Below are 114,175 nucleotides of genomic sequence, written 5' to 3'. Positions count from 1 at the left end.
GGGAGAAGCGGCCCTACGACTTTATCGAATGCTCGCGCTATTACGTTGAGCTGGGAACTGAGGAGCAGGTTGCCGATCAACTCTCCGGCTTCCAGTCTGGGGTCGCGGCGCTGATCAAGCGCCTCCGAGAGGAGGGGCGTTTTGTTACTGCATCGTGTGATTTTGAGGACGCTATCGCTGACGCCACTGGTTGGAACTGGACGGAAAGCAAGCCCGAACCGCCGGGGAGAGCTGTTGCGGCGTGAAAGCCAGATAAAGGCAGTGCCCCCCAGGCACTGCTAAGTTGCTGTCTGCGCATCGTCCTTCCCGCCAAGCGGCTCACATTGCCATGCCGACCGGTTGACCCTGATCAGCCTGCAGGCGCGACGCTCGCAGAAGCCGCGGTCGGCCATCAGCTTCTCCACCGCAGCGTAGCGATCCGCAGACCGGGTTAGTTTTTCCCCAGCAGATCCTTCAGCCGCCGGTTCTCGTCTTCCAACGTCCGCAACCGCGCCGCTTCTGAAACGGTCACGCCGCCGTACTTCGCCTTCCAGTTGTAGAACGTCGCATCGCTGATGCCGTGCTTTCGGCACAGCTCGGCGGTCTTCACCCCAGCCTCGTGCTCACGCAGCACGCTAGAGTCGGATGACATCAGCTTGATCCATAGCCGGCGTTGAGCAGGTAATTGCGGCATTCGGTGGGGCTGAAGGTATCGAGCAGGGAGCCGATGCGTCGCCATGTTGCGTCGTGGGTGCGCTCGGCGGCCTTGCGCATCAGATGCTTGAGTTTGGCGAAGACCTGCTCGATCGGATTGAGGTCGGGGCTGTATGGCGGCAGGAACAGGAGCTTGGCGCCAGCACCGCGGATCGCCCTGCGGATTGCGGGGCGTTTGTGGCTGCTCAGATTGTCCATGATGACGACGTCGCCAGGCGAGAGCGTCGGCACAAGGAACTGCTCGACATAGTCGGTGAAGCTCTGGCCGTTGACCGGCTGGTCGAGCACGCAAGGGGCATCGATGCGGTCGCAGCGGAGTGCCGCCAGGAAGGTCATCGTGCGCCAATGACCATAGGGCACCTTGGCATGGAGACGTTGCCCGACCGGCGCCCAGCCGCGCAACGGTGCCATGTTGGTCTTCGCCCACGTCTCGTCGATGAAGACGAGACGGGCCGGATCAAGCTGGCCTTGATACTTCTTCCACTGCTCACGTCGCCGGGCGATCACGGGGCGGAGCTGTTCGGCGGGCAGCACGCTTTTTTTTGAAGCTCAGCCCCTCGGCGTGAATGAAGCGCCAGACCTGAACATAATCAACCTTCACCCCGCGTTCCGCCAACTCGGCCACTAGGCCGCGTAACGTGAAGTCTGTGGCGGCACGTTCCAGCAGCCAGTCGCGATTGGGGCCGGACAGTATGTTGGGCTTGTGGCCGCCCATCTGGCCAGGGGATGCGCTGCCCGTCTCGCGAACGCGCTGTACCCATTTGATCGCCGAACTCGCCGCCACACCAAAGCGCGCCGCCGCCGCATGGCGGGACATCCCATCCTCAATCACCGCCGCCACAACCCGCTCGCGCAGGTCCATCGAATAGGGCTTCGCCATGCTCGCTGGCCTCCAATCCCCAGCCAGCATCTTGAATCAGAAAATCAACTCAAAGGGAATCCTCCTTGAATCAATCAAATGTCATCCCGCTCTAATGATCTGATCCTCGGTAAAACGGCCTCGCCGCATCGCTCGTCTCCATCTCACGAGCTAACTTACCAATGGCATGATTGCAGGGCAGCAGGTCAGTCTGAGCATTATGATCCTCGCTCCCGTGGCGGGCTCACAACCAAGACCACCTCGTAGTCGACGTGTCCGGCGGCGCGCCCGCATCGGCCGATCAAGAAAGCGACACCAGCATTCTCGTCATAACCCGCCAGAAATTTGCAATCCCAGTGGATAGCGAGGCGATGTCATGCGTTTCGCGTTCGCTTACCTGGCACCTGCTCAGGGTGCCGTCGTGCCAAGCCAAAGGGAGAAGGCCATGAAGAATCTGGTTATGTTGTTGCCCGCTATCGCTGTTCTGGGCGCCTGCCATTCCCAATCAAGCGTCAAGGCGGAGAATGCTTCGGTCGCCGAAGTCGCTGCGGTGACGAAGGATGCCGTGAAGCTCCAGCCAGGCAAATGGCAGACCACGATCAAGATCCTCTCGGTCGATGCGCCGGGCATGCCCGCACAAATGGGCGCGGCGATGAAACAGCAGATGAGCGCGGCAGGAAGCCAGACGGTGGAGAGTTGCCTCACGCCGGAAATGGTCGCCAAGCCGCCGGAGAACATGTTCGCTGGCGGCGCGCAGAACTGTACGTATGAGAAGTTCTCGATGTCCGATGGCAAGATGGACGCTACCCTGGTCTGCAAGGGCGGCGCCGCTGGGCCGGGCGAGATGCGCGCCACCATGTCGGGCAATTTTGCCAGCACCAGCTATGACGTGACGAGCGATGCCTCGATGAACATGCCCGCAATGCCCGGCGCGGCCGGTGGCGGCAAGGTCAATACCAAGACGCAGGTCATCGGCAAGCGCGTCGGCGAGTGCGACGCGAAGAAGACCAGCTAGACCGGCAAGAACCGCGTACGATCAGTTTCATTCCTCCGTCACCCGGACTTGTTCCGCGCGCGCTTGGCTTGCCTCTCGGCAAGCCAAGCCTGTGTCCGGGGAACACAAGCTCACTCGAACGCCGGGGTGGCGCAAGTGCAACAGCCTCATTTTGCTTTCGAGGTTGATTATGAGTAATTGTATCTAACTATATATTTGAAAATAAATGGTAAAATGCGAATTCCGCTTCCGCCCGGGCCCGAGAATGTCAGCAACCCTCATGGCATTCCCAACACGCGTTCGATTCAATCACTAAGCCGCATCGCGTAGAACGGCATCATGGTGGGCGTCAGCGCCTCGCTTCCTTCTCATCGTTCTTCTCATCGTTGCAACAAGGGAGGCAACCCTGCTGCCCTATCCCGCCGCCGCGATATAGATCGGGTTGCCGATCAGCAGCAGGCGCCCCCGGTCGTCGCGGACCTCCGCGCGGATCCAATGGGTGTGCCCGTCGCTGTGCCACGGTGCGATCGAGACGGGATGGTTCGCGTCGAACGCAGCGCGATAGGCGGGCTCCGCCTTGCCGTCGACGATCACCTGCACCGTTCCGCTCGGTACGCCCTTGAGGTCGACGGAGAGGCGAACGGCCTCGCCGGCGCGCAGGCGCAGCGTCTGGCCCATATCGGCATGCTGCGTGCCGCTGGAGGCCGACAGGTCGAGCAACCGGTCCTTCGTACCCTCGACGTCGATGAAGACCCGGCCCGAGCGGATGCCCGAGAGGAATCCGCGTACCGAGAGTTCAGACATATGGACGACGGTGGTCGGGCTGCCGATCGCGCCGGGTTCGTTCGCCGGGCGATCGGCCTCATGGCTGTCGCTGCCGCCGATGCCTGTCACGTGCCGGCCTGTATTCAGCAGTCCGGTCCAGTAAGCGAGCCCCTGGAACTGGCTGTCGGCCGATCGCGTCTCCCGCATGGTGCCGCCGTTCACGACCTCGACTGAATCCACCGCGCCGTCCGGCAGGCCATCGATGCGCCAGCCGCAGCCCATGCAGATCTCGCCGGATGGCGCGCCGGGATGGTTGATCGAGACGATTCCGCCTTCGCGATGAGCCGCGTCGATCCATTTGCGCGCCTGGTCCCAGGTCGGGCCGGCCATGCGGAAATCGAGGAAGCCGGTTGGGCCGAAGACGTTGCTATGGCCCCAGAAAGTGGTGATCTCGCGCCCCGGCACCAGCAGCAGCCGGTCGAACGCACCCTGCAATTCGCGCAGCGCATTATAGTGCGCGGTGGTGTTGTGATCGCTCAGCGCGATGAAATCGAGACCGCGCACTGCTGCTGCCTCGACGGTGCGATAGACGGGGCAGGGGATGCTCGTGCCCGACTGGGCCTTGCATCTGCCGTCGCTGTCGCCGCTGTGCATGTGAAGGTCGCCGCGATACCAGCCGGGCTTCGCAGCGATCGGGGCGTTGGCGAACTCGGTCACGGTCGGCGCGCGGTCGATGAAGATCCGCGCCTCGTACGGTGCCCGCGCGCCCACGCGGATGTTGGGCGCGCCGAGGATCAGGTTCCACCGTCCGGCGGGCAGCGGACCGGGGAGATAGCCCGGCGTCGCATCCTCGGTGCTGAGCGTCATATGGTCGCGCGTGCCGCCGCTCCAGCCGCGGAAGCGCAGCGGGTCGCGCAGCCCGAGGTCGATGACGGAACGCTGTTCCTTGCCGCCATAGGTGAAGCGGATGGTGATCCGCGACACCCCCGCGGGCAGGTCGAACGGGACATCGGTGTACCGCTCATAGTTGGCGCGCGTCAGCTCGCCCTTGAGCACGCGCCAGGGCGTGCCCGCGTCCGCCCTTTCCGATGGCCCCGCCCGGCCGTCCCGCGCGAAGGCAGGCGCGGCCAGGATGAGGGTTGCGAGAAGGGCGGACGCGAGACGCTTTTCCATGGTCAGAACCGATACATCACGGCCGCGCGGAAATTCCGCCCGATCAGCGGGCGCGCGATGAAGGTGTTGGCGCCCGCATCGGCGTTCTGCAGTTCGCCCGCGCGCGGATTGCCCTCGGTCAGGCCAAGCGAGTTGTTGAGGTTGTCGACATAGCCATAGAGCGACAGGCTGCGGGACACGTCGAACCGCGCGCTCAGGTTGATCGTGCCATAGGCCGGCAGCCGCACCGAATTGGCGGTGTCGACATAGCGCGCGCCTTCATATTCCCACGATCCCTGCAGGCGGATGCGCCCATCGAGCAGGTTGAGGCCCGGTACCAGGCGCAAGCTCACCGTCGGCACGCGGATCAGGCGGTTGCCATCGAAGTCGAAGGTCTTTTTCGAGGCGTCGACATAGGTCAGGCCCTTGTAGCGCGGGTCCTCGAGCGTCGCGGTGGCGGACAGGTCGAACCAGCGCACCGGACGCACCGTGCCCTCCAGTTCCAGGCCGAAGGTCTGGGTGTCGGCATAGCGCGTCTCGCTGATCGCCGGACCGTTCAGGTCGAAGCGATAGTTGGTGAAGGAGACGTTGTTGTACTTGGTCCAGAAGCCGGTTGCGTAGACGTCGATCAGCGGGCTTGAATATTTGAGGCCGATCTCGCCCAGGTCCATCGTCTGGATGACGGGAGTCGATGTCGGGCTGGTGACGAAATTGCCCAGGCTCGGCAGGCGATTGGCCGATGTGTAGCGGGCGAACAGCCCGGCATGCTTGCTGAACTGATAGTCGACGCCCAGCGTCCAGGTCGCATGGGCGTAGTTCTTGTCGTAATTGGCATAGACGCCGCTGCCGGTGAGGATCGACGACGTCGCCGGGGTGCCGAGATTGACCGTCTTCTTCAGTCCGACCGTGCCGCGGGTGCGCATCGTTTCCCAGCGCACGCCGCCATCGACGCGCAGATTCGGCGTGATCTGCCATTCGTCGGCCAGGTAGAGTGCGTGGCTGGTCTGCTCGCCATGCGCATTCTCCCATTCATAGCCGTATTTGTAGATGCCATGGTCGGTGAAGGTCTTGAGGACATTGCCCGCGCCATCGACCGCGACCAGGTCGAGCAGCCGGCTGTTGTTGCGCACGTCGAGCAGCGCGGTCGAGGAATAGCGGCTGAAATCCTCGTCGATATGCGCGAAATAATAGCCGAAGGTGATGTCGTGGGTGGTCGAGCCCATCTCGAAACGGTGCGAGATATGGGTGTCGCTCATGAACTCCTTCACCGGCAGTGTCAGGCCGCGCAGGCCGCCGACGATGACCAGCCCGTTGCCGTTCTGGTTGGCGGTGTCGAAGATCTGGCCGGGTGAGGTCGCATAGCGGAACTGGAGTGCGGTCGCACCCGGTGCCTGGCCCAGCAGGCCGACCTGCTGGGTCAGCAGGCTCGACGCGCTTTGCAGCGTGTTGGGGAACACGCCGTTCCGCTGGGTCCCGGTGTCGTTGTAGCGGGTGACGTTGGAGATCTTCCAGTCATCCCAGGGCTCAAACTCGAACTTGCCGGTGATCTGGGTGCGCTTCACCTGGGTGCCGACGCTGTTGTCGAAATCATAGGTGCCGCCGTCGCCCTGGATCATCCGGACGCGCTGTGTCTCCGGCCCCGCGACCGTGCCGTAATTGCCGCTGAAGCCGGGCACCGCGCGGATCTTGCCGTCCGCATAGGTGCGCATCGGGATGCCGGTGTAGAAGCCGACAATGTCGTCCACCCGCTTCACGTCGAGGCTGACCTTGGCGCGCTCCCATTCGCGCGACACGGTGGCGCGGATCTGGCCGCCGCGATTGGCGGTGAAGCCGGGGTCGCGGACGCCACCCTCGGAACGATAGAAGCCGCCCAGCGCGACCTTCCAGTCACCAATCGGCGCCCCGACCCAGAAATCCATGCGGTACATGCTGTCGGCGCCCAGCGAGGCCTTGACGAGGCCCTCCGCCTTGTCGCCCACCTTGCGCGGGATGAAGTTGACCGCGCCCGCCGGCGCATTCGAATAGAAAAGCGACGCGGGGCCGCCACGCACCACTTCGATCCGCTCGATCGTCTCGTCCAGGCGGAACACCTGGTCGCCGTTCAGATAGCCGAGCGCGGGATCATGCTGGACCGGGATGCCGTCCTCCAGCAACTGGATCGAGCCGAAGCCGTCAACCGGCACGCCGCGCGCACGGACGTTGCCGCTTGCCTCGCCGCCGGAGGATTCGACCCAGAATCCGGGGACCGACTTCAACGCCTCGGTGACGCTGGTCGGAGCCTGGAGGCGCAGCGCCTCCTCGTCGATTCGCGTGACCGAATAGCTCATCTCGGCCTTGGTCCGCTGGCCGGTGCCGGCGCGGCCGGTGACGATGATATCGCTGGCTTCGCCGCCTTGCGCGGGCTGCGCATCAGGCTGCTGGTCGTGCGCCTGGGATTGGCTGTCCTGCGCCCATGCGGGGGCCGTCCCGGCGTATAGCAGGGCGAGCAGCGACGATGTCATCAGGTACGGCTTCATGATTTTCCCCTTCGGTTGATGTCTCTGGCGGTTTTCCGGACCCGAGAGACGCGCGTCCGGTCGTTCCGGCGCGCGGCTGCGCGTCGGTGAAAGGCGTTCGTTTGTGCTTCGCCGCGCAGACGGGGCAGGGGGTGGTTTCCGCTATCGGTCGCGCAAATTTTTTCGGTGTGGCGATGTCAGGCGCCTGATGCGGCCCCGGCCGGCGAGGGACTGTCAATCGGCTGTCACAACCGGCCTTTAGGCGGAGTCTCGGTTCGGCATTTCGGATGGGGCGGCGACGACATGGCATGGCTGCGCGACATCGACATATGGTTTGCCGATCACGTCTTCGCCTATCACCAGCAGACGCGCCGCTACGCGATCAGCCTTGTCCGGCAGGCGGAGGAGGCGGAGGAACTGGTGCAGGAAGCCTATGCGCGGCTGTTCGCGCTCGAAGACTGGGCCTCGATCGCCAATCCCCACGCCTTCACCCTGCGGATCGTCCGCAACCTCGCGATCGAACGCTTTCGTCGCGCCGAGGTCGTCAGGCTCGACCGGAGCGCGATCCTGCACACGCTCGAAGTCGCCGATCAGGAGCCGACCCCCGACGTCGTGGCGATGGACCGGTCCGAACTGCGCCGGGTCGCCCAGATATTGCAGGAAATGCCGCCGCGCATGCGCGAGGCGATGGTTCTCCGGAGAATTGAGGGCTTGCCCCCGGCTCAAGTAGCGGAAAGAATGAAGATCTCCGTCTCCACGGTGGAGACACACTTGATCAAGGCCCTTCGCCTGTTGACGCAGAGGCTGAACCGGCAGGAAGCGCAGGCGAAGACGGAGCGAATACCCGCATGGGAGAGGAAGGAAAGGCTGGAGCAGGGCTGAGCGAGCAGGCGATCGACTGGCTGGTGGCGCTCGATTGCGGCACCGCCGACGAGCAGGCGTTCGATGCCTGGCGCACTGCTGATCCCCGGCATGCCGCTGCCTTTGCCCAGGTCGCCGCGACGTGGCGGCGAACCGCCGACCCGCGCCTCCCCGCGCTGCTCGACGAGCCCGCCGAAGCTGTCGCGTTGCCAGAGCCCGATCGGGCAGCGACGGGAAGCTGGTCGCGCCGTGCGGTTGCCGGGGGCGCGGTTGCTGCCATGCTCGGTCTCGGCGGCGCCGGCGCCATGCTGGTGTGGCCGCGCAGGGCATTCGCCTCGACCGCGGTCGGCGAGCGCCGGACCATCCGTTTGCCTGACGGCAACCATGCGATGCTCAATACCGATACGCGCGTCGCCTGGCGTTTCGAGAATGAGCCCGAATTCTGGATTGAGCGAGGTGAGGCGGCTCTGCTCGTTCGCGAGACAACCAGGCCGTTTCGCGTATACAGCGATCCGATCGATGCGCGCCTTGGCGGCGGGAAGTTCACGTTCCGGATCGAGCCCGGCGGCGGCGAGCTTCTGGTTGTCGCCGGGAGGGCCGAGGCTGCCTATGGCGGCACGCCCGCCGGAACGATCCATGCCGGCAGCGCGCTGACGGTCAGTGACGGTGCGGCGCGGATATCCGCCCGGTCACCGGACGCCATCGCGGCCGCCACTGCCTGGGAAGATGGCAAGATCGTCTTCAACGGCATGCCGCTCGATCGGGCGATCGTCGAGTTCAATCGCTATCTTCCCGACAAGATCGTGCTGCAGCAGGCGGACCTCGCCGGCACGCGGCTCGGCGGGGAATTCCAGATCGACAACCCCGATGGCTTCCTGCTCGCCCTTCGCGACGGATTCGACATCGACCATCGCCAGCAGGGTAATCAGATCCAGCTTTTCCGCCGCCACGACTGACGGCCGACCCGGACGATGCACGTGCAGGGCCGTCGTGACATGAAGCTGTCGCGCATGGGCGCCAGTGACGGATCATGTGTCTGACTCACGGCCTTCGTCGCTTCTTCGGGCCATCGAACCACCGTGCTTCCAAACCCGCCGCCCGGTTCGCGGCTGGCCTTCTGGGCGGCATGGCGATGATCGCCCCCGCGCCGGCCCAGGCGGGGCAGGGAGGACGGTCGGTCCTGTTCGACATCCCCGCGCAGGGACTTTCGGCAGCCCTGGACCAGTTCGCGCGTCAGGCCGGGGTTCAGATACTCTATCCCTACGGGGTCGCTACGGCGGGTCGCAACGTGGCGCTGCGCGGCCGGATGCCGGTTCGCGAGGCGCTCGACCGGTTGTTACGCGGGAGCGGGCTCGAGATTGCCCGCTTCACTGATCGGGTCGTCACCCTGCGCGCGGGTGTTCCCTCAGCATTCGCCCGGAGGGTCAAGCGGCTTGACGTCCCGCTGCCCGCGCCTTCGTCTGTTCCCGAGCGGCCTTCACCGCTTCCGCCGGAAATCGTGGTGACCGGGCGCGCCGTCGGCGCGCCGCTCGCGGAGGCCGAACTGAGCTACGCGGTCACGCATATCGATGCTGCCACGCTGGCACGCCAAGGCCCTCAGTCCATGGCTGAGCTGTTCACCCGGATTCCCGGCTTCTGGGTCGAATCGACCGGTGGGGAGGCAAGCAACAATGTCCGCTCCCGGGGGATCCCGACCGATGGTTATTCCTCGGTGGCGCTGCTCGAGGATGGGCTGCCGGTGCAATATGACGGCGGTCTCGGCTATCTGAATACCGACCAGATATATCGGGCCGATCCGACGGTCGAGCGGGTGGAAGCGGTGCGCGGCGGCCCCTCGGCGATCTTCATGCCCAACGCCCCGGGCGGCAGCGTCAACTTCCTCACCCGGAACGGATTGCGTGCTCCGGGATATCGCTTTTCAGCGACCGGCGGCAGCTTCGGCTATGGCCGGATCGACGGATTCGTCGGTGTGCGGATTGCACCCAACCTCGGGGTTTCGCTGGGGGGATTCTATCGGCGCGACGATGGCCTGCGCGATCCTGGCTATCTCGCCGACCAGGGTGGACAGCTCCGCGCCGTCATCGATTACGACAATGGCCGGGCTCGCCTGTCGTTCAACGTCAAGCGGCTGGACGACCGTGTCATTCTCTATCTGCCCGTTCCGCTCCAGTTCGATGCCCGGGGCGACGTCCACGGCATTCCCGGCTTCGATCCGCTGGTCGGCACGCTGGCCGGACCGGACAATCTCAATGTCCCGTTCAAGACCGCTACGGGCCTGCGCGATTTCGACCTGTCGCGGGGCACGCACAGCCGGGTCACCTTCTACACGATGACCGGACGGCTCCCGCTCGGCGGGTTGAGCGCGCTTGAGGTCAAGGCGCGGCTGCGGACCGGCAGCACGGTCAGGAACGGGTTGTTCCCGATCGGCCGGCCGATGTCCGGGAGCATCTATCTCGATAGCGTTCGACAGCAAGTGGCGGCGGCCTTTCCCGGCACGTCGGCGACGCAGATCCGCTACGCTGACACCGGTCAACCGTTTCTGCCCGACAGCAACGGCAACGGGCTGGTCGTCGGCGCCAACCTGCTGTCGGTACGGATGCCGATGCGCGAAGTCATCGGCGATGCGCGGCTGACGCGCAGTGTCGATCGATGGGGGCATCACGACCTGGCGCTTGGCTTGACCTATGATCATGCCAGCCTTGGCTTCGACCGGACGATGGGAACCGTGTTGCTCGATGTGCGCAGCCAGGCGCGGCGGCTCGACGTCGTCGCCCTTGATGCCGGTGGCCGGCAAGTCGGTGCGCTGACCGACAACGGTTTCATACGCTATGGCTCGCTGTTCGACCGGGTCGATCTGCGATCCTCGAACGTCGCTCTGTACTTGGCTGACGAATGGAAGCTGGCGCCCCATTGGCGCATCGACCTGGGCGGACGCTGGGAGCGGATTCGGATCGGCGGCGGTGTCGAAGGCAGTTCCCCTGTGAACCTGGGCGATCCGGCGATGCTGGCCGACGATGCTGTGCTGACCGGCAATGGCAAGATCACGCCGATCCGCCGCACTTTCTCCGGTCTCAGCTGGACCGCCGGCGTCAACTTCAATCCCGGCCCGGGCACCGGCCTGTTCCTGCGGTTCGCGCGCACCGCCAGGCTGCCGAGCGCGACCGAGTTCATCGGCTCGCCGAACCGAACCGACGAGGCGATCGTCCCGATCACGATGGCAGAGGCGGGCCTCATCGTGCGGCGCCGGCACTGGAATCTTTCAGCCGTCGCCTACAAGACTCATTTCGCGCGATTGCCGTTCACTGACTATCGCTTCGATCCGGTGTCCAATACCTATGTCGACCGGACCTCGATCGCCGATACATCCACTGTCGGGCTTGAGCTTGCCGGCCACGCGGACCTGCCGGGGCCACTGCAGCTTGACCTGCAGGCGACGCTTCAGGATCCGCGCTATCGCAATTTCAGCTATGTCGAACTGGCTGGCGGCTTGCCGGTCACGCGCAACGTCACTGGCAATCAGTTGATTCGCGTGCCGGAATTGTCCCTGCGCGCCACGCCAAGCCTCAACCTCTTCGCCGGCAGGCTGCGCATCGCGCCCGAATTCGTGCACTATTCCGATCGCTTCGCCGATATCGCGAACACGCAGCGGCTGCCGTCCTTCTCGCTCGTCAACATCGATATGAACGCCAGAATCAGTGATCGCCTGACGCTCGCGTTGCACGCGACCAATATCACTAACGCGCTCGGCCTGACCGAAGGCAATCCGAGAGCCGGATCGTTCGACGCCGGCGGCATGGGCAGCAGCTATTTTCTCGCCAGGCCTGAGTTCGGCCGTGCCCTGCGTGCGACGCTCAACTTTTCCTATTGATCTCCAGTTGCCTGCTCCTCTTCCCGGGCTGCCGGCGCGACAGGGGCATCTCAATTCCATGGCGCATGCTCGCAAAAGCTTTTAGCGAGCACCGCATTTGCTCCGCAGTCCCCTGTCGAGATGGTTTCGTAATTGCTGCTAAGGCGCGTGTGATGTTCAGGAAATCCCCCGGCAAAATCGTCATTCTGGCCGCCCTGCTCGTTCTGGCTGCGGTGGGGGGTGGTCTCTGGCTGTTGCAGACTCTGGGCTGGTTCGCGCCCGCTCCGACCAGATTCGGCTGGCAGGCGGATCTTGCGACCGTGGCTGGCGACGGCGTTCGCGGCCATGCCGATGGCGCACCGGCCGGCGCGCGCTTCAGCGATCCGTTCGCGGTCGCGATCGACGCGCGCGGCGCGCTCTATGTGGCGGATGCCGGCGACACCAAACGAGTCCGCAAGATCGACGCGGACGGCACCGTCACGACCCTGCCAGGATCGTTCGACACGCCGTCCGGCATCGCCCTCGACACCGCGGGCAATATCATCGTCGCGGATACGGGGGCCAACGCGATCCGCATGATCAGCCCCGCCGGGGCCGTCACCACCCTCGCGGGGGACGGGGTGGCTGGGCTCCGCGACGGTGTGGCGGCGCAAGCGCGCTTCAACGGGCCGATCGGGGTGGCGGCTGACGACAAGGGCAATGTCTATGTCGCTGACAGCTATAATGACCGGATTCGCCTCATCACGCCTGATGGCCAGGTGCGGACGCTCGCGGGTGGCGACGCGCCGGGTTTCGCTGACGGCCAGGGTGCCGCCGCCGCTTTCGATACACCCAGCGGCCTCGCGATCGACCGCCACGGCGCGCTGCTCGTCGCCGATACCGGCAACGATGCGATCCGCAAGGTCGACAAGGATGGTCTTGTCTCGACCGTCGCCAGAACCGATCCGGGCGACGGGGCAGGCCTGCTGAAGGCGCCGATCGCGCTGGCGCCGACCTGGGACGGGTTCCTGTACATCGCCTCCTTCCGCCGCGCGCGTATCGTGCAGATATCGCCCACGGGTGAGCTGCGCGTGCTGGCCGGGCCGGGGGCCGCGATCGATGGCAACGCCGCGCTGCCGCTGACCGGTCCTGCCGGCCTGGCGATCGATCGGGCGGGAGCGCTCTACGTCGCCGACGCCTCGGCCTATGCGATCCGCAAGCTCACCCCGCGCCGCGCCGGTGCCTCCGCCAAGGTGGCCGCGCTTGAACCCGCGCCGCCGGCCCTCGTCCGCGCGCCGGTGTTCCCGTGGCCGGTCGCGCCGCAATATGGCTGGCACGAAGTGGTCGGCGACATGGGCGAGGTGCGTGGCAATTATCAGGGCGAGAGCCGCGATCACCTTCATGCCGGTCTCGATATCAGCGCGCCGGTGGGAGAGCAGGTGCTCGCCTCAGCGAACGAGACGGTGCAGGATCCGCTGCCCAATTGGGACGTGGAAGGGCTGAGCGAAGGCCTGCGCATCGACCAACTCACCTATATCCATATGCGCGTTGGCCGCAGTCCGACGGGTGCGCCGCTCGATCCCGCGCGCTTCCAGGTGATCCGCGATGCCGGGGGCCATGTCACCCGCGTGCGGGTCAAGCGTGGCACCCGTTTCCGCGTCGGCGATCCGCTTGGCACGATCAACCGCATGGCGCACGTCCATCTCGAACTCGGACCGCCGCGCGCCAAGGTCAACGCGTTGCTGCTGCATTTCCCAGGTTTCGCTGATCATATCGCGCCGCATATCGATGACGTGCATATCCTCGATGGGGCAGGCCAGCGCCTGACAGAGATGCAAAATGGCCGCCTCATCGTTCTTGCCGCTGGCGGCACCGTCGCCATCGTCGCCGAAGCCTGGGATCAGGTCGATGGCAACGCCGCCCGACGTCGCCTCGGCCTGTACAGGGCGGGCTTCCAGATATTGAAGGCCGACGGCACGCCGGTGCGTGGGTACGAGCAGCCGCGCATCACGCTCGAATTCGATCGCATGCCGACAGCAGCCGATGCTGCAAAGATCGCCTATGCCCCCGCCAGCGGCGACACAGTCCATAGCGACCAGCGGACACGCTTTCTCTACGTCGTCACCAACATGGTGCGGCACGGTCACGCTGCGCAGGGTGGCTGGAACCCGGCGGATATCCCGCCCGGTAACTACACCATCCGCATCTACGCCGCCGACCGGGCCGGGAATGTCGCATCGACCGGACGTGATCTCCCGATCACCATCCGCTGAGCTATTTGTGGTGCGAGGAAGCCGCGCTGGCTCCGCGCGCGTAATACGCGGTGCCGGAAGGTGCTCAGCCGGGGCTGTTGCCCATCATCTCGCCGAGGCGCACTGGCCGTTTGGGCGCCCAGTCTTTGTTGAAGGCGACGGTGTCCTGCCTGAACAGCATCACGATCGTCGAGCCGAGAAGGAAGCGGCCCATTTCCTGGCCCTTTTTCAGCACGATGTCCTGATCGGCATAGGTCCATTCGGCAACCTTGCCGGTACGCTCCGGATTGACCACGCCGTGCCAGACGGTCGCCATGCTGCCGACGATGGTCGCGCCCACCAGCACCATCACAAACGGGCCACATTCCGGGGATTCGAACACGCACACCACGCGCTCGTTGCGCGCGAAAAGCTTCGGCACGCCGCGCGCCGTGGTCGGGTTCACGGAGAACAGCGCGCCCGGGACGTAGATCATCCGGCTAAGCTTGCCGTCACAGGGCATGTGCAGGCGGTGGTAATCCCTGGGCGACAGGTAAAGATTGGCAAAGCTGCCGTGGCGGAACAGGCTCGCCAGCGCAGTGTCGCCGCCGACCAGTTCGGTGGTGGTGAAGCGATGGCCCTTGGCCTGGAGTATCTGGTCGTCATCAATGGCGCCGAACTGGCTGATCGCACCGTCCACCGGGCAGATGAAGTCAGCCGTGGCGAGAGGCCGAGCGCCTATCTTGAGCGGGCGGGTGAAGAACTCATTGAAGCTGCCATAGCTGGCGATGTCTGGATTCTCGGCTTCGGTCATATCGACGCCGTACTTGCGAACGAACCAGCGGATCAGCGGGAGCGTCATCGCGCTGCCCTGCGCTCCGGCGATCTGGCCCGCGAAAATGGTCAGGCGCCGCTTGGGCAGCAGATATTGAAGCAGAATCTTCAGGTGATCGGACATGCTCGGACTCGAATGGTGGACACCGCCGCGCACCTGTGACGGGGCGGATCGTGCACCTTTTTGGGAAAGGTGCGCCCATCACTTAGACACGCTTGACGTGCATGGACAGTTTTTCTCCTGCCTACTCGTGTTCAGGCAATGATTTCAGGAAGCGTTCAAGCTGATCCAGCACACCATCCCAGTTCTGCTTCGACCTGTCGGCGAGTTCCTGGCTCGGATTGTTGCCCTGGCGAACGGCAACCCGGCATCCGCCTGGCTCGTGCCGAACCTCGAACATGAGCGTGTTGTAGCCGTCGGGCACAGCCTGCCCGGAATCGCTTTCGCGCGCCACGGTCATGGCGAGCATGCGGGGAGGTTCCAGCGCGGTAATCGTCCCACGATCGAAGAACACCTTGCCGTCCCATTCGTAGCGATAGGCAATGGGGCCACCGACCACGCCCGAGCTTTCGACCTGCGCTCCGAACATATACTGCCGGACCTGCTCCGGGTCGATGAGAGCCCTCCAGGCCGCTTCCTGCGGCACCGGCATGAACCGCGACGTCTCAATCTCGAAAACCGATTGCATCGGCTGCTCCTCTTAACTTAGCTGCCGGCTCACCGTTAAGCGGGACATCGGGGACCGTATTGAAGATTTCCGCAGGTCATGCCGAACCACTGTTCCCGACGGATGAAGGGATATTGCGACCCGACTCCCCGTCACCGTCGCTGCGCATGGAGCGTTTTTCACCGCCATCGTCGTTGCAGCCCTATCTGGATCATCTCTGGATCGCCGAATGGGACATCCCGGCGGAAACCTCTCTCCCGCTGGACATTGTCGCGATGCCCTGCGTCAACCTGGTGCTGGTGGGCGAAAACGCCTTTGTGGCAGGCGTCAAAACAGAGCGCCAACGCCATGTTCTCTCGGGCTCCGGCCGTATTGCGGGGCTCCGCTTCAAGCCTGGTGGATTTCGCCCTTTCTTCCTGCAGCCGGTCGCGAGGATACGGAATATGGAAATACCGGCTGCCTCCGTGCATCCGTCGCTCAGCCCGGCATGGGCGCGATCATGCCTGTCGAGGGACGATTTCGGTGTCACGGCAGGACAGGTGTTCGAAACGGTCGCCGCGCTGCCGGTTCATCGCGTGCCCAGGACCGAGGCCGTGGAGCGGATCCTCAAGATCTGCTGGAGCCAGCCGGAACTGCCGGTTCCGGCCATTGCCAGGTCAGGCGGGCTGAACATTCGCACCTTGGAAGCATTGTTCCATGATTCAGTGGGCGTGAGCCTGGTCTGGATCAGGCGGCAGATACGGGCCCTGTCCGCAATGCGCATGGGAGGGCATGAAGGCGGGTGGGCCGGGATCGCTCAGCAACTCGGCTACAGCGATCAGGCGCATATGACGAACCAGTTCAAGCAGGCCATTGGCGTTCCGCCCGGCATTTTCCTCAGAAAGACAGGACGCTGATCCTGTTCTCCATTCGCCGGCTGGTTTGACGTTCATGCCGATGGAGAACTGATCATGGACGCGCGGCCGCCGCCTTATGAGGACGGATGGTGCCGAAGGCAGCCTCTCTTTACGTGGGATTAGCTGTCCCGGGCCCCAATTGTGCCTGATTTACCGAGCTCGGCCGCTTGTCGTTGAATATTTCGTAGATGAGCGAGCGCAGCCATTGGTGCCCGTCGTCGCGATGGCATCGTTCATGCCAGAATTGCGAGATATCGACGGTTGGTATTTCAACCGGGAAGGCCACGGCGCGAACATCCTCCGAATTGGCAAGGGCGCTCGCGACACGGCTTGGGACACTGGCGATCAGATCGCTCGATGCCACGATGCGGCCGATGCCGAAGGAGTGTGCCAGCCGCAGCGCTACGTTACGGGTCTTTCCAGACTTGGTCGAAAGCGCTTCGAGTTCCGATTCGAAACGCGCGTGGCTGCCGACGGTGGGCGTATAGTCGATATGCTCCACGGCGAAGAATTGATCGATGGATAGCGTAGCGCCGATCTCCGGATGCTCTGCGCGAACGAGCACCGCATAGGTTTCATCGAACAGCTTTTGTTGAACGAAGTCCCCGTGGAGCCCGGTGAAGTTGCCGATGGCCAGGTCTATCTGGCCGAGTTTCATCATCTGCTGTGCCGTCTCGAGCGGCACGTAGTGCGTGGACAGATGGATGTGGGGGGCGACCGTCCTGAGCCTGGCGGCAAGCGGGGGTATGAAAACGGATTGCCCGATGTCGCTGACGTACAAGTGGAAGGTGCGCGTCGCGGTGGCGGGATCGAATGCCGCGCCAGCCTTCACCGCCAGGCGGATCGAGGCAAGGCCCTCGTCGAGAAATGCCGCAATGCTGTCCGCCCTCGGCGTCGGTTGCATACCGGTCGCGGTCTTTACGAACAGCACATCGTCAAACAGATCCCGCAGCCGTTTGAGCGCGTTGCTCACCGCGGGCTGGGTGAGATGCAATTGCTCGGCCGCTCGCGTCGTATTCCGGGTGCGATGAAGCACGTCGAAAACAAGCAGGAGGTTGAGGTCGATATTTCGCAGGTCGGCATTGGCCTTCATGGTCGTCATTCATACCGTGAATGAAGGTATGGGAAATCGAAATTTCCGCGAGCCGGTGCGCAGCCGTATCTCGGTGAGGCAGCAACACACTGGCGGTCAATCAGGGCGCTGGCGGGAGTTGAAAGAACGCTACCACGAAGGAGATTTCAGATGTCGAACAAAGCAATCAAGTCGGTCGTCCTGGTCCATGGCGGTTTCGTCGACGGCTCGGGCTGGGAAGGAACCTACCGCGCCCTGACCAGCAAGGGCTACAAGGTCAGCATCGTTCAGAACCCCACCATTTCCCTTGACGACGATGTCGCCGTGACGAAGCGGGTGATCGACGCTGCGGACGGCGATGTGATCCTGGTTGGTCATTCCTATGGCGGCGCGGTCATCACCGAGGCTGGCAATCATCCGAAGGTCGCCGGGCTGGTCTATGTCACCGCCTTTGCGCTCGACGCCGGCGAATCCGTCGGCAAGCTGATCGCCAACCCTGCGCCGGGCGCACCGGTGCCGCCGATCCTGCCGCCGGTCGATGGCTTCCTCATGCTCGACCAGGACAAGTTCGCGGCCTCGTTCGCCGCCGACGTGGAACCGGAACAAGCGGATTTCATGGCGAAGTCGCAAGTGCCATGGGGGCTTGATGCCCTGAACGGCGAGGTGACCACGGCCGCCTGGAAGAACAAGCCCTCCTGGTATCTGGTCGCGACCGACGATCACATGATCCCCGTTCCCGCCCAGCGCATGATGGCGAACCGCGCCGGCGCGAAGACGATCGATCAGGCCGGCAGCCATGCGGTCTATGTCTCGCAGCCTGATGTCGTCGCTGACTTCATCGACAGCGCGGCGCGCGGCGCGACCGATTAAGTCAGAAGATCCCGGCGAACCAGCCCTCCGGATGCGAAAGCGTCCGGAGGGTTACCGTTTCAATCCTCACGTCGCGTCGTGGAAGATGATCCCGACGGTGTGCCTGCTGCCAGACCGTACACGGCTCACGCCATGGCGCAGGTTGACACGATAGGTGCCCCTCGTGCCCTGCACGGGTCGGTTGTGAACGGCGAAGGCGACGGCATCACCTTGCCGAAGCGGCACGACCTCCGCCCGGCTCTGCATGCGGGGCCGCTGCTCGGTCAGCACGAACTCGCCACCGGTGAAATCCACCCCCGGCTCGGAAAGCAGGATCGCCACCTGGATCGGAAAGACATGCTCGCCGTAGAGATCCTGATGGAGGCAATTATAGTCGCCCGGCCCATATTGCAGGAGCAGCGGCGTCGGGCGGCGCTGGCCAGCCTCATGGCATCGTTCGAGGAAGGATGCGTGGTCGGCGGGATATCGCACGTCGATGCCCATGCGCTCGTTCCACGCATCCGCGAGGCTCGCCAGGCGCTGATAGAGCGTCGCACGTAACTCGCCGACGAGATCGGGCAGCGGATAGCGGAAGTAACGATACTCGCCCTTGCCGAACCCGTAGCGGGCCATGTGGACGTGGCTCCGAAAGCGGCTTTCGTCGGAATAGGACGCCGCGATCGCGCGGCTTTCCTCCGGCGTGAGTAGCCCGGGCAGTATCGTTGATCCCTGGCTGTCCAGTTCCTGGGTAGCCGATCGCCAGTCGCATGCGGCAACCCGTGTTGCCGGGGAGCTGGCCGCGGCCGAGGGCGCGATGAAATCGACGATCGATTGTTTCACGCCTGCGCCTCCCGGGCGAGAAGCGCCCGCTTGCGCTCGATGCCCCAGCGATAACCGGCGAGTCCGCCGCCGCTCCGCACGACACGGTGGCACGGGACCGCCAGCGCGAGCGGGTTCGCGGCGCAGGCACGCGCAACCGCTCGTACCGCTTTTGGAGCGCCGATCCGGGACGCGACGTCAGTATAGGTCATCGTCACCCCGGCGGGGATCGTACGCAGGGCGTCCCAGACGCGGCGCTGGAACGGCGTCCCGCCGATATCGAGCGGAAGATCGAGCCCCTCGGCGGGTTTCTCCACAAACCGGGAAAGTCTGGCGAGATCGCCCGCAAGGGCGCCCCGATCCTGCACCAGCTTCGCCTTCGGGAAACGCAGGGCGAGATCAGCTGCAAGCGCGTCGCGGTCGTCGCCGAACAGGATGGCGCAGATACCGGCCGAACGCCGCGCGATCAGCATGTTGCCCAGCGAGGTTTCACCGATCGCAAAGGTGATCGTGGCGGGGCGGGCATCCGTCGTCCCGGCGCGCAGGTTGGCGCGAGCGACGGTCTCGGAGATCGAGCGGGTCATGGCATGTGCTCCTTGCTGGTGCGTTGGGAGCGTCAATATCGGGCGCTGGGACAGACCGAACTCCGGTCCTTGCTTTCGAATCGATGATACTGGACCTTGATCGACAAGCTCACTCGGGAGCGGCTTTCCATCACGAGATTCTGACCACCTCCGTCTCCGCCAGCAGGAAGACTTCGCCGCTGATCATGCGAAGGTGGATATCACCATTGCCGGGAATGGCCCATTCTGCTCTGCCGTCGGCCACGAACCGTCCGAAACAAGCAATGGTCATCGCCCGAGCCGGGTCGGCGTCGAGCAGTCGAGCCATTGCCTCGGGAAGGACGACGGTCAGCACGCGCGACGGAAGGTCAGGTTGATGCGCTGCCTCCCCACCGCATCGTGGAAACCGTCCTTCAGTTCCACCACGCCGTGAAAGCGAAGGCGTGACGGACCGCCCCAGACGGCGACGTCACCATGACCCAGGGCGACCTTGCGCACCGGGTCGTTGCGCTTGATCCCGCCGAACTGGAAGACAGCTGGCAATCCGAGCGAGATCGAGACGATCGGTTGCGTGAAGTCCCGCTCGTTCCGATCCTGATGCAGCGATAGTCGCGCGCCGGGCGCATAGCGATTGACCAGGCAGGCATCCGGCCGGAACCCCGGATACCCGGCCTGCGCCGCCGCGCGTTCGGCCAGCGTCATGAAGCATGCGGGCATCTTCGGCCATGGTTTGCGGGTTTCCGGATCGATCGCGTCGTAGCGATAGCCGGTCCGGTCGGTAACCCAACCGGCCGCGCCGCAATTGGTCATGGCGACCGACATGCAATAACCGCCCGGCGTGACCATGTGCCGGAAAGGCGACGCGGCGGCGATGCCATCGATCGCCTCGATCAACGCCGGTGCGAACGGCAGGGCCAATCCCCGCAACAACACCGCGCCGTCGGCAATGGCTTCGCTTGACGGCTTCTCCCCGAGAAGGTGATCGAACAGATCAGCCATCCGCCGGTGTCCCGATCGAAGGATGCAGAACGGGCCGATAGCCCGCAGCGAACGCCCGGTATGTCGAGGGCGGCGTCAGCATCCCTGCGGCTTGGGCGATATCCTCCCGCGCGGCGTAGCCCTCACTTGTCCAGCGATATGCATTCCCCTTGTAGATCGCGAATGCTGCACTGTTTGCGGCGATCATCGTTCCGTCGGGAAGGTCGGACTGCGCCATCGGGATCGGGTGAAGGCGCTTTTGGCCGTGCTCGACCCGTTCGTGATGGAGTGTCGTATCGATATGGGGCGCCGAAGCATGCTCGCTACCGGCAGCCATCGACCACGCGTTGCGGAACCGTTCGGCATCCGCCCGCCGGCACAGGAAGCAAGGCCGATGGCCAGCGGCAAGCGCAACCGCCTCGTCGAGGAAGAAAAGTTCGGTCCAGCTCCTGGTCGCCATCACCTCTCGGCGGCGGCCCTGATAGTCGCAGGTGCAGATCAGCCAGGACCTGCTCGCCCAGCGACGGCGTAATAGTACCCTTGTCAGGGGATCGTGGATGATCCCGCGATTGCCGGTGAACAGGCCGCGCTGGGGGATCGCGACGATCTCGCCGAACGGGGTGACGCGGTTCTGGAGTGCCATGATGGCTATTCCAGCACATTCCCGCGCGCACGCGGAATGCGCCACAGATACCAGGCGGCAACCGTGCGATGCGGCGACCAGGCCTCGCCGATCTTGCGTAACTCGCGCGGTTTCAGTTGTGCATCGAGCGACTTGAGCACGCGATAGCCTTCGCGAATGCCGAAATCGTCGGCGGGCAGGATATCGCGGCGCTCGAGCGAGTACATCAGCAGCATCTCCACGGTCCAGCGTCCGATGCCCTTGATGGTGGTGAGCCGGGCGATGAGGGTCTCATCGTCCATGACCGCCGCCACCTCTCGTGCCGGGACCAGACCCGAAAGCGTGCCTTCGGCAATCGCCTTGATCGTCGCGATCTTCGCCGCCGAGAAACCGCAGGCGCGCATTGCCTCGAACTCGGCACCGACGAGATGCACGGGCGACGGAAAATCGCCATCCGCGACCACGGTCTTGAGCCGGTCGATCATCGCGTCGCCAGCCTTCGCGGTCAGTTGCTGATAGGCAATCGCGCGCACGAGCGCCTCATAGGGCTCACGTGCCGCCTTGGGATCGTGTCGGCACGGTCCGACCTGATCGATCAGCGCGGCCCAGTCGGAATCGAGATTGCCGAGAAAGGCGATCGAATCCACATAGCGTGTCGAGAGCGTCATTGCGGCCTGTCGCCCGACCCGACCGGGGACTGCAGTTGCACGACCGACGCCGGGACGGCCGTCAGCCGCATTGCTGTGCCTCCCGGTCGATGAGGAGGCGCTTACGCTCCACGCCCCAGGCATAGCCGGAAAGCGCACCGTCGTTGCGAACGACGCGGTGGCAAGGAATGGCGACCGCGAGGTTGTTCGCCGCACAGGCTCCGGCGACCGCGCGAACCGCTGTCGGCGATCCGATGCGGCGCGCGATCTCGGCGTAGGATATCGTGGTTCCGACCGGGACTTCCCGCAACGCCTGCCAGACGCGCTCCTGGAAGGCGGTGCCGCGCACGTCGAGCGGGAGGTCGATACCGATGCCGGGCGCCTCGATCATGCCGACCACCCGCGCGACCAGATCCTCATACCCCGCATCGGCGCCGATCAGCCCGGCGCGCGGGAAGCGATCCTGGAGGTCGCGCACGAGCGCATCCGGATCATCGCCCAGCAGGATTGCCACCACCCCCTTGGTGCTCGATGCGACCAGGATCGCGCCAAGAGATGTCTCGCCCACCGCAAACCTGATTTCCTCGCCAATCCCGCCGGCGCGATAGCGCGACGGTGTCATGCCCAGCAGATCGGTCGCCTTCTCATAGAAGCGGCTGCTCGAATTGAAGCCGGCGCCATAGATCGCTTCGGTGACGCCGGTGCCGGCGGACAATTCCTGACGGACCTTCCGCGCGCGGCGCGCGGCGGCATAGTCTTTCGGAGTGAGGCCGATGGACGCCTTGAACAGGCGGTGGAAATAACTGGGGCTTCGGCCGACCGCATCCGCCAGTTCCTCAAGCGAGGGTTCCTCCTCGCTCTCTTCGATGAGCCGGCATGCCTTTTCGACCAGCGCGGCATTGCCGGCTTCGACCGAGGGGCCTTCGGGATTGCAGCGCAGGCAGGGGCGGAAGCCGGTCGCCCGGGCATCGGCCAATGTGTCGTGGAGTTGGACATTTTTCGGGTTGGCGGCGCGCGACGGACAGGACGGCCGGCAATAGATGCCGGTGGTCGACACCGAATACCAAAGCTGGCCATCGGCGGACTTGTCGCGCGCGACGATACGGGTCCAACGGGGGTCTTCGAAGACCGGGCGTGGCTGGTTGAGGATCATCTCGGTCATCATGCGTCTCTTGCCGTGTAGCACTCCACCATGCCGCGCGTGTCGATCGGGCGCACTCCGATCCTTGTTTTCAAATCAAATGTGGTGAGAACCGGATGGGACCTACCTCTCGGCGGGCCCCATCCGGGAACGGAGACCAGGCTCCGCCAGGCGACTCAGGCGTCCGAGCCACCCGCGATGGCCTTGATCAGGCCGAGTTGGGTCAGCGCGGTCACGCCATCGTCGAGACCGATTTCCTCGACGATCTTGCCGTCGATCACCTTGAGCACCGTGGTGCCGGTGAAATGCATCGTGCGGCCGGTTGCAGCCGGGAGACCGCCGATCAGGAAATCGCTGAACGCCGGGCCGCTATGCGTGCCGCCGCCCCGCCACTGGCCGACGACATAGTCGCCTTCCGCGATCAGGTCGGCCGTGCCCCAGAAGTTGAGGTCGGGGAATGCCGCGCGGAAATCGGTCATGAACGCCTTGATATCGTCGCGGCCGCGCCGCGGCTCATGCAGCGAATAGTGGAGCAGCATGTCAGGTGCGGCGATCTCGTCGATGACCGCGAGATTGACATCCTTGCCCCAGAATTCGGTAAACCAGCGGCCGACGATGGCCTTGTTGTCTTCTTCCTTGCTCATTGGAACGGGTCCTTGTGGGATGTTGCACGAGGTGCATCGACGATGTTCGATGGCCTCGGCTCCCGGCTAGACCCGCGCCGACCGGGTCAAACTCCGGTTCTTACCCCGCAATCAAATGCCGATTGGACGGCATGAAGCGGAGTTCGGAAATCGCAGGGGCAGTTGGTGTGATCGATCTGACGATGTCTGGTTTATACCGGAGCCGCCGTTCGTCCTGATCGCCGGGAATGGTGGTTTTGTCCCAGCCCCGGCCGCACCCGTTCGTGCTCAGCCTAGGCCGTCGGCAGTCGGCCAAACCACATCGTTCGCCTCCACCGACGCGAAGGTCCGACTTCGCCAGGAACGGTCGTCAGTGGGGCACGAAGCCGTCGATCCGCAACCGCCCCATAGTCCGCCATTGGCCGCGCATGGCGCGCGACCAATGGCGGTCATTCTGATCAACTCTGCGGGACTATCCCGCCTCGTATCGGAAGACGATTAGCAGGCCGGCGACGACCAAGCCGAGCCCGCCTACCATCAGTGCCGAGATCGGATTGCCGAGGATCGCCCAATCCATTGCCGCTGTGACTCCCGGAACGAGATAGAAAAGGCTGGTCACGTTCACGAGATTGCCGCGCGCGATGAGGCGATAGAGCAGGAACGTGGTGCCGACCGAGATCACGAGGCCAAGCCAAAGGACCGGCAGCACAAAGCCCGCATCCCATGAGGCGCGGAAATCGCCAAGCGGCGAGACCGCTCCGGCGAAGGCGAGCCCGACCGCATATTGCATCGGCAACACCACCCACGGCGCCTGCTTCTCGCGCTTCTGAAGAATGGAGCCCGCTGTGATACCGAGCAGCGATAGGCTAGCGAATGCCAGCCCCAGCAGGTTGAATCGCATCGATGTCAGGCCATCCGAGACGACCAGCGCAAGCCCCGCCAAGGAGCAGGCCAGCCCAAGGAGGCGCGGCGCTGTCACACGTCGTTCGGTCAGGAAAATGGTGAGGATCGGTTGCACACCCAGCAAGGTCGCAAGCGCGCCGGGTGTGATGCCGTTGTCGAGGGCCAGCAGGTAAAAGACGGAGTAAAGCCCCGCGATCAGCAATCCGATCAGCGCATTGCGACGCCGCGTACCGCGCGCCGGTACGAGCGTTCCGTTCCAGGTCGCGAAGGCGGCCAGGACCGCCAAGGCAATGGCATAGCGAAGGATGAGAATCGCGAAGGGCGAGCCGTGCCGCAGCCCGACTTCCGATACAATGGCGCCGCTGCTCCACAGCAGAACGAACGCAGTCGTCGGCAGGAGCGCCGACGCATAACGAAGGAACATGATATTCACCTGAAAAGACGTTGTTACGCCCGCGCGTTGAGCGCGAGCAACGCGCCGGCGGTCAGCCGGCGTGGATCAGTGCGGGCGGGGATGGGGGCGGTGCCCCAGCGCGGCCGAACCGGTCAGTCGACTCAGGTGGTGGAGGTGCGGAGGGCGCACGCGCGAACGGGACAGCTACACCATGTCGGTCGAGGCGGACGTTCGCGAACACATGCGGCTGATAAGCACACCCTCACCGACGGGCAAGCCGGACGGCAGCTTGTCGTACGCTGGCGCCCAGAAGCTGCCAGACTGCCGACCACCCAGACTTGCACATAGGCGGAAGGACGCGAAGTTGGCTCCCGAACGACCGTGTGTGGACGCCCCTTCGGATACAAGGGGGTGTTCGAAAGTTTTGGTTGCGCAGGTTCAGGTGCTTCCGTGTGTCCGGCCTGTTGATGCAGCCATCATCACGGCTGCTGGCCTGTATGGAGATCGCGGGTCGGGTCCATCCCGAAATTGCGCGCTCGAGGCGCTTGGTCGTTTCCCTGGTTTTCCCGACCCCGTCTTCTGACCGTTGCGCCATACCTCTCTATTGACCTTCCTTGCGTCCCTGACGCCTCAGGCTCTGACGGTTACACCGCCGCAGCCGGAGCTCTGTAAGTCCCGCCGTGCGCCATCAGGGCCCAGACGGTTCTCGCCATCTTGTTCGCCATCGCGACCGTGACCAACATGCGGGGCTTACGCGCCAACATGCCGGCCAGCCAGGCGCCGACTTTATCGGGATCCCGTGCCGCAGCCTTCGTCACCGCGCTCGCGCCGATGATCAGGAGCCGGCGCAAGCTCCGCTCGCCCATCTTCGTTGTTCGCCCGAGCCGCTCCTTGCCACCGCTGGAGAGCTGCCGCGGAACGAGACCGAGCCAGGCGGCGAAGTCGCGACCACGGCGGAAGGTGCTGGCAGCAGGCGCGAGCGCCACGAGCGCAGTTGCTATCACCGGGCCGACACCCGGGATCGTCATCAGCCGCTTCGCCATAGGATCCGCCTTCGCCCGATGGGAAATCTCCCGGTCGAGCACTGCGATCTGCGCCTGTAGCGCCTCCAGTCCTTGCGCGATCACCATCAGGATAGGCCGCGCCTGGGTCGGAATATCCGATCCGGGATCGCGAACGATCTCGGCCAACTTGCCGACGTGGCCCACGCCCTGCCGAACAATGTACCCGAACTCGGTGAGATGCCCTCGCAGGGCGTTGATCAACTGAGTGCGCTGGCGGACGAGCAGGTCGCGCGTACGGAACACCACCGCTGAGGCCTGAGCCTCCGCGCTCTTGCCCTGGACGAACCGCATGGTCGGGCGCTGTGCTGCCTCGCAGATCGCCTCTGCGTCGGCCATGTCGTTCTTCTGGCGCTTCACAAACGGCTTCACGTAAGCCGGTGGAATGAGCCGCGTGTCATGGCCCAACGCCGCGATCTCGCGCGCCCAGTAATGCGCGCTTGCGCAGGCCTCCATCGCCACGACACACGGCGGCAACGTCGAGAAGAACGATAGAACCTGATCGCGCCGCAGCTTCTTGCGGATCACGACCGCACCGCTTCGATCGGCGCCGTGAACCTGGAAAACCGACTTGGCCAGATCGATGCCGACTGTGCTAACCTCATCCATGGACGCCTCCTGCAGTGGTGCTTCAACACCTCCACTCTGGCACATCGATGCCGTCAGGGGGCGTCCACTCCAACGGAGATGGCGATGGCCGTCGTTCAGCGGGGCGTGCCTGGATGAGGGTTTTGTCCCGAAGTCAGTCACTTCGGCGTTATCAGCGCTAGATTGAGTGTGGACAGTTTTTCGAAGCAGCGATCCGGCCGCTGAATAATAGGTAATGGGCGCCTCTCGCTATCGCGCCAACGGGAAACGAGCGATAGTTCAATGTCCAATACTAGCCTCGCCCCAAGCCTATTCGCCCAAATTCACGTTTCCGATCAATAAATTGATGCTTCAAGGCGCCGCAAACGTGCAGCACCAGCAGGGCGAGCAATATCCAAGACGCGCTCAGGTGAAAGGTTGTGATGCGATCGCGCAATGCGTGTTGCGCATCGACCTGGGAGGCCTCTCGGCCCAACTCGCTGATGGGCGCAATCAACGGCAATCGTATCACGCCCCAGATCATGGTCGGGCCGCGCGGACGTTGTCCCGACGTCGCGGCCTTTGCCGCAACCAGGTCGGCTCCGGGGGAGCCGGCAGGTGGTTTCGCCGAGACCATGGCCCAGCCCGACAGCGGCAGGATCAGGATAGCGGCGTAGAGCAGGAAATGGACCGCATGGGCCAAATGGCGCTCCCATGTCGCGATCGGCAGGAGCGGCGGTGGCCGATGCGTCAGGCGCCAACCGACCCGCGCGACGCTCAGCAACAGGATGGTGATGCCCGACGAGATGTGAAGAAAGAAAAATTCTCGCGGGACGAGAGGTCGCAACAAACCCGATGCCAGATTATAGAGAATAAGCCCAGCTATCGACCAATGAAGAATGATGGCCACACGGGTGTAACGGTGACGCTTTGCCTCCTGATTCTCGTTTTCTGTGCGCATCCCTGGTTCCTCCATGTCGGTTTCAGCACGCGATCATCAGACGCGGGGCCGGTCTGTTCGACCATTTTCCCGAGGGCGGTCGAAATTCTTGGGTCGAGTATCTGGTATCTTGAACCAGGCGCCGGAAACCACCTGGTCGAAACGGCCATTCCCAACCGTCCATTTCATTGGCTTGCGGCGTGAAGGAACTCGCCCGAGCCGTTGACCGGCAACCGCGCAGGACCGCCGGGAAGCCGCTCGAAAGCGCTGTTCCCGGCGGTTCCTCGTCGAGGCCCGTTGCGATCAATCCGGCGTGCGGAACAACATCACGTTCGGGGCAGCCAGCGAGGTCTTCTGGCCGGTTGCTTTCAGCGTGCCCGTTTGGGGATCGATGCTGAACTGCACGATGTTGTTTCCCCTGTTGCTGGGCACGTAGAGCCATTTGCCCGTCGGGTCGATCGTGAAGCTGGTCGGGATGTCGACGCCCTCCGTGGCATAGCCGATAGGCGAAAGTTTGCCGGTCGAGCCGTCGATCTGGAAGCCGGCGATCGTCTGCGAGGCACGGTTGGATCCGTAGAGGAACTTGCCCGACGGGTGCACCGCGATCTCCGCTCCGCTATGAGCCCCGGCATAGCCGGGAGGCTCGGTCGAAACCGTCTGAAAGGTGTCGCCGATCTTGCCGGTCACCGGGTCATAGGGAAAGGCAGTGATCTTTCCATCGAGTTCGCCGATTGCGTAGAGAGTCTTGCCGTCTCGAGAGAAGGCGAGGTGCCGCGGCCCCATGCCGGGCACGACGGACGCCTCGCCGACCAACTCCAGCCCATCGCCCACGAGACGGAGGGTCTGTACTTTGTCGATGCCGAGATCGGCCGCACCGATGAAGCGGCCATTTGGATGAAAGACCACGGCGTGGGGATGCGGGGCATCCTGGCGTTGCTGCGGGCCCTTGCCGGTATTCGTCAGCGTACCACTGATCGGGCTGAGCTGCCCATCCTTCCCAATCGGCAGCACGACATAATCGCCATAATAATAGTTCGCCACGACGAGATGGCGACTATCCGGGGAGACCGCCAACTGGGCGGGCCCGCTGTCGAGGGATATCCGGTTCAAAAGGGTCAGCATGCCGGTCCGGGGGTCGATCGCATAGGCTTCGACCAGCCCTTCCCTGAGCTTCACTTTGCCCCTCAGCGAATAGCAGACGTACAGGAATCGTCTCGATGGATCGAGTTCCATCCAGGATGGGCTTGGACCGCGCACCTGCTGCACCGGCGTCAGACCACCGGTCTTCGGATCGAACTGGTAGACATACAGCCCGATCGCGTCGGGATTGGGGGCCCCGCCGGAGAAGAAGCTCGCGTTGGAGCTTACATAAACATAGGTGGGCATGGCTGCTTTTGCGGCCATCGCTTTGGCGTCGGGCAACGCCAGCAATGCCGCGCCGACGATACCGGCCGCCAATACCGTGCGGCGCCCCACATCCCTTGTCGAAACTGCGTCTTTCCAGTCCATCGGTCTACTCCATTTGAACGTCAGGTTGAGGGTGGGTCTCGGGTTCAGAACTTGCGGCTCAGCTGCATGCCGAACATTCGCGGCGGCCCCGGGCGACACGAGTACACCCCGACCTGATCAGCGGGATTGCCGTCATAGGTGTTGCCGAATGTCAGTGTCCTGAGCCCGGCATTCTGAAATTGTGCGCCGAGATCGGTGGGCGAGCAGTATTTCTTATCGAATACGTTGCTCGCGTACAGCCCGACATCGATTCCGGTATTGCCGACGTCGCGGATATCGAGGCGCATGTTGAAGAGACTGTAGCCTCGATAGATCAGGTCGTGATTGTAAAAGGTCGAGTTTACATTCTGATCGGATCTCCAGCTCCACCCGATATTATAGGAAACCGATCCTAGCTTGAGATTGCCGATTGCGCGGATCGGCAGCTTGTATGTCGCGTTTGCCGAGACCTGCCATGGAGAGATGCCCCCGGTCGACGTGCCGCTGAGATCAATGCCGGCCGCGGGGCCGATTACCGTGACGCCGTTGATAACCTGCGCATATCCCGCCGGGATATCGAACTTGAAGTCCGTCAGGTCTGAATAGGTGTAGCTGCCCGAAGCGCTCAGAAGCAGCGAGGGGAACGGATTCAGGGTCCCTTCAAACTCCACGCCCATGATCTTGGCCTTCTTCGCGTTCACGAGAATGCCGGCATTGCCGATGGTCGTGCCCGCCGGGCACTGGGTTATGTCGCCATTCGGATTCGAAGGCGTGACGTTGGGGAATGGCGGCTGACACAGGCCGGGTGCTCCGTAGAAGGTGTATGCTTGGGAAACCTGCTTGTTTCGCAGATCGGTATAATAAGCGGACAGGTTCAACCTGCCTGGCGCACCGGCGATCTTGAAGGTCGATTTAACGCCGGCTTCGTAGTCGGTCACCGTTTCCGGCAGCGTCTGAAGAAGCTGCGGGATCAGCGCACGAAGGTTGATGACTCCGGAGCGATACCCCGAGCGCGTGGTAAGGTAGAGCATGGTCTGAGGCGTCAGATCGAAGTCGAGCGAGAAGGTGTATGTCGGCTTCTCGAATTTCTGATGGAGTTCCCTCGCGCAGGCGTCATTGGGCAGGCGGCCGAACAGCCCCGTGCTGGGAATGATGCCTTGCAGGTTGCAGACCCTCGAGATGACCGCCCCGTCAGTGAAGTTCGGAGAAAAGGCGCGGGTCGTGGTGAAGGCTTGCTGGTGGCCGTCGCGGACGTCGACACTGTAGCGCACGCCCGCGGTAAACCGGAGGCGATCGAAGATGCTGTACGTGGCTTGCCCATAAGCGGCGTAGCTGAGATTCTTGCCCGTCGTGCCGGTCAGGTCCGCGAGGATCACATTGATGGGCACGCCGGCTGCCGTATATCTGGTGGTAATGCCGCCGTTGCCGAGGCCGCCATCCGCTTCGTGGAAAAAGAACGCGCCGGTGGTCAACAACAGGCGGTCATCGAACCATTTGCTGTTGAGCGTCAGTTCGGCCTGATGCGCATCGTTGTTCACGGGGCCGATATTCTGATTGGGGTTGGCCAGGAATATCAGCCCGCCACCCGCGCCATTGGAGGTCGACGAGGAGGTCGTGCGCTTGAACGCGTAGAATAAATTTACGTCGAACTTGCCGAGCTTCTTCTGGATGTCGACCGACGCGACATAGGTTTTTACTTGGCCGTTGGCCGTTCCCTCGGACGCGGTCGACCACCAATCGGGGATCTGGGCATTGGTGAGGTTTGCCCAAGTGCCCACCGGCCACACGACATTCCCTTTGAAGGGATCCGTATAGGCACACGCCGTGGCGCAGGCGACCGGGCTTACCCCCTGGGGCAGGGGGGTTTGTGTAAAGACCTGCGCTGTCGAGACGAGCCCGTTATATTTGTAGACGTGGGGCTGGACCGCGTCGGAATTCTCATAGGAATACGACCCGCGGAGCAGGATTGAGGTGGTTGCGTCCGGCTGCCACTTTATCGACGCCAGAAGAGCATCCTGATGCTCGTTCCCGAACGAGATCCCGCCCGGGAAATAGTTCTTTTCCCAGCCGTCGCGCCGAGCCAGCGAGCCGCTCACGCGCATCGCCAGATCGTCGGTCAGGGGAACATTGATGGCGCCCTCGACATTGCGGCGATTATAGTTTCCGAGGTCCAGCCTGGCATAGCCGCCGAAGTCGGGCTGGGGTTGAACATGGGCGTACACGATGGCCCCGCCAGTCGTATTGCGGCCAAAAAGGGTGCCCTGCGGCCCGCGATAAATCTGCAGCGATTCGATGTCGAACAGGGTCCCGTTGAGGCCGTTGTTCCGGGCGTAGAGCGTGTTGTCGACATAGACGGATGTGGGCGAGTCATTCGCCACCGTGACGACGTCGCCGGCCGGGCGTTGTCCCCGCAAGGTGACGTTGAAATAATTGGGGTTGGCGCTATCGACGGAAACCTTCAGCGACGGGGTCTGCTCGTACAGACTCTGCAGGTTTCTGATGCCCATTTTATCGAGGTCGCCGCCGCTATAGGCCGAAATGGAGATGGGAACCTTCTGCAACGGCTCTTCGCGTTTGCGCGCGGTCACGATGATGTCCTCGATGGCTGAGGGCGAGAGTTGAGCAGTGGTCTGGGGCGCGCTGTCCACGGTCTGCGCCCCTGCCGTCATCGGCGCGAGAATTCCCACGGCGCCAGCAATGACTACTGGAGCAGTCTTTCTCGTCGATCCCAAGAATTTCATTTTATTTCCTCTCCCTTTTATTTTTATCGAAATATTTTTATTTTCGATATTCCGGGTACGCTTCACTATAGTTGAAATAGCTCCCGATATTTCTGTAGATGTAGTTGACTTGGTGGCCGCATTCTGTGTTGCGGCCATGTGATTCAATGGACTGTTGAGGGGCGGCCAGGTGTGATGCCATGGCGACGGCCCGTGCCGTTTTCTGGTTGATCGAGGCCGTGGGCGCATGGGTCAGGGTCGCTTCGAACGGTGCCGACACCGCGACGACGGGCACCTTCATCCCCGGCCTGCGCGGGCAAGCTCGAAATTGCTGTCATGGTCATCCTCCCCCTTCGGTAACGCCCCACGATCTGCTGCGTGGATGGCTGAAACCGTCGTCTGGATAGGGCGAGGCTAAGGCGCGCCCATCGGGGGGCAATGATCGCGATGCGCGCTTTATGGAGGTAATCACCGTTATGCCGCGACGTGTCTCGAACCGGCGTGTCGCGGTCGATCGCGACCGGGTATCGCTGTGGACCGGTCAGGCCGATCGTGTCGCTGGAGAGTGTTGGCGGGCCATGTCCAGATGGACAGGCCTCCATCTGGCCGAAGGGGGAGGCGGTCGAAATGTCCCCTTGTGTCGGCGATGTCGCGTGGTGCCTAAGGACGGTTGGGTGAAGACCTGTCCAACGTCGCCGGGAGCCAGGCAAACCCCGCCTTGGTCCGGCCGACCCGACCGACCCCGGGATAGGGAAAATGGGGCGAGAAGACCAGTTCATGGCTGGCCGCTAGTTGCGTAAACAAAGCTTGCCTGCTGCGACTCGCGGCCGGCGCATCCTCGTCATAAGCGAATGGCCAGTCGGTATGAGCCAGTTCGATGACCGCGTTGTGCGCGAGATCGCCGATGTCCAGCAGCCGGGCATCTCCCGAACGCAGTTCATAACCGACATGGCCGGTGGTGTGCCCGGGAAGAGAAACCGGTTGGATGCCCGGCGAGACTTCCTGTCCCGGAAGGAAGATATGCACCTGGCTGGCTATCGCCCGGACAAGCTCGACCCGATTGGGCTGGGTCTGCATCCAGCGCCATTCCGCCGATGCTATATGGATGGTTGCGTTCGGGTAGCTCGACCGGCCATCCTGGCCGAGCAGACCGCCGACATGATCGCCATGGCCATGCGTGACGAGCACATCGTCGATCTCGTCCGGGCGTACGCCGGCCTTGGCCAGGCTTTGCAGGATCACACCGCCAGAACGAGGGCCAAAGCCGCTATCGATCAGGATCTTGCGATGCCCGATCCGGACGAGCAGGGCATCTATGTCCAGGGGGATATCGTCCGCGGCCATCCCGGCCCGGCGCAGGACATCCGCGACGGTCGAGGGAGCGATGCCGACGGCAAAGGTCTTGCCGTCGTTTGCGATGATGCTCCTGGAATCGCTCAGCACGTCTATCCGGAAGCGCCCCAGCGAGAAGCTGGTCACTGCGGGCGGCACCGGATCGACCGCCGCTGGCAGTCCGGTCGGCCAGACGAGGCAGGACGCCATAGCAGCGATCAATGCGACGCGCCGGCGGCGCGAGACCGTTCCCCGGGGACCGAGCTGTTCGGTGGATTCGCTGCCCGTGCCGATGGACGGCGGTTGGTTGTCGCGTGATCGCGTACGACCACCGCGGCAGGGGGGGCTACCAGGCAACGGGCAGATTCCTGCGGCCCCAAAAGGCATAGTTGGCGACCCGCTCGACGGGGCCGTCGAGCCTCAGCGCGGGCAGCCGCTCGACGAACAGCCGAAGCGTCGTGCGAACCTCGAGGCGTGCGAGGTTTTGCCCGACACAGGTATGTGTCCCGACGCCGAAGCTCATATGGCGCCGCAGCTCTTCCTTGGGGCGCTCCATGTCGAACTCGGCGGGGTTGGTGAACATGCCGCCATCGCGATTGGCCGAGGCGTAGGACATTTGTACCTTGGTGTTTTCGGGTATGTCGACGCCGTGCATTTCGATGGGGCAGGCGGTGGTCCGCCACAGGCCGAGATTGGGAGGATCGTACCGAAGCGCTTCTTCGACCGTTGGATCGATCAGCCGTTCGGGCTCGGCCTTCAGCCTCTCCCAGCGGTCCGGCCGTTCCAGCAGGCGCCAGAGCGTGTTGGTGATGGCGAAGGTTGTGGTCTCGTTGCCGCCAAGCAGGAGTGCGATGAGCAGGGCATGCTGTTCCGGACGCTCGAGATAGCGGCCCTGGACTTGGCTGCACGTGACGTCGGCGATGAAATCGTCGGGGAGCACCGTCCCGACATGCTGCGCGCCCGGTTCGCTGATTCCCTCGGCGGCAAGGCGCGCCGCGTAGCGATCGAGATAGATGTCGAAGATCCGGCAGGCCTCAGCGAAATACTCGCTATAATCCGCCGCGCGGATTCCCCAACTGGCATCAATCAATCGGTCCGACAGGTCCTTCAGGGCTTCGTATCGCTCGTCGGTCAGCCCGAGGAACAAGGCGATCGAATTGACCGGTAGAGGAACGGCATAGGCGTCATGAAGTTCGGCGCGGTTGCCGTGCGCCATCATGTCGTCGATCAGGCGATTGCCGATTGCGGTGATCCTTTCGGCATACCGGGCGACCGCCGCCTCCGACAGGCGGTGAAGGATGACGTTGCGCATCGCCCGGTGGGTCGGCCCGTCATCGAACAGGACCCCGCGTTGCCGGAAGGAGGGGGAGGGGCCGGTGCCAGAGTGGAACCGGTTGACCTGGATCTGCGCGCGCCGGACGTCCTCATGTCGGAACAGGACGTAGAAGGGTTGGCCATTCACCGAAACGTGCTGGACCGGGCAGGTCTCCCTCATTGTCGCATAGGTCGGGAAGGGATCGTCCATGACGTCACGCGCTTGCGGGTCATATTGAATCCTGGTCATGGTCGTCCTCTCCCCGAGCCCAGGCAGAGCCCCACCGAAACCGAGTGCGTTGGAGCACCGTTTTCGAAGCGCGGATCATGCGGTTCTTGCTGGCACGCGGTCTGGTGAAGAATCCTATTTGAGCGTGAAGCCGCCATCGACCATCAGATCGGCGCCGATGACGAACGACGCCTCATCGGACAATGCAAAGCAGATCATGTTGGCGAGTTCCGATGCCTTGGCGACCCGCTTGAGGCAGTTGCCCTTGGCATATTCGGCGATCCGGTCAGCGGGCGCAGCTGCCGTCATACCAGTTTCGACCACGCCGGGCGATACGGCATTGATGCGGATATTCTTCTCCGCATATTCCTGTGCGGCGGATCGCGTCAGGCCGATCACCGCATGCTTGCCCGCGGTATAGGCATCGCGACGGAGCTGGCCGGTCGAGCCGTAGATCGAGCCGGTGTTGACGATCGCCCCGCCACCGGCCTCGAGCATCGCCGGGATCTGGTATTTCATGCCGTAGAACACCGCATTGATATTGATGTTCATGACCTGGAGCCATTCGTCGATGTCGAGTTCGTGCAGCGGCAGGAGCCGCCCCGAGACGCCGGCATTGTTGGCGGCGAGGTGAAGAGCGCCGAACGCTTTCTTGGTCTCGGCGACGATCCGCTCGTGTTCCGCCGGAATGCCGACATCGGCGACCAGCGCCTGTGCCACGCCGCCATCGGCCACGATCGATTCCGCCACGCCCGCCACACCAGGTGCGATGTCGACCAGCATGACCTTGGCGCCTTCCGACGCCAGCCGCCGGGCGGTCGCCTCGCCGATGCCGCTGGCCGACCCGGTGACGATCGCCACCTTTCCCTCAAAGCGTCCCTTCACGGTCGTTCCTTTCCTTCAGTTGTGGTTATTGCATGGTGTCGCTGTTCCATTCCCCGGGCGCGTTACGCGCCGAGGGAAGCCAGGACGTCGGCCGTTGACCGCACGCGTCCCATGCGCTGGAAGGTCGAGCCGAGCGCGGTGGCGTGCGCGTTCTCGCCCAGGCCCGACATCGCGTCCTCGACGAAGATCTGATCGTAGCCGCGTTCGAACGCGTCGCGCGCGGTCGATTCGACGCCCATGTTCGTGGCGATGCCCGTCAGGATGATTGTCCGGATGCCGCGCCGGCGCAGGTGGAGGTCAAGGTCGGTGCCATAGAAGGCCCCCCAGTTCCTCTTGAAGACGCGGACGTCCTCCGCCTGAACGCCGAGTTCGGGAACGAGTTCGCTCCACTGCGCCGGGAAGGCGGCCGGAAATTTCGGGGGATTGTCCAGTTCGGGCGTGAGCGCGAGCGGGCCCGCCGGCGCCATCACGTTCACCCAGACGATCGTACCCCCCTTGATACGCAGCGCGTCGGCAAGCTGGGCCGTGCGGGAAACGACGTCGGGGCCGCTGTGCGGCGTGGTCGGCAGGGTGGCCACGCCGTGCTGGAGATCGATCACGACCAACGCGGCCTGGGCGGGATCAAAGCTTAGATCGGCCATGCAATATGCTCCTTCGCGAATGGGTTTCAGAGAACGGAAAACGCATCTTCAGGCGGTATTCGCGCCAGAAAAAATAAAATGGTTGGTTTATTTTGTGAGGTGGAGTCCTTGCTGTCAATTGACCTGCTCCATAGGAATGAGGCGCGTTTAAGGGGGATCCGGACTGATATGGGCAAAGCGGACGAAACACGGCGCCGGCTGCTGGAGGCCGCAACGGCCGAGTTTGCCGATCACGGGATCGCCGGCGCCCGGGTCGAGCGCATCGCGGTGAATGCCGGATGCAACAAACAGGCGATCTACGCCTATTTCGAGAGCAAGGTGGGACTGTTCGATGCGGTCTATCATCGGATGGTCGTGGAAACGGTGGAGAGCGTGCCGATGGATGCACGCGACCTGCCCGGTTATGCGGGTTGCCTGTTCGACCGGTATCGCGTGCATCCCGAAGTCCAGCGCCTGACGGCCTGGTTCCAGTTCGAGCGCAATAGCGAGATCGATCCGCCGGCGATCGCGCGGGCCGCGCGTGACAAGGTCGCGAAGCTCAGGGCCGCGCAGGACGAGGGCGCGATAGCCGGCGCCATCGCGCCGGAGCATTTGCTCGCATTGATACAACGCATGGCGACCGTGGGCGTCTATAGTTCACCCGAAACCGGGCGTGCCGAAAAGCCGACGCGCGCCATGCGGGCCGCACTCGTCGACGGTGTCAGAAAGCTCGTCGAGCCCTAGCGTGTCGGTCGGGCCGGTCGCGACGGCGGCTGATCGCCGCCTGTGGCGGAGGTCGGGAAGGGCCGCATGCTACGGCGTGACCAGCCTGCGGACGCCGTCGATCAGCGCCTGCCGCATTTTCCGGCTGGTCGTGGACGAGGCCTTGCTCTCGAGCGAGCCGTAGACGCCGATTGTCGCCATCCGCAGGATCAGCCCGAGCAGATATTCCGCAGGCAGGAGGTCGGTGATGGCGCCGACGGATTGCGCCTCCTTAATCCTGTCGATTTTCTGCTTGGTAGCGGAGGCTGCGATCCTCGTATCCGGGCCAAACTGAAGTCGTTCGAACTGGTGCCATGCGCTTAGTTTCTGAACCTCGGGATGATCGCGATAATGATCGAACAGGCTCGCTGCGTATCCCGGAAGATCAAGCGGATCGATCGGCACGCTTTCGACCGTGTCGATCACCATTTGCTCATAGACGGCGTCGAACAGGCCGTCCTTGCTCCCGAAATAGGCATAGATCGCCTGCTTGTTGCATCCGGCCGTCGTGGCGATCCTGTCGACTCGCGCGCCGGCGATGCCGTGCGTCGCAAATTCGACTGTCGCCGCTTCCAGCAGGCGCTGCTTTGTAATGTCCGACTTACCCATCTGTTCTCACGAATGGCTGTGCACCCAATTCGCGTCCGCCGATACCGGAACGCGCCCGTTGACATCAAGGCGAATAGCCCATAGCTATAAAACCAACTAGTTGGTTTATTTTTGTATCAACGTGCCGCTGTCGGTCAAGGATGCGACGGAGGCCTGGGCAGAGAGGACGAGGCGATGATCACCTTCCAGTCAATATTCATCGGCGGAGAATGGCGGACTCCCTTGTCCAGCGGGCGCATCGATGTCCGGTCGCCCTATGATGGAGCATTTGCCGGCTCGACTCCGCTCGCGGGCGAAGCGGATATCGACGCCGCGGTTGCCGCGGCTCGTTCGGCCCTCGATCGCGGTGAATGGGCCGACTCCCCGCCGTCTGAGCGTATCGCCGTTCTGCGCAAGTTCGCGGAACTGCATGCGGCACGGGCCGAGGAGTTCGCCCAGTTGGTCACCGCCGAGAATGGCATTCCCATTTGGGCAACGCGCGCCGTCCAGGCCTATATCGTCCCCCAGAATCAGGCCTATCTGTCGGCGGCGGAGGAGTTTGGATGGGAAACGCGCGGCCCCGCGCGCTTCGGATCAGAGGGCGCCGATACGGTTTGGCGTCGTGAACCGGTCGGCGTCGTCGCTGCCATCATCCCGTGGAATGCCCCGCACCAGTCGGCGCTTACCAAGCTCTTCCCGGCGCTTCTTGCCGGCTGTTCCGTCATCCTCAAGCTGGCCCCGGAAACGGCGCTCGACGGCCAGTTGCTCGCCGACCTCTTCGTCGAGGCGGGACTGCCCACGGGGGTGCTCAGCATCATCGTCGCCGAGCGGGAGCAGAGTGAATATCTGGTCACGCATCCTGGCGTGGACAAGATCGCTTTCACTGGCTCGACCGCCGCGGGTCGCCGAATCGCGGCGCTGGCCGGCGAGCGCCTCAAGCGGTTCAGCCTCGAACTGGGTGGGAAATCGGCCGCCGTGGTGTTGGAGGGCGCCAATCTCGATGCCGTTATCGCCAATCTGAAATTCGGGTCCTTCTTCAACAACGGCCAGGCCTGTGTCGGCCTGACCAGGGTCGTTGTCCCGCGCGGCGTCCAAGACAGGGTCGCGGAAGGCCTGGCCGCGCTCGTCAGCGGGATGCCCATCGGCAACCCGGTCCTTCCGGACACGTTCATTGGCCCGCTCGTCGCCGAGCGCCAGCGGCAGCGGGTCGAGTCCTTCATCCAGGCGGGGATCGACGAGGGCGCCCGGCTGGTCATCGGCGGGACGGGCCGCCCGGATGGGATCGATTTCGGGGCCTTCGTCAAACCGACGGTGTTCGCGAATGTCGATCCGAAGGCCCGTATCGCCCAGGAGGAAATCTTCGGGCCGGTTGTCTCGATCATCCCTTATGACGGTCTCGAGGAAGCGATCCGGATCTCCAACGACAGTGACTATGGCCTCAACGGCGCGGTCTGGGCAGCCGACCGCGAGCAGGGACTGGAAGTCGCCCGCCGGCTCAAGACGGGTGGGGTGTCGGTCAATGGTCGCGGGCGCGATTTCAGCGCGCCGTTCGGCGGCTACAAGCAAAGCGGTATCGGACGCGAATATGGTTCGTCGGGCCTGAACTCCTATGTCGAACTCAAAGCCGTGATGCTTTGAAGCGTTCCGAAGGCGGCCGGCACGGCAGGGCGGAAAGATGAGCCCGCCGCCGGCGTTGTGGGATCTTCTTCCATGCAAGAGAGGAGAATGACATGACTGCTCCTGCCATCGTCATCACCGGTACCGCGAGCGGTTTCGGGCATCTCAGCGTCCAGCGCTTCGCCGCGGCTGGATGGAACGTCGTCGCCACCGTCCGCAAGGAACAGGATCTCGGCGTCCATCACGGGGCCGACAATATCCGGACGCTGCTATTGGATGTGAACGACGAGGAGGCTGATCTCGCCTTCGGGGATCTTGCGCTACGCCAGTTCGGCCGTGTTGACGCGCTGATCAACAATGCCGGCTACTTCCAGTCGGGCCCGCTCGAAGCGAGCACTATGGACCAGATACACCGTCAGTTTCAGACGAACCTGTTCGGGCTCATAGCGCTGAACAAGGCGTTCATTCCTATCTTTCGCAAGCAGCGCTCGGGCATCATCGTCAATGTCAGCTCGATCAGCGCGGATGGCGGATATCCCTATACCTCGGTGTACCAGGCTTCCAAGGCGGCCGTCGCCTCGCTTACCGAAGGCTTGCACGCAGAACTCCTTGAGTTCGGCGTGATCGTGAAGGCGTTGCACCCGGGAAGCATGCAGACTCAAATCTTCAGCAAGCTCGATCGCGCCGAGGATGTGCCGGACGACTACACTGCGTCGTGGGACAGGTTCAAGGCACTGAACCTGGTCCGTTCCGATCCCGCCATTACCGCTGACGTGATGTTCCGCATGGTGACCGACGGCGATACCCGGAAGGTCCATTATTATAGTGGTCCCGATGGCGAGGCGATCCCGCGCGTCAAGCAGCTGCTTGGGCAGGATTGGTATTTCGAGGAGCTCAGCGCGCGGAATCGAGCCGAGCCCACCGCTTTGTGGCAGGCGCTGATGCCGCAGGCGAGCGAGGCGGGAAAAGGCTGAGCAGCATTGTCTCCTGTCGGCTCAGGCCGGCAGCCGCCGATCGGTTTCCAGAACCGAAGCCTATTCCGTTATGGTGCTTCCGTGTCATATGCGGGAGGCGGCTGGCTCACATCGCTACGGCGTGTTGACAGCACGTTGAGAGAAACGAGGCGAAGGCAGTTGCCGGACGGCGACCGTCCGGCGCCAGGAGAGGACGGATGAGATGAATCTTCGCTGGGTGGTGCTGTTTGCTGCGGTGGGACGCGATCGCTCTTTCACGGCGGCGGCAGCGCGCCTTAACGTCGCGCAACCCTGGATTTCAGCACAAATCCGCAAGCTTGAATCCGAGATCGGCGTTCAGCTCTTTCACCGGATCAAGAATCGGATCGTCTTGACCCCGGAGGGCGAGCAACTCTTTCCGATCGCCTGTCAGGTCGCCGACTCCGCCGATCATTTTCGTAACGCTTCCCGGCAACTCGATGCGAGTTCAGGAACCGTGGTGCATCTGGGCGCCGATATGCCTGCCCTTGCGGTTCCGGCGTTCGCCGAGCTGAACGATGCGTTTGCCGCCAGCCATGCCCGTTTCTCGGTGGATGTCGAAAATGGTTCGACCGAATCGCTCGTTGAACGACTGCGAGGAGGGGTGTTCGACCTTGTCTGCGTCACGGGTGCCGTTGACGCGCCAGGGCTCGAGACGATCAGGATCCAGGCCTCGCAACCCTATCTGCTGGCGCCCCGTACAGGCCCTCTCGGTAAGAAAGACGGCCAGATCGCATCCGCGGAGCTTGGCGGTCAACGGATCGTGATCGCGCCGGCCCATGCGCTTCCCCAGGTCCACCCGCTCCTCAAGTCGGCGCTCGAGGGGAGCGGCGCCGAGGTTGTTGAGGCGCCCGAGACGGATGGCCGCGCCGTCGCGCATTTCGCCGCGACCCAGGGCATGGCTGCCGTCATGATCGAGGATGTCGTGCCGCCGGACGAGCTGCTCGCGCGACCGCTTGGCGACGCCTTCCCGGGCATCGAGCATTATCTGGTCCGGATTCGCTCGGCCGTCCCGCGTGGTGGTGTCGAACGCTATTGGGGGTTGGCGAAACGACTCCATGCCAGGCAAGGCGCCGCTCGCGAACCGCTCCTATAGAGAGCTCAGACAGGCGGCAGCAGCTTGTACCCCCCGGTTGCCTCGATGAACTGTCCGGTGACCCATTGAGCGTCCTCGGACGCCAGAAACGCGGTCGCCGCCGCGATATCGCCAGGCTGACCGATCCGGCCGAGCGCGGTGCTGGCAATGACACGATCCCTGGTCGCCGTATCGTGCAGCGCCGATGCGGTGATGTCAGTTGCGGTCCAACCCGGGATGATCGCATTGGCCGTGATCGAGCGAGGGCCGAGCTCGCAGGCGAGCGCCAGGGTCATGGCATGGAGCGCTGCCTTGCTCATGGCATAGAGACCGTTGCGCGGCGAAGGATGGGCGACAGCGCCTGAGGAAATGGTGATGATCCGACCGCCTTCGCGAAGGCGCTCCGTGGCCCGTTGGGTGACCTGCAGGGTGCCGTAGAGATTGACCTTCATGATCCGGTCGATCTCGTCCAGCTTGGCGCCGGTCAGCGGGATCGCGCCGGTGACACCGGCATTGTTGACGAGGATGTCGAGAGCAGGGGGCAATCCCAGACGCGCGAGTTCGCTGTCGATATGGACGAACATCGCCTCTACCTGATCGCGCTGCGCGATATCCGCCCCGGCGACGAAGGCGGTGCCTCTCTTGCGCTGGATCCCGTCAACGACCTCGGCCGCCTTTTCCGCATTTGTGGTGAAGTTCACGGCGACAATTGCGCCATCGGCGGCGAGGCGTTCGGCGATCGCACGACCTATTCCCCGTGACGCGCCGGTGACGAGCGCTACCTTGTTAGCAAGACGATTCATGATCGAGCCCCTTTCATCACCGCGTGGCTAGGCGGACGGCACGGGTCGTAGCTCATATGAAAGCCGCGATATTGCCCGGCGTGGCTCCTGACTTTGTCGACGCTATCATAAAAAATACCTTTAAAGCAATGTGTTGGTATATTTCTCCGGCCGAGCCGCCGGTTTGTCGAGGGGCAGTGGGCGCTTGCGTCATGGCGGTTTGCGTGAAATCGAGAGTCATTCAATTCCATGGGCTGGTGTCGGGCAAGCAATGAATTTCGACTATACCGCTGATCAGGTCTATCTGAAGGGCGAGGTGCGGCGTTTCCTCGAGGATCGCTGTTCCTTGCCGATCGTCCGGCAGACGCTCGATCCCGCGAACACGGCTTCCTTTTCCCTGTGGCAGGAGGTGGTCGCACAGGGCTGGCTTGGGGCAGCGATCCCCGAAGCGCATGGCGGGCTTGGCCTCGGGCATGTCGACCTCTGTGCGATATTCGAGGAACTGGGGCGCGCTTTGGCGCCGGTACCCTTTGCCTCGACCATCCTTTTCGCCGAGGCGCTGTTGCTGGCCGGCAGTGATGAACAGAAGGAGCGCTACCTGGCCAAGGTGGCTGCCGGCGGGATCGTCGCGACGGTCGCCATAGCGGAAGGTCCCGGACCTGCCGTGCCATCCAGGCTTTCTGCGGCTTTCATCGGCGGCCGCCTGTCGGGCACGAAGACGCCGGTGGCGGATGCCGTCGCGGCACAGGTGGCGATCGTTCTGGCGGACGGTGTCGACGGGCCTGTGCTGGTCTTGCTCGAGCTCGATGACGCCACCGTCGCGCGCGCGCCATTGACCGTCATCGATCCTACCCGGCCGGCGGCCGCGCTGACCTTCGATCAGGCGCCGGGTGAAATATTGGGCCTGCCCGGCACCGGGAACGAGCTTGCCCGGCAGGTCCTCGATCGTGCGGCTGCTTTCGCGGCGTTCGAACAGATTGGCGGGGCCGACCATGTGCTTGAGCGCACCTGCGCCTACGCCCTCGAACGTCGCGCCTTCGGTCGGCCGCTCGGTGCCAATCAGGCGATCAAGCACAAGCTTGCCGACATCTACATCAAGAACCAGGTTGCGCGGTCCAACGCTTATTATGCCGCCTGGGCGCTGGGCGACAGGTCCGGCGCGCTGGCTGGCGCTGCCGCGGCGGCGCGGATCGCCGGATGTGAGGCCTATTGGCAGGCCGCCAAGGAATCGATCCAGGTCTTTGGCGGGATCGGCGTTACCTGGGAAGAGGACGCCCATCTCTTTTACCGGCGCGCCGCGCATTTGAGCGTCGTGGCGGGAGCGCCGCGCTATTGGCGGGATCGCCTCGCGACCACGCTGATCGACCAGCATTGAGGTTTAGGATGGATTTCACCGACACGCCCGACGAAGCCCAATATCGCAGCCGCGCGCGCGCCTGGCTTGCAGCAAGCGCGCCGCGGTTCGAACTCGGCGGCTTTGGTCCCGACAGCGAAGAAGCGTTCGAGCGCGGAGCGGGCTGGCAAGCGCACAAGGCGGCTGCCGGCTATGCGTGCATCACCTGGAGCAAGGAATGGGGAGGGCCGGGCGGGACCCCGCTCGAGCATGTCATCTTCTCCCAGGAAGAGGCGGCCTATGATCTGCCGCGCAATCCGTTCATCGTCGGGCTCGGCATGTGTGTGCCGACGGTGATCGCTTATGGCGACCACGCGGCACGGCAGCGCTTTGTCGGCCCGGCTTTGCGGGGCGAGGAATTATGGTGCCAGCTCTTCTCCGAGCCCGCCGCCGGGTCTGATCTTGCCGGCGTTCGCACGCGCGCGGTCCGCGATGGTGACCAATGGGTGGTCAACGGCCAGAAAGTCTGGACCAGCATGGCGCATCGCGCCGATTTCGGTCTCCTGCTGACGCGGACCGATCCCGAAGTGCCCAAGCACAAGGGACTGACCATGTTCTGGATCGATATGCGCGCGGCCGGAGTCGAGGCACGGCCGATCGTCCAGCTGTCCGGTCGAACCGAGTTCAACGAGGTGTTCCTGACCGATGTCGTCGTGCCGGACAGCCAGCGCCTCGGGGACGTCGGTGGCGGTTGGAAAGTCGCGCTGACCACGCTCATGAACGAGCGGCTGGCGGTGGGCATGGTGCGCGGACCCGAGCTTGCCGAGCTGATCGCCTTCGCGCGGTCCATCCCGTCTGACTATGGAACGGTCGCCGACGACCCCGATTTCCGCCGACGGCTGGCGGATTGGCATGTCGAGGCCGAAGGGATCAAATTCACCCGCTTCAGGACCATGACCGCCCTGTCCCGTGGCCAGGCGCCCGGGCCGGAGGCTTCGATCGGCAAGATCGTGTCGACCAACCGGGTCCAGGACCTCGCTCGCTATATGCTCGAGATGCAGAACCAGTTCGGGATCGTCAGCGGGCAGGATGGTTGGAGTGACGGCATCGCCCAGCACGAACTGCTCTCGGCACCCGGCTCGCGCATCGCGGGCGGGCCGGACGAGATATTGAAGAATATCATCGCGGAGCGCGTGCTCGGCATGCCCGGCGATATTCGGGTCGACAAGGATGTGCCCTTCAGCGCGATCCCGACCGGCCGCTGAGAAACAGGGGAACGACAATGGGGACGACGTTACTCGTAACGGGCGCGGCAGGGGCGCTCGGGCGCGCGGTGGTGGCCCGGTTGGTACGCGATGGTCACGCCGTGACGGCGATCGATGTGGCCGAGGCGCCGCCGGAGAGCGGTGAGGAGCGCTATATCGGCGGTATCGACCTTACCGATGGCGACGCCGTCCAGCGCGCCTTGTCCGGTCTCGCCTTGCAGGGCCTGGTCAATATCGCCGGCGGATTCACCTGGGAGGCGCTCGGCGATGGTGACCCCCGAAACTGGGACCGCATGTTCCGGATAAACCTGCTGACGGCGGTCACCTGCTGTCATGCCGCCCTGCCGTCGCTGCGCGCCTGTCGCGGTGCGATCGTGAACGTCGGTGCTGCGGCCAGCTTAAGGGCTGGAGCGGGCATGGGGGCCTATGCGGCGAGCAAATCGGGCATTGCCCGACTCACCGAGAGCCTTGCCGAGGAGGAAAAGGACAGCGGCGTGCGCGTCAACGCTGTCCTTCCGTCGATCATCGACACCCCGGCCAACCGTACCGACATGCCCGACGCGGACCATGACCGCTGGGTTGCGCCCGACGCGCTGGCGGGCGTGATTGCCTTCCTGTTGTCGGCGGACGCGCGTGCCGTCACCGGCGCACTCCTTCCCGTCACGGGACGCGTATGACGATGCGGACCTGGCTGGTCACCGGCAGCTCGCGCGGGCTTGGCAGGGCGCTCTGTGAGGCGATCCTTGATGCAGGCGACCAGCTGGTCGCCACGGCACGCAGCGTTGCCCCCTTGCGCGATCTGCTCGAACGGGCACCCGATCGATGCGCGGTCTTCGCCCTCGACGTCAACAACATCGCCGCGGTGAGGGCCGCAATGACGTTCGCGACCGGTCGTTTCGGGCGGCTCGATGTCGTCGTGAACAATGCCGGCTATGGCAATATCGCACCGATCGAGGATCTGGCCGAGGACGATTTCCGCGCCCAGATCGAGACCAATTTCTTCGGAACCGTCAATGTTACGCGAGCGGCGGTGCCGCTGTTCCGCGCGCAGCGATCGGGGCATTTCGTGCAGATTTCGTCGATCGGCGGTCGCGCCGGCGCGCCGGGGCTGGGCGCCTATCAGGCCGCGAAATGGGCGGTCGAGGGTTTTTCCGAGGTACTCGCGGCCGAAGTGAAGCCGTTGGGGGTCAAGGTGACGATCGTCGAGCCCGGCGGCTTTCGGACCGATTGGGCCGGCGCGTCGATGACCGTTCCTGACATCCGCGCCGACTATGACGAAACGGTCGGAGGGCTTGCCCGCTATCTGCGCGCGACGACCGGCAAGGAGCAGGGCGATCCGGTCAAGGCCGCGGCGGCGATCCTGACGATCGTGGAGGCGGAAGACCCGCCGTTGCGCCTGCTCCTGGGCAGTAGCGCGGTCCAGATCGCCGAGCGCGTTGACCGGGAGCGGCGTGAGTGCGACCTCGCCTGGCGGGCGCTGAGCCGCAGCACTGACTTCGACGCCGAGATCGGGGCGCTTCGATCCGTCGAGGCGTAAAGCGCGACTATTGCCGCGTGAGAATCAGGCAGCCGGCGAGCGCGCCACCACCGGTGGCCGTGAGCCCGATTTCGGGGTTCCCGTCAACCTGACGACTGCCGCCTTCGCCCCAGAGCTGGATGCACGTTTCGTGGAGCAGGCCGAAGCCATGCAATCTGCCGCCCGAAAGCTGGCCACCGCCGGTGTTGACCGGCAATTCACCGTCACGTGCGATGCGCTCGCCTCCTTCGATGAAGGCCCCGCTCTCTCCCCAACCGCAAAAGCCGAGTGATTCCATCCAGATGAGCGGCTGAATGGAAAAACCATCATAAAGGTTGGCAAGCTGGATATCGGCAGGTTTGAGGTCGGTCCGGGTCCACAGATGCGCGCCGGCATCGCGCGCCGCCATTGATGTCAGATCCTCGACCTGGTCCCAGCTGTCCTTGCCGTAGAGCGCACCGCTGATCGCCTCGAAGCGAAGCGGCGGATGGCGCAGGTCGCGTGCCGCGTCGAACGACGAGACGATGATCGCAACCGAGGAATCGATCGGCGCGTCGCAATCATAGAGACACAGGGGGTCGGCGATCATCCGGGCGCTCAGATAGTCGTCGAGCGACATGGGATCGCGATAGACGGCATTGGGATTGTGCTGCGCGTTGCGGCGGCAATTGACCGCCCACCAGCCGAGCTGCTCGCGTGTCAGGCCATAGCGCTCCATCCGAAGCTTGGCGATCATCGCATGATTGTGGATGGGCGAGAGGGCATTGAAGGGATAGTGCCAGGACTGCCAGCCGTTCCAGCGCCGCGCTGCCGCGCTCTCGGGTGAGGCGACCGTCGATTGCTCGCGCGCCGAATATTGCGTTGCCGTACGAAAGCAGATGACATGCCGTACCTGGCCTGCGGCAACCCACATCACCGGGTTCATGATCGCCGACATCTGCCCAGGGCCTTCCTGGATCGAGCCGAACCAGTTGAGCCGAAGGCCGAGCGCGTTCTTGATCTCCCGCAGAGGTACCGGCGACATACCGGGGGTCTCGCTCATGCCCGGCATCGTGCACAGTCCGTCGATATCCTCGATCCGGAGGCCGGCATGCTCCAGGGCGCCGAGGATTGCGTCCAGCGTCAGATCGATCGCTGACTTGCCTAGGCGACGGCCGACCGCGGACATGCCGACACCCGTGATCGCGGCGCGACGCTCCAGAATCTCCATGTTGCTTCCTCTCAGATCGAATGCCGCAAAAGGCGATATGCCGGGATGACGCACACCGCCGACTCATTCGCTATGCGCTGGCCACGAACTCGTGGCGGGCGCCGAACATCTGCCCGGCGGGAATGGCGATGCCATGCTCCTCGAGCGTCGCCTTTTCCGGGGTGATGCCGATCTCGATCAGGTAGCGCTCGGCCACCTGCACATCGTCGACTTCCCAGACGAGCGTGTAGATTCCCGACACGGGCTTGCTGAAATAGTCGCCTGCCAGGCCGGTTGCGGGGTCGTCCGCCTGGAACAGCAATATGTTCGTGTCGCCCAGACAGAAGACAACGCGCCGGCCCTGCTGCGGGACAGCCACGCGCTCGTCGGAAAGTATCTTCCCGCCGATCACCTGTGTGAAGAAATAGAGCGAAAGATCGATGTCGCGGACAATGCAGCCGATATGCCGTAGCCGCCGCAACGTCGACGGGTGCCCTTCGATCCAGTCCGGATTCCAGTTCTTATAGTCTTGTGGGTCGTTAACGAGCGGCTTGCCGCAAATCTGGACGACGATACCCCCGGTTGATCTCGGCTTCACGAAGAAGAAGAGCGGGTAGACCGAGGAGAGTTCCATGCCGTGCGCCTCGCACGCGGCCGCGGTGACGGGTGCGCTTTCGACGCGCAGCTCGAACGAATGGTAACTCTCTCCGTACTTGGCGAGATACTTCGAAAAGGTCGTGTCGTGGACGTCGGGACGTGCCGGGGCCATTGGTTCCACCATGTGGTTCGCGACATAGAACAATGCCATGTCGCGATCCTCGCCGGCGTGGAAGCGCTCGGCGAAGACCCAGGCACCGAACACTTCCTCATATTTGCGGCGCACCGGATTACAGTCGCGCACTGCGTGGATCGTGTGCAGGATGCGCTGGATCGGCACCGCCGCCGGCTTGCCGGATTGCGTCGCCACTCGTTCAGCCGTCTCTTGCATGGTCTTGTTCTTTCTTCCGTGGCGCTCCGTCGTCGCGATGAAGTGCCGAATCTGATTGACGGGCTGCCCGCGGGGCAGCCGCGCCCGGTGGCCTTGATGTCGGCGAGCGGTTGCTGCCTTCGCCGAGTGCCCGTTCGCGCTCGATGCGCTTGGAAACGGGCCGCGACGCCTTGCCGAGATATTGGGCGACAGTCGGCCGGCGGCGCCCCGTCGGGGCTGTAGGGCCGATCACGTGGCCGGAGCCCATCTCGTTCAATATGAAGCGCCGTTCTGAAGGCCCGTCGGACAGACAGCCAAGCTCTTAAAAATACGGGCGGTGCGCTAGGAAGCAGCACGCACCGCCCTAGTTTGGCCTAGCTCGTCAGACGTGCGACAGGATGCGGATGATGTCGGCGGAGGTCACCGGGCTCTCGCCGTCTCCCAGCGCCTTGAGGCCCCCCTTCGAAATCGGCCGAGTGTCGACGTTGATCCCCGCCTGGCGCAACGCGCCAACAGTGCAGTTCTGCTTGCCGCCCATCGGCGTGAACGGATCCCAGCGGAATTCGCGCAGGACGTTCTCGTGCGTCATCTTGTTGATCTCATCCACCGGGAGATCCTGGATCTGGTCCCAGATGTTTTCGGCCGAATGCGGCCAGAGCGCATCGGAATGCGGATAATCGCACTCCCAGGCGATCATATCGACGCCGATCTCATGCCGGTTCTTGAGACCGAACTTGTCGTCGATGAAGCAGGTGATGATATGACGCTTGAACACGTCACTGGGTTTTTCATCCTTGACGTTCGAGCGGATCCAGGCGCCGTGCTGCTGCACCGTGAAGTCGGCGCGTTCGATCAGATAGGGTACCCAGCCGATGCCGCCTTCCGACAGGCACATGCGCAAATCCGGGAACTTCTTCCAGAACGCCGCGAACAGCCAGTCGGCCGCCGAGTTGGCGATAGAGATCGGCATCGAGGTGATCCAGGCATCGATCGGGCTGAGGTCGGACGCATAGGGTGCGTTGCCCGACGATCCGATATGGCAGCTGATGACGATGCGTTCGTCGTTGAAGATTTTCCACAGCTTGTTCCACTGATCGTGATGCAGGCTGGGCAGGCCGACCTTGGCGGGATTGTCGGGGAACGCAACGGTGCGGAAGCCGAGCTTGGCGATGCGCTTGAGCTCGTCCGCGGCGGCATCGACGTCCCATAGCGGCAGATAGCCACAGGGAATGAACCGGCCGGGATACTTCTGGCACCATTCATGGAAGTGCCAGTCATTATAGGCGCGCACCGTCGCCAGCGCGAGATCCTTGTCCTTCATCGTGAAGAAGCGGTAGCCGCCGAAGCCGGGGAAGGATCCGAAGTTGATCGAGGCGAGCACGCCATTGACGTTCATGTCGCCGATGCGCGCGTCGACATCATAGCAGCCCGGCCGGACCTGGTCGTACGCGACCGGCTCCATGCCATATTCTTCCTTGGGCCGCCCGATGACCGCATTGAGGCCGAGGCCCGGCGCACGCGCATCTTCGATTTGCCAGTGATGCGCCCCGTTGGTGCCCTTGCTGACGTGCGGCGCGCGATCACGATATTTGGCGGGCATGTGTTTGTCGAACATGTCCTCCGGTTCGACGATGTGGTCGTCCACGCTCACGAGGATCAGATCTTCCAGATTCATCTCACTCTCCAGATATTCGGTTCTGATAAAACAGATGGTTCGTCTGTTCTTACAGCGGTCGGGACGATGGAGCAAGGAGGCATGCGGCATCGGCCTGGTGGAGTCTGGGGCGCAATTAGGTGCAGGGGGCCTGAAAGGTCGCGAGTCGCTCATGGACGGGCATTTCAGGAGACCGCACAACGATTCCGGCGCGGCCGGTGTGGCTGCGCGGAAGCTTCGGAAATGGGGAGCAGGGAAGGCCGTGCGTGGGCATGCGAGAGGAGATGGCGAGTCGGTTTCTCCGGTGATCGACCCGGTCGAACCGGCAGATGAAGGCGTGCCGAGACTCGCGCGACGGATCATCCCCCTGGTGGTGGCGAGCAGCCTCTTCATGGACCTGATGGATACGAGCGCGCTCGCGACGGCCATGCCTGCGCTCGCGGTGGGGCTGCGGAGCGATCCGGTGCAGCTCAAGCTTGCGCTGACCGCCTATCTGGCCACCGTTGCCGTGCTCGTGCCGGCGAGCGGCTGGCTGTCCAATCGAATCGGCGCGAAGCGGTTGTTCCTTGTCGCGATGGCTGTCTTCATGCTCGGGTCGATAGCCTGCGGCATGGCGCAGTCGCTGACCGGGCTCGTGCTCGCGCGCGTGATGCAGGGCATCGGCGGGTCGATGATGACCCCGGTCGGCCGCTCGATCATTGTTGCGGCCCTCCCAAAGGGTGAATTGGTTCGCGCGATGAGCTGGTTCGCCATCCCGGCGATCCTGGCGCCGATGGTCGGGCCGCCGATCGCCGGCTTTCTCCTCGAGGCCAAGAGCTGGCGCTGGATCTTCTGGATCAACATTCCGGTCGGGATCATCGGCATGATCGCGATCGCGCTCCTGGTGCCCCGGATCGAGCGTCATGCCGCCCGGCCATTCGACTGGCCGGGGTTTGTCCTCGCCGGGCTCGCCATTCTGTCCGCGATGATCACCATCGAGACCGGGGCTCTGACGGGGCACCCGTGGCATCTGAGGCTGTTTGCATCGACGGCGCCACTGCTCCTTGCCACGCTCTATCTTATCCATGCCCGACGCGCGGCCCATCCGATCATCGATATCGCGCTGCTCAAGCTCGATACCTTGCGTGTGAGCCTCGCGGTTGGCTGGCTGCAGCGCATGGCAATGGGGGCAATGACGTTCATGCTGCCACTGCTCCTCCAGATCGGCCTTGGCTATTCGGCGTTCGCGTCGAGCCAGGTCCTGGTGGCGATGGCGTTCGGATCGCTGTTCGCGCGTTTTCTGGCCCCTGCGCTGCTCGACCGACTCGGCTTCCGGACGGTGATGATCGGTTTCGCTGCCCTGTCGACCTTGCTGACGGCCGTGCCGGCGCTGTTCGAGCCGGGCACGCCGATCTGGCTGATGTCGCTGGCGATGGCCTTGCTGGGTCTGTTCCGATCCAGCTTCTTCATCCCGGCCGGGATTCTGGCCTATGCCGACACACGCACCGAGGACGTTCCGAACACCACCGTCCTTTTCACCGTCGCGCAGCAGCTCAGCCTTGGCGCGGGCGTTACTCTTGCGGGCCTGCTGCTGGAAGCCGGGCCGGGGCAGGGGGTGGTCCTGAACGCAGCGTCGTTCGTCTTGCCGTTCGCGATATTGGCGGCATTGAGCGGTGCCACGCTGCTGGTGCTGCTGCCGATGCGACGCGACGCCGCCGAACAATTGCGGCGGCGGCGCTGAAGCGGAGGACGGGGCGAAAGGAGCGGCCGAAGCGCCAGCTAGCCGAGCGAGAGGGTCAGCATGCCATATTGCGGGACGCCGCGACGCTTCATGATGAACAAGGCGACGCGTTCCAGTGCATCCAGCATTTCCGGGGTCGCCCGTTCAGGTTCGCCATTCTTGCCGATGCCGAAATGACCGAGCGCGAGCGCCCAGACTTCGTTCGAAACTTCCACGCGCAGCGCTTCCGCGTCCAGAACGCCCGAAAGAATCACCGCGCCCTCGCCTTCATACGGTTCGACCGTGCGATCGATCTTGAATTGATAGTCTGCCATTCCCGCCTCGCGATAAGGACTGATCGGTCCAATCTACTGCGGGAAAAGCGGAACGGACGGACCGGTTCGGCGGGATTGAGCAGGATTTCCCCAGAGCCCGCCCCCCGGTCTTAAGCGAATACCTCCAGAAAGAACGGCGATGCCGATCGTGACATCATGGCAGGTCCGGGATTAGCCGGACGCCAGGCGTAAAACATGGAGTCGAGCATGGGTCTGCTGGAGGGAAAAGTAGCGATCGTCACCGGAGCGGGATCGGGGCTCGGGCGCTCCTATGCGCTCGCATTGGCGCGCGAAGGCGCCGCGGTGATCGTCAACGACCTGGCGCCTGCCGGGGAAGGCGGGGTGCGACCCGCAGAAGCGGTTGTCGCCGAGATCGCCGCCGCCGGCGGGCGTGCCGTCGCCAACCATGCCGATGTCGGCGATATCGCCGGCGGCCAGTCGCTGCTCGCGGACGCGCTGCGCAACTTCGCACGCATCGATATCCTGGTGAACAACGCAGGCGTGCTGCGCGATGCCTCGTTGATCAAGATGGACGAGGGGCAATGGGACCTCGTGATGAAGGTTCATCTCAAGGCGCTCTTCTGCGTGACGCAGCCGGTTTTCGCCTGGATGAAGGAGAATGGTCAGGGCGGCGTGATCGTCAACACCACGTCTACGGCGGGTATCCGCGGCAATTTCGGCCAGACCAATTATGGCGCCGCCAAATGCGGGGTGATCGGATTCAGCACGTCGCTGGCGCTCGAGGGCAAGAAATACGGGATTCGCGTGTGGAATATCGGGCCGGCGGCGGCGACGGCGCTGACCGCGCATATGGGCGACGACTACAAGCGCGTCTTCCACATCGATCGCGTGGCGCCGACATTGCTCTACATGGTGAGCGACCTGTCCGGGGATCAGACCGGCAAGACCTTGCTGGCCGGCGGGGGGTGGGTCGGTGAGGTCCGGTTCGAGGTGCATCCGGGCTATGTCCCGAGCGACGACTTCGACGCGCATGAGCTGGCGCGCGCGGTGGCCGATGGCCGGGTGACTTTTCCCGAGCGTGATCCGAAGTTCGTGACCGCCTACGGGCCGGCCGCCGCGGCGGAAAACCTCTGATCCGGCGGTCGGCGTGCCTGTGGCCGCTGGCGCCACACCCGCGCAGATTTCTGGATTGTTGCCGCTTAGGGGGAAGTCGCCTGAAGCGCTGGCAACCCGTCTCTCGCCTTGGTTGACGGGCGGCCGGGCACGAGCCGAGTATCAATTTTCGGGCCGAGACAATGGCCGCGTCATGGAGAGAAGAGTTTGAGCAGCGACCTGCCCCTGGCTGCGGATAACCAGCCCGCCTCGCATTCCACCGCCAAGGGCACACCGGTCGTGGCGCTGCCGCCGGGCTATCGCTGGCGGCTTCTGGCGTTGCTGACCCTGGTCTATGCATCGCACTCGATGGACCGGTCGGTCACGTCGATCGTCCTCGAGTTGATCAAACGCGAATTCCATCTCTCCGATGGCCAGGCCGGTATCCTCGGCGGGCTGGCGCACGGCGTCGCCTTTTGTCTCTTCGTGATTCCGGTCGGTTGGATCGCCGACCGCGGCAACCGCCGCAATCTCCTGGCCTGCCTGCTGGCGTTGTGGAGCGGGATCACCCTGCTTGGTGCGTTCGCCCGGTCCTATGCCGCGCTGGTACTGGTGCGCTTCGGCGTGGGCGCCGCCGAATCTGGCGGCGCACCCGTTGCGATGTCCATGCTCGGTGACGTGTTCACCCCGCGCGAACGACCGATGGCCGTCGGGTTCCTCTATGTGGGACTGGCCATTGGGCAAGGCTTCATCTTCTTCGTCGGCGGATATATCGCGCAATGGGCGGGATGGCGTTGGGTCTATGCGATCGCCGGCATTCCCGGGATCATCATCGCGATCGCCCTGTTCGCCTTTGCCCGCGAAACCGTCCGCGGGGGGAGCGACCAGGCGCCGCAGACCAGCGCACCGTCGCCCGCGCCCACGACCGTCTTTGCCTATATGGTCCGGCATCCCGCGCTGATGCTGATCGCGTTCGGCGCGAGCTGTTGCTCGATGGCCAGCAACATCACCTGGGTGTGGATGGCCTCGTTGATGATCCGAAGCCACCATATGACGATCGGTACGGCCGGATTGGTCCTGGCCATCGCCGGGGGCATCGGGAGCGGCGTCGGCAGCCTCGCATCAGGTCCGATCTCCAGCTGGATCGCCCGCAAGGGTATCGAGCGGCTGGGCTATGTCGCTGGTGTGGTGGCATTGCTGGGGACGCCATTGGGCATGGGCGCGATCTTCAGCCCGGACACATCGGTGGCGGTTGCCTGTATTCTTGGCCTGGGCGTGATGCTGGGCGCATGGCTGCCCCCGGCATTCGGGTTGGCGCTGGGGCTGGCACCCTCGCAGATGCGCGCGAGCGTGATGTCGGTCATCCAGCTTGGCAGCAATTTCTTCGCGCTCGCTGTCGGGCCGGTCCTGGTAGGCTTGCTCAGCGATCATATCGGCGGTGACCGGTCCCTTCTCTACGCGATGGGGTTGGTGTTTTCGGTGATGTTCGTGGCGTCGATCTCGTTCTTCCTCGCAGGGTTCAAGGCGCGTGGCCTGGTGGCGGACGCGCCGGTCGCCGGAATCGCGGCACATTGATCGGACCCTGGCGATGGATCTCGGTGTAGCGGATCGCCTTTTTGTCCTTGTCGGTGGATCGCGGGGCATGGGCTGGGAGGCCGCCCGGACCCTGGCGAGGGACGGTGCCCGCCTTGCGATCGTGACGCGCACGGCGGAGAGCGCCCAGGCGGCCGCGCGGCGGCTGTCCGCTGAGTTCGGCATCATCGCAACGGGCGTGGCCGGCGACGCTGCCGTCGAAGGATCAGTCGATGAAGCGATCGCGATCGCCGAGCACAGGCAAGGTCCGTTGGCTGGCCTGCTCATCACCACTGGCTACACCTTTCCCGGCGATCATGCCGCCGAACTCTCCGACGCGGGTTGGGAGGCGTGCATCCAGGATGTCCTGATGTCGGCGGTGCGGGCGACGCGGGCCGCGATACCGCGACTCCGGACCGCCGGGGGCGGAGCGATCGTCACCACCGCTGCCTATACCGCCGGTGTGCCGTCACCCGATCGCGCCGCATATGCCGCGTGCAAGGCGGCGATCGTCAACCTGACCAAGAATATCGCCCTGGCGCACGGCAAGGACGGCATTCGCGCCAATTGCGTTTGCCCCGGTGCCTTCGAGACGGAACGATCCCGTGCCCGGGTCGATGCCCTTTGCGTCGAGCGTGGGTGGGACCGGAAGCGCGCCGGCTGGCATTTGATGCGGGATGTCTTTCATATGCCGGTAGCGTTGGAGCGATTGGGCCAACCCGATGAGGCGGGCGAGTTGATGGCCTTTCTGCTGTCTGCCAGGGCCGCCTATCTGACCGGAGCGACGATCAATATCGACGGCGGGACAAGCTTTTAGCGTCGCCTGATCCTCGTCCTGTGGCGTGCGAGCGGCGCAAGGAACCGATGGATCGTCTGGAATTTTATGCGTACGGGCAGTGGCCGAAAGAGGTCCTTTTAAGGGGAAATCGCCAATATCGCTGATGTCTCGTTAGTTGACGCTGTCTCCATTTTTGGAGAATCTGATGCTCCGGCCTGGGTCGGAAATGGCCTCGAATAATAATAGACCGGACATAGGGAGAGGGAAGATCATGAAGATTCAGAACTATCGTGCACGCCGCGCGCTCCTTGTCAGCGCTAGCTGCACGGTATTGCTGGTCGCGACGGCTGCCCATGCGCAGGACAGGAACGAATCCGCACCCCGGATCGCCGCCGTCGATACGGCTCCGCCGCCGACCGCGCCGGCCGATACCGCCGCGCCGCAGGACGACATCGGCAAGGACATTGTCGTCACTGGCTCGCGCACGGCGCGAAGCGGTGCCGATGCGCCGACCCCGGTCACGGTGCTGGGTGCCGACAGTCTGCAGAAGATGGGTATCCGCAATATCGGCGAAGGTTTGCAGTTGTTGCCCCAGTTCGTGCCCACGGCGGGACCGGCCTATGTCGACGCCGGCGCCCCGCCGGGGCAGCGGCTCGCCAACCTGCGCGGTATGGGCGCGAACCGCACGCTGGTGCTGTTCGACGGCCGCCGGTTTACCCCGACCACCAGTCTCGGGACCGTCGACCTCAACTTGCTCCCCTCGATGCTGACCAGCCGGGCCGAAGTGGTGACGGGCGGCGCATCGGCCGCTTATGGCGCCGACGCGGTGGCCGGTGTGATCAACGTCATTCCCGACCGTACCTATACGGGCCTGAAGGCCGAGGTGCAGACCGGCATCACCGAGGCAGGCGATGCCCGCAAGTTCCGCGCCGCCGCAGCCGGCGGTATCTCCTTTGCGGACGGCAAGGGGCACCTGATCGGTTCGTTCGAATATGAGGACAATGCGGCTGCCGACGACTGTTACAGCCGCTCCTGGTGCCAGCAGGAATGGGGCACCGTCGCGATTCCGCCGGCGAGCCGCGGTAGCAACCCGGCGCGCATCATCACCTCAAACGTCCACAATGCATCGGTCGCGCCCGGTGGGCTGATCACAACGACGGCGCTGCGCGGCACCCAGTTCCTGGGGGGGCAGTCGACCAGCAATTATGTGTTCGGCTCGCCCGCCTCGTCGACCGCGATGGTGGGCGGCAGCGGTCATGACGAATATTTCCTCTACAAGGACACCCAGCTCGAAATGCCGGTACGCCGCATGCTGGCTTATGCATCGGGCAACTACAAGTTCAGCGACGCCGTCGAACTCTATTTCAGCGGCAACTGGGGCAAGCTGGACAGCCAGGCGCGAGCCCGCCAGGTCGACTTCGGCAGCTTGACCATCAATGCGGCCAATCCTTTCCTGCCGACCGCCGTCCGCAACCAGGCGGCCGCGCTCGGCATCACCTCGTTCCAGATGGGCCGCCTCAACGAGGACATCAACCCGCAGCAATTCAACCATACCCAGATGTACCAGTTCGCCGGTGGCTTGCGCGGCAGCCTCGGCGGCAGTTGGAAATGGGATGCCTTCTACCAATATGGCTATACCAAGCTGACTTTGGTCACGGCCAACAATCGTATCACCGCCAATTTCAACAAGGCGCTCGACGCACGGACGAACAGCGCCGGCCAGATCGTCTGCGGTGTCAATGCTGATGCGATCACGAGCAATGATGATCCGGCCTGCGTGCCGCTCAACCTGTTCGGCTCCAACCAATATTCGCAGGCTGCGTTCAACTATGCCTATGGGACTGGCACGGTGACGACGACGGTCACCGAGAATGTCGCCGGGCTCAACCTGTCCGGCAGCCCGTTCAAGACCTGGGCCGGGCCGGTAACGGTCGCGTTCGGCGGAGAGTATCGCAAGGACATCATCAAGGGCGATGCCGACCCGCTCTCGCTCGCGTTCGCGTTCGCGCAAGGCAATGGCCAGCGCTATCGCGGCCTCGTGGACGTGAAGGAGGGGTATCTCGAGGCGACCGTACCGCTCGCCAAGGATATGACTCTCCTCCACAATCTCGAGCTCAACGGCGCGGTGCGGCTCACCAGCTACAATATCAGCGGCACGACCTGGACGTGGAAAGGCGGCCTGGTCTACGAGCCGTTCCAGGGGCTGCGGTTGCGCGCGACACGCTCGCGTGACATCCGGGCGCCGAACGCCACGGAATTGTTCAGCGGCCGCACGCAGGCGCCCGGTCAGTTCACCGACTTTATCGGACCCGGCAATCCGCTGGGATCTGGCACCCAGGCGCCAATCCTCGTGACGTCCAGCAGCAATCCCAATCTGAGTCCGGAAAAGGCCGATACCTGGACCCTCGGCGCGGTGGTCTCGCCGTCGAACATCGTGCCAGGCCTGACGATCTCGGTCGACTACTATAATATCCACCTGACCAACGCGATCGGCAGGCTCGGTGCCCTCAATATCATCCAGCGCTGTGCTGCGGGTGCTACCGAATTCTGCGCATTGATGACGCGCGATCCGACGACGCATGTGCTGACGGGCGTGCTCGACACCTATCTCAATTTCGGAGGCATCAAGGCACGCGGTCTTGATGTGCAGCTCGATTACTCGCTGCCACTGAACAAGGTCTCGAACAGTCTCGGCGGCCGGCTCACCGCGTCGCTGTTCGCGTCCAAGGCGTTCGAGCTGACGACGATCGATTCCGCCGGGTCGGTCAACCGTGCCGGCATGCTGGGGCAGGTCATCGGGCTCTTGACCGGTCCCGATCTCGTGATGGACGGCACGATCGGCTATGAGGACAGCAGGTTCCGCGTCTCGCTCGAGACCCGCTATATCAAGGGCGGCACCTATGACGCGACCAACATCGACCCGACGGATCCGGGCTATAGCCCGTCACTGTCCAACAGCATCAACAACAACCATGTGGACGGACGCGTGTACCAGAACCTTGCCTTCGGGTTCAAAGTGCCGATGAGCGACAAGAAGGGCTTTGAGTTCTACGGGGCGGTGACAAACTTGTGGAACCGCGATCCACCCGTGGCGCCGAGTGCCTATTCAAGCACGTCGCCTTCCTATTTCGACGTGCTTGGCAGGGCCTTCAAGATCGGCGCGCGCGTCGAGTTCTGACGTCGAACGTGCCGGCAAGGGGGAGGGGCACCGCTCAACAGCGGGGCCCCTTTCGCTATGTCCCGTGCCGGCCTGCGTAAGGCAGGGCGCGACGAAGGTGTGGATGATTTGGTCAGGGGACGCCGCCGCCATGCAGTCCATGACCGTATCGGCCACAGGCAAGCCGTGCGTTGGTATCGACAAGGACAGGCCGCGCGGTGCGCGGCCCGTCCGTATCGCGAAGCTCAGGCCGGCTCGAACAAGGGCAGCCAAACGTCCTCGCGATGATCGAACAGGACCTTGACCGGCATGCCGATATAGACGTCTTCAATGCCGCAATTGACGATGTTGGTCGTCAGCCGAACGTCCGGCTGCTCCTCGATCTCGACGATTGCCACGACGAAGGGTGCTTCGAGGCCCGGTTCCCATGGCTGGCGGTTGATCGTGAAGGTGGCAATCGTCGCCCGTCCCGACACGTCTTCGGGACCGACATCGCGCGCATGGCAGATCGGGCAGATCGGCGCGGCGGGGTGAATATAATGGCCGCACGGCTTACAGCGATAGAAGCGCAGCACATTGTCCTTGCCCGCCTGCCAGAAGAAGGCGTTGCGCTCGTTCAGCGCCGGCAGGTTGCGCCGCGGAATGGCGGCGAGATCGTCGCTCGCCTGCTTTTCCCGTTCCGGCATGGTCGTTCCTTCCGCTCGGTGCCCAGGTCAACGCTTCTCGAGTTCGAAATTCGCTGTCTCGCGATCCCAGGTGTCAGGTGTGCAGCCTTCATCGCGCAACTGATATTTGAGGACGCGACCCACCGGATTGCGCGGCAGATCGGCGCGGAACTCGAAATAGCGCGGCACGGCGAAATAGGGGACGCGATCAGCGCACCAGCGGCAGAACTCCTCATGGGAAATGACCGCCTCGTCGGTAAGGACGACGGTTGCCTTCACCTCATCCTCCGATTCGGCGAGCACCGCATGGACGGCGACGTCCTTGACCAGCGGGTGCAGCTTGATGCTGTTCTCGAGCTCATAGCTCGAAATATTCTCGCCGCGCCGGCGCAGATAGTCCTTCTTGCGGTCGATGAAATAGAAGAAGCCATCTTCGTCGATCTTGCCGATGTCGCCGCTGTGCAGCCAGAGGTTGCGCATGATCCTGAGCGTTTCCTCCGGGCGGTTCCAATAGCCGTCGAACATGATGTTGGGGTGACGCGGACGGATGACGATCTCGCCCGGCGTACCCGGCGCTACTTCATTGTCATTGTCGTCGACGATGCGGACGTCGAAATCTTCGTTGACCCGGCCCGACGAGCCGGGTGGGGCATATTCACCATCGGGCAGGCTGGTGACCCGTGCCGCCTCCGTCAGCCCGTAGGTATTGGATCCGGCATATTTGATCCCGAAGCGCTGCCGCCAGATTTCCTGGAGCTCGGGCGGGAACGGGCTGCCGCGTACCGCGCGCACCTTCCCGAAATAGCGCTTCGCGGCGTCGCAATCGGCGGCGTTGCCGATGAAGGTCAACATCGATCCCAGGAGATTGACGATCGTCGCGCCGCTGCGCTCGACATCATCCCAGAATTTGGAGACCGAGAAGCGCGGGAAGAGCGCGGTGCGAGCGCCCACCATCATCGATGTCAGGATCGATCCCGCGAGCGCGTTCGAGTGGAAGAGCGGCAGCGGGGTCCAGTTGACATCGTCCTTGCTGCGCTGCTCGCGCTTGAGCAGCTGGCGGGCGAGGTTGCAGGCGTAATTGTGGCTGATCATGCACGCCTTGGAGGGCCCGGTGGTTCCACCGGTGAAGATCAGCATGCACAAGTCGCCCGCTGCGTTCTCGTCGGGAATGGGCGTGAGGTTGTCGCTAAAGGCATTGGCGAGCCGTTCGACCGCCAATTGTTCGCAGCCCGGCAAGGGACCATCGCCGCGCACCAGCAATCGCTCGCTGGAGGGCAGTCCTTCGGCGATATCGACTACCCGCGGGGCATAGTCGGCCTCGGCGACGATCAGGGCGCACTGAACGTCGTTCAACTGATGGCGGAGAAACTCGCCCTTATAGGCGGTGTTCACCGGCACATGGACGGCGCCGAGCTTGTTGAGCGCCAGCCATAGCGTCACCGCATCGATATTGCTGTCGAGCTGGCTGCCGACCCGGTCTCCCCGCTTCACGCCGCGGGCGGCGAGTCCATGCGCCAATCGGGTCGAACGGGTGTCGAACTCGGCATAGGTGTACAGCTCGCCGGTGAAATCGAGGAATGTGCGATCCGCGAATTCGGCCACCGCGCGGCGTAGCACCGCGGTGACCGTGTCTTGCACATCCGACGACCAGACAGGAAAATTCATCGATTCTTCTCGCTTGAGCCCCTTGATCCCCCATGCCTAGCAACGCCGGTGTCCCGTGAGGCATACGCTTACGACGGATCGCGGGAACGACTACCCTAAATAAAAGATGGAGTCTCGGCTATCATCGTCGATTCGGCGGGAATGAAGGGCATATTTCCTAGATGCTTCATAAAATCCGGTATCGAAATTGACATATCATCGATTTATGCAAGGGTCGCGTCCCGATCGGCGCGCGCCCCGGAGAATGATGAATCGATGCTCGAGCCGGCTTCCTATTTCTTCCTGTCCCAGCGCCAGCGGCTGCATTATGTCGATTGGGGCAATCCCGAGGCACCGCCGCTGATCCTGCTGCACGGGGGACGCGACCATTGCCGCAACTGGGACTGGATCGCGACCGAACTGCGCAAGGACTGGCACGTCATCGCCCCCGATCTGCGCGGCCATGGCGACAGCGCCTGGTCGCCGGACGGCGCCTATTCGATGATTTCCTATGTCTATGATCTCGCCGAACTGGTCCGCCAGCTCGGCCTGGCACCGGTGCCGATCGTCGCTCATTCGCTGGGCGGCAATATCGCCCTGCGCTATGCGGGGCTCTTTCCCGAGGAAGTCGCCAAGGTTGTAGCGATCGAGGGGCTCGGCCCGTCGCCGGAGAAGGTGGCGGAGAACCAGACCACGCCGCTGGTCGATCATTTGCGGTCCTGGATCGAGAAGCGCCGCGACGTCGCCGCGCGGACGCCCCGGCGCTATCCCAGTGTCGAGGCGGCGCTCGACCGGATGCGGGAGGAGAATCCCCGGCTCGACGAGACACGGGCCCGGCATCTCACGCGCCACGGCTTGCTGCGCCACGAAGACGGCACTTATGGCTGGAAGTTCGACAACTACGTGCGGACGATCCAGATCATGGACCTGCACCTTACCTTGCCCGCCGAATTCTGGTCGCGGATCGCCTGCCCGACATTGCTGGTCTATGGTGCCGAGAGCTGGGCGTCCAATCCCGCCCTCGACGGGCGCGCCGATCATTTCGCCAATGCGCGGGTCGTGACGGTGGAGGGCGCGGGTCATTGGGTTCATCACGATCGCGAGGACGTCTTCATCGAGGAAATCCGTGCGTTCCTCTGACCTCTTGCGCGCGCGGCTATCGCCGATCACGGCCGCAGGGTGGGGGGACGGCGGATGACGGAGGAACCCGGCGGCATCGCCGCGCCGTTCCGGCAGCTGGCCTTTCGTCGGATCTGGGGGGCGAGCCTGTTCTCGAACCTCGGGCAGCATGTGCAGGCGGTCGGTGCCGGCTGGCTGATGCTGACGCTCACGCATCGCGCCGACATGGTGGCGATGGTGCAGACGGCGACCATGGCGCCAATCCTGTGCTTCGCGCTCGCGGCGGGCGCGATCGCCGATATGTACGACCGCCGCAAGGTCGCGATCGCGGCGCTCGGAATCGCCTTTTGCGGGGCCGCCGCGCTCGCGCTGCTGTCGCTGTTCCACCTGATATCGCCGCCCTTGCTCCTGTTGTGCTGTTTTGTCGTCGGCACCGGCACGGCACTCTACAGCCCGGCATGGCAGTCGTCGGCGGTCGAACTGGTCGGGCGCGACGCGCTCCCGGCCGCCGTCGCGCTCTACAGCATCTCCAACAATGTGGCGCGCAGCGTCGGGCCGGCGCTCGGCGGCGTGCTTGTCGCGTCGCTCGGGTCCGCGCTTGCCTTTGGCGTCAACGCGTTGCTGTTCCTGCCGCTGATGCTCGCCCTCCTGTTCTGGCGCCGTCGCCAGGAGCCGCCACGCCTTCCACCGGAGCGGATCGATCGCGCCGTCATCTCGGGCATGCGGTATGTCGGCCTGGCGCCGCCGATCCGGCGTGTCATCCTCCGCTCGTTGCTCTGTGCCTTTGGCGGCAGCGTCGCCTATGCGCTGCTCGCGATCGTCGCGCGCGATGTGCTCCACGGCAGTGCGATGACCTATGGCTTGCTGCTCGGCTCCTTCGGGCTGGGCGCGGTCACGGCGGCGCTGGCGATCGATCGGATCCGCGCGGCGTTCGGCGCTGAAGGCGCTTCCCGGATTTCCGCGCTGTTGCTGGGAAGCGCGTTGCTGACGGTCGCCGTCAGCCGGTCGTTGCCGCTGAGCACGGGCGCGCTGCTGGTTGCCGGGGCCGGCTGGATGACGAGCATTTCCATGTTCAACATCTCGGTCCAGCTCGCCTCGCCGCGCTGGGTCTCGGGACGCGCGCTGGCAGCCTATCAGGCAGCGGTAGGCGGCGGCCTGGCGGTGGGAAGCTGGTGCTGGGGCCGGGTCGCCGAAGTCCATGGCGTGCCGGTAGCCCTAGCGGCCGCCGGGCTTTTGGTCCTCGGATTGGTGCCGCTGTCGCGCTGGTTGAAGCTCCCCGACACCGACGCCCGCGCCGGCGAGGTCGCGCCGCGCCGCGGCGATCCGGCGATCGCCCTCGACCTGAGTGGCCGCAGCGGACCGATCACGCTCGAAGTGATCTACCGCGTGGACCCCGGAGCCGCGCGCGATTTCTATCATGCCGCACGCCGGTTGCAGCGCAGCTTCGAGCGCAACGGGGCCTATGCGGTGGCGATCTCGCGCGACATCACCGACGAATGGCTGTGGATCTTCCGGTTTCACTATCCCACCTGGCACGATTATTTGCGGGCGCGGACGCGGGCCACCCTGGCCGATCGCGAGCTGCAGGCTGCGGTGACCGCCTTCCATGCCGGCGATGCGCCGCCCATTGTGCGGCGCATGCTTGAGCGGCCGTTCGGCTCGGTGCGCTGGAAGGCCAATGCACCGGATCCGACCGTCGATATGGACGCTGTCCTGCCGCTTCCGCCGCAATCGTCCTGACCGAACGGGCAACGGGCGTCACGTCGCTCGAGTTGCCGGCAGCGGGCCCTCGCCCTCCCCGAAGTCAAGCGTGCTGCCGACCATGCGCAATGCCCGCAACGCGCGGCTGGGCTGCATCACGAAACATGCGCCCAGGTTGCGCGCGCCTTCCGCCGCAGTGGCGCGTTCATCCAGATCGCGCCGTCCACCGCCGATGAAGATCGTACGGCGGAACAGCAGCAAGGCTTCCGCGAGGTCGGGCGGGAGCGTGTTGTTCGCCCATTGGCTGAAGCCGCGCTTGATACCGATACCGGCAAATTCGGGCGGCGAGATGATCCGATTGTCGTTGAGCTCGAGATCGATCGCCATCCCGTCATCGCGGCGCAGCCTCGCGCTCATCCGGCGGGTGGGAAGGCGCGTCGCGGTCATATCGTAGCGCCGATGCTCCACCCCGCGCGCGGCAGCTGACATCGCCAGCACGGCCAGGTCCATCAGATGGGTGCATTGCTCGGTCGCATCGATATCCCGGGCGATCTTGCCTTGATCGACTTCGAGCGGCCGGCCGACGAACCGGTCGAGCTGGCGGATGGCCAGCGGGCAGAGCGACCAGGGATGGCGCACGGCCACCGCGGTGATCGCGGTGACGCTGGTGCCGTCATGGTCGAGCACCAGGCGGAAGTGATGGAAATTGTCCTCGAGCGCCACCGTCATGCGGTTGGCCCGTCCGGTGATGGTGACCGCCCGCTTGGCCGGCGACGGAATGGGATCGCTCCAGGCCAAGGCGATCAGGCCGCAACGGCCGCGAGTGACTGGCTGGGGGCGCCGCTAGCCGGCAAGTCCCGCCGCGCGGCGTCATAGTCGGTGCGAAGCTGCGCGATGAGGTCGGCTGCGGGTTGCACCTTGTCGATCGCGCCGATCCCTTGGCCGCAGCCCCAGATGTCCTTCCAGGCCTTGGCACCGCCCGACGCGAAACTCATCTTCGACGGATCGCTGCGATCGAGATTGTCGGGATCGAGCCCGGCAGCCGCGATCGACGGCTTGAGATAGTTGCCGCGCACGCCGCTGAAGAAATCGGTGTAGACGACGTCGTCGGATGCGCTGGCGACGATCATCTGCTTATAGGCATCGAGCGCATTGGCTTCCTCGGTCGCGATGAACGGCGATCCGATATAAGCCAGATCGGCGCCGAGGACTTGCGCGGCCAGGATCGCGCGCCCGGTCGCGATCGATCCCGACAGCGCCAGCGTGCCCTCGAACCAGCGGCGCAGTTCGGCCACCAGCGCGAAGGGCGAGGTCGCCCCGGCATGCCCCCCGGCGCCGGCCGCCACGGCGATCAGGCCGTCCGCGCCTTTCTCGATCGCCTTGCGCCCGAACCGGTCGTTGATCACGTCGTGCATCACGAACGCGCCGAAATCATGGATCGCGTCGAATATCTCCGTCCGCGCGCCAAGCGAGGTAATGATCATCGGCACCTTGTGTTTCGCGCACAGCGCGAGATCGCCTTCGAGCCGCGCGTTGGTGCGGTGGACGATCTGATTGACCGCGAACGGAGCCGATGGTGCGTCGGGATTGGCGCGATCATGGTCGGCGAGCGTTTGCGTGATCTCGGCGAGCCACTCGTCGAGCATGTCGCTGCTGCGTGCGCTGAGCGCGGGGAACGAGCCGACGATTCCCGCCTTGCACTGCGCGATCACCAGCTTCGGATTGGACACGATGAACATCGGCGACCCGACCACGGGGAGGCGCAGGCGATTCTGGAGGAGGGCTGGCAGCGGCATGGGACAAGTCTTCTTGAGAAATGGAGATGTCATCGGTTATGGGTGAGGCCGGGCAAAGGATCAAGGATGGGGATCGGCATGACTAAGGCTTTCGAGAGGATAATCTACGCGGTCGAGGACGGCATCGCGACGATCACGCTGAATCGTCCGGACAAAATGAATGTCTACGACACGCGCATGCGCCACGAACTGCTCGAGGCCTTCGATCTGAGCGACGCGGATGATGCCGTGCGCGCGGTGATCGTGACCGGCGCGGGCAAGGCGTTTTGCGCGGGCGCCGACGTTTCGTCCGGCGCGAAGACCTTCGATCCGCAAGCGCGGGGCGATCGCGCCGAGGACAATGTCGTGGTCAATGGAATCGCGCGCGATGGTCTCGGGATGGTCACCATCCGGATCTTCAACAGCCTGAAGCCGGTGATCGGCGCGATCAACGGCGCCGCGGCCGGCGCCGGGGCGTCGATCACCTGCGCCTTCGACTTCCGCCTTGCCTCGACCCATGCGAAATGGGGCTTTATCTTCGCGCGCCGCGGCGTGACGCCGGAGGGCGCGTCGACCTGGTTCCTGCCGCGCCAGGTTGGCATGCAGACCGCCCTCGAATGGTGCTTCACCGGCCGCATCATCCCGGCGGAAGAGGCGTTGCGCGAACGCTTCGTCAAATCGATCCACGCGCCGGAAGAATTGCTGCCCGCCGCCCGCGCCTTTGCTCACGGGATCATCGATGAGACCGCGCCGGTCTCGATCGCGCTGACTCGCCAGATGCTGTGGCGGATGTCCGGTTACCCGCACCCGATGGAAGCGCATCGCGCCGACACGAGGGCGATCCGGGCGCGCGGTGTTTCCGACGACGTCAAGGAGGGCGTTGCCGCGTTCCTCGAGAAACGGTCGTCCCATTTCCCCGAACGGCTCAGCGCCGGGCTGCCGGACATCTTCCCGGGCTGGGTCGAGCCCGAATTTCACTGAGGCGCGGCGTAGTTAGGGGCGCGGCTCCTCATCATCGACAAACCAATATGCGCAGCGGGTCCGTCCGCGCGGTAGACGGTGCGGGCAAGCAAATGGGAGTGGCGGATGACGCAGACTGGGATGGATGTTCGCGGCAAGGCGGCGGTGGTCACCGGTGCGGCGAGCGGGATCGGACGCGGCATCGTCACGCGCCTGGCGGCGGCCGGCGCGCGGGTGGTCGTCGCCGACGTGCAGCCCGATCGCGCGGAAGCCGTGGCGCAGGGAATCGTGGATGCCGGCGGCGAGGCGATCGGTGTCGGCTGCGACGTGCGCGTGATCGGTGATGTCGAGGCACTGGCCGATCGCGCCTGGGAGGCTTTCGGTCGCGTCGACATTCTCTGCAACAATGCCGGTGTCGCGATCCTCGGTCCGTCGCTCGATGTCGCCCCGCATGACCTGCGCTGGTCGTTCGAGGTCAACGTCTTCGGCATGTGGAACGGAAGTCAGGTCTTCCTGCGCCGGTTCGTCGATCAGGGCGGCCCGGCCTGGATCTGCAACACCGGCTCGCACCATTCGATCGCCGGCCCGTACAAGGGACTCGCGGTCTACATCATGACCAAGCATGCCGTGCTCGGGATGACCGATTCGCTGCGGACCGAATTCGGCGATCAGGTCGGCTTCAGTATCCTCTGTCCCGGGTCGGTCCGTACCGATTTGTGGGACTCGGGGCGCAATCGCCCCAACGAGTTCGGCGGCAGCTTCGAAGGCGACACGCGCCGCCGCGATGCCTCGGCCTCGGCCGGACTCGATCCACTGTTCGTCGGCGATCTCGTCGTGAAGGGGATCGCCGCGGGTGACTTCTACATCTTCACCCATCCCCAGGACGACGCGTTGATCGAGGGCCGCTATCGCGAGCAGATCGAGACGCTCAGGCGCCAATGGCCCGATGGTCCGACCGAGGCCCACCGCCTGACGCCAAAGCTGCTTTGACGGTTTCAGCGATGGGCGGGCGTCCGGGCGAGCGTGCGGCGCAGGGCGCGGGCAACCGGCGCGTCGATCATGCGGCCAGCGTGGCGGATGGCACGTTCGCCGGCCGCCAGATAGGCGTCCAGCGCTTCGCGCGCGAACAAAAGCTCGGCCGCGCTTGGTGTCCAGGTCGCGTTGATGGCTTCGAGCTGACGGGGATGGATCGCCGCCTTGGCCGAAAAACCGATGGCGCGCGCCGCCATCGCCTCGACGGCCAGCGCGGTCACATCATCGATGGCGATGAACGGCGCGTCGATCGCCGGCACACCCGCCGCGGCGCAGGCCAGCACGATCAGCCCGCGCGCCGTCCGCAACGCTTCCCAGCCGGGTTCCAGGCCGAGCTCGGCGGCGAGGTCGACGCCGCCGAGCATCACACCCGCGACGCCTGCCATGGCGACCGCCCGGCATTCGGCAAGCCCCATGGCAGTTTCGATCAGCGGCAGGATCGACGTGTCGGGTCCGAGCGAGGCGCGCAGGATGGCGATGTCGCGGACGCTCTCGCACTTGGGAAGAAGCACGCAGGCAGGCGGGCGGTCGGCCAGCGCTGCAAGATCGCGGATGCCGGCCGGGGTGGTGAGCGCGTTGATCCGCACCGCCAGGCGAGGATCAGCGCCGGCTTCGTCGAGACGCGTCCGGATGGCATCGCGTGCCATGTCCTTGTCGCGATCGGCCACCGCATCCTCGAGGTCGGCGATCACCAGGTCGGCGGCGCTCATCAGGGCCTTGTCGACGCGTTCCGTGCGGTCGGCAGGCACGAACAGGGCGGAACGGATCATCCTTTGGCTCCCGGCATAAAGCGGCAGCATAGGCCAGATCCTCGCGACATGATGGCGGAAGGTTAGAACAGATGACGGCGAATTTGGTGAAATTGGACATTGATGGCGCGATCGCCACGCTCACGCTCAACCGGCCTGACACGCTCAATGCGTTGGGCGAGTCAGGCGACGGCGACGCCTTTGCCGGGGCCTGCGCGGCGATCAACGACGATCCCGCGATCCGTGTCGTCATCCTGACGGGCGCCGGCCGGGCCTTCTCCGCTGGTGGCAACGTCAAGGCAATGCAGCAGCATGAGGGCAATTTCGCCGGCAATCCGGCGCAGATCCGTCAGGGGTACAGGGGGAATATCCATAAATTGCTGCGCGCCCTGCACGGGGTCGACGTGCCGGTCATCGCCGCCGTCAATGGCGCCGCGATCGGGCTTGGCTGCGATGTCGCCTGCCTCGCCGACATCCGCATCGCCGCCGACGACGCCCGGTTCGGCGTCACCTTCCTCAAACTGGGCATCATCCCGGGCGATGGCGGGGCCTGGATCCTGCCCCGGCTGATCGGCATGAGCCGCGCGGCCGAGCTCTTCTATACTGCCCGCCTGATCGACGCGCCGACCGCGCTCGAATGGGGGTTGGTGTCGCGCGTCGTGGCAGCCGACCTGCTATTGGCCGAGGCGCGCCGTCTTGCCGAGGAAATCGCCGCCCAGCCGCCCCAGGCGCTGCGCGCGACCAAGATGCTGCTCCGCCAGGGGCAAACCGTCACCTATGACACGATTCTCGAATTGTCCGCCTCGACCCAGGGGCTGATGCACGCGACCGAGGACCATCGCGAAGGCGTCGCCGCGATCCTGGAGCGGCGGACGCCGGCTTTTACCGGGCTATGACGATGGAGGGCGACCCCATCCTCATCGAGCGTCGCGGTCCGGTTCTGGGCGTGGCGCTTAATCGTCCCGCCGCGTCGAACGCGCTTAACCCCGCGATGTTGCGAGCCCTGTCGCTGGCGTGGCGAGACGCCGCCAATCCGGGGGTGCGTGCGGTCGTCCTGACCGCCAATGGCCGCAACTTCTGTGCCGGCGCCGACCTGCGCGATCGGCCAGACCAGCAGCACCAGGTGCATGATCTGCGGCACGCCTTCCACCCCATGCTCCTGGCGCTGGCGGCGCTCGACAAGCCGGTCGTCGCCGCGCTCAATGGCGCGGCGGCCGGTGGGGGGATGGCGCTGGCGCTGGCGGCGGATATCCGGCTGGCGTCGCCGGATGCGCGCTTTGTGCCCGCCTGGGCATCGATCGGTCTTCCGCCCGATCTCGGGACCAGCTGGTTCCTGCCCCGAATCGTCGGCGCGGCGCGCGTCTTTGCGTGGACCGCCTCGAGTGCGCCGCTCGATGCGGAGAAAGCGCTGGCATGGGGGCTGGTGCAGGAGATCGTCGAGGCCGGTCAGCTCGCGGCGCAAGCCTGGGCGCTGGCCGAGCGTCTCGCGACCGTGCCCGGCGCCGCGCTTCGCGAGACCAAGCGATTGCTGCGGGACTCGGCGCGGCACAGCCTGGCCGAGCAGCTCGAGGCGGAAGCCGTCGCGGTTGCGGCCGCGAGCGCCGATCCCGAGCGGACGGCGGCGATGGAGACGGCGCGGGAGCGTTTCGGACTGGGGTAGCCAGCCGTCCTCAGTGAGGACGGCTCGCGCCTTTCCCGATCGGCGGCGTCAGGTAGGACTCGACATAGTCCCAGAAACTGTCGCGGGCCGAGCCAGGGTGGGATTCGATGCGAACGAGATATTTATCGCATGCGAAGCTGTGCGCGGCGGCAATGGGCCGTGCCACGAACCCGTTGCCCGCGATCGCGCTTGCCGCCGATGCGCTGCAGACCGCCGCGAGCCGCCAGCGCAGAGCATAGGAGGCGGCGGTCTCGAACTCGGGCGGCTGGACGGCGACCGCGCCGGCGGCAAGGAACGGGCGATAGTAACGTGCGAACGCCTCGGGATTGTGCCGCTCCGACGGGACGACCAGTCGCCGCCCGGCCAGATCCTCGAACGCCAGGCTTTCCTTCTCGGCAAGGACGTCGTCGGCCGGGACCAGAACGACATGATGCTCGCGACGTAGATGGATGGCATCCAGGCCCGTTGCGTCAAAGGGCGCGGAAACGAAGGCAAGGTCGATCTCGCCCGCATGCAGTTTTTCGATCAGTGCCGGCGACGGGCCATTGACGATCGTCAGTCGCGTCTTGGGATTGCGCGCCACGAAATCGGTCACGAAGCGGACGCGCTGGGGATCGCTGAAGCTGTAGGGAAGCGCGCCGATCCGCAGCGTTCCGCTGATGCCGTCGCGGATCATCTCGGCTGCCTGGCGGCTCTCGGCGGCGACGGCGGCGAGCCGGCGTACCGGCCCCAGCAATTCGCGCCCGGCCGGGGTGAGTTCGACATGTCGCGTGCTGCGGAAGAAGAGCGCGACGCCCAGCCGGGCCTCGATCTGGCGAATCTTGTGGCTGAGCCAGGACTGATCGATTCCGAGTCGTCGGGCGGCTCGCGTAAATGACAGTTCCTCGGCTACGGCGGCAAAGTAGAGCAGCATCTCGATCTCGAGTGCCGGATTTACCGAAGGGGCCGCAACCGACTCCCTGATCTGATCGAATGCCGTGGCCATCAGCCTCTCCCGTCCCGGCCGTTATCGAGGATACCTGCCCCGGTGCCGTGGACGAGAATCACTATGAGCCCAGTCTGGGTTCATTGCAAGAAAAACAGATGGTGCGTTGATTATGTGATTTTCGGCGACAAGACCCCCGGCATCACGAACGGGTTGGCGCGGGGCGATCCCGTGTCGATCGACACGGTCTTGACGTGGAGATATTCGTAGATCGCGTCGATTCCACCCTCGCGCCCGATGCCCGATCTTTTGTAGCCGCCGAACGGCATCGCGTAGCTGCCGTAGCGATAGCTGTTGATCCAGACCTTGCCCGCCTCGATCTGCTCGCTCATCCGCAATGCCCGACCAAGATCGGCGGTCCAGACCGCCGCGGCGAGCCCGTATGGCGTGTCGTTGGCGATCGCCAGCGCTTCTTCCTCCGTGTCGAACGGGATGATCGACAGGACCGGACCGAACACTTCCTCGCGTGCGATCCGCATCTCGTTGTGCACATTGGTGAAGATCGTCGGCGGGATGAAACGGCCCTTGGCGCAGGCGCCCGCGGTATGAGCTTCGCCGCCCAGCACGCAGGTGGCGCCTTCGCTGCGCGCGACCTCGATATAGGAGAGGATCTTGGCGAATTGCGGTTCGGTGGCGATCGGACCGATATGCGTGGCCGCATCCATCGGGTCGCCCAGCCGTGCCTGCGACGCGACCTCGACCAACCGCTCGACGAACCGGTCATGGATCGAGCGATGCAACAACAGGCGCGAGCCCGCCGTGCAGCTCTGCCCCGCGGCGGAAAAGATACCGGTGACGGCGCCCATCGCGGCGGCTTCCAGATCGGCATCGTCGAACACGATATTGGGCGACTTGCCGCCGAGTTCGAGCGAGACGAGCTTGATGCCGCGCGCCGCGGCTTCGTAGATGTGCTGCCCGCCCATCTCCGATCCGGTGAAGGCGATCTTGGCCACGTCGGGATGATCGACCAGCGGTTTGCCGGCCTCGAGCCCCAGGCCGGTCACCACATTGGCGGTTCCTGCCGGAAAACCCGCCTCGTCCATCAAGGCGACCAGTTCGAGCGTCGCGGCAGACGTGAATTCGGAAGGTTTGATCACCGCCGTGTTGCCCGCCGCGAGCGCGGGCGCGAGCTTGTTGGCGAGCAGCAGGAGCGGCGAATTCCAGGGGGTGATCAAGCCGACCACACCGAGCGGCTCGTACCTGGTATAGGTCAGTTTGCCGGGCATCGCCGAGGGAATGACGGCACCTTCCACCTTGTCGGCGATCCCGGCGAAATAGCGGAACCAGGCCGCCACGTTGCGGACCTGGCCGGACATCTCGGCAAAAAGTTTGCCGTTGTCGCGGACTTCGATTTCCGCCAGCCGCGGGCCGTTCGCCTCGATCAGATCGGCAAAACGCGCGAGCGTCCGCCCGCGCTCGACCGCTGCCGTCCCGCTCCAGGCCTTGCGGGCGGCGCGGGCCGCGGCGACGGCGCGATCGACGTCCTCGGGACCGCCCTGCGCGATCTCACACCAATTCTCGCGCGTGAACGGGTTGTCGCACGGAAGATAGGTCCTGTTGACGGGCGGCACCCATTCGCCGCCAATGCGAAGCTCATAGCGTGGAAGATTGGTCATGATGCCCTGATGCCCTATCGAACGGTTTCGACGCGACTATGCCGGCCGCGTGTTTCAGGGGAGCGCCGCCTGAATGCCGCCGGTCAGGCGGCAGCGCCCCGAGATCGCCGATATTCGCATTGGACGCGTCGCTGCAGCTTGTCGCACGCAGGCATGCGACAAGACGATGAAAAAAGGTGACATGATGGCGATCAACTACCCGGGCATGCTGGATCTTCGTGACGACGGACGGCGCTTTGCCTGGACCGACCGGGAAGCGATGCTCTACGCGGTCGGCATCGGCATGGGCCAGGATCCGACCGACCCGGCCGATCTCGCTTATGTTTTCGAACAGCCGACCCCCCTGGTGGTGCCGACCTTCGCCGCGGTGATCAGCTGGGGCGCCGGGATCAAGGCAGACCAGCTCGGCGTCGATTATACCAGGATGCTCCATGGCGAAGAAGATATCGTCTTCCACCGCCCGATCCCGGCGCACGGCACCGTCACCGCCGACAGCGGCGTGATCGCGGCCTATGACAAGGGCGAGGGGAAGGGGGCCCTCATCGTCCGCGAGACCGTGTTGCGGGACACGGCCGATGGCGCGCCGCTTGCCACGATCCATCGTACCGCCTTCGCCCGTGCCGATGGCGGGTTCGGCGGACCCTCAGGTCCCGCCACGCCGCCGCACGCCATGCCTGACCGCGCGCCCGACCGGGTGCTCGCGTTCGAGACGCGTCCCGAGCAGGCGCTCCTCTACAGGTTGTCGGGCGACCGGAATCCGCTGCACGCCGATCCGGCGGTGGCGGCGCGGGCCGGATTCGCGCGCCCGATCCTCCATGGCTTGTGCACCTACGGCATCACCTGCCGCGCGGTATTGGCCGTCGCGGGCAATGATCCGGCCCTGATCCGCCGTCACGCGGTCCGCTTCTCGTCGCCGGTCCTGCCGGGCGAGACGATCGAGGTGCGGTTGTGGCGTGACGACAATGTCGTGTCCTTCGAGGCCGATGTTCCGGCGCGCGGCGTCACCGTCATCAAGAATGGCCGCAGCGAACTCGGCTGAGCCCGTGGGCCATCTAGGGCGCTGAGCCCCAAATCGCCTCGAACGCGCGCCTTGGACCGGGCGTCATCGCGCCCTAGCGAACGCCATTGCGGAATTGCATGAAAATGGACACCTATTCGGTTATGGACAGCATCGACGCGCGCGGCCGGCAGGGCGCGACTCTCTATACGCATATTGGCGACGACGGGTCGGCCTGGCTGGAAGGCAGCCGCTGTGCCGCCTGCGGCACGGTCTATACCGGCGCCCGAACGAGCTGCGGTCGTTGTTTCGCGCGCGACGGGCTCGAATCGATCAGGCTGGGCGCAACCGGCAAGCTCTACAATTACACCGTCGTCTATCGCAGCTACCCGCACATCAAGGTGCCGTTCGTCGCTGCCATCGTCGATCTCGACGAGGGCGGCACGATCAAGGGCAATCTGGTCGGCATCGATCCCGATCCGGCCAGGATCCCGTTCGGCCTGCCGGTACGGGTCATCTTTCGCGGGGCGGAAGAGGCGATCGGCGAGCAGGGCGAAGGGTTCGTCGCCCATTTCTTCGTGCCGGCCAGTGAGGGAGAAGCGTGATGGCCGACAATGTCTATATCGTCGGGACCGACATGATCCGCTTCGGGCGGTTCGACGACCTCGGCGTGCCGGAGATCGGCGCCGAAGCGGCGCTGCTCGCGCTCGATGATTGCGGCCTCGCGATCAGCGACATGCAGGCGCTTTACTGCGGCAATCTCGGCGAGGGCATGACCGGTCAGAAGATTCTCGCGCTGATCGGGCAGACGGGCATCCCCGTGGTCAACTGCACCAATGCCTGTGCGACCGGTGCGACGGCGTTTCGCGAGGGCTGGGCGGCGATCAAGGCCGGCATCCACGACCTGGTCCTGTGCGTCGGCGTCGAGAAGATGCCGCGCGGCATGCTGGTGCGGCGTCCGGCGGGATTCGAACCGGTGCCCCCGGAGGGGCTGATCGGGTCGGGCACCATGCCCGCGGTGTTCTCGCATGTCGGCATGGAGCACATGCGCCAATACGGCACGACTTTCGAGCAGTTCGCGAAGATCTCGGTCAAGAACCACCATCATTCGACGCTCAATCCGAAGGCGATGTACCGCAAGGAGACGCCGCTCGAGATGGTGATGGAAGCGGAGATGATCGCTTATCCCAACACCAAGTTGATGTGTTCGGCCAATGTCGATGGATCGGCCGCGGCGATCCTCGTGTCGGAAAGGAAGGCACGCGAGCTCGGACTGATGGACCGCGCGGTCAAGGTACGTGCCTCGGCGTTGACCAGCGATCCCTATAGCGAACGCAATCTGGCGATGCCCGACGTCAACAGCGCGACCCGGCTCGCGGCGCGCCAGGCCTATGACATGGCCGGCCTTGGTCCCGACGATATCGACCTGATCGAGCTTCATGACTGCTTCGCCACCGCCGAACTCGTCCATTACGAGAATCTCGGATTGTGCCGCGATGGTGAGGGCGGTCGGCTGATCGACGCAGGCGAGACGGCGCTGGGCGGCCGGATTCCGGTCAATGTCTCGGGCGGCCTCCTGTCCAAGGGGCATCCACTCGGGGCCACCGGCATCGCCAATATCTACGAGGTCGCGACGCATCTGCGCGGGGAAGCCGGCGCCCGTCAGGTCGCGGGCGCGCGGATCGGCATGACGCACGTCGTCGGTCTCGGCACCGCGTGCGCGATCCATATTCTGGAGAAGGCCTGAGCCACGAAGAAGGCAGGGCGGGAGAGGGATTGATGAAGGAAACAAAGGTCTATCTGCTCGATTTCGGCACGCTCACGCTCGACGGTTTCCAGATGTTCTGGAATCTGGGGCCGAGCGGGACGATCCGCTTCCCCGTCTACGGCGCGCTCATCGACCATGCCGACGGGCTTTATCTGTTCGATACCGGCTTCGACAAAGAGACGTTCGACAATCTGTCGCCCGGCCGCACCGGCCAGACCGCGCGGCAGACGGTGCCCGGCCAGCTCGATCTGCTGGGATTGAAGCCGAGCGACATCAACTATGTGATCAACTCGCACTACCATCTCGACCATTGCGGCGGGAACAAGCACTGCACCTGCGCCAAGACGATCTGCCACAAGCTGGAGCTCGAAGCGGCGCTCGATCCCGAGCCCTTCGAAGCGCGCGGCTATACCGACATGAGCTTCCTCCCCGACGCATTCCACCCGCCGGTTCTGGCTGATGTCGGTGCGCCTAGCTATGACGATGCCGCCGACGAGATATTCACGGACAGTTTTGAGCTGCTGCTGGGCGACCAGGAAATTGCCAAGGGAATCCATCTGATCGAGACGCCAGGCCATACGCCGGGCCATTACAGCCTGCTGGTCGAGCTTGCCGGTCGGCGGCCGATGCTGTTCAGCGGCGATGCCTGTTACGCCAAGCGCAGCCTGGACCATATGGCGATCTCGAGCTCGCACGTGAACCCGCGCCAGGCCTATGATTCGCTTGGCCGCCTGCGCGATCTGGCGCGCGCCCGCGATGCCGAGATTTTCTATTCGCACGATCCCGAAGCGTGGCAGAACTTCAAGCTCGCGCCGCTTCCCTATCTCTAGCGGCGGCGTACCCGTTCCGTCGCCCCGTTCCGCCGCATTGCCGTAGCGTAAGGGAACGCCGCGACCCGCGGGTGTCGCCAACCGCACCCGCGTCATTCTGGAGGACTGGGGCTAAAAGCCTCGTGAAAGCGACTTTGTTCGGCCGGTCCCCCGCTGTCTAGATCATCCCATCAGGCGATTTCGCCGCAATAAAAGAACGGGGCGATGGATCTCGATTTCACAGCCGAGGATCGGCAATTTCGCGAAGATGCCCGGGCCTGGCTAATGGCCAATGTGACGCGCGAACCGCGTCCGCACGAAGGCCGGGAGCTGCGGGAATATGACCTTGCCTGGCAGCGCAAGCAATATGAGGGTGGCTGGGCCGGTGTGTCCTGGCCGGTCGAATATGGCGGCCTTGGTCTTTCGCTGACCCGGCAGCTCATCTGGTTCGAGGAATATGCCCGCGCCGAGGCGCCCGACAATCATCTCTGCTTTGTCGGGCTCAATCACGCCGGGCCGACCTTGATCGCTAAGGGTAGCGAGGAGCAAAAGGCATATCATCTGCCACGTCTGCTCAAGGGCGAAACGGTCTGGTGCCAGGGATTCTCGGAGCCCAATGCGGGATCGGATCTCGGGAGCCTGCGCACCAAAGCGGAGATCGACGGCGATCACCTCGTCGTCAACGGGTCGAAGATATGGACCAGCCATGGCCATCTCGCCGACTTCCAGGAGTTGCTTGTCCGCACCGATCCGGATGCGCCGAAGCACAAGGGGATCAGCTGGGTCATTTGCGACATGACCACCCCCGGCATGGATCTGCGGCCGATCAACATCATGACCGCACCGCATCACCAGCATTTCGTCCAGGTCTTTTACGACGACGTCCGCATCCCGCTGTCCAACGTGGTCGGCGATCTCAATGACGGCTGGAAGGTCGCGATGTCGACGCTCGGTTTCGAGCGCGGCACCGCCCAGATCAAGGATCAGATCCGCTATGCGGTGCTGGTCGAGCGCATGATCGAGGAGGCGCGGGCCAGGTTCGGGGGCAATTCGCCCTTGTCGAAAGATGAGATCGGTTCGCGCCTGGCGCAGTTGCGCGCTGACATGGCCGCTGCGCGGGCGATGACCTATATGGTCGTGTCGCGCGCCCAGGCTGGTATCCAGGGATCGGAGGCGTCGCTGATGCGCGCGATGGTGGGCGAGGTGCAGCAGCGCGCGCGCCGCCTCGCGCTCGACATCATCGGTCCCGATGCGCTCGAAAATCCGGAGGATGACGACCGGGTCTTCTATTACCTGCGTTCCTATTCGATCACGATCGCGGCAGGCACCGCGGAAGTGCAGCGCAACATCATTGGCGAGCGAGTGCTCGGCCTACCGCGGGGCTGACGGCGATGGATTTGCTACCCAATGACGAGCAGACGGCCATCGTCGATGCCGTGAAGGAGTTTCTCGTCGGCGAGGCGCCGGTCGATCGGCTGCGCGCCCATGGCGAAGTGGGCAATCCCGACGCCGCGCTCTGGCCGCGGCTGGGTGAGCTTGGCTTTCTGGGGCTGGGCATTGCCGAGGCCCAGGGCGGGGCCGGCCTCAGCTCGGCGGAGGAGGTCCTCGCCTTTCGCGAATATGGGCGGCATCTGATCTCGCCCGCGATCCTCGCGCTGACCCTCGCCGCGCGGGTCGCCAGCGCGGCGGGGTTGCTCGCGGCGCCGGAACTGCTTGCCGGGACGATGCGGGCGGGTCTCGCGAACCAGCGTGGACCGGCAGATCTCCGGGCCGGCACCGGCGTGTTCCACCTGATCGAGGCGAAAGGGGCCGAACTGATCGTCGCGTGGGACGAGGACGGGGCCGCCCTGTTTCGGCGCGACGACTTCACCATCGAGCCGGTCCGGTCGACCGACGCCCTGGTCTCGCTCGAGCGCGGGACTTTATCCGGTGCGCAACCGCTTGCCTATCTCAGTGCTGCGGATGACGCGATCCACGATCGTGCGCGGCTCTTGATCGCGGCCCTCGCCGCCGGCACCGCCGAAGGCGCCCGCGACATGGCGGTCGACTATGCCAAGGTCCGCGAACAGTTCGGCAAACCGATCGGCAGCTTCCAGGCGGTCAAGCATCGCTGTGCGGAGATGGCGATTCGCACCGAGGCCGCCTGGAGCCTGACCGCATTCGCCTCGCTCGCATTTGCCCTGGGCCGCGAGGACAGCGCGTTCATGGCGACGTCGGCCAAGATCGTCGCGACCGATGCGGCGCTCAAGAATGGCGCGTCCAATATCCAGGTACATGGTGCAATCGGCTTTACGTCGGAGGCCGACGCACACCATTATCTCAAGCGCGCGCATCTGCTCGACCAGCTTGGCGGTGACCTGCGCCGGCAGCGCGAGCGGTTGCTCGACATGCCATCCGCATTGTGAGGGATTGAGGGGCGTGATGAACGAAGACGATCTGGAGGCGATCCGCGGTTCGGTCCGCGCGCTCTGCGCCGATTTTCCCGGCGAATATTGGCGTGAGCTCGATCAGGCGCGCGCCTATCCCACCGCGTTTGTCGACGCGATGACCCGATCGGGGTTCCTGGGCGCGCTCATTCCCGAAGAATATGGCGGGGCGGGCCTGCCCTTGCGCGCGGCCTGCGCGATTCTCGAGGAAGTCCATCACAGCGGCTGCAATGCCGGGGCTATCCATGCCCAGATGTATGTCATGGGTACCGTGCTCAAGCATGGCTCCGAAGCGCAGAAGCGGGCGTTGCTGCCCGATGTTGCCTCCGGCGCGATCCGGCTCCAGGCTTTCGGCGTCACCGAGCCCACCTCGGGATCCGAGACCCTCGCGCTGCGCACGACCGCGGTGCGCGATGGCGACGACTATGTCATCAACGGACAGAAAATCTGGATCAGCCGCGCCGAGCATAGCGATTTCATGGTGCTGTTGGCGCGCACCACGGCGGCGGCGGAGGTGAAGAAGAAGGGGGAAGGGCTCTCGGTCTTCCTCGTCGACATGCGCGAGGCGAAGAAGGCTGGTTTGACGATCCGGCCGATCCGCACGATGATGAATCACGCGACCACCGAGTTGTTCTTCGACAATGTGCGCATCCCGGCCGCCAATCTGGTCGGCGAGGAAGGCAAGGGCTTCCGCTATATCCTTGACGGCATGAACGCCGAGCGCACGCTGATCGCGGCCGAATGCCTGGGCGATGCGCGCTGGTTCATCGAGAAGGCGTCGGGCTATGCCCGCGACCGTCATGTGTTCGGCCGCCCGATCGGCGCCAATCAGGGGGTCCAGTTCCCGATCGCCCGCGCTTATGCGCAATATCGTGCCGCCTCGCTGATGGTCGAGCGCGCCGCCGACCGGTTCGATCAGGGGCTCAGCGCCGGCGAGGAAGCCAATATCGCCAAGATGCTGGCATCGGAGGCCGCCTGGGCAGCTGGCGAGGCCTGTATCCAGACGCATGGCGGCTTCGGCTTCGCCGAGGAATTCGATATCGAGCGTAAATATCGGGAAACGCGGCTCTATCAGGTTGCCCCGATCTCGACGAACCTGATCCTGGCATTCCTGGCGCAGAACGCGCTCGATCTGCCCCGGTCCTATTGAGGCGGTCATGGTCAAGAGCATCAAGCAAGTAGGGCCCAACCGCTATCGCGAGACGTTCGGTCGCCATCTCGAGGATTTCAAGGTCGGCGATGTCTATGAGCATCGGCCCGGCAAGACCGTCACCGAATATGACAATCATCTCTTCACGCTGCTGACGCTCAACCAGCATCCGCTTCACTTCGACGCTGAATATGCCAAGCGCACCGAGTTCAAGCGCAATCTGGTGGTCAGTCCCTACACGCTTTCGCTGTTGATCGGGATGAGCGTGAGCGATGTGTCGCAGAAGACGATCGCCAATCTCGGCATGACCGACGTCAAGTTCACCGCGCCGGTGTTCGCCGGCGACACGCTCTATGCCGAGAGCGAAGTGCTTTCGATCCGCGAATCCAAATCGCGCCCCGGCCAGGGGATCGTCACGGTTCGTACCACCGGGCGGAACCAGGACGGCACGATCGTCTGTACCTTTGAACGTTCGGCGTTGATCCCGGCGCGCGGTTACGCGATCGAGGATCAGCCGGACAGCAATTATTGAGGTCGGGCGATGGGATATGAAACCATCCTGGTCGAGCAGCGGGAAAAGGTCTGCCGCATCACGCTCAATCGACCCGACAGCCTCAATTCCTTCACCATCCCGATGCACGAGGAATTGGCCCAGGCCCTTGATGACGCGCGCGATGATCCCGAGGTTCGCGTTATCCTGCTGACGGGGGCAGGGCGCGGCTTCTGCGCGGGGCAGGATCTCAGCGAGCGGAAGCGGGCACCGGGCGATCCGCCGTTCGACCTGGCGGTTGGTCTGGAGAAGCGCTGGGGGCCATTGATCCGGCGCATGACCCGCATGCCAAAGCCGATCGTCTGTGCGGTCAACGGCGTGGCGGCGGGCGCGGGGGCGAACCTCGCCTTCGCCTGCGACATGACGATTGCGCGCGACGACGTGAAATTCCTCCAGGCATTCGTGAATATCGGGCTGGCCCCTGATGCGGGGGGCACCTGGCTGCTGCCGCGCCTCGCTGGATTGCCGCGCGCCCTGGGGTTCGCGATGCTGGGTGAGCCGATCACCGCCGCGACCGCTGCCGATTGGGGAATGATCTGGAAGGCCGTGCCGGCGGCGGCCTTCGAGATCGAGGTGGCGCGCGTCGTCGATCGCCTGGCGTCGCTGCCGGGACTTTCGCTGGCGGCGATCAAACGTTCGATGCGCGGTGCGTTCGACCTGACGCTGGAGCAGCAGCTCGACCTTGAGCGCGATCAGCAGCAGCGGCTCGGCTATAGCGAGGACTATGCCGAGGGCGTCCTGGCATTCGCCGAGAAGCGGCAACCGCAATTCAACGGTAGATAAGGAGAACGCGGATGGGCGTGCTTGACGGCAAGACCGTGATTGTGACCGGTGCCGGCAACGGGATCGGCAAGGAGTGCGCGCTCCTGGCCGCGCGTGAAGGCGCGAGCGTGATCGTCAACGATCTGGGAAGCGATCTCAAGGGCAATGACCAGGGATCGAACGCCGCCGCCGCGATCGTCGTCGACGAGATCCGGGGGGGCGGCGGCAACGCGGTCGCCAATTTCGGCAACGTGGCGTCGATGACCGATGTTCGGGCGATGGTCGCGCAGGCGCTCGACGCCTTTGGCGGCCTCCATGCCATCATCAACCCGGCGGGCATCCTGCGCGACGGCATGTTCCACAAGATGGCCGACCAGGATTGGGACGCGGTCCTCGATGTCCACTTGCGCGGCGCCTATAATATAACGCGCGCGACGGTGGAGCATTTCCGCGACCAGCAGGAAGGCGGCTATGTCCATTTCGGCTCGACGTCCGGCCTGATCGGCAATCTCGGCCAGGCCAATTACGCGGCCGCCAAGATGGGCGTCGCCGGGCTGTCGCGCATCGTCGCGATCGAGGGGGCGACGAAGAATATCCGGTCCAATCTGATCGCGCCCTTCGCCTTTACCCGCATGGTGGCGAGCATCCCCGTCAAGGACGAGGCATCAGCGCAGCGCGTCGAAAGGATGCGGGCGGGCATGAGGGCCGATCAGGTCGCCCAGCTGGCCGTTGCGCTCGCCGCGCCGGCGGCGTCCGCCGTGTCGGGCCAGATATTCGCCGCGCGTGGCAACGAAATCGTCCTGTTCAGCCAGCCGCGTCCGATCCGGTCGCTCACGCGGGTCGAAGGCTGGACGCCGCGGTCGATCCTCGATCAGGCGGTGCCCGCGCTGGCCCCCGCTTTCACCGACCTCGGCGTCAGCCAGTCGGTCTTCTCCTACGATCCGGTCTGAAGGAAGAACCATGCGCCGCGCTGCCATCGTTGCCCCGCTTCGCACGCCCATCGGCCGCTTCCTGGGGAGTCTCGCGCCGCTCCCCGCCGAGCGTCTCGCGGAGCATGTTATTCGAGCGCTCGTCGAGCGGAGCGGTATCGATCCCGCGCGGATCGACGACGTGGTGCTCGCGCAGAGCTACGCCAATAGCGAGGCGCCGTGTATCGGGCGTTGGGCCGGCCTTGCCGCGGGGTTGCCGATCGAGGTGCCGGGTTGCCAGGTCGACCGCCGTTGCGGCGGCGGACTCCAGGCGATCGTCAACGCAGCGATGATGGTGCAGTCGGGCGCCGCCGATGTCGTGATCGCCGGCGGCGTCGAGAGCATGAGCAATATCGAATATTATACGACGGCGATGCGCGGCGGCGCGCGCGCCGGCACGGTTCAATTCTATGACCGTCTCGATCGCGGTCGCGAACGCTCCCAGCCGGTCGAACGGTTCGGCGTGATTTCCGGCATGATCGAAACCGCCGAGAATCTCGCCACCGACTATGCCATCACGCGTGAGGCGGCCGATGCCTTTGCCGCGGAAAGCCAGCGCCGCGCGGCCGCGGCATGGGACGCCGGCCGCTTCGACGACGAGGTCGTTGCCGTGCCGGTGCCGCAACGCAAGGGCGATCCGGTGCAGATGCGCCGCGACGAAGGAATACGAGGCGACACGACCGTCGAGACGCTCGCGGCGCTTAAGCCGCTCGTGAAGGGCGGCACTGTCACCGCGGGCAATTCAAGCCAGCAAAACGATGCCGCGTCGGTCTGTCTGGTCGTCGCCGAAGATCGTCTGGCCGAGCTTGACCTCGATCCCTTCGCCTTTGTCGTCGGCTGGGCAGCGGCGGGATGTGATCCGGCGCGGATGGGGATCGGGCCTGTCCCGGCGGTCAAGCGCCTGTTCGCCCGGACGGGTATCGGCTGGGACGATATCGACCTGGTCGAGATCAACGAAGCCTTCGCCGTCCAGGTGCTGGCGGTGCTCAAGGGCTGGGACTTTGACGACCATAGCCGGATCAACGTCAACGGATCGGGCATTTCGCTCGGGCATCCCATTGGGGCGACGGGCGCGCGGATCATGACCTCGATGTTGCACGAACTGCGCCGTCGCGGCGGCAAGCGTGCGCTCGAGACGATGTGCATCGGAGGAGGGCAGGGGATCGCGGCGTTGTTCGAAGCGGCCTGACCGGTCTGATACCGGTTTCTTTGCTGCTTGACGCGGCGGGTTGGTCCGACAAAGGTACCGCCTCCGCAATTATAGAGTAGCACTCCATTTTGACCCAGCCCGTCGCCGCCAAGGTAACACGTGCCCGACCCGCCCAGAATCTCTATGGGCAGAAGATGGGCGCGAAGGGCATGCGGACCCGGGCTCAGTATATCCGGGCCACCGAGCAATTGCTGGAACGGCGCACCTTGCGCGACCTCACCGTCGCCGAGATCGCGCATGAGGCCGCCGCGGCGCCTACCACCTTTTATGCCTATTTCGCGGATGTGACCGAGGCGGTACTCGCCGCCGTCAACGAGACTGAGCGCACCTCGGACGAGATGGAGGCGATCTTCGCCCGGGAATGGACGTCCGAGACGAGCTATCAGAACGCCAAGGACCTCGTGGAGGCCTATTGCGCCTTCTGGGACAAGCATTTCTGGGTGCTGCGGACCCGCAATCTCGCGGCCGATGAGGGCGACCGGCGGTTCATGAAAGCCCGCCACGATGCCACGCTTAAACTGACCACCTATCTCCAGGAGCGCATCGCCGCGGTTCATCCCAAAACCGACGCAGTGTCGATCAGCCATGTGATGTTGATGATGATGGAACGTATTCCCGTCATCACCCGGCGGCCCTATCGTCGCCGGCGCTCGCGCAAGCATTTGATCGAAGCGGCTGCCTTCTTCATCGGCTGCGCGCTGAACAGTCCCGGACCCTTGCCCCTGGCCGATCGGAACGGACAGGACAGCGACGATGGAGACGAGGCCTAGCCCGCGTCGCGTGCCGCCTGTGTCAGCGCCTCTCTGAAATCGGGTGCGGCAATGCCGGCGATCTCCAGCGCGCGCGCCGCGCGGGGCTTGCGCCGCAGATCGGCGGCGCCGAATTCGGTCACGATGAAATCGACCCCATGGGCGGGCACTGATACCGGCGCGCCCGGTGCCATCGCGGTCACGATCCGGGAGACCGATCCGCTACTGTCGGTGGCCGGCAGTGCCACGATGCTGCAGCCCTTCGGCGCCTGGCGGGCACCGGCCGTGAACTGTGGAAGCCCGCCCGGGCCGCTGACGACGCGCCCGCCCAGGGTTTCGGCATTGCATTGCCCGAGAAGATCGACCTCGATCGCCGAGTTGATCGCGGTGAAGCCAGGCGTCGTCGCGATCGCCGCGACATCATGTGTCTCGGTGACATCGGTCAGCCGGATGGCGGGATTGGTCGCCACCCAGCGATAGAAATCGGCGTCGCCCGCCGCCGAGGCGGCGACAATCTCGGCGTCGGCCAAGGCACCGCTCTCCGCGAGCAGCCTCAGGTTCGGCATCACGATGCCCGACCGTATCCGCAAATTCCGGTGATCGGTAAGGGCACGCAGAATCTGGCCCGGAATCTTGCCGATGCCGAGCTGCAAGGTCGTGCCGTCGGCGATGAGCGCGGCGACATGGCGGGCGATCGCCCGCGCCACATCGTCCCCGGCGGGCTCCGGAACCGCCAGTGGTTCCTGGTCGACATGGACGACCGAGTCGAGTTCTGCGAACGGGACGAAAGGCCCGCCACCGTGCCGCGCGAGCCGGGGGTTGATCAGGCCGACCGTTCGCCACGCCGTGGCCAGCGCCGTACGGCTGAATTCGACACAGGGTCCAAAGGAGCAATTGCCTTCTGCGTCGGGCGGCGAGAGCTGGACGACCGCCAGATCGACCGGGTTGGCGCGCAGATAGTCGTCGATCTCGCGATAGCTGAGCGGCAAGATCCGATCGTCCGGGCCGAGCCCCGGGAGTCCGAAAAAGGCCGTCGTGCGGATACCGGCGGCATGCAGCGCCGGATCCAGACGGTTGATGCCGGGGAGGAAATTGGTGACGAGTTCGATCCCGCCCATGTCCGTGCCGGCACCGGCCAAGGCGGACAGGAAGGTGCGCGGTTCGCCGGAGGAGCCGGGAACGAACACGCGCATGCCCGGACGCAGGGTCGCGAGCAGTGCATTCATCGAGAGGATGACGGGGCCGGCCATACGGCCTTATGGCGCGGCGCCGGGCAGCTCGCCTATGTCAAATATCGCGTATTGAGGAGCGGATCAGGGCGAGCGCGACCTTAAAATGCCCAAATTCGACGTGGTACGCGCCGGCGCGCTGCGACACGCTCCGGGGATGAACGCATCGTCACAAGCTTCCGCCGGTCAGTCGACCGAGCGGCTCGGAAACCGTCTCAAGCGCGTCCTCGCCCTCGATCCCCAGGCGAATTGCATCGAGTTTCAGGGTGGCACCATGACCTGGGCCAGCCTCGCGACCGGCGCGACGCGGATCGCGGCCCTGCTTCGCGAAGCCGGGGTCGAACCTGGCGCGCCGGTGGGCTGGATGGCGCGCAATCGCCCGGCCATGGTCGCCGCTTTCGTCGCCCTGGTCGTCAATGGCCATCCGGTCATTCCGCTTCGCCCCGGCCTGTCGCGCGATGCCCAGGCCGAGGAGTTGGGCCGGCAGGCGCTGCAGGCCGTCATCGCCGATCCTGACGATTGGCAGGATCCTCGGGTCCTGGAGGCTGCGGCGGCGTTGGGCACGGTTGCTATCGCCGCCTCCGGCGTCGCGGCGATCCATGCGAGACTGATCGACGGGCTCGGCAAACGCGGCAAAGGGCCTTTCCGCGCTGCCATGCCCGGCATCGTCATGGAGCGGCTGACGAGCGGCACCACCGGCGCGCCGAAACGGATCGCGGTCGGCGAGGATATGCTGATTCCGTCGCTGCGTTCCGCAGAGGAAGGGTCGAGCGGGAATGCCGCCGATACGAGCCTCACCGTCAAGACCTCGCCCGCGATGCTGTTCAAGCCCTTCGGCCATGCCGGCGGCCTGTTCGCGCTGCTGATGGCGCTGTACCAGGCGCGTCCCGTCATCCTGTTCGAGAAGTTCGCGGTCGAGGACTGGGCGGCGGCGGTCGAACGATTCAAGCCCAAGACCGCCAGCCTCGTGCCCGCGATGATCCAGATGATCCTCGAGGCCGGCATCGCGCCTGAACGTCTTAGAAGCCTGATCGCGGTGCGGTCGAGCACGGCACCGCTCGATCCCGCCGCGCAGCACGCATTCGAGGCGCGGTTCGGCATACCGGTGCTGATCGACTATGGCGCGGCGGAGTTCATCGGTGGCGTCGCCGGCTGGTCGCTCAAGGACTATAAGGCGTTCGGCGAGTCCAAGGCCGGAAGCGTCGGCCGCGCGCGCAAGGATGTCCGGTTGCGCATCGTCGATCCTGAAGGTGGCGCCGAACTGCCGGCGGGTGGGACCGGTCTGCTCGAAATCGCCTCCGAGCGCTGGGGCGAGGGATGGTTCCGCACCACCGATCTCGCGGCGGTCGACGCCGACGGCTTCCTGTTCCTGCGCGGCCGGGCCGATGACGCGATCAATCGGGGCGGCTTCAAGATTCTTCCCGAGGACGTGGCGGCGGTGCTGCGGCGCTTTCCCGGCGTCCGCGATGCGGCTGTCGTCGGGCAACCCGACGCGCGCCTCGGCCAGGTACCGGTCGCGGCGATCGAACTCGTGCCCGGGACCGAGGCACCCGACCCCGAGGCGCTCGCCAATCACGTCCGTCAGCATATGGTCGCCTATATGGTGCCGGTCGCGTTCCATTTCGTCGACGCGTTGCCGCGCACGGTGTCGCTCAAGATCGCACGCCCCGAATTGCGCAAGCTGCTCGGGATCGAGGGGTGACTCGCGCCTGACGGTCGCCTTCTCCGATCGACATCTACCGGGCCGGGCCCTCTTGTGCGGGCCAGGAAATGCCGGTGGCTCCGCGGCGGGGGGTGAAGGCCCGCCGGCCGGCCTTTTCTACATCTCGCCGCGCGGATCCTCATGAGCGCGGCGGCTGCGTAGAAGAGAGGCGAGCAACCATGCGGCCGCTCCTGCCGCGAAGGCCAGGGGCACGAGAAGCATCAGCAATTCCGCAATCGGCCTTCCAGCGGCGATCATCACCCCTGCGAAAATCGGACCCGCGACCGACCCGAACCGCCCCGCCGCCACCGACGCACCGACGCCGGTACCGCGGGCCCATATCGGGTAACATTGCGGTGACAGCCCGTAGAGCAGCGCTTGTGCCCCCAGGAGCCCCGAGCCGAGCAGGGCGCCGGCGCCCAGCGCCAGGGCGATATTCGGCGGCAGATGCGCCAAGCCGATCAAGGCGATGATCAACAGGGCATAGGCGATCATGATCGTCGTCAACGCATGCCGGCCGTCCATGAATCTTCCGACGACGATGCTGGCGATCGATCCGACGAGATTGAAGACGAGCTGAACCATCCCTGCCTGGGCGGGCGAGAAACCTTGGGCGATGAGCAGCGTGGGCAGCCAGTTCAGGATAAGATAGAGGATCAGCAGGGAGAGAAAGAAGGCGAGCCACAACAGCAGGGTGGCGGCGAGCTGGCCCGGCCCGAAGACCGCGCGCCAGGCGGAATCCTTTTCCGCGCTGGGCTCCGGCGATGGGCGGACGAAGAAGGGCGGCAGGGCCCATGCGAGCATCGGGACGAGCAACAGGGGCGCGAGCCCGCCCGCGATGAAGATGTTGCGCCAGCCGTCATGGGCGTGGGTTCCGAACAACGTGAACAGGCCCGCCAACGCCCCGCCCAGGGGAATGCCCGCGAACATGACCGACACGGCCATGCCGCGGTTGCGCGCGACGGATTCGGCCGCGATCGCGATCAGATTGGGCAGGGCGCCCCCCAAGCCGATCCCCGTGAGGAAGCGGAACAGCGCAAGGGTCGCAAAATCATGCGCCATGCCCGCGCCGACCGAGCAGATGCCGAAGAGGATGAGCGAGACAAGCAATCCGACCTTCCGGCCGAAGCGGTCGGCGATGCGTCCGCCAAGCAACGCACCGAAAATCAGCCCGATGGTGGCTGCGCTGAAGAAGAGCGCGAGTTGGCCGGCCGAAATGCCGAGATCCGACCGTATGCCGGGCGCAACCACGCCCGCGGCTTGCAGATCGAAGCCCTCGATCAGTGCCGCGCAGAGGCAAAGCAGCATCGTTCGAACGGGCCGGCCGGTCTCGGTCTGCATCAAACTCTCCTTCCGATCCGTTTCATACTTGGCCATGGGCGCTATCCGAGGGTGGAATCGCTGGATATCTCCAGCACCCGCCGGTGTCGGATGTGCCTGATGCCCGGGATCGCGACCCGTCCCGCTTTGGCAGGTGCCGCTCGTCCCTGCGCCGCAACACGCGCTCGCCCTTTGTCCGAGGCGATGCCGGTCGCGTTCAGCGAGAGCCAAGACGGGAAAGAGCGCGGTCAGGGGGCGCGTTCCATGGCGGGGGCCCTGCGCCACCTCGCGGCGCCCGTGTTTTAGGAAAGCGCGCCCTCAAACGACCCGATCGCGGAGTGGACGTTTTCGCCACCTGACGGCTTCCCGAACGCCTCCGAAGGGGGGAGGGGCGGGCGCCGCTCCATGAGGCGCGCCCGCCCATCCCCTTCTCTCCCTCGAAGATAACAATGTTTTGGAGAAGGATTGCCAATGAAGGTCCGCGTATTTCTGCTGTCGAATGTCGGGATGCTGGCGGCGATGGGCGTATTGTCCTCGCCCGCCTCCGGCCAGCCCGCTCCGGCCCAATCCGGTGACGGGAGCAACGCCACCAGCGGCGATATCATCGTTACCGCCCAGCGCCGGGCCGAGAGCATCCAGACGGTTCCGCTCAGCGTGACGGCCCTGAACGGGCAGGACCTGAAGGCGCGCGGCCTGAACGATCTCACGCAGATATCGCTCGCCGCACCCAGCCTTCAGATCACCAACAACAACAATTTCTCGGTGCGGGGCATCGGCACGCTGGCGCTGGCAACGGCTCTGGACACCAGCGTCGCGATCTCGCTCGACGACGTCAATCTAGGCAGGCCGCTGCTCAGCTCCTTTCCCTTTTACGATCTCGCCCAGGTTGAAGTGCTGAACGGGCCTCAGGGTCTGTTGTTCGGCAAGAACGCATCGGCCGGCCTGTTGAACGTCACGACGACGAGGCCGCAGCTCAACCAGCTCGGCGCAAGCTTCGATACCGAACTGACGTCGCGCGAGCGTCCTGGAGAAAACGCCCAGGGGGCCATTGTGCGCGCGTCGCTGAATCTGCCGGTGACGGACAATTCCGCGCTCCGTATCGCCGCGATCTATTCGTACCAGCAGCCGGTCACGCGCTTTGTCGGTGCGCCGCCGCCAGGGTCCGATCTCGATCTGCGGCAATATGGTGTTCGCGTGAAATATCTCTGGAACGCGCCGGGAGACACGACACTCTATCTGGTTGCCGACTATAATCGCTCGACCGGAATCGCCGGCTCGCTCGACCTGACCTACAAGTCGCTCGGCGCCGGGAGCCCCGAAGCAGGGCCGATCGCCTCGGTTGGGATCGTGCCCGGATCGGAGAATTTTCTCACCGCAGGGGATGCGCCCTTCTATCGCAACCTCAAGACCGGCGGCGTGCAGGGCACGGTCTCGCACGTCTTCGGCAACGGCATGGCGCTGAGCAATATCGCCGCCTGGAGATTCTATGATCTGAGCCAGAACAACGATGCCGATTTCGCCCCGGGCAATGGTCTCAACGTGAATTCGGACCAGGCGTCATACAACCAGTTCAGCGACGAGCTTCGGCTGACGCTGCCCCAGGAGAATCGCCTCACCGGTCAGTTCGGCCTGTATTATTTCCGCTCGGTCGTCCGCGAGAACATTCAGCTGCGTGGCAACTCGTTCACGCCGGCCGCCGCGCTGCCGGCTTTTCCCTTCTGTGTCGGGGCGACCGTGGCCCCGGGCGGGCCGCCGAACTGCGCGGTCAACAATATCGCGTTCATCGGCCTCGATCGCGCTTTCACGATGCACACCGAGAGCCTGGCCGCCTTTGGTCAGCTCAGCTATCGCATCGCCGACGGCCTCACCATGGTTGCCGGCGGGCGCGTGACGGGCGATCGCGTCTCCATCGACCTTCTTGCCAATCAACAGCCTTATTTCGTCCGGCTGGGTGCGTCCGGTCTCTATAATCAGAAATATTCCGATACCAATTTCAGCTTCAAGGCCGGTCCGCAATATCAGATCACGCCGACCATCATGGCCTATGTCAATTACGGACAAGGCTATAAGGGGCCGGGCTTCAATACGGCGCCCGACAGCCCGACCTCCAATCTCACCGTCTATCCGGAGACGACGAAGAGCTGGGAAGGCGGGATGAAATCCCAGTTCCTCGACAAGAAGATCACCCTGAACGTCTCGTTGTTCAGGACCGCCTTCAACAACTATCAGGCCCAGTCGTTCAACATCGCCACGAGATCGTACATCGTCCAGAACGCCGCGAGCCTCGTCAGCAAGGGTATCGAGCTGGGGTTTGTCGGCCGGCCCACGCGCAATCTGACGATCAACGGCCAGGCGACCTTCCTCGATGCCCGGTTCAAGCAATATATCGGCGCGCAATGTTATGTCGGCCAGCCCGATCCGGGCTGCGCGACGACCGGTACCTTCAACGGGGCGGGCCTGATCGCGCCGCTGGCGCCCAAATTCGCGACGAGCTGGGACGCGACCTATGAGCACCAGTTGCTGCCCGGCGTGACCGGCTTCGTCGAGGGGAACGTCTATCATCGCTCGAAAATCTATTTCCAGGCCAACCATGCGCCAGGGGCCGTGGTCGATCCGATGGATATCTTCGGCGCGAGCATCGGCGTGCATGGGGATGCGTGGAGCGCGTCGATCTTCTGCAAGAACTGCACGAACAGGGTGTTTCCGGTGAATATCTCGTCGGTTCCGCTCGATGCCGGGACCAGGATTCAAAGTTACAACCAGGTGTTCGATTTCAATTCGGTGCGGACGATTGGCCTGAGATTGTCCTACAAAATGTAGGATGGCCGATCGATCAGGATCGCAACCGGCGCTTGGCGCTGTTCGCCCGGTCGAGTGAAGCGCTTGCACAGGCCAGGGCGGCGGGGGCGCCGCCCGGCCCAGGGAACAGCTATTGAGGAGGAGGGACCGGATGCGGGTCGGGATTGTCGGGGCGGGAGCGATCGGTGGATGGCTCGGCGTGCGGCTGGCGCGGCGCGGCCATGAGGTCAGCGTGCTTGCGCGGGGGCAGGCCCTCGAGGCGCTGCGGCAGCATGGCTGGCGGCTCGATATCGGTGGCGAGACCTTGTCCGCCCGGGTAACCGCGTCGGCCGATGCTGCCGATCTCGGTCCGCAGGATGTGGTGCTCATTTGTCTGAAAGGGCCGGCTTTGCCGGTCGTCGCGCCGCTGATCCTGCCGATGATCGCGCCGACGACATTGATCGCGCCGATGATGAACGGCGTGCCCTGGTGGTTCCACCAGGGCGGCGGCGGCGAGCTTCCACCGACTCAATTGCACTCGGTGGATCCGGACGGCGCGATTGCAGCGGCGCTGCCTTATGGTCAGATCCTCGGCAACGTCGTCCAGGCCGCGGCGGCCGTCCAGGCGCCGGGCCATGTCGTCCACAAGGCCGGCAATCGCCTGATCTTCGGTGAGCCCGGCGGAAGGCTGTCACCGCGCCTCGACCATCTCTGTGCCCTGTTCGAGGATGCCGGCTTCGTCGCGGAGCGCAGCGAGCGGATCCGCTATGAGATTTGGTACAAATTGTGGGGCAATATGACCATGAACCCCATTTCGGCGGTGACGGGCGCGACTTGCGACAAGATCCTGGACGATCCGATGGTCGCCGGGCTGGTGCTCCAGGTGATGGCGGAGGCTCAGATGATCGGCGCCCGTATCGGCTGCGCGATCACTGAACGTGGCGTGGACCGCAACGCCGTTACGCGCCAGCTTGGGGCGTTCAAGACCTTGATGCTGCAGGATGTCGAAGCGGGCAGGCCCCTGGAGATCGATCAGCTGCTTTCGGCTCCTCGTGAAATCGCTGGAAAGCTCGGCATCGAAACGCCGATGCTGGACGCGCTGACCGCCATTGCGCGTCTCTTCGCGCAGCAGCGCGGGCTCTATCCCGACCAGACCAGCTTTCGCGCCGGTCGGCCCCTTTCCGCTGTTCGGGCCTGAGCCGATGGTCACGACTTCCCGGCGCACCTTCCTTCTGGGCCTCGCCGCGGTGTCGCTTGCGACACCGACGTCCGCCAAGGGCCGGTTCACCCCTTTGTTCAACGGCCACGATCTCGATGGCTGGACCCCGGTCGGCGACGCCAACTGGACGGTGAGGGACGGCGTGATCTGCGCGGACAAGGGCGGCTTCAGCGCTCTGGTGTCTTCGGCGAGCTACCGCGATTTCGACCTGCGCGCCGAGTTTTGGGTCAGCCACGACGCCAATTCGGGGATTTTCATCCGCTGCTCGGACCGCGACCGGATCAATCCCGGGAGCGCGTATGAGGTCAATATCTTCGACACCCGCCCCGATCCCGGCTACGGTACCGGCGCCATTGTCGATGTCGCCAAGGTCTTCCCGATGCCCAAGGCGGGCGGTCGATGGAACGTGATGGACATCCGCGCGCGGGGCGACGTCTTTTCCGTCGTCTTGAACGGTCGAAAGACGGTCGATTCCGCTCGTGATGCCGCGCACGCCGAGGGCCCTGTCGCGCTGCAATATGCCGGCGGCGTCGTGAAATTCCGGCGTGTCGGGATATCGTTGCCGTGACGCGTACCATCGCCATTGCCATGCGGACGTTCGGCACCTAAATTGACGTAATGCTTGACCTTTCGTCCAGGCCCGCGCCGCTGCCACTCGTGATGGATGCGCTCAGCCAGGTCCTGCAGGACTTTCGCCTGAGTGGCGTCAACTATGGCCGCTGCGAACTCAGGCACCCCTGGAGCATCGGCTTCCCGCATCAGGACCTGCTGCGCTTTCACTTCGTCAGCGAGGGGCCGTGCTTCATCCACACCGAAGCGCAGGGCTGGCAGCAATTGCATGACGGCGACCTGGTGTTGCTGCCGCAAGGCATCGCGCACCGGCTGGCCAGTTCCCCGCATGTTGTGAACGACTGCCTCAAGGATTGCCAGGTGGTCGGGTTGGGCGGCAATGTCTGCGAGGTCGTGCGGGAAGGAACCGGCGCGACCAGTACCCTTTTCTGTGGCTCCATGGTCCTGGATGCCTATGCGCTTCACCCCCTGATCAACCTGATGCCGCCGCTCATCAAGGGCTGTGACGTGGCCGCCAATGATCCGATTATCGGCCCCTTGCTGGAAGCGATGACCGCGGAAGCGTCGCAACCGCGCATGGGGAGCGCGACGATCCTGTCGCGCATGGCCGATTTGCTGACCGCGCGGCTCATCCGCTGCTGGGTCGATTGTACCGGCAGTTCGACCATTGGGTGGCTCGCCGCGATCCGCGACCCCCATCTCGGCCGCGTCCTGGCGGCGATGCACCGCGATCCCGGCCATGGCTGGACTCTCGAAAGCCTGGCCGCGCTGGCCGGCCAATCGCGCTCGGTCTTCGCCGAGCGCTTCAGTGTGGTCCTTGGCGAAGGGGCGGCGCACTATCTCACACGCCTGCGCATGCAGCTTGCGCGGGAATGGCTGGGCCAGGGCGGCCTGTCGGTCGCCGCGGTCGCTGCCCGGCTGGGGTATCAGTCGGAAGCGTCGTTCGCGCGTGCGTTCAAGCGCGTTACGCATGTCTCGCCAGGCGTTGTGCGGCGCACAAATTCTGGACGAATAGCTATGGAATTCGGATCATAGGATACAGATCATCCGGAATGACCCGCCTATGGAGAGCTCCAATTCAGGAGATTCTTCATGTTGGACACGGTAGCCCTGCCATTCGACGATGTAGCGACAGAAAGTGACAGCCCCGCGCCGGTCGAGGCGACATGGGACACAGCGACATGGTTTGCGATCTTGTCGATGGCGGCGGCAAGCTTCGCGTTGGTGTCGGCCGAATTCCTGCCGGCCGGCCTGCTGACGCCCATGGCGCGCGATCTCGGCGTCAGCCAGGGCGTGGCGGGGCAGGTCGTCACCGCCACCGCGTCGGTCGGCGCGGTGACCGCGCTGTTCAGCAATGTGCTGATCGGCCGATTGAACCGCAAGACGGTGCTGGTGGGCCTCAGCGCACTGGCGATCGGTTCCAATATCCTTGCGGCAGTGGCGACCGATTTCTGGCTGCTCCTGCTGGGCCGGGCCGGACTGGGCATCGCCTTGAGCGGCTTCTGGGCGCTTTCGGTCGCGGTCGTGGCACGAGTGGCGGGCGTCAATTCGATCGGCCGGGGCATGGCGATCGTCACCCTCGGCGTCTCGCTTGCCACCATCGCGGCGCCGGCGATGGGCGCGTTGATCAGCGACTGGCTGGGGTGGCGCAGCGCCATGACGATGACCGCGGGACTGGCCGCGCTTGCCATGTTGTTGCAGGCGCTGAGCCTGCCGAGTCTGCCGGCAACCACCAGCAACAGTCTTGCCGATGTGCTGCGGCTGACGCGGCGGCGTGGCATTCAACTCGGCATGCTCTCCATCCTTCTCCTGATGACGGGGCATTTCGCTGGCTCCGTCTATGTCCGGCCCTTCCTCGAACAGGTGACCCTTCTGCCGACGGTGCCCATTGCCCTGGCGCTGCTTGGGTTCGGCATTGCCGCCGTGGCCGGGAATGTCGCCGGCGGCCGCATGGCCGACGCAAATATCCGCATGGCCCTGGTGTCCACCAGCGTGCTGATGGGGCTGGCGGCGCTCGCCCTGGTGCTCGCGGGCGGACATGTCGCGGTCGCCTTCGCCTTCGTGGCGCTGTGGGGCTTCGCGTTCGGTATGGCGCCGGTGGTGCTGCCGACAAACCTGTCCCGCGCCGCGCCCGATGCACTGGAAGCATCGGGCAGCCTGATGGTCGTTTCTTTCCAGGTCGCCATCACGATCGGCGCGGTTGTCGGCGGCTATGCCGTGGACACCTATGGCGCCATTGCGCCGTTGACTCTCACCTTTGCCCTTGCCGCGTCCACCGCCGTCCTGGCGCTGCTCCAGCGCCGGGCGACAGGCTGAGCGGCGTGCGTCGTTTGGGAATGGGCCGTGACGGATGGCTTCCCGTCGTTGATTTCAACGGGTCACCGCGAAGACAGCAAGCCGTACCCGGTCGCCCTCGCGCGCGCCATTGGCGACGAGCTGGGTGCGCGCCATCCAGCTGAGCGGACCGGGGCCGACCTCGATCGTCAGGATCGAGCCGAAATAATAGTTGGCGGGATCGACGCTCTCGCCCGCGCCCAGCTTGCGCATGATCGCCTCGGGGCCATGGCGGTAACCCCGGTTGAGAACCGAGAGAAAGCCGCCGCCGTCCAGCTCGACCAAGAAGCGCGCTTCGATCTCGGTCACGCCATCCGCGCGGATGAGTTGCCAGTCCGACCCGCCGGGCAGGACGGTGCCGGAGAAATCGCGTCCCTTGAACCGGCCGCCGGCAATCGTGCTGACCCGGCGGGCGCCATGCTGCATCGGTCCGGCGAGACGCGCGCCGCCGAGCAGGATCTCGATGGAGCCGGCGGGATCGAGCGAGGCCGAGAGCGCGTGCATGGTGGAACTTTCAGATGGGACCCGGTGGATAGGGGCGGTCACCTACCGGGCGTGGCGCGAACGAGGCTGTGTGCGGTTCAGCAGCTACCGTCCGGCACACCAAGTCGGACCGGCCACCGGGGCGATCCTTGCCTCCGGGCGATGCGGGAGGCTCATGCCAAAAATCGCGCATTGAGGAGGCGATCAGGGCGGGCCAGTCCATAAACCGTCCAAATTCGACGTGGCGTCGATCGCCAGCCCGCGACAGGCTTGGCCCCATGACCCGTGCCTATGCCACCATCCTGGTCGACAAGAGCGACCATATCTGCACCGTTACGCTCAATCGGCCCGACAAGCTCAACTGCTTCAACCGGCAGATGACCGAGGATTTTCGTGCGCTCTGGTTCGACCTGCGCGAGGACGAGGATATCCGCGTGGTCGTGTTGCAGGCGGCCGAGGGCCGGGCTTTCTCCAGCGGTGTCGACGTGCGCGAGGGCTGGCGGCAGACCGACGACAGCCAGCGGCCGTTCGACCAGGAGGATCCCGGCGAATGGCTGGGCCCCAAGAGCCACAAACTGTGGAAGCCGCTGATCGTCGCGGTGCATGGCATCTGCGCCGGAGGCGCTTTCTACTGGCTCAACGAAGCCGATATCGTGATCTGCTCGGAGGACGCCACCTTCTTCGATCCGCATCTGAAATTCGGCAAGATTTCCGCGGTGGAGCCGATCGGCGCGCTCGGCCGCATGCCGTTCCAGGAGATCTCGCGCATGGTGCTGCTGGCCGATGCCGAGCGGATCGGCGCCCGGACGGCGCTGCGGATCAGCCTGGTCACCGAGGTCACCAGCCGCGACGACCTTCAGGTCCGGGCCCGCGCGCTCGCCTCGCAGATTGCGTCCCGTCATCCGGTCGCGGTCCAGGGGTCGGTCAAGGCCCTGTGGGAAGCGCAAAGCCTGCCCCGGCAGCAGGCGGTGTCGAACGCGCTCAAATATGTCCAGGTCGGCAAAGCCATCGCCACCAATGTCGAGCTCGACAAGATGGCAAGCGGCCAGTGGGTGCTGCGCTGATGGCCGACGAAACACCGCTGCTCGAGCACCGCGAGGGCAGGGTGCTGCGGCTCGTGCTCAACCGGCCCGATCGGCTGAACGCGCTCACCGCGGAGCTTCACGACCAGCTGCTCCACGCCCTCGAGGCCGCGGCCGGCGACGACACGATCGGCGCCGTCGTGTTGACCGGCGCCGGCCGCGGCTTCTGCGCCGGCGGCGATGTCGGCGGCGGCAGGAAACCCCCGGTCGATGCCGCCCCGAAACCGCGTGGCGGCGGCATGGAAAAGCACGCCGACCGCCTGCGCCATCATGGCCGCAGCGTGCAGCTGCTGCACACCATGCCCAAGCCGACGATCGCGGCGGTGAACGGCATCGCGGCCGGCGCGGGCATGGCCCTCGCTCTCGCCTGCGATTTCCGGGTCGCGTCGGCCGACGCCGCCTTCAGGACATCGTATCGCAATATCGCGCTCTCGGGCGATCTCGGGATCAGCTATTTCCTCCACCATCTCGTCGGTCCGACCAAGGCTCGCGACCTGATGCTGTTCGATCGCAAGATCGACGCGGTCGAAGCGCAGCGGATCGGGCTGGTTTCCCTGCTTGCCGAGGCAGGCGGCTTTGCGGCCGAGGTCGCAGATCTCGCCGCCGAACTGGCGGCCGGGCCGCCCGTCGCCCAGCGTCATATCAAGCGCAATCTCGTTCTCGCTGCCTGCGCCTCGCTCGACCAGGTCATCGACGCCGAAGCCTATGCGATGGCGCGGTGCGCGCGGACCGGCGAGGCCAGGGAAGCGATCACCGCGTTCCGTGAAAAGCGCGCGCCCGACTATTTTCGCAACGACGATGCTGGATGACCAAGATGGCTGAAGCCGATACGCCGCCGACCGAAGGCGGCAAGATCACCGACGAGGATATCGAGCGGGCCAGGCGCCAGATCGGCGTGCCCAAATTCGCCTTCAACAAACCGTACAACGCGGTCGCCAGTCCCGACATCCTCAGCCATTTCGCGTTCGCTTATGGCGACGACAATCCGCTGTACCACAGCCGCGATTATGGTGCCGGCACACGCTGGCGCGACCAGATCGCGCCGCCGCTGTTCCTCCACTCGACCGGCACCAACCTGACGCCGAAGCCCGATGCCGAGACCAAGGCGCTGTTCAAGGGACTCTTCCGGGGGGTCGGCAAATATTATACCGGGGTCGAATGGACCTGGTGGCGCCCGGTCTATCCCGATGAGCGGCTGCTGTACGAGCGCGTGACCTCGGAGGTGATCGTGCGCGAGAATTCCCGTTTTTCCGGCGGGCGGACGGTCACCGAGATCTATCGCGATCTCTATGTCGATCGCGCGGGCTCCCCGGTCGGCAAGCGCGAGGAAGCCTATCTCAGCGCCGAGCGCGAAGGCACCAAGAAGGCGGGCCGCTATGCGGGCATCACCCGCCAGACCTATACGCCCGACGATATCGCGAGGATCGACGAGGTCTATGCCGCCGAGCAACGGCGCGGCGCCGAAACGCGCTTCTGGGAAGATGTGGCGGTGGGGGATGAGCTCATCCCGCTCGCCAAGGGGCCGATGACGATGGTCGAGGTCATCGCCTTCCATATGGGCTTCGGCCTCTCGTCGAGCGGCATCGGCCCGCTCCGCTACAATTGGCGGCAGCGGCAGAAGATGCCCGGCTTCTTCGTCGCGGACGATTACGGCGTGCCCGACGTGGTCCAGCGCGTCCATTGGGATCATGCGCGGGCGCAGGCGCTCGGCCTGCCGACCTCGTACGATTATGGTCAGATGCGCACCAGCTGGCTGATCCATCTGGTGACTGACTGGATGGGCGACGATGCCTGGCTGTGGAAGCTCGAATGCCGCTCCAAGGCGTTCAACTACATGGGCGATACGACCATCTGCTCAGGCAAGGTGATCGCCAAACGCGAAGAGGGACCGCACCGCGTCGTCGACCTCGAGCTTGCCGGCACCAACCAGCATGGCGATGTGACCGCGCCGGGATCGGCGACCGTCATCCTGCCGTCGCGCGAAACCGGGGCGGTGATTCTCCCCGTGCCGCCGATCGACCTGGCCGGGCGGGGCGCAGCGATGCTGCACGACGCGGCCGCCCGGGCGAGAAAGTGATGCCGGGCGCCATCCGCCGGGCGTGCGGCGGCGGTCATCAGTGTCGCGCCGCGTCGCCGGACCGGGAAGTCAGCCGATCGCTCCGGCGATGATGGGATAGCGTTCTATAATAGAGCCGTTTTCGGTCTTTGCCGGTGACGATGCCAGCGGACATGCCTCTGGTCGAGCCGGGTAGCCGAGGCGCATGTCCAGGCCCTTTCGGGCTAAAGGCTTCGGCGCATGTCTCAAGACATGTTCCTCGATCCCGGCCGTCCCCCGGCGGCGCGCCATCCGTGCGTCCCGGGCAGGGGGCGGGAGGATCCGGACGGTTTGAAGGCCGCATTTCGTCCCTGACAGGGGCAGGTGCCACCGCTAGGAGGCGGACAGATTTGCCCGTTCAGGATGTGCGCATGCCCTTTGGTGATCTAGCCGCCTTCGCGTCGCGGACGCTCGACGACGCCGTCATTCCCGAGCTGCCGCATCACTATCGCGGCAAGGCCCGGGACAATTACGACCTGCCCGATGGCCGCCGCGTGATCATCGCCTCCGACCGCCTGAGCGCGTTCGACCGGATCCTCTGCGTGGTCCCCTTCAAGGGGCAGATCCTGACCGGGACGGCGCGGTTCTGGTTCGACGAGACCGCGGGGATCTGCGCCAACCATGTGCTGGACTATCCGGATCCCAACGTCCTGATCTGCCGCCGGCTGGACATTCTTCCGGTCGAGATCGTGGTCCGCGGCTATCTCGCGGGAGCCACCGACACCTCGATTCTCACCCGCTACAAGGCCGGGCAGCGGACGATGTACGGCATGACCTTGCCGGAAGGCCTGCGCGACAATGAACATCTGACCGCGCCGATCCTGACGCCGACCAGCAAGGCGATGGACGGCGGTCATGACGAGCCGCTGACACCAGCCGAGATTCTCGAGCGCGGATTGCTCACCGCCGGGCAATGGGAAGAGCTCAGCGCGACGGCGCTGGCGCTGTTCGCGCGCGGTCAAGCGCTGGCGGAGGAGCGGGGCCTGATCCTGGCGGACACCAAATATGAGTTCGGGGTCGATGGCGACGGCAAGATCGTTCTCGCCGACGAAATCCATACCCCCGACAGCAGCCGCTATTGGCGCGGGGCGACCTATCAGGCGCGGTTCGAGGCCGGCGAGAGGCCTGACAGTTTCGACAAGGATATCGTGCGTTCCTGGGTGGCCTCGCGTTGCGATCCCTATCGGGATCCCGTCCCGCCAATCCCCGAAGATCTGATTCTCGGCACCACGGCCATCTATGCCGAGGCGTTCGAGACGATCACCGGCGCTCCTTTCGCGCCGGATCTCGGGGGAGGGACGGTGCTGGATCGGATTCGCGCCCGGCTGACGCCGCTGTTCACCACCGCATGATCGCCTGCACATTTCCATAGGCTGCCCCCGACGGGACGTTCCGGGCAGGGCGCGTGATGATCGCCAGGCCGGACGGGGATGGCATCCTTCAGCCCGGCGATCCCCCCGACGCGACCGAGGGTTGGCCACGCGCCGTCATGGGCTAGGTCGCCGCTGGTCCCCTGAGTTGGGCGAGGATGCCGGCGATATCGCCCATGCCCCAATGTTCCACGATCTTTCCGTCCTGGACGCGGAAGATATCGCAGGAGGTGAAATGCAGCTTTCGGCCGGTCGGAGCGACGCCGAAATACGGGCCTTGATGGGTGCCTTCATAGACGAAGCTCGCCGCCACCTTGTCGCCGGCCACGACCTGCGTCTCGATATGGACCATGAGGTCCGGCATGCCGGCCAGGCGTGCCCTGAAATAGGCGACCGTCCCCTGTTTGGGCGGGATACCCTTGGGCGAGGTCGCGGCGGCGCTGAGTTGATGATTGATATAGTCGTCGGAAAACAGGGCGGCGAAGCCCTCGATGTCATGGGCGCTAAGCCGCGCGGCGAACTGCTCGGCTGCGCTGCCTGGCGTGAGCGCCGCCCGGACGGTGCCGGGTATCGCCGCCGCACCAGCAAGCAATGCCCCGCCGACAATGACGTTTCTGCGATCTTGCATCATCAGGTGCTCCTAGCGTTGGACCCACGGATTGGGAGACAAAAAGGCGGGAACAATCCAAGACGCGTCCTTGGCCATTCAGGCGCTTTGTCGATGGACCGTTGCACGAACTCAAGGCCAGTCGGCGGCATGGCGGCGGCGCACCTGCGCTTACTCAATGGGCCGCCAGGCCCTATGAGCGTATCGATATGAATGCCCGTGCGCTTACCGATAGAGAGAAGGAATGCCTTCGGCTGCTCCTTCATCCGATGAAGGCGAAGGACATCGCCCGCGTCACGGGACTGTCGATCCATACCGTCAACGAGCATCTGAAGTCGGCCCGGCGCAAGCTGGAAACCACCGACAGTCTCACGGCCGCGAAGATCCTTCGGGCCCGCGAAGGCACCCCCAAAATTTCGGATACCACGGAATCGGGATCGCCACCCGACTTCGATTCCGGCCAAGCCGGACCCGCCGAAACCTTGGCGGAAAGCGTGGGTTTGGGACGCGGATCGCTCTTCCTTCCCTTTGCCGGCAACGGCAGGCCGTGGAACGATCTTCGTCTGCAATGGCGGATTGCGTGGCCGCTCCTCCTCCTCGGCGTGATCGCGCTGGGGGCGGGAGCGATCGTCGCCGGAGCATCCGAGCTATCGCAACTCGTCATCGCGCTTTCCCGCTGACTCTTATCAGCCACGCAGGTCCGCGGCGGGCCTGGGAAAGGAATTCCTATGTCGTTCGTGGAAATGCGCCAGAAGCAGATTCGCCGTCGTGCCCTGGCAGGAGAGGTCGTAACCCACCTGTCGAGTTTCGAGCGAGATCTGAGCCGCGCCCTTTCCAGTGGTTCGCGGCTGATCGGTTTCCTGCCCGAGGCCCGCACCGAAGCACATTTGTCCGATCTGGTCGGGCAGGAAGCGATTCAACAGTTCCTCGCCTCGATCAGCCTGATTTCGCGGGCCATGGAACAGGCGGCCGATGGCCATCGCAATCTCGACGGAATCCGCCGCGATCTGCGCATTCCTGAATCAGCTGGCGGTGACAAGATTCCGCTACCCCGCCCCGGGTTCCATGGCGGCCTTGACGATGGTGCGGGCCGTATCGCCGATGCGATCGCCTGTTGACGGCGCCGTCGCTCATGAAGATCGCTACGCCCGATGATCAGGCTCCTCGTCTTCAATCTCTTCTATGTCACGGCTTGCCTGTTTGCGCTTGTCCGGGGCGGTTCACCCGAACGTATCGGGGCAGCGATCCTGATCGCCGATTTCGAATTGAGCCTGTTTGTCGTGGCGCCGATGTCGCACCGTTTCAGCGGCGTCGAATGGCCGATGTTCGGGGTGGATATTGCGGCGTTCGCCGCGCTGTATCTGCTGTCCATTTTCTCGACACGCTTCTGGCCGGTCTGGATGGCAGCGCTGCAAGGCTGCGTCGCGGCGTCCCATCTGGTGGGATTCCGCCACGACATCGTGGCCTGGGCGTACGGCACGATGGTCGCCGCATGGTCCTATCTGTTGCTGGCGATCCTGATGATCGCGACCTGGCGCCACAGGCGGCGTCTCGCCCGGTTCGGCATCGATCCTTCATGGTCGTCGCAACTGCCGGACACTTATCGTCGACAGCGATAGAGGCGCTCACCACCGTCGGTTCCGCCGGCATGTGACCGGCACGCTCTTCCCCATCTCCATCTCCAGCGGCCGGGTGGCCGAGGCGTATGTCCAGGCTTCCGGGCTAAAGGCCTCGGCGCGTGTCTCAAGCGCGCTCCTCGACGCCCGGCTTTCAGGCGCAACGGAATGTCTCTGCTTGCAATGTCGACGGCGTTCGATACCCTCGCGGACGCGTCGTGACGAGCGGCGCACGAGGCGTGGAAGCTGCGCTTCAGGAAAAATCGACCGGAACGCTTCTGCGCCCGGACGGCCACCGCGAATGTCCAGGCTGATGTCAGCTAAAGGCGATGGCGCAGGTTCCGAGCTGGCTTCCTGTATCCGGCATGGCCGGACGCTCTCCGCAATGGAGGCGGTCCCATGGCATGGGGCAGGACTGTCGCGCGCGTCGCGTGCGGCGGAAGAACACGCGGCGCGGGCATCGCGCGACGCGCGCCATGATGCGCCCGCACACGCTGATCGGCAGCGCGATCGCTGCGGGCGATCCGCTGCCGCCCGAGGACCGATACGAGCAGGACCGAGGCGAGCCAGGCCGGGCATCGTTGCTCGGCATGCTGTATCGCACCCATCGCAACCGACTGCTTCGCTTTGTCCGACGCAAGGGGAGGGGCGAAGATGCTGAAGATATCGTCCAGCAGGCATATTGCCGCGTCGCGGGGCTGGGGCAGGGCAACCTCGACATGATCGACACGCCCGAGGCCTATCTCCTGAAGGCGTCCGAGAATCTCGTCCGCGACGCGGCGAGGGCACGCGCGCGACATGCGGCCGACCAGCATGTAAGCGACGATGATGTGCCGCTCCAGGGGCATGACCAGATTGCGGCGCTCGAGGCGCGCGACGCCCTTCGGCGTATCGAAGCGGCGTTGGCGCGCCTGAAACCGAGGACGCGCGAAATATTTCTCGCGCATCGGATCGATGGTTATAGCTATGCGGAAATTGCCACGCGCACCGGACTCAGTATCAAGACGGTCGAGATGCACATGACCCGCGCCATCACCTATCTTCATCGTCAGCGGATGGGCCAGTGAGCGACGGCGCGACGCCGGGGCCGTCGCCGCGGACCGCTCTCGAGTGGTTCACGGCGATGCGCGGGCCGGACGCCGGTCATCAACGAAGCGCTTTCGAGCAATGGCTTTCGGCACCCGGGAATGCCGAGGACTATGCGGAGGTGGTCGCGACTTGGGACCAGACCATGTTTGTCGCCAACACCGCGATGGGACGGGATCGCAATCTCGATCGGGCGCGATCGCGGCGCCCTCTCGCGCTGATCGCGGCCGGCCTCGTCGCGCTCGCCGCCATTTCCGGCGGTTACTATGCCTTGCGGCATGAACGGTTCGGGGCGGGGCCGATGCAGCAATCCGGTGCCGTCGACATCGTCGCTGATCGCTTGGCACGCCGAACCGTGCGCCTTGCCGACGGATCGCGGGTGACGCTCGACCGCGACGCGGCGGTTCGAGATCTTGGCTCGGCGAAGGAGCGGCATCTGCTCGTGTTGCGGGGCCGTGTTCGCTTCGATGTCGCGCATGATGCCGATCGTCCGTTCATTGTCGATGCGGGCAGGGGGCGCGTGATCGCGCATGGCACGATCTTCGACGTGGCGCTGGAGGGAGAGAATGTCCGTGTCGCCCTGGTGCGCGGATCGGTCGAGGTCCGCCGTCGGGGTGACCCCGGATCACCGGCGGAACGGCCGCGCTTGCTGGCACCGGGCGAACAGCTCGTCGTCCGGCACGACCGGCTGGACGAGCCGACCCGGGCGGATTCCCATGCGCTCGCCTGGCCTGATCCGATGATCAGCTTCGATGGCGAGCTGCTGTCGCAGGCGATCGAAACCTTCAACCGTTCGAGCCGGCGCAAGATCAGGCTGGATGCCGTGGCGGTTGCCGGCGAGCGGCTCTCCGGTGCGTTCCGACGCGACGATCCCGAAGGCTTCGCCGAAACGATCGCGGTCAGTTTCAGCCTGGCGGTCGATCATGGCGCGAGCGGCGCCATCGTGCTGCGGCCCGGCCCGGCGGAGGCAGGGGAAAAAATAGTCACAGGGTAAATCGCGGCGCCGCCGTCTCCCGGGTCGATCAGCAGAAACCTGCTGACACGACCAAGGAGGGGACAATGCGACATCTGGATTTCTGGCCCGGCCTGGTATGTTCGGCCGCCATCGTGACGGCGGCGCCCGCTTATAGTCAGGATCGGGCGCGGGAACACGTCAGGCTGCCCGCGCAATCACTCGACCTGTCGCTGCGCGCGGTGGCGACGATGTTCGGACGCAATGTCAGCATGCCGTCCGACCTGGTTGCCGGGCACAGCAGCCCGGCGATCGATGGACGCTATAGCTTCGAGGAAGCAGTCGCGGCGCTGCTGGACGGAAGCGGGCTCGAGGCGGTCCCCGCCGGGCGCGGCATGGCGGTCCGGCGCGCGCGGGCGCCGGCCGGTCATAGCGAAGATGTGGTCGTGACCGGCACGCGCATTCGCGGCGCGGCACCAGCCGGCGAGCATGTCCTGGCGTTCGATCGCGCAGACATCGACCGGAGCGGCTATGCGACCACGCAGCAGATCGTCCAGTCGCTGCCGCAGAATTTCGGCGGTGGCCCTAATGAAGCGACCTTCGGCTTCACGATCCGCAACAACGCCAATGCCAATGTCGGTTCGGGGGCAAGCGTCAACCTGCGCGGCCTCGGCGCCAGCTCGACGCTGACGCTGATCGACGGCAACCGTACCGCGCTGGGCGGCGTTGCGGCCATGTTCGTCGACCTGTCCTTGATCCCGTCTTCGGCGATCGAGCGCATCGAGGTGCTGCCCGACGGGGCTTCCGCGATCTACGGGTCGGATGCGGTCGCCGGCGTGGTGAACGTCAAGCTGCGGAACGACTTTCGCGGCGCCGAGACGCGCGCCCGGTTCGGCGCGGCGGACGGTTTCACCGAAGCGCAGGCCAGCCAGCTGGTCGGCGTCGGCTGGTCGTCCGGCGGTATCACGCTCGGTTATGAATTCTACCGCCGGGGCAATCTCGCGGCGTCGGACCGGCCCTATGCGACCGAGGACCTGCGCCCGTTCGGCGGGCAGGACTATCGCCGGAACTTCGCCAACCCCGGCACGATCATCGCCGCCAACGGACAGGTTTTCGGGATTCCGGCCGGCCAGGACGGCAGGAGCCTGACCCCGGGCCAGCTGCTCGCCGGCCAGCCGAATCTCGCCAATGGCCGGGCCAACACCGATATCCTGCCGCGCCAGGACCGGCATTCGGTGTTCGCCTCGCTCACCCAGTCGCTCACCCCGTGGCTGCGCTTCACCGCGCAGGGCTTCTTCGCCGACCGCCGGTCGGTGCGCCGCTATCTTCCGGACAATGACGGCTATGTCGTCGTGCCGGTGACCAACCCCTTCTATGTCGATCCGATCGGCACCAGGCAGCCGATCACCGTCAACTACAGCTTCGAGAAGGACCTCGGGCCCGAGACCTTCCAGGAGGCGGTCAGGGCATGGAGCGGGACCGCCGGGCTCGAAGCGATGATCGGCAGATGGCGTGCGGAGCTGCGCGGATCCTATGGCGATCAGCGCGAGGACAGCCTCGAGACCAACACGCCAAATTATTATTACCTCGCCCGGGCGCTGGCCGACACCAATCCCGCGACGGTGTTCAATATCTTCGGTGACGGATCGTTCACGCCAAAGGCAACGATCGATCGCATCCGCGGCTGGTATGATTCGCGGGGGTTTTCGCGGGTCCGCACCGGTGCGCTGAAAGGGGACGGGCCATTGTTCCACCTACCCGGCGGCGACGCCCGCATGGCGATCGGCGGGGAGGTGCGCCGGGAGAGTTATAATGCCGCCGCGACCTCCTATCTGTTTTCCGCCACGCCATCCGATGCCGGGTCGGCCGGGTTCCCGATCTCGCGGACGGTGTCCGCCGGCTATGCCGAGCTGTCGCTGCCGATCATCGGCGCCGGCCAGCACATCCCGCTGGTCGAGGCGCTCGATGTGGCGCTCGCCGGACGGGTCGAACATTATAGCGATGTCGGCACGACGACGAACCCGCGGGTCGGGGTAAGCTGGAAGCTGGGCGGTGGCCTGTCGCTGCGCGGCATCTGGGGGACGTCGTTCCGCGCGCCCGGTTTCGCGGATGTCCGGACGGGCAGGGGAACGGCATTGTACCTGCCGCTGTCGGTCCCCGATCCGGCCTCGCCGACCGGGCGCTCCAATGTCCTCGCGCTGATCGGTGCCAACCCCGCTGTCGGTCCGGAAAAGGCCACAACCTGGATGATTGGCGCGACCATCGCCCCCGGGCGAGCACCCGGTCTCAAGCTCGATATCGGCTATTTCGACATCAGCTATCGCGACCGGATCGGCGATCTCGGCACCGATTACATGTCGTTCCTCGCCAACCGGCCGCTTTATCAGGCGCTGATCACCGACAATCCGTCCGCCGCACTGCTCGGCGGCTATTATGGCGACCAGAATTTCCGCAATCCCTACAATATCGCGGCCACCGCCATCCGTGCGATCGTCGACGGGCGCACCCGCAACCTGTCGGCGCTCCATATGAACGGGCTCGATATCGACCTTGGTTATGCCGCGACGCTGGGTGGCGCGTCTGTCTCGACGGGGGTCAGCGGCACATGGATCTTCCATGCCCGCCAGCGAATCACGCCAACCGCGCCGGCGGCCGATATCGTCTCGACGATCGGCAATCCGGTCGATCTCCGCTTGAGGGGGCGGCTGATCGTCTCGAAAGGGCCGTGGAGTGCCGCGGGTTTCGTCAACTTCGTCGATTCCTATCGCAACACCGCCGTCTTTCCCGCCCAGCCGGTCTCGAGCTGGACGACCATCGACCTTCAGATCGGCTGTGACCTCGATCGCCTCATCGGGGGCACGCGCCTGTCGCTGAGCATCTCGAATCTGTTCGACCGCCAGCCGCCCTATGTCGAAAATGCCTCGGTCTATTCAGCCTCGGGGTTCGACCCGGAAAATGCCAGCCCGGTCGGTCGCATGGTCGCGCTGCAGCTGGTCAAGAAGTGGTGAGCGGGGTGTTTGCGGCGGCGACGCTCCTCGCCGGGCTGCCCGGCACGGCGCAACCACCGACCATCACCGCGATGGTGGAACTGACCGATCTGTCGAGCATCGCGGTATCGCCCGACGGGCGCCAGGTGGCGTTTCGGATGGAAAAGGCCTCGGTCGCGCGCAATGCCTATGACCTTGCCTGGTATGTGGTCCCGTCCGACGGCTCGGCACCACCGCGGCGCATCGCGGCGGCGGGAGAGGGTGACTGGCGCGACGGCATGCTCGCCCCCGAGCCGCCGGTCTGGACTGGGGATTCGCGCTCCATCCTCTACCGCGCGGTCGTCGGGGGAGCGGTGCAGGTCTGGCGCGCGGACACGGGCGGCACCGGCGCGCGGCGACTGACCGACGATGCCGCCAATGTCCGGGGGTTCGCGCTTACCCCCGGCGGTGGGGCGATCATCTATGCCGTCGGGGCGTCCCGCGCGGCGATCGAGGACGCCGAGACGCGCGAATATGACAGCGGCGTGCTGATCGACGCGCGGGTCGATCCGGCCCGCCAGCTGTACCGCGGGGCGCTGATCGACGGCCGGCACACCAGCGATCGTCTGTCGGGCCGGTGGTTCACCTTCGGCGACCTGCTCGCCGGCACGCCGAGCCTGTATCGCGTGCTCGACCTGTCGAGCGGGCAGTCGCGCGACGCCAGCCAGGCGGAGCATAAGCTGGTCGAGCCCGCCGCGCAGCCGATGGACAAGGTCGATGGGCGCGCCATCCTTTCCGAGGCGCGGTCCGGCGACGGGCGTGGCATCGCCTACTCGCTGGTCGACGGGCCATCGGCGATCGTCGCGATCATGCGGCCCGGGCAGGCGGTGCCGCTCTATTGCCGGTCGCCGCTGTGCCATCAGCTGATCAGGGGCGTCGCCTGGCAGGGGGGCTCGGGTAACATCCCCTTCGCCGCGAGCGACCTCGCGGCCGACCAGACCCTCTATCTCTGGACGCCCGCCACCGGGGTGGTGCGGCGCATCGCCGGAGGCGAGGGGCGGCTCGAGGGCGGACGCGACGGCAGGCGCGGCTGCGCAGTCGATGCCGTCGCCGTCTATTGCGTCGCGGCGTCGGCCAACAGCCCGCCGCGGCTCGTTCGGATCGGCATCGGCACGGGTGCTGTCACGACACTCGCCGCGCCCAACGCCGGCCTGGACGGCGATGACCGGCTCCGGTTCGAACCGCTCGCCTGGCGCGATCGATCGGGCCACCGGTTCGCCGGGCAATTGATGCGGCCAACCGGGGCGCCGGGGCCCGCGCCGCTCTTCGTCACCTATTATCTGTGCGACGGCTATCTGCGCGGTGGGACGGGCGATGAATTCCCGCTGCGCCAGCTCGCTGCCTCGGGTATCGCGATATTGTGCATCAACCGGGCGGCGCTGGACGCCGCGCCAGGCGATCAGGTCGCGCACTATCGGCGCGCCGGGGCGGGTGTCGGCGCGGCGATCGCGCTGCTCGCCGAACGGGGCGTCGTCGATCCGCACCGCGTCGGGATGGGCGGGGTCAGCTTCGGCGGCGAAGCCGCGATGTGGATCGCCCAGCATGCGGGAAATCTCGCCGCGCTGTCGGTCGGCAACACCCTGTTGTCGCGCAGCTATTATTGGCTGGGTGCCATGCCGGGACGCGAAGTTCCGACGATGCTCAAGCAGGTCTGGGGGCTGGATGGTCCCGATGTCGACCGGGAACGGTGGCGGGCCCTGTCGCCCGAACGCGCCATCGATGCGATCCATGCGCCCCTGCTGATGCAGCTGCCCGAGCGCGAGTTCCGCTACAATGTCGAGCTGGCGGCGCGCCTCGGCCAGGCGTCGAAGCCGGTCGAGCTCTGGGCGTTCCCCGACGAAACCCATCTGAAATACCAGCCGCGGCACAAGGTTGCGATCTACCAGCGCAACCTCGACTGGTTCCGGTTCTGGCTCCAGGGCCATGTCGACCCGGATCCGGCCAAGGCCGCGCAATATCAGCGCTGGCGCGCCATGGCCGGCACGGGGTCGGACGCCGCGGCGACCACGCCGCGCGCCCAGGCTTCGGTGTCGGCGATCGGCAGCAGATGATAGAACAGCGTGTCGCGATTGGCGAAGGGGCGGTCGAGACAGGCTTCGATCGCGGCGATGTCGAGCAACCCGGCTGCCGCCAGAAGCCCGTCGAGCAGGAAGGGTTTGAAGCGGTCGCGGTTGAGCGCGAACGTGCGCGCGCAAAACGCCTCCATGCCGCCCTTGGTGCGCCGGTCGAGGGTGAGGTCGGGGAGCAGGCCGCGGAACGCGGCGCGCGCCACCGCACGATCCCGGCCGCCGGCGACCCATAGCCAGCTCGGAATCGCGACACAGGCCTCGACCACCGGCTGCGACAGGAGCGGGAAGATCGACCGCGCGACCTGCTGCCGACCATAGCCGTCGAGATGGGCATAGGAGGCGAGGATCGCCTGGATGTGCGCCCGCGTGCCGCCGAGCGCGTCGTCCGGCTCGACGAGCCAGGGATGGTCCACCGGTTCGTCGGGGAGGCGATCCCCGTTCAGGAAATGGCCGTTGCGCCGCCAGATCGGGCTGGGACGGTGCCGTCTCCTCTTGCCGAAGGTGAGCCCGGCCACTTTCCACAGATCCGCCTGATGGACCTCGGCCACGTCGCCGATGCTGTGCAGCAGGCCGAGACCCACACCCTCGGCATGAAGCCTGTCGACCGCGGGTGCCACGGTGCCGAGCGAGCAGAACACGCAGTCGCCGCCAGTGCCGTTGATGAACCCGGTCACCTCATGCTCCTCGCCGATCGTCGCGAACTGCCGGTCGGCGAGCCGCAGCATCGCGAGCATCCCCGGTCTTGGCGCGAGCGCGGCGCTGGCGGTGAGATCGATGTCGCCATCGACCAGCTTTTCCACTAGCGTCATCCCGCAGCGCGCGGCGACCGCGCGTGCATAGAGCCGTTCATCGCCTTCCGGCCCGGGCGTCGACAGGTTGATGGCGACCGCGTGCCGTCCGGTCGCCGCCAGTGCCGCGGCGACGATCGACGAATCCAGTCCGCCGGAGAGTTCGAGCGCGAGGCTGTCCGATGGTGCGACCAGCGCTTCGACCGATTGCAGGACGGCGGTGCGGACCGTGCGTGCCGAATCGTCGAACGAGAGCCTGTCGCCCGATGGGGCGAAGTGCCAGGGCGACCATAGATTGATCCGGTCGCAGCGCGTCCCCCGCTCGATCGCGCCGCTGCCGGGCATCACTTCATCGACATCGGCGATGCCGGTGTCGCCGGTGTGGAGATGCGCGAAAGCGAGATGATGGGCGACGAACGTCCAGTGGATCGCCGCGCGCACGGCGCCGATGTGGCGCAGCAGGGCGATGTCGGAGGCCAGCCAGGCGACCGGTCCTCGTCTTGCCCGATAGGCATGCACGCCGCCCGAGGGCGCGCGTACGATATGCACCGCGGCCCCCGTCGGATCGGCGATCAGCGCGACATAATCGCCCCAGCACCGATCGATCAGGCTATTGGCGAGGGTGGCGGGGGCGGCGCCGTCCAGCCTCTCGACCGGCGCGGCGGCACCCTTGCGGAAAACGGATCCGAGCGCGAGCCCGTTCGCGCCGAGCGCGGTGGTCGGCATCGCTGCATCGGCATAGACCGTCAGTAACGGATTTTCGAACCGCAGCTCGAGACCCGGCGGCGGCGTGGCGGGGACATCGGCTTCCGGCCGTCCGGCCGGATGGAGGACGGCGAGGAAAGCCGCGCCGGTCATAGGACGAGGATGGGCGAGAAGGTCCGGGCATGATCGAGCGCATCGTTCAGGACCAGCGCCTCGCTCTGTGCCCAGCAATGCGCCGCGAACGGCCACGCCTCGACCCCGAACACCAGCCGGGGAAAATGGCCACGCCTCGCGGCAAAGCGCAGGAACGCCAGGGTGTCGGGCAGGCATTTGCTGGCGAGCGGCACGAGGCGGCGATAGCGGTTGAAGCGCCGGGCGAGCGCGGCAACGCATCCGGCCGGGGCGACGTGCCCGCCGGTCCGGCGCCGTTCGAGGTCGGCGATGTTCCAGTCCAGCGCACGCCGCGCGACCCGGCGCCGCGCCGCGGCAACCAGATAGGCGACTTCGGCCGCGGCGAACGCGTTGAACGACTCACCCGGGTGGTTCGCTTCGATGGCGCTGCGCTGCGGGGCGGGAAGGCGGGGTGCCGGCACGGATGACCTGTCCCGTGCCGCCGCCTCGATGAGACCGAGGCGTTCGAGACGGTCGAGCTGGTCCGGCTGTGCCGACCTGCCAATAGCGGTCGCGCTCGACATCGAGGATGATCGCGCAACCGGGAAAGCTGCGGTGCGCGATGCCGGCACGCAGACGAAGCGTGTCCATCGCAACGACCCTTTTCGTGAAAGGCGGGCGGGTCGTGTTGACTCGCCCGCCAGGGAGCATCAGTCGTCGTCGCTGATGCCGACCACACGCGTGAAGGCGCTGAGCTCGATCTGATTGTCGGGCGGCCCCTGGGTCTCGGTGCTGGCCGCACCAAGGTCGATCAGCTCGGTATGAGGATCGCGTTCCATGTGACTTCTCCTTCATGTCGCGAGAATGCGACATGAAGGATAGTAGGAGCGTTCCAAAAATACAGAAAATCTATAGTTGTTGTATAGTTGGAATATATCCTCACTATATTCAGGAAAGGCCGTGCAGGGCCTGGACTATCTGTGGAACGACGCCGATGCGGATACGGTGATACAGGAGGATCTGTCGCGCGGCCGATGTCCTGTCGTCTTGACGGAGTGCCGACTGGAGGGCGCCAAGGTCTTGCCGGTCCTGTGGCAGGATATGCGATTCCGCGATCCTCGCCGTCGCCAGCCGGTCGTTTGCGGCGTCGATCGCGCGGACGATCTCGCTATTGCCCGACACGACCGCGATCCTGCTGAACAACGCGCGGGCGGTCGCGGCATGGTCCTGGTCCGGGCGCGCCGGCGGATGCGTGCTCGTGCCGCGGCGTCCCTGGCGCAGGGCGATACGCACTATCTCCAGATTCCACAGATAGAGGCTGCGCAGCCCCGATTCGGTCACCCGCGGCAGGAAGAACCCCTCGGCGAGCCGCATCTCGACCAGATGCTCGCCTGCCAGCCGGTGCAGCGCGTCGCGTACCGGCGTCGCGCTGCTGCCCAGCGCATCGGCATAGGCCGCCGGCTCGAGGCGTTCGCCGGGCGGCACGCTGCCCGAGAGCAGGCGCTCCTTCAGCGCATCATAGACGCGCTCGGAGGTATGACCGGCATTCATCGGCGCTGTCGCTGGTCGGCGACATAGGCATCGACCAGCGCTGCCTGATCGGGGCGCAGCGCGTCGACCGCCCCGATCCGTTCCGGCACGGCTTCGTCGAGCAGGATCGACGGACAGCGCCCTTCGAAATTGCCGAGATTGGGACGGTGCTGGCGGTAGCCGACCAGCGCTGCGAGCTCGGGCGGGAAGGTCCGCGCGATCGCCGGCGGATAGGCCAGCCACTGATTCTCATAGGGTTTAAGCCAGCCGAGGCAGTAGCTGACGATCATGCCGCGACGGACATCTGTGCTGTCGTTGCCGCCCGCGCCGTGCAGGGTGGACCCGAGGAACAGCAAGGCAGCGCCCGGCCGCAGGTCGGCGACCAGCGGTTCGGTTGCGGGAACCGGCTCGAGCGCCGCGGCGCCATGGCTTCGCGGCCAGACCAATGTCGCGCCATTGTCGGCACGATAGTCGGTAAGGGGCCACATGACATTGACGAGATACTCCGTCTCGCCGATCGCCCCGCGCCACATGTCCTGATCGCGGTGCGGCACCTGGGCAAGCGCGCCGGGGTGGAGCGCGAGCGCCTGGGTGAGGTTCAGCTGGATGCTCTCGCACCACGGGGCCAGCACCTGCCCGACGATCGCGAGCACCAGCGGATGGCGGACGAACGACGCTGTCTGCGGCGACCGGATCAGCAGCCTGCCGAAGCGCTTGGTGCGCGCGCCGTAGAAGCCGCCCCGGCAAAAGGGCGTCGCCGCGAAATCGGCCCGGAGATCGTCGTCGAGCCGCCGTGCCATCGATGCCGGGACGATGTCGCGGATGATGCAATAGCCGTCGCGCAGCAGCTGTCCGGTCCAGTCGCGCACCAGGTTCTCATCGACCGAGAGGCAATCGGCATCATGCGGCATCGCGCGTCTCTCCGATATGTGGCGGCGCGGCGGGGATGCCGGCCGCGGCGAGCAGGCGCGGGGTCTCCCCATCGATCTCGATCGCGAGCGCGACGAGCATCCGGCCGTCACTCATCCGGGGCGGGCCGAGCGGCCGGCATCGCCAGCCAAAGCCGAGGATCTGCCGGAACCAGGCGAGGTCGGCGACCCCGGTATAACCGGTGATCCCCTGCGCGGCGCCGAACCCGGCGAGCGCGGCGATCAACCGGTCGCGCGCATCGCGGCGCGCGGCGGCGTCGATGCGGCGATCGAGGCAGAAGCGGGTCACCTCATAGATATCGGGCCCGCGCGGCGGGTCTTCGTCGCACAGGGTGCGATACAGGTCGGCGAGGATATGCGGACGCGTGGTCGGCAACAGGCGGGCCGATGCCAGATGGCGACCGTCCCGCCCCGCGACGACCAGATAGACGGCATGTTCGTCGTCGAACTGGTCGACTTCATACCGTCCGTCGAGCACCGGGACGTCCCAGCCGAGCAGGTCGACAAAGACCTCCTTGCGCGCGACGAACATGCGCCGCAGCACCTCGCGTTCCCCGGCCGGATCGAACGGTTCGACCATGTGCAGCATTTCGCCCTACTCCTATCGTGCGTGCGGGCAGAATGGTCGTCCGGAACAGGGCTGCCGCGCCATTCCCAGAAATGGGGATATCAGCGCTCGACAATGTCCGCGAAGCTGAGCGTCCCATCGAGCAGGGCGAGGATCAGCAGGATTGTCCGTTTGCGCACCCCGTAGCGGCCCAGGGCCTGTTTGAGATGCTGGACCACTGTCTCCTGGCTGATGCCGAGGATCCGCGAGGTTTCCCAGGCCGTCTTGCCGCGGCCCGTCCAGAGCAGGCAATCGCGCTGGCGAACGGTAAGCTGCGGAGGATGCTCCAGCCGGCCT

104 protein-coding genes and 1 pseudogene (2 of these 105 only partly in view) are annotated in these 114,175 nt (G+C 65.0%); 56 read left to right on the top strand and 49 right to left on the bottom strand.

The window, feature by feature from the left end; all coding sequences use genetic code 11:
• On the top strand, positions 1–245 hold the 3' portion of the coding sequence (locus tag P0Y59_11560) for a hypothetical protein (GenBank protein WEK02283.1). Its footprint begins 154 nt before the window's first position; 245 of the gene's 399 nt are visible here — the last part of the coding sequence; its start codon lies off the left edge, out of view; the stop codon is at positions 243–245.
• 197 nt (positions 246–442) lie between these two features.
• On the opposite strand, the pseudogene P0Y59_11555 reads toward P0Y59_11560, so the two are convergent.
• Positions 443–631: pseudogene (locus P0Y59_11555) on the bottom strand (transposase).
• Positions 631–1,573 (bottom strand): IS630 family transposase gene (locus P0Y59_11550; GenBank protein ID WEK02282.1). Its coding sequence is split into 2 segments (ribosomal slippage): positions 631–1,236 and positions 1,238–1,573, totalling 942 coding nucleotides; the frame shifts between segments, so codons are not numbered across the junction. The pseudogene P0Y59_11555 and the gene P0Y59_11550 overlap by 1 nt, the downstream one beginning before the upstream one ends.
• A gap of 355 nt (positions 1,574–1,928) precedes the next feature.
• On the opposite strand from P0Y59_11550, the gene P0Y59_11545 reads away from it, so the two are divergent.
• Entirely contained in the window at positions 1,929–2,567 is a 639-nt protein-coding gene (locus tag P0Y59_11545) for a DUF3617 domain-containing protein (protein WEK02281.1), read from the top strand.
• Between the two features lie 393 nt (positions 2,568–2,960).
• Here P0Y59_11545 and P0Y59_11540 read toward each other — a convergent pair whose 3' ends face one another.
• Together P0Y59_11540 and P0Y59_11535 are read right to left on the bottom strand one after the other, a co-directional pair.
• The gene (locus tag P0Y59_11540) at positions 2,961–4,484 is read right to left on the bottom strand and encodes a CehA/McbA family metallohydrolase (GenBank protein WEK02280.1); all 1,524 of its coding nucleotides are present in this window, start codon (positions 4,482–4,484) and stop codon (positions 2,961–2,963) included.
• Positions 4,485–4,486: 2 nt separating this feature from the next.
• The gene (locus P0Y59_11535; protein WEK02279.1) at positions 4,487–6,979 is read right to left on the bottom strand and encodes a TonB-dependent receptor; all 2,493 of its coding nucleotides are present in this window, start codon (positions 6,977–6,979) and stop codon (positions 4,487–4,489) included.
• A gap of 282 nt (positions 6,980–7,261) precedes the next feature.
• Here P0Y59_11535 and P0Y59_11530 point away from each other — a divergent pair, with 282 nt between their 5' ends.
• From P0Y59_11530 to P0Y59_11515, 4 genes are all read left to right on the top strand, one after another.
• A complete protein-coding gene (locus P0Y59_11530) occupies positions 7,262–7,840 on the top strand; it encodes an RNA polymerase sigma factor (protein WEK02278.1) in 579 nt (192 codons plus the stop codon).
• The gene (locus tag P0Y59_11525; protein ID WEK02277.1) at positions 7,807–8,775 is read left to right on the top strand and encodes a DUF4880 domain-containing protein; all 969 of its coding nucleotides are present in this window, start codon (positions 7,807–7,809) and stop codon (positions 8,773–8,775) included. The genes P0Y59_11530 and P0Y59_11525 overlap by 34 nt, the downstream gene beginning before the upstream one ends.
• A gap of 74 nt (positions 8,776–8,849) precedes the next feature.
• The gene (locus tag P0Y59_11520) at positions 8,850–11,687 is read left to right on the top strand and encodes a TonB-dependent receptor (GenBank protein WEK02276.1); all 2,838 of its coding nucleotides are present in this window, start codon (positions 8,850–8,852) and stop codon (positions 11,685–11,687) included.
• Between the two features lie 152 nt (positions 11,688–11,839).
• On the top strand, positions 11,840–13,918 hold the full coding sequence (locus tag P0Y59_11515) for an NHL repeat-containing protein (GenBank protein ID WEK02275.1): 2,079 nt from the start codon (positions 11,840–11,842) through the stop codon (positions 13,916–13,918).
• A gap of 64 nt (positions 13,919–13,982) precedes the next feature.
• Here the strand turns inward: P0Y59_11515 and asd are convergent, their stop codons facing one another.
• Both asd and P0Y59_11505 read right to left on the bottom strand, forming a co-directional pair.
• Positions 13,983–14,834: an archaetidylserine decarboxylase gene (asd, locus tag P0Y59_11510; GenBank protein WEK02274.1), complete on the bottom strand. Its 852-nt coding sequence runs from the start codon at positions 14,832–14,834 to the stop codon at positions 13,983–13,985.
• Between the two features lie 121 nt (positions 14,835–14,955).
• Positions 14,956–15,399 carry an SRPBCC family protein gene (locus P0Y59_11505; GenBank protein ID WEK02273.1) on the bottom strand — a complete coding sequence of 148 codons (444 nt, stop codon included), beginning with the start codon at positions 15,397–15,399 and terminating at the stop codon, positions 14,956–14,958.
• A 59-nt stretch (positions 15,400–15,458) separates the two neighbouring features.
• Between P0Y59_11505 and P0Y59_11500 the strand changes: the two genes are divergently transcribed.
• Complete coding sequence (locus P0Y59_11500; GenBank protein WEK02272.1) at positions 15,459–16,274, top strand: helix-turn-helix domain-containing protein; 816 nt, start codon at positions 15,459–15,461, stop codon at positions 16,272–16,274.
• 109 nt (positions 16,275–16,383) lie between these two features.
• On the opposite strand, the gene P0Y59_11495 is transcribed toward P0Y59_11500, so the two are convergent.
• A complete protein-coding gene (locus P0Y59_11495) occupies positions 16,384–17,376 on the bottom strand; it encodes a LysR family transcriptional regulator (protein WEK02271.1) in 993 nt (330 codons plus the stop codon).
• 141 nt (positions 17,377–17,517) lie between these two features.
• Between P0Y59_11495 and P0Y59_11490 the strand changes: the two genes are divergently transcribed.
• Positions 17,518–18,216, top strand: a complete 699-nt coding sequence (locus P0Y59_11490; GenBank protein WEK02270.1) for an alpha/beta hydrolase — start codon at positions 17,518–17,520, stop codon at positions 18,214–18,216.
• Between the two features lie 66 nt (positions 18,217–18,282).
• Here P0Y59_11490 and P0Y59_11485 read toward each other — a convergent pair whose 3' ends face one another.
• The 18 genes from P0Y59_11485 to P0Y59_11400 all read right to left on the bottom strand — a co-directional run bounded on the left by P0Y59_11485 (position 18,283) and on the right by P0Y59_11400 (position 36,062).
• Complete coding sequence (locus P0Y59_11485; protein WEK02269.1) at positions 18,283–19,035, bottom strand: 2OG-Fe(II) oxygenase; 753 nt, start codon at positions 19,033–19,035, stop codon at positions 18,283–18,285.
• A complete protein-coding gene (locus P0Y59_11480) occupies positions 19,032–19,598 on the bottom strand; it encodes a methylated-DNA--[protein]-cysteine S-methyltransferase (GenBank protein ID WEK02268.1) in 567 nt (188 codons plus the stop codon). The genes P0Y59_11485 and P0Y59_11480 overlap by 4 nt, the downstream gene beginning before the upstream one ends.
• Positions 19,599–19,728: 130 nt before the next feature.
• Positions 19,729–19,932 (bottom strand): hypothetical protein, encoded by a 204-nt coding sequence (locus tag P0Y59_11475; protein WEK02267.1) that lies wholly within the window; start codon positions 19,930–19,932, stop codon positions 19,729–19,731.
• Positions 19,926–20,576 (bottom strand): DNA oxidative demethylase AlkB, encoded by a 651-nt coding sequence (gene alkB / locus P0Y59_11470; protein WEK02266.1) that lies wholly within the window; start codon positions 20,574–20,576, stop codon positions 19,926–19,928. The genes P0Y59_11475 and alkB overlap by 7 nt, the downstream gene beginning before the upstream one ends.
• Complete coding sequence (locus tag P0Y59_11465) at positions 20,569–21,198, bottom strand: hypothetical protein (GenBank protein ID WEK02265.1); 630 nt, start codon at positions 21,196–21,198, stop codon at positions 20,569–20,571. The genes alkB and P0Y59_11465 overlap by 8 nt, the downstream gene beginning before the upstream one ends.
• Positions 21,199–21,203: 5 nt before the next feature.
• On the bottom strand, positions 21,204–21,845 hold the full coding sequence (locus P0Y59_11460; protein ID WEK02264.1) for a DNA-3-methyladenine glycosylase 2 family protein: 642 nt from the start codon (positions 21,843–21,845) through the stop codon (positions 21,204–21,206).
• A gap of 61 nt (positions 21,846–21,906) precedes the next feature.
• On the bottom strand, positions 21,907–22,986 hold the full coding sequence (gene ada, locus P0Y59_11455; protein ID WEK02263.1) for a bifunctional DNA-binding transcriptional regulator/O6-methylguanine-DNA methyltransferase Ada: 1,080 nt from the start codon (positions 22,984–22,986) through the stop codon (positions 21,907–21,909).
• A gap of 155 nt (positions 22,987–23,141) precedes the next feature.
• Entirely contained in the window at positions 23,142–23,609 is a 468-nt protein-coding gene (locus tag P0Y59_11450; GenBank protein WEK02262.1) for an ester cyclase, read from the bottom strand.
• 451 nt (positions 23,610–24,060) lie between these two features.
• Positions 24,061–24,915 carry a DMT family transporter gene (locus tag P0Y59_11445; GenBank protein ID WEK02261.1) on the bottom strand — a complete coding sequence of 285 codons (855 nt, stop codon included), beginning with the start codon at positions 24,913–24,915 and terminating at the stop codon, positions 24,061–24,063.
• Between the two features lie 614 nt (positions 24,916–25,529).
• Positions 25,530–26,555, bottom strand: coding sequence for an IS110 family transposase (locus P0Y59_11440; GenBank protein ID WEK02552.1), 1,026 nt, complete (start codon positions 26,553–26,555; stop codon positions 25,530–25,532).
• A 271-nt stretch (positions 26,556–26,826) separates the two neighbouring features.
• A complete protein-coding gene (locus P0Y59_11435) occupies positions 26,827–27,474 on the bottom strand; it encodes a cytochrome b (GenBank protein WEK02260.1) in 648 nt (215 codons plus the stop codon).
• Positions 27,475–27,756: 282 nt separating this feature from the next.
• A complete protein-coding gene (locus P0Y59_11430; GenBank protein WEK02259.1) occupies positions 27,757–29,061 on the bottom strand; it encodes a lactonase family protein in 1,305 nt (434 codons plus the stop codon).
• The gene (locus tag P0Y59_11425; GenBank protein WEK02258.1) at positions 29,007–31,748 is read right to left on the bottom strand and encodes a TonB-dependent receptor; all 2,742 of its coding nucleotides are present in this window, start codon (positions 31,746–31,748) and stop codon (positions 29,007–29,009) included. Before P0Y59_11425 ends, P0Y59_11430 begins: the two co-directional genes overlap by 55 nt.
• Positions 31,720–31,962, bottom strand: a complete 243-nt coding sequence (locus P0Y59_11420; protein WEK02257.1) for a hypothetical protein — start codon at positions 31,960–31,962, stop codon at positions 31,720–31,722. Before P0Y59_11420 ends, P0Y59_11425 begins: the two co-directional genes overlap by 29 nt.
• A gap of 359 nt (positions 31,963–32,321) precedes the next feature.
• Positions 32,322–33,215, bottom strand: a complete 894-nt coding sequence (locus P0Y59_11415) for an MBL fold metallo-hydrolase (protein WEK02256.1) — start codon at positions 33,213–33,215, stop codon at positions 32,322–32,324.
• A gap of 124 nt (positions 33,216–33,339) precedes the next feature.
• Complete coding sequence (locus P0Y59_11410) at positions 33,340–34,557, bottom strand: cytochrome P450 (protein WEK02255.1); 1,218 nt, start codon at positions 34,555–34,557, stop codon at positions 33,340–33,342.
• A 114-nt stretch (positions 34,558–34,671) separates the two neighbouring features.
• Positions 34,672–35,421 carry an SDR family oxidoreductase gene (locus P0Y59_11405; protein ID WEK02254.1) on the bottom strand — a complete coding sequence of 250 codons (750 nt, stop codon included), beginning with the start codon at positions 35,419–35,421 and terminating at the stop codon, positions 34,672–34,674.
• A gap of 62 nt (positions 35,422–35,483) precedes the next feature.
• Positions 35,484–36,062 carry an isochorismatase family protein gene (locus tag P0Y59_11400; GenBank protein WEK02253.1) on the bottom strand — a complete coding sequence of 193 codons (579 nt, stop codon included), beginning with the start codon at positions 36,060–36,062 and terminating at the stop codon, positions 35,484–35,486.
• A 168-nt stretch (positions 36,063–36,230) separates the two neighbouring features.
• Between P0Y59_11400 and P0Y59_11395 the strand changes: the two genes are divergently transcribed.
• Positions 36,231–36,785, top strand: a complete 555-nt coding sequence (locus P0Y59_11395; protein ID WEK02252.1) for a TetR family transcriptional regulator — start codon at positions 36,231–36,233, stop codon at positions 36,783–36,785.
• Between the two features lie 69 nt (positions 36,786–36,854).
• Here the strand turns inward: P0Y59_11395 and P0Y59_11390 are convergent, their stop codons facing one another.
• The gene (locus tag P0Y59_11390; GenBank protein WEK02251.1) at positions 36,855–37,412 is read right to left on the bottom strand and encodes a TetR family transcriptional regulator; all 558 of its coding nucleotides are present in this window, start codon (positions 37,410–37,412) and stop codon (positions 36,855–36,857) included.
• 222 nt (positions 37,413–37,634) lie between these two features.
• On the opposite strand from P0Y59_11390, the gene P0Y59_11385 reads away from it, so the two are divergent.
• The 3 genes from P0Y59_11385 to P0Y59_11375 all read left to right on the top strand — a co-directional run bounded on the left by P0Y59_11385 (position 37,635) and on the right by P0Y59_11375 (position 41,096).
• Positions 37,635–39,029 carry an aldehyde dehydrogenase gene (locus P0Y59_11385; protein ID WEK02250.1) on the top strand — a complete coding sequence of 465 codons (1,395 nt, stop codon included), beginning with the start codon at positions 37,635–37,637 and terminating at the stop codon, positions 39,027–39,029.
• Positions 39,030–39,121: 92 nt separating this feature from the next.
• On the top strand, positions 39,122–39,982 hold the full coding sequence (locus P0Y59_11380; GenBank protein ID WEK02249.1) for an SDR family oxidoreductase: 861 nt from the start codon (positions 39,122–39,124) through the stop codon (positions 39,980–39,982).
• 202 nt (positions 39,983–40,184) lie between these two features.
• Complete coding sequence (locus tag P0Y59_11375; protein ID WEK02248.1) at positions 40,185–41,096, top strand: LysR family transcriptional regulator; 912 nt, start codon at positions 40,185–40,187, stop codon at positions 41,094–41,096.
• A 5-nt stretch (positions 41,097–41,101) separates the two neighbouring features.
• Here P0Y59_11375 and P0Y59_11370 read toward each other — a convergent pair whose 3' ends face one another.
• Positions 41,102–41,878, bottom strand: coding sequence for an SDR family oxidoreductase (locus tag P0Y59_11370; GenBank protein ID WEK02247.1), 777 nt, complete (start codon positions 41,876–41,878; stop codon positions 41,102–41,104).
• A gap of 250 nt (positions 41,879–42,128) precedes the next feature.
• On the opposite strand from P0Y59_11370, the gene P0Y59_11365 reads away from it, so the two are divergent.
• From P0Y59_11365 to P0Y59_11350, 4 genes are read left to right on the top strand one after another with little or no spacing between them, the layout of a single operon-like run.
• Positions 42,129–43,232 carry an acyl-CoA/acyl-ACP dehydrogenase gene (locus tag P0Y59_11365; protein WEK02246.1) on the top strand — a complete coding sequence of 368 codons (1,104 nt, stop codon included), beginning with the start codon at positions 42,129–42,131 and terminating at the stop codon, positions 43,230–43,232.
• Positions 43,233–43,240: 8 nt separating this feature from the next.
• Positions 43,241–44,455 (top strand): acyl-CoA dehydrogenase family protein, encoded by a 1,215-nt coding sequence (locus P0Y59_11360; protein ID WEK02245.1) that lies wholly within the window; start codon positions 43,241–43,243, stop codon positions 44,453–44,455.
• Between the two features lie 17 nt (positions 44,456–44,472).
• Positions 44,473–45,132 carry an SDR family NAD(P)-dependent oxidoreductase gene (locus P0Y59_11355; protein ID WEK02244.1) on the top strand — a complete coding sequence of 220 codons (660 nt, stop codon included), beginning with the start codon at positions 44,473–44,475 and terminating at the stop codon, positions 45,130–45,132.
• On the top strand, positions 45,129–45,992 hold the full coding sequence (locus P0Y59_11350; protein ID WEK02243.1) for an oxidoreductase: 864 nt from the start codon (positions 45,129–45,131) through the stop codon (positions 45,990–45,992). Before P0Y59_11355 ends, P0Y59_11350 begins: the two co-directional genes overlap by 4 nt.
• 7 nt (positions 45,993–45,999) lie before the next feature.
• Here the strand turns inward: P0Y59_11350 and P0Y59_11345 are convergent, their stop codons facing one another.
• The 3 genes from P0Y59_11345 to P0Y59_11335 form a co-directional block, all read right to left on the bottom strand.
• The gene (locus P0Y59_11345) at positions 46,000–47,181 is read right to left on the bottom strand and encodes a thiolase family protein (protein WEK02242.1); all 1,182 of its coding nucleotides are present in this window, start codon (positions 47,179–47,181) and stop codon (positions 46,000–46,002) included.
• A 70-nt stretch (positions 47,182–47,251) separates the two neighbouring features.
• Complete coding sequence (locus tag P0Y59_11340; protein WEK02241.1) at positions 47,252–48,148, bottom strand: lactoylglutathione lyase; 897 nt, start codon at positions 48,146–48,148, stop codon at positions 47,252–47,254.
• A 361-nt stretch (positions 48,149–48,509) separates the two neighbouring features.
• Positions 48,510–50,210 (bottom strand): amidohydrolase family protein, encoded by a 1,701-nt coding sequence (locus P0Y59_11335; GenBank protein WEK02240.1) that lies wholly within the window; start codon positions 50,208–50,210, stop codon positions 48,510–48,512.
• Here P0Y59_11335 and P0Y59_11330 point away from each other — a divergent pair.
• Positions 50,173–51,501, top strand: a complete 1,329-nt coding sequence (locus P0Y59_11330) for an MFS transporter (protein ID WEK02239.1) — start codon at positions 50,173–50,175, stop codon at positions 51,499–51,501. The two genes, P0Y59_11335 and P0Y59_11330, sit on opposite strands and share 38 nt — an antisense overlap.
• A gap of 38 nt (positions 51,502–51,539) precedes the next feature.
• Here the strand turns inward: P0Y59_11330 and P0Y59_11325 are convergent, their stop codons facing one another.
• Entirely contained in the window at positions 51,540–51,815 is a 276-nt protein-coding gene (locus P0Y59_11325; GenBank protein ID WEK02238.1) for a hypothetical protein, read from the bottom strand.
• Positions 51,816–52,022: 207 nt separating this feature from the next.
• Between P0Y59_11325 and P0Y59_11320 the strand changes: the two genes are divergently transcribed.
• From P0Y59_11320 to P0Y59_11305, 4 genes are all read left to right on the top strand, one after another.
• Positions 52,023–52,910, top strand: coding sequence for an SDR family NAD(P)-dependent oxidoreductase (locus P0Y59_11320; GenBank protein WEK02237.1), 888 nt, complete (start codon positions 52,023–52,025; stop codon positions 52,908–52,910).
• Between the two features lie 186 nt (positions 52,911–53,096).
• Complete coding sequence (locus P0Y59_11315; GenBank protein WEK02236.1) at positions 53,097–54,443, top strand: MFS transporter; 1,347 nt, start codon at positions 53,097–53,099, stop codon at positions 54,441–54,443.
• Positions 54,444–54,456: 13 nt separating this feature from the next.
• Positions 54,457–55,257, top strand: a complete 801-nt coding sequence (locus tag P0Y59_11310; GenBank protein ID WEK02235.1) for an SDR family oxidoreductase — start codon at positions 54,457–54,459, stop codon at positions 55,255–55,257.
• A 232-nt stretch (positions 55,258–55,489) separates the two neighbouring features.
• Positions 55,490–58,396, top strand: a complete 2,907-nt coding sequence (locus tag P0Y59_11305) for a TonB-dependent receptor (GenBank protein ID WEK02234.1) — start codon at positions 55,490–55,492, stop codon at positions 58,394–58,396.
• A gap of 224 nt (positions 58,397–58,620) precedes the next feature.
• Here the strand turns inward: P0Y59_11305 and P0Y59_11300 are convergent, their stop codons facing one another.
• Both P0Y59_11300 and P0Y59_11295 read right to left on the bottom strand, forming a co-directional pair.
• A complete protein-coding gene (locus P0Y59_11300; GenBank protein ID WEK02233.1) occupies positions 58,621–59,061 on the bottom strand; it encodes an OB-fold domain-containing protein in 441 nt (146 codons plus the stop codon).
• Between the two features lie 27 nt (positions 59,062–59,088).
• Positions 59,089–60,705, bottom strand: coding sequence for an AMP-binding protein (locus P0Y59_11295; GenBank protein ID WEK02232.1), 1,617 nt, complete (start codon positions 60,703–60,705; stop codon positions 59,089–59,091).
• Positions 60,706–60,960: 255 nt separating this feature from the next.
• On the opposite strand from P0Y59_11295, the gene P0Y59_11290 reads away from it, so the two are divergent.
• Positions 60,961–61,824, top strand: a complete 864-nt coding sequence (locus P0Y59_11290; GenBank protein ID WEK02231.1) for an alpha/beta hydrolase — start codon at positions 60,961–60,963, stop codon at positions 61,822–61,824.
• 54 nt (positions 61,825–61,878) lie between these two features.
• Positions 61,879–63,543, top strand: a complete 1,665-nt coding sequence (locus tag P0Y59_11285) for an MFS transporter (protein WEK02230.1) — start codon at positions 61,879–61,881, stop codon at positions 63,541–63,543.
• An 18-nt stretch (positions 63,544–63,561) separates the two neighbouring features.
• Here P0Y59_11285 and P0Y59_11280 read toward each other — a convergent pair whose 3' ends face one another.
• Positions 63,562–64,302: a DUF2889 domain-containing protein gene (locus P0Y59_11280; GenBank protein WEK02229.1), complete on the bottom strand. Its 741-nt coding sequence runs from the start codon at positions 64,300–64,302 to the stop codon at positions 63,562–63,564.
• Between the two features lie 5 nt (positions 64,303–64,307).
• A complete protein-coding gene (locus P0Y59_11275; GenBank protein WEK02228.1) occupies positions 64,308–65,300 on the bottom strand; it encodes a nitronate monooxygenase family protein in 993 nt (330 codons plus the stop codon).
• 78 nt (positions 65,301–65,378) lie between these two features.
• On the opposite strand from P0Y59_11275, the gene P0Y59_11270 reads away from it, so the two are divergent.
• Both P0Y59_11270 and P0Y59_11265 read left to right on the top strand, forming a co-directional pair.
• Positions 65,379–66,260, top strand: coding sequence for an enoyl-CoA hydratase-related protein (locus tag P0Y59_11270; GenBank protein WEK02227.1), 882 nt, complete (start codon positions 65,379–65,381; stop codon positions 66,258–66,260).
• 105 nt (positions 66,261–66,365) lie between these two features.
• Positions 66,366–67,229 carry an SDR family NAD(P)-dependent oxidoreductase gene (locus P0Y59_11265; GenBank protein WEK02226.1) on the top strand — a complete coding sequence of 288 codons (864 nt, stop codon included), beginning with the start codon at positions 66,366–66,368 and terminating at the stop codon, positions 67,227–67,229.
• Between the two features lie 5 nt (positions 67,230–67,234).
• Here the strand turns inward: P0Y59_11265 and P0Y59_11260 are convergent, their stop codons facing one another.
• Complete coding sequence (locus tag P0Y59_11260; GenBank protein ID WEK02225.1) at positions 67,235–68,041, bottom strand: CoA ester lyase; 807 nt, start codon at positions 68,039–68,041, stop codon at positions 67,235–67,237.
• A 71-nt stretch (positions 68,042–68,112) separates the two neighbouring features.
• Between P0Y59_11260 and P0Y59_11255 the strand changes: the two genes are divergently transcribed.
• Together P0Y59_11255 and P0Y59_11250 are read left to right on the top strand one after the other, a co-directional pair.
• Entirely contained in the window at positions 68,113–68,916 is an 804-nt protein-coding gene (locus tag P0Y59_11255) for a crotonase/enoyl-CoA hydratase family protein (protein ID WEK02224.1), read from the top strand.
• A gap of 2 nt (positions 68,917–68,918) precedes the next feature.
• Entirely contained in the window at positions 68,919–69,680 is a 762-nt protein-coding gene (locus P0Y59_11250; GenBank protein ID WEK02223.1) for an enoyl-CoA hydratase-related protein, read from the top strand.
• Positions 69,681–69,690: 10 nt separating this feature from the next.
• Here P0Y59_11250 and P0Y59_11245 read toward each other — a convergent pair whose 3' ends face one another.
• Together P0Y59_11245 and P0Y59_11240 are read right to left on the bottom strand one after the other, a co-directional pair.
• Positions 69,691–70,665, bottom strand: coding sequence for a LysR family transcriptional regulator (locus P0Y59_11245; protein WEK02222.1), 975 nt, complete (start codon positions 70,663–70,665; stop codon positions 69,691–69,693).
• 110 nt (positions 70,666–70,775) lie between these two features.
• Entirely contained in the window at positions 70,776–72,281 is a 1,506-nt protein-coding gene (locus tag P0Y59_11240) for an aldehyde dehydrogenase (GenBank protein ID WEK02221.1), read from the bottom strand.
• Positions 72,282–72,465: 184 nt separating this feature from the next.
• Between P0Y59_11240 and P0Y59_11235 the strand changes: the two genes are divergently transcribed.
• From P0Y59_11235 to P0Y59_11180, 12 genes are all read left to right on the top strand, one after another.
• Positions 72,466–73,320, top strand: a complete 855-nt coding sequence (locus tag P0Y59_11235) for a MaoC/PaaZ C-terminal domain-containing protein (protein ID WEK02220.1) — start codon at positions 72,466–72,468, stop codon at positions 73,318–73,320.
• Positions 73,321–73,418: 98 nt separating this feature from the next.
• The gene (locus tag P0Y59_11230; GenBank protein WEK02219.1) at positions 73,419–73,883 is read left to right on the top strand and encodes an OB-fold domain-containing protein; all 465 of its coding nucleotides are present in this window, start codon (positions 73,419–73,421) and stop codon (positions 73,881–73,883) included.
• A complete protein-coding gene (locus P0Y59_11225; protein WEK02218.1) occupies positions 73,883–75,025 on the top strand; it encodes a thiolase family protein in 1,143 nt (380 codons plus the stop codon). Before P0Y59_11230 ends, P0Y59_11225 begins: the two co-directional genes overlap by 1 nt.
• A 32-nt stretch (positions 75,026–75,057) precedes the next feature.
• Positions 75,058–75,876, top strand: a complete 819-nt coding sequence (locus P0Y59_11220) for an N-acyl homoserine lactonase family protein (GenBank protein WEK02217.1) — start codon at positions 75,058–75,060, stop codon at positions 75,874–75,876.
• A 204-nt stretch (positions 75,877–76,080) separates the two neighbouring features.
• The gene (locus tag P0Y59_11215; GenBank protein WEK02216.1) at positions 76,081–77,241 is read left to right on the top strand and encodes an acyl-CoA dehydrogenase family protein; all 1,161 of its coding nucleotides are present in this window, start codon (positions 76,081–76,083) and stop codon (positions 77,239–77,241) included.
• Between the two features lie 5 nt (positions 77,242–77,246).
• Positions 77,247–78,260: an acyl-CoA dehydrogenase family protein gene (locus P0Y59_11210; GenBank protein WEK02215.1), complete on the top strand. Its 1,014-nt coding sequence runs from the start codon at positions 77,247–77,249 to the stop codon at positions 78,258–78,260.
• Between the two features lie 16 nt (positions 78,261–78,276).
• Entirely contained in the window at positions 78,277–79,431 is a 1,155-nt protein-coding gene (locus P0Y59_11205; GenBank protein ID WEK02214.1) for an acyl-CoA/acyl-ACP dehydrogenase, read from the top strand.
• Positions 79,432–79,438: 7 nt separating this feature from the next.
• Positions 79,439–79,963 carry a MaoC family dehydratase gene (locus P0Y59_11200; protein ID WEK02213.1) on the top strand — a complete coding sequence of 175 codons (525 nt, stop codon included), beginning with the start codon at positions 79,439–79,441 and terminating at the stop codon, positions 79,961–79,963.
• A gap of 9 nt (positions 79,964–79,972) precedes the next feature.
• Positions 79,973–80,764 (top strand): 2-(1,2-epoxy-1,2-dihydrophenyl)acetyl-CoA isomerase PaaG, encoded by a 792-nt coding sequence (gene paaG / locus P0Y59_11195; protein WEK02212.1) that lies wholly within the window; start codon positions 79,973–79,975, stop codon positions 80,762–80,764.
• A gap of 11 nt (positions 80,765–80,775) precedes the next feature.
• Positions 80,776–81,693 (top strand): SDR family oxidoreductase, encoded by a 918-nt coding sequence (locus P0Y59_11190; protein WEK02211.1) that lies wholly within the window; start codon positions 80,776–80,778, stop codon positions 81,691–81,693.
• Between the two features lie 10 nt (positions 81,694–81,703).
• Positions 81,704–82,900: an acetyl-CoA C-acetyltransferase gene (locus P0Y59_11185; protein ID WEK02210.1), complete on the top strand. Its 1,197-nt coding sequence runs from the start codon at positions 81,704–81,706 to the stop codon at positions 82,898–82,900.
• Positions 82,901–82,989: 89 nt separating this feature from the next.
• Positions 82,990–83,691 (top strand): TetR family transcriptional regulator, encoded by a 702-nt coding sequence (locus P0Y59_11180; GenBank protein ID WEK02209.1) that lies wholly within the window; start codon positions 82,990–82,992, stop codon positions 83,689–83,691.
• Here the strand turns inward: P0Y59_11180 and P0Y59_11175 are convergent.
• Positions 83,688–84,920 (bottom strand): acetyl-CoA hydrolase/transferase C-terminal domain-containing protein, encoded by a 1,233-nt coding sequence (locus P0Y59_11175; GenBank protein ID WEK02208.1) that lies wholly within the window; start codon positions 84,918–84,920, stop codon positions 83,688–83,690. The genes P0Y59_11180 and P0Y59_11175 overlap by 4 nt on opposite strands.
• A gap of 85 nt (positions 84,921–85,005) precedes the next feature.
• Here P0Y59_11175 and P0Y59_11170 point away from each other — a divergent pair, with 85 nt between their 5' ends.
• Positions 85,006–86,601 carry a long-chain fatty acid--CoA ligase gene (locus P0Y59_11170; protein WEK02207.1) on the top strand — a complete coding sequence of 532 codons (1,596 nt, stop codon included), beginning with the start codon at positions 85,006–85,008 and terminating at the stop codon, positions 86,599–86,601.
• Positions 86,602–86,718: 117 nt separating this feature from the next.
• On the opposite strand, the gene P0Y59_11165 is transcribed toward P0Y59_11170, so the two are convergent.
• Positions 86,719–87,942: an MFS transporter gene (locus P0Y59_11165; GenBank protein ID WEK02206.1), complete on the bottom strand. Its 1,224-nt coding sequence runs from the start codon at positions 87,940–87,942 to the stop codon at positions 86,719–86,721.
• Between the two features lie 450 nt (positions 87,943–88,392).
• On the opposite strand from P0Y59_11165, the gene P0Y59_11160 reads away from it, so the two are divergent.
• From P0Y59_11160 to P0Y59_11140, 5 genes are all read left to right on the top strand, one after another.
• Entirely contained in the window at positions 88,393–90,741 is a 2,349-nt protein-coding gene (locus tag P0Y59_11160; protein WEK02205.1) for a TonB-dependent receptor, read from the top strand.
• A gap of 130 nt (positions 90,742–90,871) precedes the next feature.
• A complete protein-coding gene (locus tag P0Y59_11155) occupies positions 90,872–91,897 on the top strand; it encodes a 2-dehydropantoate 2-reductase (GenBank protein ID WEK02204.1) in 1,026 nt (341 codons plus the stop codon).
• Positions 91,898–91,901: 4 nt separating this feature from the next.
• Complete coding sequence (locus P0Y59_11150; protein WEK02203.1) at positions 91,902–92,486, top strand: DUF1080 domain-containing protein; 585 nt, start codon at positions 91,902–91,904, stop codon at positions 92,484–92,486.
• A 50-nt stretch (positions 92,487–92,536) separates the two neighbouring features.
• Positions 92,537–93,523 carry an AraC family transcriptional regulator gene (locus P0Y59_11145; protein ID WEK02202.1) on the top strand — a complete coding sequence of 329 codons (987 nt, stop codon included), beginning with the start codon at positions 92,537–92,539 and terminating at the stop codon, positions 93,521–93,523.
• 57 nt (positions 93,524–93,580) lie between these two features.
• Positions 93,581–94,804, top strand: coding sequence for an MFS transporter (locus tag P0Y59_11140; protein ID WEK02201.1), 1,224 nt, complete (start codon positions 93,581–93,583; stop codon positions 94,802–94,804).
• Positions 94,805–94,858: 54 nt separating this feature from the next.
• Here P0Y59_11140 and P0Y59_11135 read toward each other — a convergent pair whose 3' ends face one another.
• Positions 94,859–95,326 carry a DUF3237 family protein gene (locus tag P0Y59_11135; GenBank protein ID WEK02200.1) on the bottom strand — a complete coding sequence of 156 codons (468 nt, stop codon included), beginning with the start codon at positions 95,324–95,326 and terminating at the stop codon, positions 94,859–94,861.
• A gap of 257 nt (positions 95,327–95,583) precedes the next feature.
• Here P0Y59_11135 and P0Y59_11130 point away from each other — a divergent pair, with 257 nt between their 5' ends.
• The 4 genes from P0Y59_11130 (at position 95,584) to P0Y59_11115 (ending at position 99,834) form a co-directional block, all read left to right on the top strand.
• Complete coding sequence (locus P0Y59_11130) at positions 95,584–96,369, top strand: enoyl-CoA hydratase/isomerase family protein (protein ID WEK02199.1); 786 nt, start codon at positions 95,584–95,586, stop codon at positions 96,367–96,369.
• Positions 96,369–97,196 (top strand): enoyl-CoA hydratase-related protein, encoded by an 828-nt coding sequence (locus P0Y59_11125; protein WEK02198.1) that lies wholly within the window; start codon positions 96,369–96,371, stop codon positions 97,194–97,196. Before P0Y59_11130 ends, P0Y59_11125 begins: the two co-directional genes overlap by 1 nt.
• Positions 97,197–97,201: 5 nt before the next feature.
• On the top strand, positions 97,202–98,464 hold the full coding sequence (locus tag P0Y59_11120) for a MaoC family dehydratase N-terminal domain-containing protein (protein WEK02197.1): 1,263 nt from the start codon (positions 97,202–97,204) through the stop codon (positions 98,462–98,464).
• A gap of 389 nt (positions 98,465–98,853) precedes the next feature.
• Positions 98,854–99,834 carry a phosphoribosylaminoimidazolesuccinocarboxamide synthase gene (locus P0Y59_11115; GenBank protein ID WEK02196.1) on the top strand — a complete coding sequence of 327 codons (981 nt, stop codon included), beginning with the start codon at positions 98,854–98,856 and terminating at the stop codon, positions 99,832–99,834.
• Between the two features lie 142 nt (positions 99,835–99,976).
• On the opposite strand, the gene P0Y59_11110 is transcribed toward P0Y59_11115, so the two are convergent.
• The gene (locus tag P0Y59_11110; GenBank protein ID WEK02195.1) at positions 99,977–100,480 is read right to left on the bottom strand and encodes an ester cyclase; all 504 of its coding nucleotides are present in this window, start codon (positions 100,478–100,480) and stop codon (positions 99,977–99,979) included.
• Between the two features lie 188 nt (positions 100,481–100,668).
• Between P0Y59_11110 and P0Y59_11105 the strand changes: the two genes are divergently transcribed.
• The 7 genes from P0Y59_11105 (at position 100,669) to P0Y59_11075 (ending at position 109,190) form a co-directional block, all read left to right on the top strand.
• A complete protein-coding gene (locus P0Y59_11105) occupies positions 100,669–101,139 on the top strand; it encodes a helix-turn-helix transcriptional regulator (GenBank protein ID WEK02551.1) in 471 nt (156 codons plus the stop codon).
• Between the two features lie 48 nt (positions 101,140–101,187).
• On the top strand, positions 101,188–101,577 hold the full coding sequence (locus P0Y59_11100) for a hypothetical protein (protein WEK02194.1): 390 nt from the start codon (positions 101,188–101,190) through the stop codon (positions 101,575–101,577).
• 33 nt (positions 101,578–101,610) lie between these two features.
• Entirely contained in the window at positions 101,611–102,078 is a 468-nt protein-coding gene (locus tag P0Y59_11095; GenBank protein ID WEK02193.1) for a hypothetical protein, read from the top strand.
• A gap of 401 nt (positions 102,079–102,479) precedes the next feature.
• Complete coding sequence (locus tag P0Y59_11090) at positions 102,480–103,142, top strand: sigma-70 family RNA polymerase sigma factor (protein ID WEK02192.1); 663 nt, start codon at positions 102,480–102,482, stop codon at positions 103,140–103,142.
• The gene (locus P0Y59_11085) at positions 103,139–104,155 is read left to right on the top strand and encodes a FecR domain-containing protein (GenBank protein WEK02191.1); all 1,017 of its coding nucleotides are present in this window, start codon (positions 103,139–103,141) and stop codon (positions 104,153–104,155) included. Before P0Y59_11090 ends, P0Y59_11085 begins: the two co-directional genes overlap by 4 nt.
• A 65-nt stretch (positions 104,156–104,220) precedes the next feature.
• Complete coding sequence (locus P0Y59_11080; GenBank protein ID WEK02190.1) at positions 104,221–107,121, top strand: TonB-dependent receptor; 2,901 nt, start codon at positions 104,221–104,223, stop codon at positions 107,119–107,121.
• Complete coding sequence (locus P0Y59_11075; protein WEK02189.1) at positions 107,118–109,190, top strand: Atxe2 family lasso peptide isopeptidase; 2,073 nt, start codon at positions 107,118–107,120, stop codon at positions 109,188–109,190. Before P0Y59_11080 ends, P0Y59_11075 begins: the two co-directional genes overlap by 4 nt.
• On the opposite strand, the gene P0Y59_11070 is transcribed toward P0Y59_11075, so the two are convergent.
• The 7 genes from P0Y59_11070 to P0Y59_11040 form a co-directional block, all read right to left on the bottom strand.
• Positions 109,097–110,854, bottom strand: coding sequence for an asparagine synthase-related protein (locus P0Y59_11070; GenBank protein ID WEK02188.1), 1,758 nt, complete (start codon positions 110,852–110,854; stop codon positions 109,097–109,099). The genes P0Y59_11075 and P0Y59_11070 overlap by 94 nt on opposite strands.
• Positions 110,851–111,396, bottom strand: a complete 546-nt coding sequence (locus P0Y59_11065; protein ID WEK02187.1) for a lasso peptide biosynthesis B2 protein — start codon at positions 111,394–111,396, stop codon at positions 110,851–110,853. The genes P0Y59_11070 and P0Y59_11065 overlap by 4 nt, the downstream gene beginning before the upstream one ends.
• Before the next feature lie 126 nt (positions 111,397–111,522).
• Positions 111,523–111,651: a benenodin family lasso peptide gene (locus P0Y59_11060; GenBank protein ID WEK02186.1), complete on the bottom strand. Its 129-nt coding sequence runs from the start codon at positions 111,649–111,651 to the stop codon at positions 111,523–111,525.
• 109 nt (positions 111,652–111,760) lie between these two features.
• On the bottom strand, positions 111,761–112,363 hold the full coding sequence (locus tag P0Y59_11055) for a GntR family transcriptional regulator (GenBank protein WEK02185.1): 603 nt from the start codon (positions 112,361–112,363) through the stop codon (positions 111,761–111,763).
• On the bottom strand, positions 112,360–113,253 hold the full coding sequence (locus P0Y59_11050; protein WEK02184.1) for a phytanoyl-CoA dioxygenase family protein: 894 nt from the start codon (positions 113,251–113,253) through the stop codon (positions 112,360–112,362). The genes P0Y59_11055 and P0Y59_11050 overlap by 4 nt, the downstream gene beginning before the upstream one ends.
• On the bottom strand, positions 113,243–113,860 hold the full coding sequence (locus tag P0Y59_11045; GenBank protein ID WEK02183.1) for an acyl-homoserine-lactone synthase: 618 nt from the start codon (positions 113,858–113,860) through the stop codon (positions 113,243–113,245). The genes P0Y59_11050 and P0Y59_11045 overlap by 11 nt, the downstream gene beginning before the upstream one ends.
• Before the next feature lie 80 nt (positions 113,861–113,940).
• On the bottom strand, positions 113,941–114,175 hold the final stretch of the coding sequence (locus P0Y59_11040) for a LuxR family transcriptional regulator (GenBank protein WEK02182.1). Its footprint extends 503 nt past the window's final position; 235 of the gene's 738 nt are visible here — the last part of the coding sequence; the start codon falls outside the window, past its right edge; its stop codon occupies positions 113,941–113,943.

It is taken from the genome of Candidatus Sphingomonas phytovorans (assembly GCA_029202385.1).
Taxonomy (GTDB): Bacteria; Pseudomonadota; Alphaproteobacteria; order Sphingomonadales; family Sphingomonadaceae; genus Sphingomonas; species Sphingomonas phytovorans.
The sequence above is the reverse complement of the archived record's forward strand: the minus strand, read 5'-3'. Positions and strand labels throughout refer to the sequence as shown.

What these genes read in the sequence shown, in the direction of transcription:
- P0Y59_11320 (WEK02237.1), top strand. Translation starts at nt 52,023, where the DNA reads ATGGGTCTGCTGGAGGGAAAAGTAGCGATCGTCACCGGAGCGGGATCG.
- P0Y59_11255 (WEK02224.1), top strand. Translation starts at nt 68,113, where the DNA reads ATGACGGCGAATTTGGTGAAATTGGACATTGATGGCGCGATCGCCACG.
- P0Y59_11145 (WEK02202.1), top strand. Translation starts at nt 92,537, where the DNA reads ATGCTTGACCTTTCGTCCAGGCCCGCGCCGCTGCCACTCGTGATGGAT.
- P0Y59_11355 (WEK02244.1), top strand. Translation starts at nt 44,473, where the DNA reads ATGGGGACGACGTTACTCGTAACGGGCGCGGCAGGGGCGCTCGGGCGC.
- P0Y59_11435 (WEK02260.1), bottom strand. Translation starts at nt 27,474, where the DNA reads ATGCGCACAGAAAACGAGAATCAGGAGGCAAAGCGTCACCGTTACACC.
- asd (WEK02274.1), bottom strand. Translation starts at nt 14,834, where the DNA reads ATGTCCGATCACCTGAAGATTCTGCTTCAATATCTGCTGCCCAAGCGG.
- P0Y59_11480 (WEK02268.1), bottom strand. Translation starts at nt 19,598, where the DNA reads ATGACCCGCTCGATCTCCGAGACCGTCGCTCGCGCCAACCTGCGCGCC.
- P0Y59_11240 (WEK02221.1), bottom strand. Translation starts at nt 72,281, where the DNA reads ATGACCAATCTTCCACGCTATGAGCTTCGCATTGGCGGCGAATGGGTG.
- P0Y59_11410 (WEK02255.1), bottom strand. Translation starts at nt 34,557, where the DNA reads ATGACCAGGATTCAATATGACCCGCAAGCGCGTGACGTCATGGACGAT.
- P0Y59_11310 (WEK02235.1), top strand. Translation starts at nt 54,457, where the DNA reads ATGGATCTCGGTGTAGCGGATCGCCTTTTTGTCCTTGTCGGTGGATCG.
- P0Y59_11105 (WEK02551.1), top strand. Translation starts at nt 100,669, where the DNA reads ATGAATGCCCGTGCGCTTACCGATAGAGAGAAGGAATGCCTTCGGCTG.
- P0Y59_11135 (WEK02200.1), bottom strand. Translation starts at nt 95,326, where the DNA reads ATGCACGCGCTCTCGGCCTCGCTCGATCCCGCCGGCTCCATCGAGATC.
- P0Y59_11260 (WEK02225.1), bottom strand. Translation starts at nt 68,041, where the DNA reads ATGATCCGTTCCGCCCTGTTCGTGCCTGCCGACCGCACGGAACGCGTC.
- P0Y59_11210 (WEK02215.1), top strand. Translation starts at nt 77,247, where the DNA reads ATGGATTTGCTACCCAATGACGAGCAGACGGCCATCGTCGATGCCGTG.
- P0Y59_11390 (WEK02251.1), bottom strand. Translation starts at nt 37,412, where the DNA reads ATGGGTAAGTCGGACATTACAAAGCAGCGCCTGCTGGAAGCGGCGACA.
- P0Y59_11325 (WEK02238.1), bottom strand. Translation starts at nt 51,815, where the DNA reads ATGGCAGACTATCAATTCAAGATCGATCGCACGGTCGAACCGTATGAA.
- P0Y59_11070 (WEK02188.1), bottom strand. Translation starts at nt 110,854, where the DNA reads ATGACCGGCGCGGCTTTCCTCGCCGTCCTCCATCCGGCCGGACGGCCG.
- P0Y59_11295 (WEK02232.1), bottom strand. Translation starts at nt 60,705, where the DNA reads ATGAATTTTCCTGTCTGGTCGTCGGATGTGCAAGACACGGTCACCGCG.
- P0Y59_11225 (WEK02218.1), top strand. Translation starts at nt 73,883, where the DNA reads ATGGCCGACAATGTCTATATCGTCGGGACCGACATGATCCGCTTCGGG.
- P0Y59_11375 (WEK02248.1), top strand. Translation starts at nt 40,185, where the DNA reads ATGAATCTTCGCTGGGTGGTGCTGTTTGCTGCGGTGGGACGCGATCGC.
- P0Y59_11515 (WEK02275.1), top strand. Translation starts at nt 11,840, where the DNA reads ATGTTCAGGAAATCCCCCGGCAAAATCGTCATTCTGGCCGCCCTGCTC.
- P0Y59_11220 (WEK02217.1), top strand. Translation starts at nt 75,058, where the DNA reads ATGAAGGAAACAAAGGTCTATCTGCTCGATTTCGGCACGCTCACGCTC.
- P0Y59_11505 (WEK02273.1), bottom strand. Translation starts at nt 15,399, where the DNA reads ATGCAATCGGTTTTCGAGATTGAGACGTCGCGGTTCATGCCGGTGCCG.
- P0Y59_11450 (WEK02262.1), bottom strand. Translation starts at nt 23,609, where the DNA reads ATGAGCAAGGAAGAAGACAACAAGGCCATCGTCGGCCGCTGGTTTACC.
- P0Y59_11185 (WEK02210.1), top strand. Translation starts at nt 81,704, where the DNA reads ATGCGCCGCGCTGCCATCGTTGCCCCGCTTCGCACGCCCATCGGCCGC.
- P0Y59_11115 (WEK02196.1), top strand. Translation starts at nt 98,854, where the DNA reads ATGCCCTTTGGTGATCTAGCCGCCTTCGCGTCGCGGACGCTCGACGAC.
- P0Y59_11090 (WEK02192.1), top strand. Translation starts at nt 102,480, where the DNA reads ATGGGGCAGGACTGTCGCGCGCGTCGCGTGCGGCGGAAGAACACGCGG.
- P0Y59_11460 (WEK02264.1), bottom strand. Translation starts at nt 21,845, where the DNA reads ATGACGCTCTCGACACGCTATGTGGATTCGATCGCCTTTCTCGGCAAT.
- P0Y59_11060 (WEK02186.1), bottom strand. Translation starts at nt 111,651, where the DNA reads ATGGAACGCGATCCTCATACCGAGCTGATCGACCTTGGTGCGGCCAGC.
- P0Y59_11130 (WEK02199.1), top strand. Translation starts at nt 95,584, where the DNA reads ATGACCCGTGCCTATGCCACCATCCTGGTCGACAAGAGCGACCATATC.
- P0Y59_11080 (WEK02190.1), top strand. Translation starts at nt 104,221, where the DNA reads ATGCGACATCTGGATTTCTGGCCCGGCCTGGTATGTTCGGCCGCCATC.
- P0Y59_11150 (WEK02203.1), top strand. Translation starts at nt 91,902, where the DNA reads ATGGTCACGACTTCCCGGCGCACCTTCCTTCTGGGCCTCGCCGCGGTG.
- P0Y59_11050 (WEK02184.1), bottom strand. Translation starts at nt 113,253, where the DNA reads ATGCCGCATGATGCCGATTGCCTCTCGGTCGATGAGAACCTGGTGCGC.
- P0Y59_11170 (WEK02207.1), top strand. Translation starts at nt 85,006, where the DNA reads ATGCCCAAATTCGACGTGGTACGCGCCGGCGCGCTGCGACACGCTCCG.
- P0Y59_11120 (WEK02197.1), top strand. Translation starts at nt 97,202, where the DNA reads ATGGCTGAAGCCGATACGCCGCCGACCGAAGGCGGCAAGATCACCGAC.
- P0Y59_11525 (WEK02277.1), top strand. Translation starts at nt 7,807, where the DNA reads ATGGGAGAGGAAGGAAAGGCTGGAGCAGGGCTGAGCGAGCAGGCGATC.
- P0Y59_11445 (WEK02261.1), bottom strand. Translation starts at nt 24,915, where the DNA reads ATGTTCCTTCGTTATGCGTCGGCGCTCCTGCCGACGACTGCGTTCGTT.
- P0Y59_11175 (WEK02208.1), bottom strand. Translation starts at nt 84,920, where the DNA reads ATGGCCGGCCCCGTCATCCTCTCGATGAATGCACTGCTCGCGACCCTG.
- P0Y59_11100 (WEK02194.1), top strand. Translation starts at nt 101,188, where the DNA reads ATGTCGTTCGTGGAAATGCGCCAGAAGCAGATTCGCCGTCGTGCCCTG.
- P0Y59_11465 (WEK02265.1), bottom strand. Translation starts at nt 21,198, where the DNA reads ATGGCACTCCAGAACCGCGTCACCCCGTTCGGCGAGATCGTCGCGATC.
- P0Y59_11345 (WEK02242.1), bottom strand. Translation starts at nt 47,181, where the DNA reads ATGGAGATTCTGGAGCGTCGCGCCGCGATCACGGGTGTCGGCATGTCC.
- P0Y59_11160 (WEK02205.1), top strand. Translation starts at nt 88,393, where the DNA reads ATGAAGGTCCGCGTATTTCTGCTGTCGAATGTCGGGATGCTGGCGGCG.
- P0Y59_11330 (WEK02239.1), top strand. Translation starts at nt 50,173, where the DNA reads ATGGACCTGATGGATACGAGCGCGCTCGCGACGGCCATGCCTGCGCTC.
- P0Y59_11055 (WEK02185.1), bottom strand. Translation starts at nt 112,363, where the DNA reads ATGAATGCCGGTCATACCTCCGAGCGCGTCTATGATGCGCTGAAGGAG.
- paaG (WEK02212.1), top strand. Translation starts at nt 79,973, where the DNA reads ATGGGATATGAAACCATCCTGGTCGAGCAGCGGGAAAAGGTCTGCCGC.
- P0Y59_11265 (WEK02226.1), top strand. Translation starts at nt 66,366, where the DNA reads ATGACGCAGACTGGGATGGATGTTCGCGGCAAGGCGGCGGTGGTCACC.
- P0Y59_11250 (WEK02223.1), top strand. Translation starts at nt 68,919, where the DNA reads ATGGAGGGCGACCCCATCCTCATCGAGCGTCGCGGTCCGGTTCTGGGC.
- P0Y59_11520 (WEK02276.1), top strand. Translation starts at nt 8,850, where the DNA reads ATGTGTCTGACTCACGGCCTTCGTCGCTTCTTCGGGCCATCGAACCAC.
- P0Y59_11285 (WEK02230.1), top strand. Translation starts at nt 61,879, where the DNA reads ATGACGGAGGAACCCGGCGGCATCGCCGCGCCGTTCCGGCAGCTGGCC.
- P0Y59_11235 (WEK02220.1), top strand. Translation starts at nt 72,466, where the DNA reads ATGGCGATCAACTACCCGGGCATGCTGGATCTTCGTGACGACGGACGG.
- P0Y59_11200 (WEK02213.1), top strand. Translation starts at nt 79,439, where the DNA reads ATGGTCAAGAGCATCAAGCAAGTAGGGCCCAACCGCTATCGCGAGACG.
- P0Y59_11155 (WEK02204.1), top strand. Translation starts at nt 90,872, where the DNA reads ATGCGGGTCGGGATTGTCGGGGCGGGAGCGATCGGTGGATGGCTCGGC.
- P0Y59_11400 (WEK02253.1), bottom strand. Translation starts at nt 36,062, where the DNA reads ATGGCCGATCTAAGCTTTGATCCCGCCCAGGCCGCGTTGGTCGTGATC.
- P0Y59_11110 (WEK02195.1), bottom strand. Translation starts at nt 100,480, where the DNA reads ATGCAAGATCGCAGAAACGTCATTGTCGGCGGGGCATTGCTTGCTGGT.
- P0Y59_11215 (WEK02216.1), top strand. Translation starts at nt 76,081, where the DNA reads ATGGATCTCGATTTCACAGCCGAGGATCGGCAATTTCGCGAAGATGCC.
- alkB (WEK02266.1), bottom strand. Translation starts at nt 20,576, where the DNA reads ATGGCTGATCTGTTCGATCACCTTCTCGGGGAGAAGCCGTCAAGCGAA.
- P0Y59_11275 (WEK02228.1), bottom strand. Translation starts at nt 65,300, where the DNA reads ATGCCGCTGCCAGCCCTCCTCCAGAATCGCCTGCGCCTCCCCGTGGTC.
- P0Y59_11230 (WEK02219.1), top strand. Translation starts at nt 73,419, where the DNA reads ATGAAAATGGACACCTATTCGGTTATGGACAGCATCGACGCGCGCGGC.
- P0Y59_11380 (WEK02249.1), top strand. Translation starts at nt 39,122, where the DNA reads ATGACTGCTCCTGCCATCGTCATCACCGGTACCGCGAGCGGTTTCGGG.
- P0Y59_11440 (WEK02552.1), bottom strand. Translation starts at nt 26,555, where the DNA reads ATGGATGAGGTTAGCACAGTCGGCATCGATCTGGCCAAGTCGGTTTTC.
- P0Y59_11270 (WEK02227.1), top strand. Translation starts at nt 65,379, where the DNA reads ATGACTAAGGCTTTCGAGAGGATAATCTACGCGGTCGAGGACGGCATC.
- P0Y59_11535 (WEK02279.1), bottom strand. Translation starts at nt 6,979, where the DNA reads ATGAAGCCGTACCTGATGACATCGTCGCTGCTCGCCCTGCTATACGCC.
- P0Y59_11125 (WEK02198.1), top strand. Translation starts at nt 96,369, where the DNA reads ATGGCCGACGAAACACCGCTGCTCGAGCACCGCGAGGGCAGGGTGCTG.
- P0Y59_11245 (WEK02222.1), bottom strand. Translation starts at nt 70,665, where the DNA reads ATGGCCACGGCATTCGATCAGATCAGGGAGTCGGTTGCGGCCCCTTCG.
- P0Y59_11530 (WEK02278.1), top strand. Translation starts at nt 7,262, where the DNA reads ATGGCATGGCTGCGCGACATCGACATATGGTTTGCCGATCACGTCTTC.
- P0Y59_11350 (WEK02243.1), top strand. Translation starts at nt 45,129, where the DNA reads ATGACGATGCGGACCTGGCTGGTCACCGGCAGCTCGCGCGGGCTTGGC.
- P0Y59_11360 (WEK02245.1), top strand. Translation starts at nt 43,241, where the DNA reads ATGGATTTCACCGACACGCCCGACGAAGCCCAATATCGCAGCCGCGCG.
- P0Y59_11205 (WEK02214.1), top strand. Translation starts at nt 78,277, where the DNA reads ATGAACGAAGACGATCTGGAGGCGATCCGCGGTTCGGTCCGCGCGCTC.
- P0Y59_11045 (WEK02183.1), bottom strand. Translation starts at nt 113,860, where the DNA reads ATGCTGCACATGGTCGAACCGTTCGATCCGGCCGGGGAACGCGAGGTG.
- P0Y59_11300 (WEK02233.1), bottom strand. Translation starts at nt 59,061, where the DNA reads ATGCCGGAACGGGAAAAGCAGGCGAGCGACGATCTCGCCGCCATTCCG.
- P0Y59_11305 (WEK02234.1), top strand. Translation starts at nt 55,490, where the DNA reads ATGAAGATTCAGAACTATCGTGCACGCCGCGCGCTCCTTGTCAGCGCT.
- P0Y59_11370 (WEK02247.1), bottom strand. Translation starts at nt 41,878, where the DNA reads ATGAATCGTCTTGCTAACAAGGTAGCGCTCGTCACCGGCGCGTCACGG.
- P0Y59_11490 (WEK02270.1), top strand. Translation starts at nt 17,518, where the DNA reads ATGTCGAACAAAGCAATCAAGTCGGTCGTCCTGGTCCATGGCGGTTTC.
- P0Y59_11395 (WEK02252.1), top strand. Translation starts at nt 36,231, where the DNA reads ATGGGCAAAGCGGACGAAACACGGCGCCGGCTGCTGGAGGCCGCAACG.
- P0Y59_11190 (WEK02211.1), top strand. Translation starts at nt 80,776, where the DNA reads ATGGGCGTGCTTGACGGCAAGACCGTGATTGTGACCGGTGCCGGCAAC.
- P0Y59_11540 (WEK02280.1), bottom strand. Translation starts at nt 4,484, where the DNA reads ATGGAAAAGCGTCTCGCGTCCGCCCTTCTCGCAACCCTCATCCTGGCC.
- P0Y59_11495 (WEK02271.1), bottom strand. Translation starts at nt 17,376, where the DNA reads ATGACGACCATGAAGGCCAATGCCGACCTGCGAAATATCGACCTCAAC.
- P0Y59_11545 (WEK02281.1), top strand. Translation starts at nt 1,929, where the DNA reads ATGCGTTTCGCGTTCGCTTACCTGGCACCTGCTCAGGGTGCCGTCGTG.
- P0Y59_11095 (WEK02193.1), top strand. Translation starts at nt 101,611, where the DNA reads ATGATCAGGCTCCTCGTCTTCAATCTCTTCTATGTCACGGCTTGCCTG.
- P0Y59_11340 (WEK02241.1), bottom strand. Translation starts at nt 48,148, where the DNA reads ATGCAAGAGACGGCTGAACGAGTGGCGACGCAATCCGGCAAGCCGGCG.
- P0Y59_11335 (WEK02240.1), bottom strand. Translation starts at nt 50,210, where the DNA reads ATGGCCGTCGCGAGCGCGCTCGTATCCATCAGGTCCATGAAGAGGCTG.
- P0Y59_11140 (WEK02201.1), top strand. Translation starts at nt 93,581, where the DNA reads ATGTTGGACACGGTAGCCCTGCCATTCGACGATGTAGCGACAGAAAGT.
- P0Y59_11165 (WEK02206.1), bottom strand. Translation starts at nt 87,942, where the DNA reads ATGCAGACCGAGACCGGCCGGCCCGTTCGAACGATGCTGCTTTGCCTC.
- P0Y59_11365 (WEK02246.1), top strand. Translation starts at nt 42,129, where the DNA reads ATGAATTTCGACTATACCGCTGATCAGGTCTATCTGAAGGGCGAGGTG.
- ada (WEK02263.1), bottom strand. Translation starts at nt 22,986, where the DNA reads ATGACCGAGATGATCCTCAACCAGCCACGCCCGGTCTTCGAAGACCCC.
- P0Y59_11065 (WEK02187.1), bottom strand. Translation starts at nt 111,396, where the DNA reads ATGTCGAGCGCGACCGCTATTGGCAGGTCGGCACAGCCGGACCAGCTC.
- P0Y59_11420 (WEK02257.1), bottom strand. Translation starts at nt 31,962, where the DNA reads ATGAAGGTGCCCGTCGTCGCGGTGTCGGCACCGTTCGAAGCGACCCTG.
- P0Y59_11290 (WEK02231.1), top strand. Translation starts at nt 60,961, where the DNA reads ATGCTCGAGCCGGCTTCCTATTTCTTCCTGTCCCAGCGCCAGCGGCTG.